This is a genomic window from Rhizobium sp. 10N427, assembly GCF_056394605.1.
Genome location: NZ_JBFTID010000007.1, coordinates 225,324 through 335,963, shown reverse-complemented (window position 1 = coordinate 335,963; position 110,640 = coordinate 225,324). Strand labels below are relative to the sequence as shown.

Annotated in this window: 110 protein-coding genes, 1 tRNA gene and 1 pseudogene (2 of these 112 running past the window's edge); 59 read left to right on the top strand and 53 right to left on the bottom strand. The window is 61.6% G+C overall.

Annotation, left to right across the window (positions count from 1 at the left end; translation table 11 throughout):
* Positions 1 to 238 carry the 5' portion of a hypothetical protein gene (locus AC1DIJ_RS17935; protein WP_112387433.1) on the bottom strand. The gene continues 200 nt to the left of window position 1, outside the view, so only the first 238 of its 438 coding nucleotides appear in the window; the start codon lies at positions 236 to 238; its stop codon lies off the left edge, out of view.
* 202 nt (positions 239 to 440) lie between these two features.
* Between AC1DIJ_RS17935 and AC1DIJ_RS17930 the strand changes: the two genes are divergently transcribed.
* The 6 genes from AC1DIJ_RS17930 (at position 441) to AC1DIJ_RS17905 (ending at position 5,132) form a co-directional block, all read left to right on the top strand.
* Entirely contained in the window at positions 441 to 653 is a 213-nt protein-coding gene (locus AC1DIJ_RS17930; protein ID WP_112387432.1) for a hypothetical protein, read from the top strand.
* 2 nt (positions 654 to 655) lie between these two features.
* Positions 656 to 1,027, top strand: coding sequence for a GFA family protein (locus AC1DIJ_RS17925; RefSeq protein ID WP_477831500.1), 372 nt, complete (start codon positions 656 to 658; stop codon positions 1,025 to 1,027).
* Between the two features lie 147 nt (positions 1,028 to 1,174).
* Positions 1,175 to 2,485 carry an efflux RND transporter periplasmic adaptor subunit gene (locus tag AC1DIJ_RS17920; protein ID WP_112387430.1) on the top strand — a complete coding sequence of 437 codons (1,311 nt, stop codon included), beginning with the start codon at positions 1,175 to 1,177 and terminating at the stop codon, positions 2,483 to 2,485.
* Positions 2,486 to 2,496: 11 nt separating this feature from the next.
* The gene (locus AC1DIJ_RS17915; protein ID WP_112387429.1) at positions 2,497 to 3,213 is read left to right on the top strand and encodes an ABC transporter ATP-binding protein; all 717 of its coding nucleotides are present in this window, start codon (positions 2,497 to 2,499) and stop codon (positions 3,211 to 3,213) included.
* The gene (locus AC1DIJ_RS17910) at positions 3,203 to 4,411 is read left to right on the top strand and encodes an ABC transporter permease (RefSeq protein ID WP_112387428.1); all 1,209 of its coding nucleotides are present in this window, start codon (positions 3,203 to 3,205) and stop codon (positions 4,409 to 4,411) included. Before AC1DIJ_RS17915 ends, AC1DIJ_RS17910 begins: the two co-directional genes overlap by 11 nt.
* 106 nt (positions 4,412 to 4,517) lie before the next feature.
* Positions 4,518 to 5,132, top strand: coding sequence for a GntR family transcriptional regulator (locus AC1DIJ_RS17905; protein ID WP_112387427.1), 615 nt, complete (start codon positions 4,518 to 4,520; stop codon positions 5,130 to 5,132).
* A 47-nt stretch (positions 5,133 to 5,179) separates the two neighbouring features.
* Here the strand turns inward: AC1DIJ_RS17905 and AC1DIJ_RS17900 are convergent, their stop codons facing one another.
* Positions 5,180 to 5,992: a ferredoxin--NADP reductase gene (locus AC1DIJ_RS17900; RefSeq protein WP_112387494.1), complete on the bottom strand. Its 813-nt coding sequence runs from the start codon at positions 5,990 to 5,992 to the stop codon at positions 5,180 to 5,182.
* A gap of 245 nt (positions 5,993 to 6,237) precedes the next feature.
* Here AC1DIJ_RS17900 and pcsA point away from each other — a divergent pair, with 245 nt between their 5' ends.
* The 14 genes from pcsA to AC1DIJ_RS17830 all read left to right on the top strand — a co-directional run bounded on the left by pcsA (position 6,238) and on the right by AC1DIJ_RS17830 (position 22,427).
* Positions 6,238 to 6,966, top strand: a complete 729-nt coding sequence (pcsA, locus tag AC1DIJ_RS17895; protein ID WP_112387426.1) for a phosphatidylcholine synthase — start codon at positions 6,238 to 6,240, stop codon at positions 6,964 to 6,966.
* A gap of 11 nt (positions 6,967 to 6,977) precedes the next feature.
* A complete protein-coding gene (locus AC1DIJ_RS17890; protein ID WP_112387493.1) occupies positions 6,978 to 7,958 on the top strand; it encodes a quinone oxidoreductase family protein in 981 nt (326 codons plus the stop codon).
* A gap of 47 nt (positions 7,959 to 8,005) precedes the next feature.
* On the top strand, positions 8,006 to 9,580 hold the full coding sequence (locus AC1DIJ_RS17885; RefSeq protein WP_112387425.1) for an ABC transporter ATP-binding protein: 1,575 nt from the start codon (positions 8,006 to 8,008) through the stop codon (positions 9,578 to 9,580).
* Complete coding sequence (locus AC1DIJ_RS17880) at positions 9,570 to 10,655, top strand: ABC transporter permease (RefSeq protein WP_112387424.1); 1,086 nt, start codon at positions 9,570 to 9,572, stop codon at positions 10,653 to 10,655. The genes AC1DIJ_RS17885 and AC1DIJ_RS17880 overlap by 11 nt, the downstream gene beginning before the upstream one ends.
* A complete protein-coding gene (locus AC1DIJ_RS17875; protein WP_112387423.1) occupies positions 10,652 to 11,572 on the top strand; it encodes an ABC transporter permease in 921 nt (306 codons plus the stop codon). Before AC1DIJ_RS17880 ends, AC1DIJ_RS17875 begins: the two co-directional genes overlap by 4 nt.
* A 56-nt stretch (positions 11,573 to 11,628) precedes the next feature.
* On the top strand, positions 11,629 to 12,699 hold the full coding sequence (locus AC1DIJ_RS17870; protein WP_112443912.1) for a BMP family ABC transporter substrate-binding protein: 1,071 nt from the start codon (positions 11,629 to 11,631) through the stop codon (positions 12,697 to 12,699).
* Between the two features lie 148 nt (positions 12,700 to 12,847).
* Complete coding sequence (ytfQ, locus tag AC1DIJ_RS17865) at positions 12,848 to 13,810, top strand: galactofuranose ABC transporter, galactofuranose-binding protein YtfQ (protein ID WP_112387421.1); 963 nt, start codon at positions 12,848 to 12,850, stop codon at positions 13,808 to 13,810.
* Positions 13,811 to 13,928: 118 nt separating this feature from the next.
* A complete protein-coding gene (gene ytfR / locus AC1DIJ_RS17860; protein WP_112387420.1) occupies positions 13,929 to 15,452 on the top strand; it encodes a galactofuranose ABC transporter, ATP-binding protein YtfR in 1,524 nt (507 codons plus the stop codon).
* A complete protein-coding gene (locus tag AC1DIJ_RS17855) occupies positions 15,449 to 16,459 on the top strand; it encodes an ABC transporter permease (RefSeq protein WP_112387419.1) in 1,011 nt (336 codons plus the stop codon). The genes ytfR and AC1DIJ_RS17855 overlap by 4 nt, the downstream gene beginning before the upstream one ends.
* Positions 16,456 to 17,424: a galactofuranose ABC transporter, permease protein YjfF gene (gene yjfF, locus AC1DIJ_RS17850; protein ID WP_112387418.1), complete on the top strand. Its 969-nt coding sequence runs from the start codon at positions 16,456 to 16,458 to the stop codon at positions 17,422 to 17,424. Before AC1DIJ_RS17855 ends, yjfF begins: the two co-directional genes overlap by 4 nt.
* Before the next feature lie 27 nt (positions 17,425 to 17,451).
* Complete coding sequence (locus AC1DIJ_RS17845; RefSeq protein WP_405049648.1) at positions 17,452 to 18,192, top strand: FadR/GntR family transcriptional regulator; 741 nt, start codon at positions 17,452 to 17,454, stop codon at positions 18,190 to 18,192.
* Between the two features lie 91 nt (positions 18,193 to 18,283).
* Positions 18,284 to 19,645, top strand: a complete 1,362-nt coding sequence (gene glmU / locus AC1DIJ_RS17840; RefSeq protein ID WP_112387416.1) for a bifunctional UDP-N-acetylglucosamine diphosphorylase/glucosamine-1-phosphate N-acetyltransferase GlmU — start codon at positions 18,284 to 18,286, stop codon at positions 19,643 to 19,645.
* 100 nt (positions 19,646 to 19,745) lie between these two features.
* Positions 19,746 to 21,572 (top strand): glutamine--fructose-6-phosphate transaminase (isomerizing), encoded by a 1,827-nt coding sequence (glmS, locus tag AC1DIJ_RS17835; RefSeq protein ID WP_112387415.1) that lies wholly within the window; start codon positions 19,746 to 19,748, stop codon positions 21,570 to 21,572.
* Between the two features lie 120 nt (positions 21,573 to 21,692).
* On the top strand, positions 21,693 to 22,427 hold the full coding sequence (locus AC1DIJ_RS17830) for a DUF502 domain-containing protein (RefSeq protein WP_112387414.1): 735 nt from the start codon (positions 21,693 to 21,695) through the stop codon (positions 22,425 to 22,427).
* Here the strand turns inward: AC1DIJ_RS17830 and recG are convergent.
* Positions 22,383 to 24,488, bottom strand: coding sequence for an ATP-dependent DNA helicase RecG (gene recG, locus AC1DIJ_RS17825; RefSeq protein WP_112387413.1), 2,106 nt, complete (start codon positions 24,486 to 24,488; stop codon positions 22,383 to 22,385). The genes AC1DIJ_RS17830 and recG overlap by 45 nt on opposite strands.
* A gap of 92 nt (positions 24,489 to 24,580) precedes the next feature.
* On the opposite strand from recG, the gene AC1DIJ_RS17820 reads away from it, so the two are divergent.
* Positions 24,581 to 24,898: an FAD assembly factor SdhE gene (locus tag AC1DIJ_RS17820; RefSeq protein ID WP_112387412.1), complete on the top strand. Its 318-nt coding sequence runs from the start codon at positions 24,581 to 24,583 to the stop codon at positions 24,896 to 24,898.
* A complete protein-coding gene (gene mfd / locus AC1DIJ_RS17815; protein WP_112387411.1) occupies positions 24,895 to 28,401 on the top strand; it encodes a transcription-repair coupling factor in 3,507 nt (1,168 codons plus the stop codon). The genes AC1DIJ_RS17820 and mfd overlap by 4 nt, the downstream gene beginning before the upstream one ends.
* A gap of 6 nt (positions 28,402 to 28,407) precedes the next feature.
* Here the strand turns inward: mfd and AC1DIJ_RS17810 are convergent, their stop codons facing one another.
* Together AC1DIJ_RS17810 and AC1DIJ_RS17805 are read right to left on the bottom strand one after the other, a co-directional pair.
* Positions 28,408 to 29,079, bottom strand: coding sequence for a DsbA family oxidoreductase (locus tag AC1DIJ_RS17810; protein WP_112387410.1), 672 nt, complete (start codon positions 29,077 to 29,079; stop codon positions 28,408 to 28,410).
* 85 nt (positions 29,080 to 29,164) lie between these two features.
* On the bottom strand, positions 29,165 to 30,967 hold the full coding sequence (locus AC1DIJ_RS17805; RefSeq protein WP_112387409.1) for an extracellular solute-binding protein: 1,803 nt from the start codon (positions 30,965 to 30,967) through the stop codon (positions 29,165 to 29,167).
* A gap of 268 nt (positions 30,968 to 31,235) precedes the next feature.
* Between AC1DIJ_RS17805 and AC1DIJ_RS17800 the strand changes: the two genes are divergently transcribed.
* Positions 31,236 to 31,889: an invasion associated locus B family protein gene (locus AC1DIJ_RS17800; RefSeq protein ID WP_112387408.1), complete on the top strand. Its 654-nt coding sequence runs from the start codon at positions 31,236 to 31,238 to the stop codon at positions 31,887 to 31,889.
* Positions 31,890 to 32,001: 112 nt separating this feature from the next.
* Here the strand turns inward: AC1DIJ_RS17800 and hspQ are convergent, their stop codons facing one another.
* The 3 genes from hspQ to AC1DIJ_RS17785 form a co-directional block, all read right to left on the bottom strand.
* Positions 32,002 to 32,331 (bottom strand): heat shock protein HspQ, encoded by a 330-nt coding sequence (gene hspQ, locus AC1DIJ_RS17795; RefSeq protein ID WP_112387407.1) that lies wholly within the window; start codon positions 32,329 to 32,331, stop codon positions 32,002 to 32,004.
* 150 nt (positions 32,332 to 32,481) lie between these two features.
* Entirely contained in the window at positions 32,482 to 33,891 is a 1,410-nt protein-coding gene (gene glnA / locus AC1DIJ_RS17790) for a type I glutamate--ammonia ligase (protein WP_112387406.1), read from the bottom strand.
* 60 nt (positions 33,892 to 33,951) lie between these two features.
* A complete protein-coding gene (locus AC1DIJ_RS17785) occupies positions 33,952 to 34,290 on the bottom strand; it encodes a P-II family nitrogen regulator (protein WP_003539626.1) in 339 nt (112 codons plus the stop codon).
* A gap of 342 nt (positions 34,291 to 34,632) precedes the next feature.
* On the opposite strand from AC1DIJ_RS17785, the gene AC1DIJ_RS17780 reads away from it, so the two are divergent.
* On the top strand, positions 34,633 to 36,108 hold the full coding sequence (locus AC1DIJ_RS17780; RefSeq protein WP_112387405.1) for an NAD(P)H-hydrate dehydratase: 1,476 nt from the start codon (positions 34,633 to 34,635) through the stop codon (positions 36,106 to 36,108).
* Here the strand turns inward: AC1DIJ_RS17780 and AC1DIJ_RS17775 are convergent, their stop codons facing one another.
* The 3 genes from AC1DIJ_RS17775 to uvrA are packed head-to-tail and all read right to left on the bottom strand — an operon-like array spanning position 36,109 to position 40,315.
* Entirely contained in the window at positions 36,109 to 36,915 is an 807-nt protein-coding gene (locus AC1DIJ_RS17775) for a DUF72 domain-containing protein (protein WP_112387404.1), read from the bottom strand.
* Positions 36,916 to 36,936: 21 nt separating this feature from the next.
* On the bottom strand, positions 36,937 to 37,389 hold the full coding sequence (locus AC1DIJ_RS17770; RefSeq protein WP_477831496.1) for a GNAT family N-acetyltransferase: 453 nt from the start codon (positions 37,387 to 37,389) through the stop codon (positions 36,937 to 36,939).
* 1 nt (position 37,390) lies between these two features.
* Positions 37,391 to 40,315, bottom strand: a complete 2,925-nt coding sequence (gene uvrA / locus AC1DIJ_RS17765) for an excinuclease ABC subunit UvrA (protein ID WP_112387402.1) — start codon at positions 40,313 to 40,315, stop codon at positions 37,391 to 37,393.
* 252 nt (positions 40,316 to 40,567) lie between these two features.
* On the opposite strand from uvrA, the gene AC1DIJ_RS17760 reads away from it, so the two are divergent.
* The gene (locus AC1DIJ_RS17760) at positions 40,568 to 41,125 is read left to right on the top strand and encodes a single-stranded DNA-binding protein (protein WP_112387401.1); all 558 of its coding nucleotides are present in this window, start codon (positions 40,568 to 40,570) and stop codon (positions 41,123 to 41,125) included.
* Between the two features lie 67 nt (positions 41,126 to 41,192).
* The gene (locus AC1DIJ_RS17755) at positions 41,193 to 41,459 is read left to right on the top strand and encodes an RDD family protein (protein WP_112387400.1); all 267 of its coding nucleotides are present in this window, start codon (positions 41,193 to 41,195) and stop codon (positions 41,457 to 41,459) included.
* 27 nt (positions 41,460 to 41,486) lie between these two features.
* On the opposite strand, the gene AC1DIJ_RS17750 is transcribed toward AC1DIJ_RS17755, so the two are convergent.
* The gene (locus AC1DIJ_RS17750) at positions 41,487 to 42,116 is read right to left on the bottom strand and encodes a MarC family protein (RefSeq protein ID WP_112387399.1); all 630 of its coding nucleotides are present in this window, start codon (positions 42,114 to 42,116) and stop codon (positions 41,487 to 41,489) included.
* A 216-nt stretch (positions 42,117 to 42,332) separates the two neighbouring features.
* Between AC1DIJ_RS17750 and gyrA the strand changes: the two genes are divergently transcribed.
* From gyrA to AC1DIJ_RS17725, 5 genes are all read left to right on the top strand, one after another.
* The gene (gene gyrA / locus AC1DIJ_RS17745) at positions 42,333 to 45,143 is read left to right on the top strand and encodes a DNA gyrase subunit A (RefSeq protein WP_112387398.1); all 2,811 of its coding nucleotides are present in this window, start codon (positions 42,333 to 42,335) and stop codon (positions 45,141 to 45,143) included.
* Positions 45,144 to 45,249: 106 nt separating this feature from the next.
* Entirely contained in the window at positions 45,250 to 46,743 is a 1,494-nt protein-coding gene (locus tag AC1DIJ_RS17740) for an FAD-binding oxidoreductase (protein WP_112387397.1), read from the top strand.
* A gap of 9 nt (positions 46,744 to 46,752) precedes the next feature.
* Positions 46,753 to 47,160, top strand: a complete 408-nt coding sequence (locus tag AC1DIJ_RS17735; RefSeq protein ID WP_112387492.1) for a hypothetical protein — start codon at positions 46,753 to 46,755, stop codon at positions 47,158 to 47,160.
* Positions 47,160 to 48,230 carry a hypothetical protein gene (locus tag AC1DIJ_RS17730; RefSeq protein ID WP_112387396.1) on the top strand — a complete coding sequence of 357 codons (1,071 nt, stop codon included), beginning with the start codon at positions 47,160 to 47,162 and terminating at the stop codon, positions 48,228 to 48,230. Before AC1DIJ_RS17735 ends, AC1DIJ_RS17730 begins: the two co-directional genes overlap by 1 nt.
* A gap of 12 nt (positions 48,231 to 48,242) precedes the next feature.
* Entirely contained in the window at positions 48,243 to 48,542 is a 300-nt protein-coding gene (locus tag AC1DIJ_RS17725; protein ID WP_477831495.1) for a hypothetical protein, read from the top strand.
* Positions 48,543 to 48,632: 90 nt separating this feature from the next.
* Here AC1DIJ_RS17725 and AC1DIJ_RS17720 read toward each other — a convergent pair whose 3' ends face one another.
* The 3 genes from AC1DIJ_RS17720 to AC1DIJ_RS17710 form a co-directional block, all read right to left on the bottom strand.
* Positions 48,633 to 48,767: a hypothetical protein gene (locus AC1DIJ_RS17720; protein ID WP_281438207.1), complete on the bottom strand. Its 135-nt coding sequence runs from the start codon at positions 48,765 to 48,767 to the stop codon at positions 48,633 to 48,635.
* Between the two features lie 33 nt (positions 48,768 to 48,800).
* The gene (locus AC1DIJ_RS17715; RefSeq protein WP_310299585.1) at positions 48,801 to 48,956 is read right to left on the bottom strand and encodes a hypothetical protein; all 156 of its coding nucleotides are present in this window, start codon (positions 48,954 to 48,956) and stop codon (positions 48,801 to 48,803) included.
* Positions 48,957 to 49,116: 160 nt separating this feature from the next.
* Positions 49,117 to 49,269 carry a hypothetical protein gene (locus AC1DIJ_RS17710; RefSeq protein ID WP_477831494.1) on the bottom strand — a complete coding sequence of 51 codons (153 nt, stop codon included), beginning with the start codon at positions 49,267 to 49,269 and terminating at the stop codon, positions 49,117 to 49,119.
* A gap of 196 nt (positions 49,270 to 49,465) precedes the next feature.
* Between AC1DIJ_RS17710 and coaD the strand changes: the two genes are divergently transcribed.
* The 5 genes from coaD to tgt all read left to right on the top strand — a co-directional run bounded on the left by coaD (position 49,466) and on the right by tgt (position 53,383).
* Positions 49,466 to 49,960 (top strand): pantetheine-phosphate adenylyltransferase, encoded by a 495-nt coding sequence (gene coaD, locus AC1DIJ_RS17705; protein WP_112387395.1) that lies wholly within the window; start codon positions 49,466 to 49,468, stop codon positions 49,958 to 49,960.
* 28 nt (positions 49,961 to 49,988) lie between these two features.
* Entirely contained in the window at positions 49,989 to 50,549 is a 561-nt protein-coding gene (locus AC1DIJ_RS17700; protein ID WP_112387394.1) for a peptidylprolyl isomerase, read from the top strand.
* A 39-nt stretch (positions 50,550 to 50,588) separates the two neighbouring features.
* Positions 50,589 to 51,098: a peptidylprolyl isomerase gene (locus tag AC1DIJ_RS17695; RefSeq protein WP_112387393.1), complete on the top strand. Its 510-nt coding sequence runs from the start codon at positions 50,589 to 50,591 to the stop codon at positions 51,096 to 51,098.
* 72 nt (positions 51,099 to 51,170) lie between these two features.
* Entirely contained in the window at positions 51,171 to 52,256 is a 1,086-nt protein-coding gene (queA, locus tag AC1DIJ_RS17690; protein ID WP_112387392.1) for a tRNA preQ1(34) S-adenosylmethionine ribosyltransferase-isomerase QueA, read from the top strand.
* Positions 52,253 to 53,383 (top strand): tRNA guanosine(34) transglycosylase Tgt, encoded by a 1,131-nt coding sequence (gene tgt, locus AC1DIJ_RS17685; protein WP_112387391.1) that lies wholly within the window; start codon positions 52,253 to 52,255, stop codon positions 53,381 to 53,383. The genes queA and tgt overlap by 4 nt, the downstream gene beginning before the upstream one ends.
* A 3-nt stretch (positions 53,384 to 53,386) precedes the next feature.
* Here tgt and AC1DIJ_RS17680 read toward each other — a convergent pair whose 3' ends face one another.
* The 4 genes from AC1DIJ_RS17680 to AC1DIJ_RS17665 form a co-directional block, all read right to left on the bottom strand.
* Entirely contained in the window at positions 53,387 to 53,815 is a 429-nt protein-coding gene (locus tag AC1DIJ_RS17680; protein ID WP_112387390.1) for a DUF4864 domain-containing protein, read from the bottom strand.
* Between the two features lie 90 nt (positions 53,816 to 53,905).
* Complete coding sequence (gene fabF, locus AC1DIJ_RS17675; RefSeq protein ID WP_112387389.1) at positions 53,906 to 55,171, bottom strand: beta-ketoacyl-ACP synthase II; 1,266 nt, start codon at positions 55,169 to 55,171, stop codon at positions 53,906 to 53,908.
* Between the two features lie 13 nt (positions 55,172 to 55,184).
* Positions 55,185 to 55,688 carry a winged helix-turn-helix transcriptional regulator gene (locus AC1DIJ_RS17670; RefSeq protein ID WP_112387388.1) on the bottom strand — a complete coding sequence of 168 codons (504 nt, stop codon included), beginning with the start codon at positions 55,686 to 55,688 and terminating at the stop codon, positions 55,185 to 55,187.
* Positions 55,689 to 55,733: 45 nt separating this feature from the next.
* On the bottom strand, positions 55,734 to 56,042 hold the full coding sequence (locus tag AC1DIJ_RS17665; protein WP_112387387.1) for a hypothetical protein: 309 nt from the start codon (positions 56,040 to 56,042) through the stop codon (positions 55,734 to 55,736).
* Between the two features lie 202 nt (positions 56,043 to 56,244).
* Here AC1DIJ_RS17665 and panC point away from each other — a divergent pair, with 202 nt between their 5' ends.
* Positions 56,245 to 57,120 (top strand): pantoate--beta-alanine ligase, encoded by an 876-nt coding sequence (panC, locus tag AC1DIJ_RS17660; protein ID WP_112387386.1) that lies wholly within the window; start codon positions 56,245 to 56,247, stop codon positions 57,118 to 57,120.
* Positions 57,117 to 57,938 (top strand): 3-methyl-2-oxobutanoate hydroxymethyltransferase, encoded by an 822-nt coding sequence (panB, locus tag AC1DIJ_RS17655; RefSeq protein WP_112387385.1) that lies wholly within the window; start codon positions 57,117 to 57,119, stop codon positions 57,936 to 57,938. Before panC ends, panB begins: the two co-directional genes overlap by 4 nt.
* Before the next feature lie 136 nt (positions 57,939 to 58,074).
* Here the strand turns inward: panB and AC1DIJ_RS17650 are convergent, their stop codons facing one another.
* From AC1DIJ_RS17650 to metG, 3 genes and pseudogenes are all read right to left on the bottom strand, one after another.
* Positions 58,075 to 58,905 (bottom strand): MBL fold metallo-hydrolase, encoded by an 831-nt coding sequence (locus AC1DIJ_RS17650; RefSeq protein WP_112387384.1) that lies wholly within the window; start codon positions 58,903 to 58,905, stop codon positions 58,075 to 58,077.
* A gap of 4 nt (positions 58,906 to 58,909) precedes the next feature.
* A complete protein-coding gene (locus AC1DIJ_RS17645) occupies positions 58,910 to 59,692 on the bottom strand; it encodes a TatD family hydrolase (protein ID WP_112387383.1) in 783 nt (260 codons plus the stop codon).
* Positions 59,693 to 59,701: 9 nt separating this feature from the next.
* Positions 59,702 to 61,300, bottom strand: a pseudogene (metG, locus tag AC1DIJ_RS17640) (methionine--tRNA ligase); the annotation flags it as partial.
* A 182-nt stretch (positions 61,301 to 61,482) separates the two neighbouring features.
* Here metG and AC1DIJ_RS17635 point away from each other — a divergent pair.
* Complete coding sequence (locus AC1DIJ_RS17635) at positions 61,483 to 62,277, top strand: sulfite exporter TauE/SafE family protein (RefSeq protein WP_477831499.1); 795 nt, start codon at positions 61,483 to 61,485, stop codon at positions 62,275 to 62,277.
* On the opposite strand, the gene AC1DIJ_RS17630 is transcribed toward AC1DIJ_RS17635, so the two are convergent.
* The 6 genes from AC1DIJ_RS17630 to AC1DIJ_RS17605 form a co-directional block, all read right to left on the bottom strand.
* Positions 62,278 to 63,303 carry a DNA polymerase III subunit delta' gene (locus tag AC1DIJ_RS17630; RefSeq protein ID WP_112387380.1) on the bottom strand — a complete coding sequence of 342 codons (1,026 nt, stop codon included), beginning with the start codon at positions 63,301 to 63,303 and terminating at the stop codon, positions 62,278 to 62,280.
* Positions 63,296 to 63,970, bottom strand: coding sequence for a dTMP kinase (gene tmk / locus AC1DIJ_RS17625; RefSeq protein ID WP_112387379.1), 675 nt, complete (start codon positions 63,968 to 63,970; stop codon positions 63,296 to 63,298). Before tmk ends, AC1DIJ_RS17630 begins: the two co-directional genes overlap by 8 nt.
* Positions 63,971 to 64,114: 144 nt before the next feature.
* Positions 64,115 to 65,308 carry a D-alanyl-D-alanine carboxypeptidase family protein gene (locus tag AC1DIJ_RS17620; RefSeq protein ID WP_112387378.1) on the bottom strand — a complete coding sequence of 398 codons (1,194 nt, stop codon included), beginning with the start codon at positions 65,306 to 65,308 and terminating at the stop codon, positions 64,115 to 64,117.
* A 67-nt stretch (positions 65,309 to 65,375) separates the two neighbouring features.
* Positions 65,376 to 66,464 (bottom strand): septal ring lytic transglycosylase RlpA family protein, encoded by a 1,089-nt coding sequence (locus AC1DIJ_RS17615; RefSeq protein WP_112387377.1) that lies wholly within the window; start codon positions 66,462 to 66,464, stop codon positions 65,376 to 65,378.
* A gap of 202 nt (positions 66,465 to 66,666) precedes the next feature.
* Positions 66,667 to 66,756: transfer RNA gene (locus tag AC1DIJ_RS17610), tRNA-Ser, on the bottom strand.
* Positions 66,757 to 67,488: 732 nt separating this feature from the next.
* Positions 67,489 to 67,626: a hypothetical protein gene (locus AC1DIJ_RS17605; protein WP_162698783.1), complete on the bottom strand. Its 138-nt coding sequence runs from the start codon at positions 67,624 to 67,626 to the stop codon at positions 67,489 to 67,491.
* A gap of 411 nt (positions 67,627 to 68,037) precedes the next feature.
* Here AC1DIJ_RS17605 and AC1DIJ_RS17600 point away from each other — a divergent pair, with 411 nt between their 5' ends.
* Positions 68,038 to 68,292: a GlsB/YeaQ/YmgE family stress response membrane protein gene (locus AC1DIJ_RS17600; RefSeq protein WP_112387376.1), complete on the top strand. Its 255-nt coding sequence runs from the start codon at positions 68,038 to 68,040 to the stop codon at positions 68,290 to 68,292.
* Between the two features lie 67 nt (positions 68,293 to 68,359).
* On the opposite strand, the gene AC1DIJ_RS17595 is transcribed toward AC1DIJ_RS17600, so the two are convergent.
* A complete protein-coding gene (locus AC1DIJ_RS17595; protein WP_112387375.1) occupies positions 68,360 to 68,641 on the bottom strand; it encodes a hypothetical protein in 282 nt (93 codons plus the stop codon).
* A 220-nt stretch (positions 68,642 to 68,861) separates the two neighbouring features.
* Here AC1DIJ_RS17595 and AC1DIJ_RS17590 point away from each other — a divergent pair, with 220 nt between their 5' ends.
* Genes AC1DIJ_RS17590 through AC1DIJ_RS17570 form a run of 5 tightly spaced genes read left to right on the top strand, consistent with a single transcriptional unit; the run spans position 68,862 to position 74,330 of the window.
* Positions 68,862 to 70,754 carry a peptidylprolyl isomerase gene (locus AC1DIJ_RS17590; RefSeq protein ID WP_112387374.1) on the top strand — a complete coding sequence of 631 codons (1,893 nt, stop codon included), beginning with the start codon at positions 68,862 to 68,864 and terminating at the stop codon, positions 70,752 to 70,754.
* Positions 70,755 to 70,769: 15 nt separating this feature from the next.
* A complete protein-coding gene (trpD, locus tag AC1DIJ_RS17585) occupies positions 70,770 to 71,786 on the top strand; it encodes an anthranilate phosphoribosyltransferase (RefSeq protein WP_112387373.1) in 1,017 nt (338 codons plus the stop codon).
* Between the two features lie 9 nt (positions 71,787 to 71,795).
* Positions 71,796 to 72,608, top strand: coding sequence for an indole-3-glycerol phosphate synthase TrpC (trpC, locus tag AC1DIJ_RS17580; RefSeq protein WP_112387372.1), 813 nt, complete (start codon positions 71,796 to 71,798; stop codon positions 72,606 to 72,608).
* 1 nt (position 72,609) lies between these two features.
* Entirely contained in the window at positions 72,610 to 73,110 is a 501-nt protein-coding gene (moaC, locus tag AC1DIJ_RS17575) for a cyclic pyranopterin monophosphate synthase MoaC (RefSeq protein ID WP_112387371.1), read from the top strand.
* A complete protein-coding gene (locus AC1DIJ_RS17570) occupies positions 73,107 to 74,330 on the top strand; it encodes a molybdopterin molybdotransferase MoeA (protein ID WP_112387370.1) in 1,224 nt (407 codons plus the stop codon). The genes moaC and AC1DIJ_RS17570 overlap by 4 nt, the downstream gene beginning before the upstream one ends.
* Here AC1DIJ_RS17570 and AC1DIJ_RS17565 read toward each other — a convergent pair.
* Together AC1DIJ_RS17565 and AC1DIJ_RS17560 are read right to left on the bottom strand one after the other, a co-directional pair.
* Positions 74,299 to 75,540, bottom strand: coding sequence for a multidrug effflux MFS transporter (locus tag AC1DIJ_RS17565; protein ID WP_477831493.1), 1,242 nt, complete (start codon positions 75,538 to 75,540; stop codon positions 74,299 to 74,301). The genes AC1DIJ_RS17570 and AC1DIJ_RS17565 overlap by 32 nt on opposite strands.
* Positions 75,537 to 75,995: a MarR family transcriptional regulator gene (locus tag AC1DIJ_RS17560; RefSeq protein ID WP_112387368.1), complete on the bottom strand. Its 459-nt coding sequence runs from the start codon at positions 75,993 to 75,995 to the stop codon at positions 75,537 to 75,539. Before AC1DIJ_RS17560 ends, AC1DIJ_RS17565 begins: the two co-directional genes overlap by 4 nt.
* Positions 75,996 to 76,514: 519 nt before the next feature.
* Here AC1DIJ_RS17560 and AC1DIJ_RS17555 point away from each other — a divergent pair.
* Positions 76,515 to 76,703, top strand: a complete 189-nt coding sequence (locus AC1DIJ_RS17555; RefSeq protein ID WP_112387367.1) for a hypothetical protein — start codon at positions 76,515 to 76,517, stop codon at positions 76,701 to 76,703.
* 101 nt (positions 76,704 to 76,804) lie between these two features.
* Positions 76,805 to 77,509, top strand: coding sequence for an SDR family oxidoreductase (locus tag AC1DIJ_RS17550; RefSeq protein ID WP_112387366.1), 705 nt, complete (start codon positions 76,805 to 76,807; stop codon positions 77,507 to 77,509).
* A 29-nt stretch (positions 77,510 to 77,538) separates the two neighbouring features.
* On the opposite strand, the gene AC1DIJ_RS17545 is transcribed toward AC1DIJ_RS17550, so the two are convergent.
* The 5 genes from AC1DIJ_RS17545 to AC1DIJ_RS17525 all read right to left on the bottom strand — a co-directional run bounded on the left by AC1DIJ_RS17545 (position 77,539) and on the right by AC1DIJ_RS17525 (position 83,968).
* Positions 77,539 to 78,183 (bottom strand): class I SAM-dependent methyltransferase, encoded by a 645-nt coding sequence (locus tag AC1DIJ_RS17545; RefSeq protein WP_477831492.1) that lies wholly within the window; start codon positions 78,181 to 78,183, stop codon positions 77,539 to 77,541.
* A gap of 45 nt (positions 78,184 to 78,228) precedes the next feature.
* Entirely contained in the window at positions 78,229 to 80,193 is a 1,965-nt protein-coding gene (locus AC1DIJ_RS17540) for a DEAD/DEAH box helicase (protein WP_112387365.1), read from the bottom strand.
* A 112-nt stretch (positions 80,194 to 80,305) separates the two neighbouring features.
* Complete coding sequence (locus AC1DIJ_RS17535) at positions 80,306 to 82,168, bottom strand: adenylate/guanylate cyclase domain-containing protein (protein ID WP_112387364.1); 1,863 nt, start codon at positions 82,166 to 82,168, stop codon at positions 80,306 to 80,308.
* Positions 82,169 to 82,174: 6 nt separating this feature from the next.
* Entirely contained in the window at positions 82,175 to 82,696 is a 522-nt protein-coding gene (locus AC1DIJ_RS17530) for a FecR domain-containing protein (RefSeq protein ID WP_112387363.1), read from the bottom strand.
* A 135-nt stretch (positions 82,697 to 82,831) separates the two neighbouring features.
* Positions 82,832 to 83,968, bottom strand: a complete 1,137-nt coding sequence (locus AC1DIJ_RS17525) for a citrate synthase (protein ID WP_112387362.1) — start codon at positions 83,966 to 83,968, stop codon at positions 82,832 to 82,834.
* Between the two features lie 84 nt (positions 83,969 to 84,052).
* On the opposite strand from AC1DIJ_RS17525, the gene AC1DIJ_RS17520 reads away from it, so the two are divergent.
* On the top strand, positions 84,053 to 85,141 hold the full coding sequence (locus AC1DIJ_RS17520; RefSeq protein WP_112387361.1) for a citrate synthase/methylcitrate synthase: 1,089 nt from the start codon (positions 84,053 to 84,055) through the stop codon (positions 85,139 to 85,141).
* 38 nt (positions 85,142 to 85,179) lie between these two features.
* On the opposite strand, the gene AC1DIJ_RS17515 is transcribed toward AC1DIJ_RS17520, so the two are convergent.
* From AC1DIJ_RS17515 to AC1DIJ_RS17485, 7 genes are all read right to left on the bottom strand, one after another.
* On the bottom strand, positions 85,180 to 87,018 hold the full coding sequence (locus AC1DIJ_RS17515) for an ABC transporter ATP-binding protein (RefSeq protein ID WP_112387360.1): 1,839 nt from the start codon (positions 87,016 to 87,018) through the stop codon (positions 85,180 to 85,182).
* Positions 87,019 to 87,332: 314 nt separating this feature from the next.
* The gene (locus AC1DIJ_RS17510) at positions 87,333 to 87,656 is read right to left on the bottom strand and encodes a type II toxin-antitoxin system PemK/MazF family toxin (RefSeq protein WP_112387359.1); all 324 of its coding nucleotides are present in this window, start codon (positions 87,654 to 87,656) and stop codon (positions 87,333 to 87,335) included.
* Positions 87,653 to 87,874, bottom strand: coding sequence for an antitoxin MazE family protein (locus AC1DIJ_RS17505; protein ID WP_112387358.1), 222 nt, complete (start codon positions 87,872 to 87,874; stop codon positions 87,653 to 87,655). Before AC1DIJ_RS17505 ends, AC1DIJ_RS17510 begins: the two co-directional genes overlap by 4 nt.
* Before the next feature lie 69 nt (positions 87,875 to 87,943).
* Complete coding sequence (locus AC1DIJ_RS17500; protein ID WP_112387357.1) at positions 87,944 to 89,572, bottom strand: CTP synthase; 1,629 nt, start codon at positions 89,570 to 89,572, stop codon at positions 87,944 to 87,946.
* Between the two features lie 141 nt (positions 89,573 to 89,713).
* Positions 89,714 to 90,238, bottom strand: a complete 525-nt coding sequence (gene secG / locus AC1DIJ_RS17495; protein ID WP_112387356.1) for a preprotein translocase subunit SecG — start codon at positions 90,236 to 90,238, stop codon at positions 89,714 to 89,716.
* 90 nt (positions 90,239 to 90,328) lie between these two features.
* Positions 90,329 to 91,099 carry a triose-phosphate isomerase gene (gene tpiA, locus AC1DIJ_RS17490; protein ID WP_112387355.1) on the bottom strand — a complete coding sequence of 257 codons (771 nt, stop codon included), beginning with the start codon at positions 91,097 to 91,099 and terminating at the stop codon, positions 90,329 to 90,331.
* A gap of 135 nt (positions 91,100 to 91,234) precedes the next feature.
* Complete coding sequence (locus AC1DIJ_RS17485) at positions 91,235 to 92,119, bottom strand: alpha/beta hydrolase family protein (RefSeq protein ID WP_112387354.1); 885 nt, start codon at positions 92,117 to 92,119, stop codon at positions 91,235 to 91,237.
* A 215-nt stretch (positions 92,120 to 92,334) separates the two neighbouring features.
* On the opposite strand from AC1DIJ_RS17485, the gene parE reads away from it, so the two are divergent.
* Together parE and AC1DIJ_RS17475 are read left to right on the top strand one after the other, a co-directional pair.
* Positions 92,335 to 94,407, top strand: a complete 2,073-nt coding sequence (parE, locus tag AC1DIJ_RS17480; RefSeq protein ID WP_112387353.1) for a DNA topoisomerase IV subunit B — start codon at positions 92,335 to 92,337, stop codon at positions 94,405 to 94,407.
* A gap of 296 nt (positions 94,408 to 94,703) precedes the next feature.
* Positions 94,704 to 95,900 carry an AI-2E family transporter gene (locus AC1DIJ_RS17475; protein ID WP_477831491.1) on the top strand — a complete coding sequence of 399 codons (1,197 nt, stop codon included), beginning with the start codon at positions 94,704 to 94,706 and terminating at the stop codon, positions 95,898 to 95,900.
* On the opposite strand, the gene AC1DIJ_RS17470 is transcribed toward AC1DIJ_RS17475, so the two are convergent.
* Positions 95,901 to 96,359, bottom strand: coding sequence for a GNAT family N-acetyltransferase (locus AC1DIJ_RS17470; protein WP_112387351.1), 459 nt, complete (start codon positions 96,357 to 96,359; stop codon positions 95,901 to 95,903).
* Positions 96,360 to 96,471: 112 nt separating this feature from the next.
* Here AC1DIJ_RS17470 and AC1DIJ_RS17465 point away from each other — a divergent pair, with 112 nt between their 5' ends.
* Positions 96,472 to 96,885: a hypothetical protein gene (locus tag AC1DIJ_RS17465; RefSeq protein WP_112387350.1), complete on the top strand. Its 414-nt coding sequence runs from the start codon at positions 96,472 to 96,474 to the stop codon at positions 96,883 to 96,885.
* Here the strand turns inward: AC1DIJ_RS17465 and AC1DIJ_RS17460 are convergent.
* From AC1DIJ_RS17460 to AC1DIJ_RS17450, 3 genes are all read right to left on the bottom strand, one after another.
* Complete coding sequence (locus AC1DIJ_RS17460; RefSeq protein WP_112387349.1) at positions 96,882 to 98,021, bottom strand: DUF2336 domain-containing protein; 1,140 nt, start codon at positions 98,019 to 98,021, stop codon at positions 96,882 to 96,884. The two genes, AC1DIJ_RS17465 and AC1DIJ_RS17460, sit on opposite strands and share 4 nt — an antisense overlap.
* A gap of 121 nt (positions 98,022 to 98,142) precedes the next feature.
* Positions 98,143 to 98,748 carry a flavin reductase family protein gene (locus AC1DIJ_RS17455; RefSeq protein ID WP_112387348.1) on the bottom strand — a complete coding sequence of 202 codons (606 nt, stop codon included), beginning with the start codon at positions 98,746 to 98,748 and terminating at the stop codon, positions 98,143 to 98,145.
* Positions 98,748 to 99,332 (bottom strand): nitroreductase family protein, encoded by a 585-nt coding sequence (locus AC1DIJ_RS17450; RefSeq protein WP_112387347.1) that lies wholly within the window; start codon positions 99,330 to 99,332, stop codon positions 98,748 to 98,750. The genes AC1DIJ_RS17455 and AC1DIJ_RS17450 overlap by 1 nt, the downstream gene beginning before the upstream one ends.
* A gap of 113 nt (positions 99,333 to 99,445) precedes the next feature.
* On the opposite strand from AC1DIJ_RS17450, the gene AC1DIJ_RS17445 reads away from it, so the two are divergent.
* On the top strand, positions 99,446 to 100,546 hold the full coding sequence (locus AC1DIJ_RS17445) for a hypothetical protein (RefSeq protein ID WP_112387346.1): 1,101 nt from the start codon (positions 99,446 to 99,448) through the stop codon (positions 100,544 to 100,546).
* A 181-nt stretch (positions 100,547 to 100,727) separates the two neighbouring features.
* Complete coding sequence (locus tag AC1DIJ_RS17440) at positions 100,728 to 100,940, top strand: hypothetical protein (RefSeq protein WP_112387345.1); 213 nt, start codon at positions 100,728 to 100,730, stop codon at positions 100,938 to 100,940.
* 66 nt (positions 100,941 to 101,006) lie between these two features.
* Here the strand turns inward: AC1DIJ_RS17440 and thrS are convergent, their stop codons facing one another.
* From thrS to AC1DIJ_RS17420, 4 genes are all read right to left on the bottom strand, one after another.
* The gene (gene thrS, locus AC1DIJ_RS17435; protein ID WP_112387344.1) at positions 101,007 to 103,013 is read right to left on the bottom strand and encodes a threonine--tRNA ligase; all 2,007 of its coding nucleotides are present in this window, start codon (positions 103,011 to 103,013) and stop codon (positions 101,007 to 101,009) included.
* Positions 103,014 to 103,139: 126 nt separating this feature from the next.
* The gene (locus AC1DIJ_RS17430) at positions 103,140 to 103,664 is read right to left on the bottom strand and encodes a DUF1697 domain-containing protein (protein WP_112387343.1); all 525 of its coding nucleotides are present in this window, start codon (positions 103,662 to 103,664) and stop codon (positions 103,140 to 103,142) included.
* Entirely contained in the window at positions 103,661 to 104,056 is a 396-nt protein-coding gene (gene yidD / locus AC1DIJ_RS17425; protein ID WP_112387342.1) for a membrane protein insertion efficiency factor YidD, read from the bottom strand. Before yidD ends, AC1DIJ_RS17430 begins: the two co-directional genes overlap by 4 nt.
* Positions 104,057 to 104,060: 4 nt before the next feature.
* A complete protein-coding gene (locus AC1DIJ_RS17420; protein ID WP_112387341.1) occupies positions 104,061 to 104,507 on the bottom strand; it encodes an iron-sulfur cluster assembly scaffold protein in 447 nt (148 codons plus the stop codon).
* 301 nt (positions 104,508 to 104,808) lie between these two features.
* Between AC1DIJ_RS17420 and folE the strand changes: the two genes are divergently transcribed.
* The 3 genes from folE (at position 104,809) to AC1DIJ_RS17405 (ending at position 106,995) form a co-directional block, all read left to right on the top strand.
* Entirely contained in the window at positions 104,809 to 105,423 is a 615-nt protein-coding gene (gene folE, locus AC1DIJ_RS17415) for a GTP cyclohydrolase I FolE (protein ID WP_112387340.1), read from the top strand.
* Positions 105,424 to 105,450: 27 nt separating this feature from the next.
* The gene (gene hisI / locus AC1DIJ_RS17410) at positions 105,451 to 105,903 is read left to right on the top strand and encodes a phosphoribosyl-AMP cyclohydrolase (protein WP_112387339.1); all 453 of its coding nucleotides are present in this window, start codon (positions 105,451 to 105,453) and stop codon (positions 105,901 to 105,903) included.
* Positions 105,904 to 106,020: 117 nt separating this feature from the next.
* A complete protein-coding gene (locus tag AC1DIJ_RS17405; RefSeq protein WP_112387338.1) occupies positions 106,021 to 106,995 on the top strand; it encodes a patatin-like phospholipase family protein in 975 nt (324 codons plus the stop codon).
* Positions 106,996 to 107,010: 15 nt separating this feature from the next.
* Here the strand turns inward: AC1DIJ_RS17405 and AC1DIJ_RS17400 are convergent, their stop codons facing one another.
* The gene (locus AC1DIJ_RS17400) at positions 107,011 to 107,445 is read right to left on the bottom strand and encodes a CBS domain-containing protein (protein ID WP_112387337.1); all 435 of its coding nucleotides are present in this window, start codon (positions 107,443 to 107,445) and stop codon (positions 107,011 to 107,013) included.
* Between the two features lie 104 nt (positions 107,446 to 107,549).
* Positions 107,550 to 108,320 (bottom strand): rhomboid family intramembrane serine protease, encoded by a 771-nt coding sequence (locus AC1DIJ_RS17395; protein ID WP_112387336.1) that lies wholly within the window; start codon positions 108,318 to 108,320, stop codon positions 107,550 to 107,552.
* 278 nt (positions 108,321 to 108,598) lie between these two features.
* Between AC1DIJ_RS17395 and AC1DIJ_RS17390 the strand changes: the two genes are divergently transcribed.
* From AC1DIJ_RS17390 to pip, 3 genes are all read left to right on the top strand, one after another.
* Positions 108,599 to 109,234, top strand: a complete 636-nt coding sequence (locus AC1DIJ_RS17390; RefSeq protein ID WP_477831490.1) for a PAS domain-containing protein — start codon at positions 108,599 to 108,601, stop codon at positions 109,232 to 109,234.
* A 124-nt stretch (positions 109,235 to 109,358) separates the two neighbouring features.
* Positions 109,359 to 109,967 (top strand): PilZ domain-containing protein, encoded by a 609-nt coding sequence (locus AC1DIJ_RS17385; RefSeq protein ID WP_112387334.1) that lies wholly within the window; start codon positions 109,359 to 109,361, stop codon positions 109,965 to 109,967.
* A gap of 63 nt (positions 109,968 to 110,030) precedes the next feature.
* On the top strand, positions 110,031 to 110,640 hold the 5' portion of the coding sequence (gene pip / locus AC1DIJ_RS17380) for a prolyl aminopeptidase (protein WP_112387333.1). 359 nt of this gene lie beyond the right edge of the window; the window shows 610 of its 969 coding nt (coding positions 1-610); it begins with the start codon at positions 110,031 to 110,033; the stop codon falls past the right edge of the window.

Sequence of the window (110,640 nt, the reverse complement as noted above, 5' to 3'; positions counted from 1 at the left end):
TGGGTTTTTCCGGCTCTTCGTTGGTGTTGAGCGAGACATCGGGCTCGGCGGTAGCATCCGCGCCGCACTGCGCCTTGCGGAAGTCGTTCCACTTGACGCCCTTGGCCGAACCATCCGTCTGCGCGGACTTATACTTGGCGCTACATTCCTTCATCGTCAGTGCCGAAGCGGGCGTTGCCATGAAGGCGGTAGCGCCGAGAAACGCAAGCGAGGTCAGCAGAACTGCACGATTAAGCATTGGTCCATCCTCCGATTGTACCTTGTACGGGTAAACTATCGGTCCGGACGAAATTCTTAGTCAACGTGGCATTTCATCTCACCAACCCTAAGTATAATTCCGGAAAATATTGAAGGTTGCACTTTCGCCTTCCTGGTTGGGCTGTCCTTTCCATCACGCGGCCGCGCCCTAGTTTCCTTTTGAACCGAAGGAGGGATGTTTCATGTCAGAGCAATCAGGCGAGGGGATCACTGCGCCCCGCAAAGTGCTGCGCGGGCGCCCTTACAGCATCAGCGAATTCGCCCGCAAATACCGGCTCGACGATGAAGAGGCGAAACGGCTGTTCGAGAAATTCGGACCATCGGCGACCGAACTCGACCTGCTGATGGCGGCCAAGCGCAAGCCGCCGCTCCCGGTTCCGGGTGTCCGCATGTGAGCCTGTCGCGCAAAGGCGCTTGCCTCTGCGGCGCCGTCCGCTACGTCATTTCCGGCGCGCCTTTGCTCTCCGGTCTGTGCCATTGCGCGGATTGCCGCAAGGAAAGCGGCTCCCTGTTTTCAGCCTTCGCCATCTGGCCGCGCGCTGCATTATCTTATTCGGGCACGGTCTCAGCCTTTGCGGGCCGCAGTTTCTGCCCGCTCTGCGGCGGCCGGCTTTTCTGTCTGACCGAAGACAAGGCCGAGATTCGATTGGGTTCCCTCGATGACGCGCCGGGGGAGATCCAGCCCGACCACGAGATATGGACGAAGCGTCGCGAAAGCTGGCTGCATCCGATCGCCGGTGCTGGTCAGTTTCCCGGCGATGCGGATTAAAACCGGATTTTCATTACCAAGATTTAATTGCACATCGCCCGCTTTCCGTGGCAATGCGCCTCTATCGCTAATCTCCGGTTCATCTTGCCTATGACTATCTAGGGCTGAACCGAGCAGATGCTCTTATATCTCTGTTTGAGGACTTTCATGAGCGATTCCGAATCTGGAACCGGCCCGAAACCGTCTGACCCGCAAGCGCCCGGCCATGCCGATCTGGCAGCTGTACTCGCCGCGTCGGGCAAGCAGCGCCGGTCCGGCCGGTGGCGCGGCAGGCTGCTGGCAGCAGTGGCAATCATCATCATCGGCGGCGGCGCGGCCTATTATTATGCCGGCCGCGGCGGCAACGAATACAGCTACGCGACCCAGCCGGTGAAGCGCGGTGATCTGACGGTTCTGGTAACTGCGACCGGCTCCGTCCAGCCGACCGAGCAGGTCGATATATCGAGCGAGCTGTCCGGCACCGTCCGGGACGTCAATGTCGATTACAACAGCACGATCAAGGCAGGCGACGTGCTTGCCGTTCTCGACACCACCAAGCTGGAGGCTGACGCCAAAAGCTCGCGCGCCAAGCTGGCATCGGCACAGGCCAATGTCACCAAGGCTAGCGCCGATCTCGAATCGGCCCGCACCTCGCTGGATCGTGTGAAGAACCTCGTGCAGAGCAACGTTACCACTCGCCAGAGCCTCGACGACGCGACCTACAAATATGACTCCGCCGTCGCCGCCAAACAGATTAACGAGGCCGATGTCCTGTCTGCCGAGGCTGATCTCCAGCTTGCCGAGGTCAATCTTCAAAAGTCGCGCATCGTATCGCCGATCGACGGGGTCATCCTGACCCGCTCCGTCGATCCCGGAGCGACGGTCGCCGCATCGCTGTCGGCGCCCGTTCTATTCGTCATCGGCGGCGATCTGAAGAAGATGGAGCTGCAGGTCGATGTCGATGAGGCCGATGTCGGCCAGATCGCTGTCGGTCAGAAGGCGACTTTCACCGTCGATGCCTATCCGGACCGGACGTTCCCGGCTGAAATCGAGCAGATCCGCTTTGCCTCCGAGACCACCAACAATGTCGTCACCTACAAGGCGGTACTGTCGGTCGACAATGCCGATCTGCTGCTGCGCCCCGGCATGACGGCGACCGCAGACGTGACGGTCGAGGCCGTGAAGAACACGCTGATGGTGCCGAACGCGTCGCTGCGCTATGCCCCGCCGGAAGTGGGCTCCGGCCGCAACCGCGGACTGCTCGGTCTCTTCCGGCCGCCGCGCATGGGTCCGCGTTCGGGTGCCGGCGGTGAAGCGCTGACGGGAAACAAGCGCCGCATCTGGGTTCTGCGGGGGGAGCGGCAGGTACCCGTGGTGATCCAGGTCGGCTCCTCCGATGGCCAGTTCACGCAGGTAGCGTCTGGTGACATCAAGGAAGGCGACGCGCTTGTGACCGACGCCACGGCGAAGACCCGGTAGGCGGCAGAGCGATGAGCAATCCGCCGCTTCTGGAATTCAAGAAGGTCTCGAAAGTCTACGGCGAGGGCGAGGCGGCAATCCGCGCGCTCGACCATGTCGACATGACGATCAATGCTCATGAGTTCGTCGCGATCATGGGCCCCTCGGGCTCCGGCAAATCGACGGCGATGAATATCCTCGGCTGTCTCGACGTGCCGACATCGGGTGACTATGTCTTTCAGGGCATCTCGACCGGTGGGTTCGATCGCAGCCAGCTGACCCTGTTACGGCGCCACATGCTGGGCTTCGTCTTCCAGGGTTTCAACCTGCTGTCGCGCACATCCGCTGTCGAGAATGTCGAGTTGCCGCTGATCTATCGCGGCATGCCGGCCGGCGAACGTCACGAGCGGGCAAGGGAAGCGTTGAAGCTGGTCGGCCTTTCTGGCCGCGAAAACCACAAGACTCAGGAGCTTTCTGGCGGCCAGCAGCAGCGCGTCGCCATCGCCCGTGCCATCGTCACCGAGCCGGCGCTGCTGCTGGCCGACGAACCAACCGGCAATCTCGATACCAGGACCAGCGTCGAAATCATGGACCTGATGACCCGGCTGAACCGGGAGCAGGGGATCACCATCGTCATGGTCACGCACGAGCCGGATATCGCCGCCTATGCGCAGCGGCTGCTGCGCTTCGTCGATGGTAAGCTCGAAACCGAAACGGTGCATCAGGCGAGGGCGGGCCATGTTTCTTGAGACGCTGAAACTTGCCCTGCGGGCCATCACCCGCAACATGCTGCGATCATTCCTGACGGTGCTCGGCGTGGTCATCGGCGTTGCCGCCGTCATCGCTCTCGTGACGATCGGCAACGGTACGACGGCCCAGGTCACCACTGAATTGCAGCGCCTCGGCACCAACATGCTGTTCGCAAGGCCCGGCCAGTTCGGTCCCGGACGTGCGAGTACCGAAGCGCGCCGCTTCACGGTCAAGGACGTCGAGGCGATCCGCGATCAGGTCGGCGGTCTGCGCGCTGTTGCCCCGCTCAACCAGACGACGGCGACGGTCATATATGGTGGCCAGAGCCATTCGACCAGCGTCATGGGGACGACCAACGACTATTTCGTGGCGCAGGATTGGGACATGGCCCTTGGCCGCACGTTCGATGCCGCGGAGGAACGCGGCAGGGCGCGCTGCATTCTCGGCGAGACCGTACGCTCGCAGCTCTTCGGAGCCGCCGATCCGACCGGCCAGCAGATCCGCGTCGGCAAGGTCTCCTGCAGCGTCATCGGCGTTCTCGCCAAGCGTGGCCAGTCGGGCATGGGCAACGACCAGGATGATGTCGTCATCATGCCGGTGAAGGTCTACCAGCGCCGCATCGGCGGCAAGGCCAACGCCAACGTGCAGATGATCGTCATCTCGGCCCGAGACGGCGTTGCGACATCGAAGATCCAGGACGAGACGGAGAACCTGCTGCGTGAGCGGCGCAAGATCATTCCTGGCCGCGAGGACGATTTCAACGTCAACGACATGACGCAGATCGCCGAGGCGATGACCGGCACGACCACGCTGCTGACCGGCCTGCTCGGCGCGGTCGCGGCCATCAGCCTGCTCGTCGGCGGCATCGGCATCATGAACATCATGCTTGTTTCGGTCACCGAGAGGACCCGCGAGATCGGCATTCGCCTGGCGATCGGCGCGCTGGAAACGCAGGTGCTGATGCAGTTCCTCGTCGAGGCGGTGGCGCTGTCGCTCTTCGGCGGCATCACTGGCATCGTGCTCGGCATGGGGATCGGCTTCGTTTCGGTGACCCTACTCAAGGTTCCCTTCGTCGTCAGCCCGCTGATGATCGGCGTCGCCTTTGCCTTCTCGGCGGCGATCGGCATGATCTTCGGATATTTCCCAGCCCGCCGCGCCGCGCAGCTGAACCCGATCGAGGCGCTTCGTCACGAGTGAGGTGACGTCACCGCAGTTTGATATGTCATCCCTCAAACGTAACCTTGCCATCGCGCGGGATGCGTGCAAGGGATGATATATCAGTAACTTGTGTCCCGGATCTGAGATGCAGAATTCGCAAAGTCACCAATCCTATCTGGCGCTGGAGCACGCGATCGTCACGCTCGCGGTCAAGCCTGGCGCCATGGTGACCGAACGGCAGCTGATCGACATGACCGGCCACGGCCGTACGCCGGTCCGCGAGGCAATCCAGAAGCTCGCTTGGCAGGGACTGATCATCGTGCGCCCGCGCGTCGGCCTGCAGATCGCCGAGATCGGCCCCGATGATCACGCGAGCGTCATGCAGGTGCGCCGCGAACTTGAGCCGATTGCCGCTGCACTGGTCGCCGAGCATGCGAACGAGGATCAGCGCGGGGCACTGGCCGGCTGCGAGAACACCATGCGTGCCTGCGCCGACAGCGGCGATCTCTCCGCCTTCTTTGCCGCCGACAAGGCGTTCGACGAAGTGCTGGAGGAAGCCTGCCCGAACCGCTTCATCACGGCAGCACTTGGTCCGGTCCAGACCCACGCGCGCCGCATCTGGTACTCAACGGCAAACCCGTCGCGCATGGAGCGGTCCATCGCGCTGCATGTCGCAACGATCGAGGCGATCCGCGAGGGCCGCACAGATGCCGCCCGCGATACGATGACCGTGCTGATCGACTATCTCAGCCAGAAATGAAAACGGCCCCGTTTCCGGAGCCGTTCGAAACACTCTGATGGAGCCTATCAGCCGACGAAAGCACGTTCGATGACGAATTCGGCCGGCTTGCTGTTGGCGCCTTCTTCGAGGCCTGCCTTTTCCAGCAATTCCTTTGTGTCCTTCAGCATCGCCGAGGAGCCGCAGATCATGCCGCGGTCGATGGCCGGATCGATCGGCGGAATGCCGAGATCGGTGAACAGCTTGCCGGATTCAATCAGGTCGGTGATGCGGCCGGTGCGCTCGAAATCTTCGCGGGTGACAGTCGCGTAATGACGCAGCTTGTCTCCGACGACTTCGCTGAGCAGCTCGTCATTGCGAATCTCGTCAACGAGGTCGAAGCCGTATTTCAGTTCGGCGACGTCGCGGGTCGTGTGGGTGAGGATGACTTCCTCGAACTTCTCATAGGTCTCGGGATCGCGGATCAGGCTGGCGAAGGGCGCGATGCCGGTGCCGGTCGAGAACATGTAGAGACGCTTGCCGGGGGTCAGCGCATCGAGAACCAGCGTACCGGTCGGCTTCTTGCGCATCAGCACCTGGTCACCAGGCTTGATGCCCTGCAGATGCGAGGTCAGCGGACCATCGGGAACCTTGATCGAGAAGAACTCGAGCTCTTCGGCCCAGGCGGGGCTTGCGATCGAATAGGCGCGGAACACCGGCTTGCCTTCGACCATCAGGCCGATCATCGCAAACTCGCCGGAGCGGAAACGGAAGCCCTGCGGCCGGGTCATCGTGAAGCGGAACAGCCGGTCGGTATAATGCGTGACGCTCAGCACCGTTTCGGCATAGACGTTTGCCGGAATGGAGGAGGCGAAGTCTTCTGTCTTTGCAGGGGCGTTCATTTCGGTATCGGATCCCGTATTCATCACACGATAATTCTATTGCGAGGCTGATATTACAAAACCACCGCAAATTAAAGGCAATCCATTCTCTGCCGCGTGCCAGCCGCGAAATATGCATGTCATTCTCATGATTCAATGCCCTGTGGGCTCTTTTCGCTTTTGATCTGGCGGAGCGGGGCAAAGGATGCATATTAGGGCCAAAACGCGCCCGGTAGTAATGGGGGCGGCAGGCGGTACGGGGAAACATGAAGATTTTCAATTACAAGCGTGTGCCCTATGCGGAGATGCGCGCCTTTTCCGTCCATATTCTGACGGCTTCCGGCTCATTTCTGGCTTTTCTCGGTGTCGTCGCCGCTGCAGAGCATCGCTTCATCGATATGTTCTGGTGGCTGGGTCTGGCACTGCTCGTCGATGGTATCGACGGCCCGATCGCACGCAAGGTCCGCGTCAAGGAAGTGCTGCCCAACTGGTCTGGCGATACGCTCGACAACATCATCGACTACGTCACTTACGTGCTGCTGCCGGCCTTTGCGCTCTATCAGAGCGGCATGATCGGTGAGCCTTGGTCCTTTGCCGCGGCCGGCATGATCGTCGTCTCAAGTGCCATCTATTATGCAGACATGGGGATGAAGACGGAGGAGTATTTCTTCTCCGGCTTCCCGGTCGTCTGGAACATGATCGTCTTCACATTGTTCGTCATGGATGCCAGCGCCTTGACCGCGATGATCGTCGTCACCGTATCTGTGGTCCTGACCTTCCTGCCGATCAACTTCCTGCACCCGGTCCGCGTCAAGCGGCTGCGGCCGCTCAATCTTGGCGTCTTCTTCCTCTGGTCGGCGATCGGCATCTATGCGCTGTTGATGCATTTCAGCATTCCGCACTGGGCGGTTGTTCTCTTCATCATCAGCGGTATCTATCTCTATTGCATCGGCGCCGTGCTGCAGTTTTTCCCGGCGCTCGGAAAATCGGCATAAGGACAGGCATGATGGCAAAGACGAAGGCAGTCGCATTCAGCCGCAACGGCGGACCAGAGGTTCTGGAATATGTCGATGTCGATCTGCCACCGCCATCTGCCGGTGAAGTGCAGTTGAAGCATGCCGCAATCGGCCTGAATTTCATCGACGTCTATTTCCGCGACGGCACCTATAAGGCGCCGCATCTGCCCTTCGTTACCGGCAAGGAAGCCGCAGGAACGATCACTGCGGTCGGGCCCGGTGTCACCGATTTTGACGTCGGCGACCGCGTTGCCTATGCCGGCGCGGACGGCGCTTATAGCGTCGAGCGCAATGTCGAGACGAAGCATCTCGTCAAGGTTCCCGACGGTGTCAGCCTGGAGACCGCGGCGGCGATGATGCTGAAGGGCATGACCGCCGAGTATCTCCTGAACCGTACCTTCAAAGTCGGCCCTGAGACCGTGCTGCTGTTTCACGCTGCCGCCGGCGGCGTCGGTCTGATTGCCGGGCAGTGGGCGAGGGCGCTTGGCGCAACGGTCATCGGCACGGCCGGTTCCGACGACAAGGTCAAGCTGGCGCTGGAATACGGCTACGATCATGTCATCAACTACAAGTCCGGAAACTTCCTCGACAGCGTGAAGGAAATCACGGCGGGCAAGGGCGTTGACGTCGTCTATGACTCCATCGGCCGCGATACCTTTCCGCAATCGCTCGATTGCCTGAAGCCGCGCGGCCTGTTCGTTTCCTTTGGCCAGTCCTCGGGCGCCATCGAGAACTTCACCATGTCGGCACTGGCGCAACGGGGCTCGCTCTACGCCACCCGGCCGACGCTCTTCAGCTATATTGCGACACCGCAGGAGCTTAAGGATTGTGCAAACGCGCTATTTGCTGTTGTGCTGAGCAACAAAGTGCGTATCAATATCAATCAAACTTATCCGTTGCGTGAGGTGGGACGGGCTCACGCGGATCTGGAAACAAGAAAAACGACTGGAACTACGCTGCTGATCCCATAGGGATTCCGTGCAAAAAGGACGGATCGGCAGAGAGAAATGAGGGGAACGTGTCGTCATCCAATGCGCCGTCGTCTGGTGCGTTACTGTCGGTCCAAAAGCTGACCAAGCATTTCGGTAGCTTTGCTGCCTGCAATGAAATCGACCTCGATATTGCGCCCGGCGAAATCCATGCCCTGCTTGGAGAAAACGGTGCCGGCAAATCGACCCTGGTGAAAATGCTGTTCGGCGTGCTGGAGCCGATGGCAGGTCACATCCTCTGGCAAGGCAAGTCGGTCTCGATCGGCTCTCCCGGCGAAGCCCGTAATCTCGGCATCGGCATGGTTTTTCAGCACTTCTCGCTGTTCGAGGCGCTGACTGTTGCCGAAAACATTGCGCTTTCCCTCGCTGACACCATTCCGATCGGCAAGATCGCCGAAGAGGCGCGCACGCTGTCGGCAGCTTACGGTCTGCCGCTCGATCCGCATGCCCATGTTGCCGATCTCTCGGTTGGCGAGCGCCAGCGTGTCGAGATTGTCCGCGCATTGCTGCAGAACCCCAAGCTGATCATTCTCGACGAACCGACATCAGTGCTGACGCCGCAGGAAGCCGACAAGCTGTTCGAAACGCTTTTCAAACTCAAGGCCGAGGGCCGGTCGGTTCTCTATATCAGCCATCGTCTCGAGGAAGTGCAGCGCATCTGCGATCGCGCCACCGTTCTGCGCCACGGCAAGGTCACCGGCGCCTGCGATCCGAAGCAGGAAACGCCGGCATCGCTCGCCCGCATGATGGTCGGCAGCGATGTCGCAGCCGTCACCCATCCCGATCGCGGCAATAAGGGCGAGGTGCAGCTTGCCGTCACCAGCCTGTCTGTCGCCGCGCGCACGCCTTTCGCGATGCCGCTAAGGGATGTCTCGCTTGCGGTGCGTTCCGGTGAAATCCTCGCGATCGCCGGTGTTGCCGGAAATGGCCAGGGCGAGCTCTTCGATGCGCTATCGGGCGAGTATCCGGTCTCCGAGCCATCGGCAGTCGTCATCCGCAGCAAGCCCGTCGGCAACGTGGGGATTACCGCGCGCCGCCTGCTGGGCGCAGGCTTCGTTCCGGAAGAACGCCACGGCCACGCGGCTGTCTCGGCGATGAAGCTTTCCGACAATCTCGTCCTGGCGCGCTGCCAGTCCGACCGCAAGTCGTTCCTTGGCGGCGGCTTTCTCGGCGTCATCCGCCATGGCGCGGTCAAGAATGCGGCTCGCCGCATCTCCGAAGCGATGGACGTGCGCAAGAGCGGCGAGGATCCCACAGCCGGATCGCTGTCGGGTGGCAATCTGCAGAAATTCATCGTCGGCCGCGAACTCGACCGCCAGCCTGCCGTGCTCGTCGTCAACCAGCCGACCTGGGGCGTCGATGCCGGTGCGGCAAGCCGCATCCGCCAGGCGCTGGTCGATCTGGCGCGTGCCGGTTCGGCCGTGATCGTCATCAGCCAGGATCTCGACGAGATCTTCGAAGTGGCAACCGAGATCGCCGTCATCTCCGAGGGACGTCTGTCGCCGCCGTTCCCGGCTGGCGAACTGACGCGCGAAAAGATCGGCCTGCTGATGGGCGGCCTGCACGACAGCAAGCCCGCTGCGGAGGCCGCACATGCGCATTGAACTCGAAAAGCGCCCGCAGGTCTCGAAGCTCTACGCCTTCGTCTCGCCGCTGCTGGCTTTGGCACTGACGCTGATTGCCGGTGCCATCATGTTCGCGATCCTTGGAAAGGATCCGATCCAGGCGCTCGATGCCTTCTTCATCGAGCCGCTGCTCGAGGTCTGGTCGCTGCATGAGCTGGCGATCAAGGCCGCACCGCTGATCCTGATCGCCGTCGGCCTGTCGGTCTGTTATCGCTCCAACAACTGGAATATCGGTGCCGAAGGTCAGTTCACGGTCGGCGCCATCACCGGCTCGATCCTGCCGATCGTCTTCACCGAATGGCATTCGCCGATGGTGCTGCCGCTGATGCTGATCATGGGCGCGATCGGCGGCGCTCTGTTTGCCGCGATCCCGGCGCTGCTGAAGGCACATTTCAATACCAACGAGATCCTGACATCGCTGATGCTGGTCTATATCGCCCAGCTGTTCCTCGACTGGCTGATCCGCGGCCGCTGGCGCAATCCACAGGGCTTCAATTTCCCTGAGAGCGTCAGCTTCCCGCCGGAGGCGACGCTTCCGGCCATCTGGGAAGAATCCGGGCGAGCCCACTGGGCCTCCATCTTCGCGATCGTGGCGGCAATTCTTGTCTGGTTCATGATGAAATACACGCTGAAGGGCTTCGAGGTTGTCGTCCTCGGCCAGTCGGAACGGGCAGGGCGCTTTGCAGGGTTCTCCTCGAAGCGGATGATCTGGTTCGGCTTCCTGTTCTCCGGCGCGCTTGCAGGCCTCGCAGGTATTTCGGAAGTGTCCGGTTCGATCGGGCATCTGCAGCCGGCGATCTCGCCGGGCTACGGCTTCACCGCGATCATCGTCGCCTTCCTCGGGCGCCTGAACCCGCTCGGCATCATTCTCTCGGGCCTGGTGCTGGCGCTGACCTATCTCGGCGGTGAGGCGGCGCAGCTCTCGATCGGCGTTTCCGACAAGGTGACGCGCGTGTTCCAGGGTCTGCTGCTGTTCTTCGTGCTCTCCTGCGACACGCTCATCTATTACAAGATCCGCATTATCTGGTCGCGGGTCCGGGGAGGTGCGGCATGAGCATCTTCGAAGCCATCCTGCTGACTGTGATCACCGCCTCGACACCACTCGTCATCGCCGCCCTCGGCGAACTGGTGGCGGAGCGCTCAGGTGTCCTGAACCTCGGCGTCGAGGGGATGATGATCATGGGTGCGGTCGCTGCCTTTGCCGGTGCGCAGTTGAGCGGTTCGCCCTATATCGGCCTGATCTGCGGCATCGCCGCCGGTGCGCTGTTCTCGTTGCTCTTCGGCTTCCTGACGCTGACGCTGGTCGCCAACCAGGTCGCGACAGGTCTGGCGCTGACCATCCTCGGCCTCGGGGTTTCAGGCATGCTCGGCGAATCCTTCGTCAGCGTCCCCGGTATCCGGCTGAGCCCGATCGTCTTCCCGTTCCTGTCGGATATTCCGGTGATCGGCTCGGTGCTCTTCCGCCAGGACCTGACCTTCTATCTGTCGATCGCGCTACTGATTGGCGTCAGCTGGTTCCTGTTCCGCAGCCGTGCCGGCCTAAAGCTGCGTGCCATCGGCGATAATCACGCCTCGGCCCATGCGCTCGGCATCAATGTCATCAGAACCCGTTATCTCGCCGTCATTTTCGGCGGCGCCTGTGCTGGTCTGGCGGGCGCTCAGCTGTCACTGGTCTATACGCCGCAATGGGTGGAGAACATGTCATCCGGGCGCGGCTGGATCACGCTGGCGCTGGTTGTCTTCGCCTCCTGGCGGCCGCTGCGCGTCTTTGCCGGCGGTTATCTCTTCGGCGCCGTGACGATCCTGCAGCTGCACGCCCAGGCATTCGGCATCGGCATTCCGGCGCAGTTCCTGTCGATGCTGCCCTATGCGGCCACTATTGTGGTTCTCATCATCATTTCTCATAATCGGCGCACGACGTTGATCAACACGCCCGCGTCGCTTGGTAAAGCCTTCGTCCCGGAGCGATAGAAGAACAAGAATCAGACGGGTTTCCGGAAATCTCTTCAAAACCAACAGGGGTCACCATGAAGAAAATAGCACTCGCACTCGCCGCTTCCGCTGCCGCGCTGATCAGCGTCGGCTCGGCTCAGGCTGCGGACAAGACCAAGATCTGCTTCGTCTATGTCGGTTCGCACACCGACGGCGGCTACTCGCAGGCACATGATCTCGGTCGCCAGCAGATCCAGAAGGAATTCGGCGACAAGATCGACACGCCTTACCTCGAAAACGTTCCGGAAGGTCCGGATGCAGAGCGCGCCATCGAGCGTCTCGCCCGTTCGGGCTGCAAGCTGATCTTCACCACCTCGTTCGGCTTCATGGATGCGACCGTCAAGGTTGCTGCCAAGTTCCCGGATGTGAAGTTCGAGCACGGTACTGGCTACAAGTCCGGCCCGAATCTCGCGACCTACAACTCGCGCTTCTATGAAGGCCGCTATATCCTCGGCCAGATCGCCGCCAAGACATCGAAGAAGCACGGCGCGGCCTATATCGCTTCCTTCCCGATCCCTGAAGTCGTGATGGGTATCAACGCTTTCGAGCAGGGCGCGAAGTCCGTCGATCCGAGCTTCAAGCTCAAGGTCATCTGGGTGAACACCTGGTTCGACCCGGGCAAGGAAGCCGACGCTGCCAAGGCGATGATCGACCAGGGCGTCGATGTTCTGACCCAGCACACCGACACGACCGCGCCGATGCAGGTTGCCGAAGAGCGCGGCATCCACGCTTTCGGTCAGGCATCCGACATGATCGCGGCCGGCCCTAAGGCGCAGCTGACGGCAATCGTCGATACCTGGGGCAACTACTACTCCAAGCGCGTGCACGCGCTGCTCGACGGCACCTGGAAGTCCGAGCAGAGCTGGGATGGTCTGAAGGATAACATCCTGAAGATGGCGCCCTACACGAACATGCCGGATGACGTGAAGAAGATGGCCGAGGAAACCGAAGCCAAGATCAAGTCCGGCGAGCTGCATCCCTTCACTGGCCCGATCAACAAGCAGGACGGTACGCCGTGGCTCAAGGCTGGCGAAAAGGCTGACGACGGCACGCTGCTCGGCATGAACTTCTATGTCGAAGGCGTCGACGATAAGCTGCCGCAGTAATATCTGGCCGCAACTTTTGCGATTGCGAAAGGCGCTCCGAAAGGAGCGCCTTTTTTGCTGCAGCGCATGCTAAAATGTCCATTTACAAAAGTAATACTATATGATTTTTTGAGCCTGCCGCGAGGAGCGGCAATTGGGAGAGACAATCATGAAATTGAAAACTGCACTTTTGAGTGCCACGGTTTTGGCTGCCTGCATGTTCGGTTCGGCCAACGCGGCCCAGCTCGTCGTCGGCTTTTCGCAGATCGGCTCGGAGTCGGGCTGGCGTGCGGCAGAGACGACCGTCACCAAGCAGGAAGCCGAGAAGCGCGGCATCGACCTGAAGTTCTCCGATGCTCAGCAGAAGCAGGAAAACCAAATCAAGGCGATCCGCTCCTTCATCGCGCAGGGCGTCAACGCCATCCTTCTGGCACCGGTTGTTGAAACCGGCTGGGACGACGTTCTGAAGGAAGCCAAGGAAGCCGAAATCCCGGTCATCCTTCTCGACCGCACCATCAAGGCGCCGGATGATCTCTATCTGACGGCCGTCACCTCCGATCAGATCCACGAAGGCAAGGTTGCCGGCGACTGGCTCGTCAAGAATGTCGGCGACAAGAAGTGCAACGTCGTCGAGCTTCAGGGCACCACCGGCTCCTCGCCGGCGATCGCCCGCAAGAAGGGCTTCGAGGAAGCCATTGCCGGCCACAAGAACTTCAAGATCGTCCGCAGCCAGACGGGCGACTTCACTCGTGCCAAGGGCAAGGAAGTCATGGAAAGCTTCCTGAAGGCGGAGAATGGCGGCAAGGATATCTGCGCCCTCTACGCCCATAACGACGATATGGCCGTCGGCGGCATCCAGGCGATCAAGGAAGCCGGCCTGAAGCCGGGCAAGGACATCCTCGTCGTCTCGATCGACTCGGTTCCGGATATCTTCACGGCGATGGCCGCAGGTGAAGCCAACGCGACCGTCGAGCTGACGCCGAATATGGCAGGCCCGGCCTTCGACGCGCTTGACGCCTACCTGAAGGACAAGAAAGCGCCGCCGAAGTGGATCCAGACGGAATCGAAGCTCTACACCCAGGCTGACGATCCGAAGAAGGTCTACGAGTCCAAGAAGGGTCTTGGTTACTGATCGGCACTGAACCCGCACCGGCCCATCATGGGCCGGTGCGGACCTGCCTCTGCACGCGGGACATCATGTCCCGCGCCTGCAACGGCAAGACGGCTGAATATCAGGAAAAGACCGGACCATGATTCACGATTTCGAGAACGTCCTCGTCGCGTCAGGCATATCGAAATTCTTCCCCGGCGCGGTGGCGCTGGACAAGGTTGATTTCACGCTGCGCAAGGGCGAAGTGCATGCGCTGCTCGGCGAAAACGGGGCAGGCAAGTCGACACTGATCAAATGCATGACGGGCGCCTATCGCCGCGACGAAGGCACGCTGGCGCTCGATGGCAACCACATCGACCCTGCCGATACGCTGGCAGCCCAGAAGCTCGGCATCGGCACCGTCTATCAGGAGGTCAACCTCCTCGCCAATCTCAGCGTCGCGGAGAACCTGTTTCTCGGCCGCCAGCCGCGCCGCTTCGGCATGCTGGATATCCGCGCCATGAACCGGCAGGCGCGCAACCTGCTGGCGCAATACGGTCTTACCATCGACGTCACCGCACAGCTCGATCGCTTCTCGGTCGCCGTGCAGCAGGTGATCGCCATTGCCCGTGCCGTCGACCTGTCCGGCAAGGTCCTGATCCTCGACGAGCCGACTGCCAGCCTGGACACCCAGGAAGTGGCGATGCTCTTCGGCATCATCAAGAACTTGAAGGAGCGGGGACTAGGCATTGTTTTCATTACTCACTTCCTTGAACAAGTCTATGAGATCAGTGATCGCATCACCGTGCTGCGCAACGGCAAGCTGGTCGGCACCCGCGACAAGGCGGAGCTGCCGCGGCAGGGGCTGATCTCGATGATGCTCGGCCGCGAACTGGCCCATGCCGAAGAGACCGCCAAGGAGCGCAGCATTGCCGCCGGCGCCGTCAAGTACCGCTTCGAAGGCTACGGCAAGCGCGGCAAGGTGAAGCCCTTCGACCTCGCTGTCCGCGTCGGCGAAGTCGTCGGTATCGCTGGCCTCCTCGGATCCGGCCGCACCGAGACCGCGGAATTGCTGTTCGGTATCGAGAATGCCGACAGCGGCAAGGCCGAAGTGGACGGCAAGCCGGTGGCGCTGGCCAATCCAAGGGCGGCGATCCGCCATGGCTTCGGCTTCTGCCCCGAGGATCGCAAGACCGATGGCATCATCGGTGACCTGTCGATCCGCGAGAATATCGCGCTGGCGCTCCAGGCGCGCCGCGGCTGGGCGAGGCCGCTGTCCCGCAGCGAGCAGAATGCTCTGGCCGACCAATATATCAAGGCCCTGGATATCCGCACCACGGACCGCGAGAAGCCGATCCGGCTACTCTCGGGTGGGAATCAGCAGAAAGCCATTCTGGCGCGCTGGCTGGCCACCAATCCGGATTTCCTGATACTCGACGAGCCGACGCGCGGTATCGATGTCGGCGCCCATGCCGAGATCATCCGGCTGATCGAAGAGCTCTGCGCCAAGGGCATGTCGCTGATCGTCATTTCCTCGGAGCTGGAGGAACTCGTCGCCTACAGCTCGCGCGTCATCGTGCTGCGCGACCGCGAGCATATTGCCGAGCTGACCGGCGACCGCATAACCGCATCTGGCATCGTTGATGCCATTGCTGCGGCTGACAAGAAAACGGAGGATGCATGAGTTCCTCGCTGAAGGCGCTTGCCATACGCCTGGCGCCGCAATTGATTGCGCTTGCTGTCATTCTTTTGTTGAATTTCATCATGTTCCCGCAATTTTTTAATGTCGTTATTCAAAATGACCGCCTCTATGGCAGTCTGATCGACGTGCTGAACCGCGGCGCGCCGGTGGCGCTGCTGGCGATCGGCATGACGCTCGTGATCGCCACCAAGGGGATCGACCTCTCGGTCGGTGCCGTCATCGCCATCTGCGGCGCGGTCGCGGCTTCCTCGATCGTTTCAGGGAACTCGCTTGGCTATACGCTGGTTGCGGCGCTTGTCGTCGGTCTGCTGTGCGGCGTGTGGAATGGCTTCCTCGTCGCCGTCCTCAACATTCAGCCGATCATCGCCACACTGGTGCTGATGGTCGCCGGACGCGGCATCGCGCAGCTGATCACCGAAGGCGTGATCATGACCTTCAACGATCCCGGCCTGATCTTCTTCGGCAGCGGCTCCTTTGCCTTCCTGCCGATGCCGGTTGTCATCTGGCTGGTGGCCGGGGCGATCGTTATCGCGTTGGTCCGCCGCACCGCTCTTGGCATGCTGGTTGAAGCAGTCGGCATAAACCGCAGAGCCAGCACGCTTTCCGGCGTTCGAACGCCCGTCCTGCTGATGGCCGTCTACATGCTGAGCGGCCTTTGCGCGGCCATCGCCGGCATCATCGTCGCCGCCGATATCAAGGGCGCGGATGCCAACAATGCGGGGCTCTGGCTGGAGCTCGACGCCATCCTGGCTGTCGTCGTCGGTGGCAACTCGCTGCTCGGCGGACGATTCAGTATTCTCGGTTCGCTGATCGGTGCGATGATCATCCAGTCGGTCAATACAGGCATCCTGCTGTCGGGCTTCCCGCCGGAGTTCAACCTCATCATCAAGGCGGTGATCATCCTGGTGATCCTGATCATCCAGTCGCCGGCGCTGCAGTCTGCCGCCGTCTTCTTCAGCCGCAAGTCCAGAGCGGAGCAGCCGAAATGAATTCCCGATACCTGCCGCTGCTCGCGACCATCGTCATCTTCATCCTGGCTTATGCGGCCTGCGCGCTGCAGTACCCCAACATGCTGTCGACGCGTGTTGCCGGAAACCTGCTCACCGACAATGCCTTTCTCGGCATCGCCGCCGTCGGCATGACCTTCGTCATCATTTCCGGCGGCATCGATCTGTCGATCGGTTCGGTCATCGCCTTCACTGGCGTCTTCCTCGCCGTCATCCTGCGCGACACCTCCATTCACCCGCTGCTCGCCTTCGTGCTGGTGCTTGTTATCACCACCGTCTTCGGCGGGCTGATGGGCGCGGTGATCCACTATCTGAAGATGCCGCCCTTCATCGTCACGCTCGCCGGCATGTTCCTGGCGCGCGGCATGTCCTATGTGCTGTCGATCGACAGCATCCCGATCGAGCATGACTACTATTCGACGCTGACCAGCATCTACTACCGCCTTCCGGGCGGTGGCCGCCTGACGCTGATCGGCGGCATCATGCTCATCGTCTTCATCGCCGGTATCGTCATCGCCCACCGCACCCGCTTCGGCGCCAACGTCTATGCGCTTGGCGGCGGAGTGCAGACGGCCGAGCTGATGGGGGTTCCGGTCGCCAAGACGACCATCCAGATCTACGCGCTTTCGGGCTTTCTGGCGGGCCTATCCGGAATCGTTTTTTCGCTCTATACGTCGGCCGGTTATTCCCTTGCAGCGGTGGGCGTCGAGCTCGATGCCATCGCAGCGGTCGTCATCGGAGGGACGCTGCTGACTGGGGGTGCAGGATTTGTAGCAGGGACCTTTATCGGTCTCCTGATACAGGGGCTCATTCAGACATACATCACCTTCGACGGGACCCTGTCGAGCTGGTGGACGAAGATCTTGATCGGGCTTCTGCTCTTCGCATTCATTCTGATGCAGAAGGCCATTCTGTTCCTTTCCAGCCTGAACAAGAGGTATGCCTGACGGAGGACGTGTTGCTTGCGCAACAGAATGATTGATACCCGCAGAACGGGGCGGAAGACACGGACAAGCCACGCACAGGTCGTGGACGAGCTTGGCAGGGCCATGGTCGCCGGAACCTATCCGGTCGGCTCGATCCTGCCCGGCGACGTGGAGCTCGCCCAGCGCTTCAAGGTTTCCCGCACGGTGCTTCGCGAAACCATGAAGACGCTTGCCGCCAAGGGTATGGTCGTTGCCAAGGCGCGCGTCGGAACGCGTGTGACGGAGAAGAACCTCTGGAACATGTTCGACAGCGAAATCATCGCCTGGCATTTCGATAACGGCGCCACCGAAGAATTCCTGCTGCAGCTCTACGATATCCGCCTGGCATTCGAGCCCTTCGCGGCTGGCCTCGTCGCCGAGCGCGCCACCGGCGATGATATCGCGCATCTGCGCGAACTGGCTCTCGTCATGGCCGAACCCGGCCACACCACCGAGAGCTTGGCGCTTGCCGACCTCCGGTTCCATCTGGCGGTTGCCGATGCCTCGCACAATCCCTTCATGCGCACGCTCGGCAGTCTGATCGAGGCAGCCCTTGTCGGCATGTTCCGCATCAGCACACCGCCATCGCAGAACGGCTTCTCGAATATCGCCGATACCCATATGCGGATCGTCGATGCGATCGCCGCCGGCGATGTCGCCGGTGCCCGCAAGGCGATGGAAGACGTCATCATCGATGGTCGCGATCACGTCCACGAAGCCTTCCTCACGATGAGCCGCGCCTCGGCCTAGCGGCGTAATCCATTTTTCATCTTTGTCGCCGCTTCGCCTTGCTGCTATGTCACAGCAAAAGCGTCGAACAACGGATTCCCGGAGCCTGCATATGGAACGCACCTGCCTTGCCGTCATCCTCGCCGCCGGTGACAGCACCCGCATGAAGTCTTCGAAGTCGAAGGTTCTGCATCCGGTGGCCAACCGGCCGATGATCGCCCATGTGGTCGATGCCGTGTCGAAGGCCGGCATTTCGTCGGTCGCGCTCGTCGTCGGCCGCGATGCCGACGAAGTGGCAAAAGCCGCATCGGTCAGCGGCGTTGCCGTCGAGGCGCATCTGCAAAAGGAGCGGCTTGGGACCGGTCATGCGGTGCTCGCTGCCCGCGAGGCGATCGCCCGCGGCTATGACGACATCCTAGTCACCTATGGCGATGTTCCGCTGCAGACCGATGGACCGCTGAAGGCGGCGCGTCAGGGGCTCGCCGATGGCAGCGACATCGTCGTCATCGGCTTCCATACCGATAAGCCGACCGGCTATGGTCGTCTGCTGGTCAAGGACGGCGAACTCATTGCCATCCGCGAAGAGAAGGACGCGACCGATGCCGAGCGCACCGTAAACTGGTGCAACAGCGGCCTGATGGCCATCAACGGCCGCAAGGCGCTGGATCTGCTTTCCCGGATCGGCAACAGCAATGCCAAGGGCGAATACTATCTGACCGACCTCGTAGAGATCGCCCGTTCGCTGGGCGGCCGGGTCACGGCCGTCGATGCGCCGGAAGTCGAGATGACCGGCTGCAACAATCGCGCCGAGCTCGCCAATATCGAGCGTCTCTGGCAGGAGCGCCGCCGCCACGAACTGATGCTGTCAGGCGTGTCGATGATCGCGCCTGAAACTGTCTTCCTGTCGCACGACACTGTGATCGGCCAGGATGCGTTGATCGAACCGAACGTCATCTTCGGACCCGGTGTGACGATCGACAGCGGCGCCGTCATTCACGCCTTCTCGCATATCGAGGGCGCCCATGTCAGCGCCGGCGCGACGGTCGGCCCGTTTGCACGCCTGCGCCCCGGCGCCGATCTCGGCGAGGGCTCGAAGGTCGGCAATTTCTGCGAAGTGAAGAATGGCAAGATCGCCGAGGGCGCCAAGGTCAACCATCTGACCTATATCGGCGACGCCGTCGTCGGCGCTCACACCAATATCGGGGCAGGGACCATCACCTGCAATTACGATGGGGTGAACAAGCACGAGACCAGGATCGGTGCCAACGCCTTCATTGGGTCGAACAGTTCGCTGGTCGCACCTGTCCGGATTGGGGATGGCGCCTACATTGCGTCTGGCAGCGTCATCACCGATGATGTTCCGGACGAAGCGCTTGCATTTGGACGTGCGCGCCAGGAAATAAAGCCGGAGCGTGCGAAGGTTTTGCGCGAGCGGGCGCTGGCGATCAAGGCTCAGAAGAAGGCCAAGGGCTGAGTTACGGGCCGAAATCCAAAGTGACCGCCTGACCGATTGAGAAATAAGAATAAATCGATAGGAGTGGCGTCACTATTTCGAAGCGGTTGGGGATAATTTCATGTGTGGTATTGTTGGGATCGTCGGTAGCAAGCCGGTTGCCGGGCGTCTGGTCGATGCGCTGAAGCGCCTGGAATACCGGGGCTATGACTCGGCCGGTGTCGCCACGGTCCATGACGGCGTGATGGATCGCCGCCGGGCCGAGGGCAAGCTGTTCAATCTTGAGAAGCGCCTTGATTCGGAGCCGCTCGATGGCACTGTTGGCATCGCTCACACCCGCTGGGCAACGCACGGGGTTCCGAATGAAACCAATGCCCATCCGCATTTCGTCGGCGGCGTCGCCGTCGTTCATAACGGCATCATCGAGAACTTCTCGGAAATTCGCGATCACCTGACCGCCGAAGGTTCGGTCTTCGAAAGCCAGACCGATACCGAGGTCATCGCCCACCTGATGGCGAAATATCTGCGCGAAGGCCTGCAGCCGCAGGCAGCACTGCTGAAGATGCTGAACCGCGTCACTGGTGCCTTCGCGCTGGCCGTCATGCTGAAGGATCATCCGAACACCATCATGGCTGCCCGCTCAGGCCCGCCGCTCGCCATCGGTCACGGCAAGGGCGAGATGTTCCTGGGGTCGGATGCCATCGCGCTATCTCCCTTCACCAGCGAGATCACCTACCTCGTCGACGGCGACTGCGCGATCATCAGCCGCGACGGCGCGACGATCCTCGATTTCAGCGGCAACGTCGTAAAGCGCCCGCGCCAGATTTCCCAGGCAACAGCCTATGTCGTCGATAAGGGCAATCACCGCCACTTCATGGAGAAGGAAATCTACGAGCAGCCGGAGGTCATCTCCCACGCGCTTAGCCACTACGTAAACTTCGCCGACAACACTGTCGGCGCCAACGCCGCAGGTATCGATTTCAAGTCGGTCAGCAGCCTGGCGATCTCCGCCTGCGGCACGGCCTATCTTGCCGGCCTCGTCGGCAAATACTGGTTCGAGCGCTATGCGCGCCTGCCTGTCGAGATCGACGTCGCCTCGGAGTTCCGCTACCGCGAAATGCCGCTTCAACCGACACAGGCCGCGCTCTTCATCTCCCAGTCAGGCGAGACCGCCGATACGCTGGCATCGCTGCGCTACTGCAAGGAAAACGGCCTGAAGATCGGCGCCGTTGTCAACGTCCGGGAATCGACGATCGCCCGTGAATCCGATGCCGTCTTCCCGATCATGGCCGGTCTGGAAATCGGCGTTGCCTCGACCAAGGCCTTCACCTGCCAGCTGGCCGTGCTTGCCTCGCTGGCACTCGGCGCCGCCAAGGCTCGTGGCACGCTGACCGCCAAGGACGAAAAGGAGCTCGTCAAGCATCTGGCCGAGATGCCGCGCATCATGAGCCGCGTGCTGAACCTCATCCAGCCGCAGATGGAGAGCCTATCCCGCGAACTCTCGAAGTGCCGCGACGTGCTTTATCTCGGCCGTGGCACCAGCTTCCCGTTGGCGATGGAGGGTGCGCTGAAGCTCAAGGAAATTTCCTATATCCACGCCGAAGGCTATGCGGCGGGCGAACTCAAGCATGGTCCGATCGCGCTGATCGACGAGAACATGCCCGTCATCGTTATCGCGCCATACGATCGCTTCTTCGAGAAGACGGTCTCCAACATGCAGGAAGTTGCTGCCCGCGGCGGCCGCATCATCTTCATCACCGATGAAGCAGGCGCGGGTGCCTCCAAGCTGCCGACCATGGCGACGATCACGCTTCCGAATGTCGATGAGATCATCGCCCCGATGATCTTCTCGCTGCCGATCCAGCTGCTCGCCTATCACACGGCCGTCTTCATGGGCACCGATGTCGATCAGCCGCGCAACCTTGCCAAGTCGGTCACGGTGGAGTGAACCCCGAAATCCCCGGACGAGGCTTGTCCGGGGAACCGAATTCTGGCAGCTTCGTTTCGAAGGTACGGGGGAGCGCCGGATCACGAAAGCCGATAGACTCAAGGGAGTTCATCGCCAGCGATGACGAACAAGATTCCCCGTTTGCCGATTGCAACGCGCATCAGAAACAACTTCCTCGCGGGCCTCATCATCTGCGCGCCGATCGCCATTACCCTGTGGCTGACATGGTCTGTCGTGCGCTGGGCAGACAGCTGGGTGAAACCCTATATTCCGGCCCGTTATGATCCGGACAGCTATCTGAATTTCGCGGTCCCTGGTTCCGGCCTGCTGATCGCGATGATCTTCATCACCATCATCGGTTTTCTCGGCAAGAACCTGATCGGCCAGACGATCGTGCAGTTCAGCGAATCGCTGGTGCGCCGCGTGCCGCTGGTGCGCAGCATCTATAAGAGCGTGAAGCAGATCTTCGAGACGGTGCTCAAGGAACGCAGCAACTCCTTCAAGAAGGTCGGGCTGATCGAATATCCGAGCGCCGGACTCTGGTCGCTGGTGTTCATCGCCACCGATGCCAAGGGCGAGATCGCCTCGAAGTTCAATGCCATGGGCAAGGATATGGTCAGCGTCTTCCTGCCGCCGACGCCGGTGCCGACCGCCGGCTTCCTGATCTTCGTGCCGCGTGAAAAGATCGTCGTGCTGGATATGAGTGCCGAGGACGGCGCCAAGCTGCTGATTTCGGGTGGCCTGGTCACGCCCGAACATCTGCCGGTCATACCGGGCGCCGAGCCGCAGCCGAACGTCAAGCCGAAGCTCTCAGCCCGCGTGAAGAAAGCGGATCGCCTCATCGCGCCGGAATAGATAGAGCAGAGTGCGGACCGCCTGTCCGCGCTCGCTGGTCAGTTCCGGATCCCGCTCGATCAGATAGGCTGCGTCCTTGCGGGCGATCTCCAGCAGGTCGGCATGCGCCTCTAGGCTGGCGATGCGAAAACCGGGTGTTCCGGATTGCCGGGTGCCCAGCAATTCGCCTTCACCGCGCAGCTTCAGATCCTCCTCGGCGATCCGGAAGCCATCTTCGGTTTCCCGCATGATCGTCAAGCGCGCGTGTCCGGTCTCCCCAAGCGGCCCCTTGTAGAGCAGGATGCAGGTGGACGCCTCGTCGCCGCGCCCGACACGGCCGCGCAGCTGGTGCAGCTGCGCAAGCCCGAAACGCTCGGCATGCTCGATGACCATGATCGTCGCGTCGGGCACGTCGACGCCCACTTCGACGACGGTTGTTGCCACCAGCAGCCGGATCTCGCCGTTCTTGAACGCCATCATCACGGCATCTTTTTCCGGCCCGCTCATGCGCCCGTGAATCAACCCGATACCGGGGCCGAGCGCCGAGGTCAGTGTCGAATGCCGCTCTTCGGCGGACATCAGATCCAGCTCTTCGGATTCTTCCACCAGCGGGCAGATCCAATAAGCTTTCTTGCCCTCGGCCAATGCGCTCTTCAGCCGCTGGACGATATCGCCGGTACGTTCGTTCGGAATGGTGATCGTCTGGATCGGTTTGCGCCCCGCCGGCTTCTCGGTGAGCTTCGAGACATCCATGTCGCCGAAGGCGGCGAGCACCAGCGTGCGCGGGATGGGGGTCGCGGTCATCACCAGCATGTGCGGCGAGATGCCCTTGGCGGTGAGCCGCAGGCGCTGGTGAACACCGAAGCGATGCTGCTCGTCGACAACGGCCAGCATCAGGTTCTTGTAGCTGACGCTATCCTGGAAGAGCGCATGCGTGCCGATGATGATCTGAGCCTCGCCGGAGGCAATGCGCTCAAGAATGTCCTCGCGCTCGCGCCCCTTGGTACGGCCCGTCAGCACCTCGATGCGAAGACCGGCAGCCGCGCCGAATTTCGAGATCGTCGCATGATGCTGCCGCGCCAGGATTTCCGTCGGGGCCATCAGCACCGCCTGGCCGCCGCTTTCGATCACCGCCGCCATCGCCAGTAGCGCCACGAGCGTCTTGCCGGAACCGACATCGCCCTGCAGAAGGCGGAGCATCCGGTCTTCGCTCGCCATGTCTTTCAGCACTTCGGCGATCGCCTGCGTCTGGCTCCCTGTCGGCGAAAAGGGTAGAGATTGCAATATCGTGCTGCTGATTTCTCCAGTAGCACTTACGGGTTGGCCGGAGACTTTCCGCAATCGTTGCCTGACAAGGCTCAGCGACAGCTGGCCAGCCAGAAATTCGTCATAGGCAAGGCGCCGGCGCGCCGGCGCCTGCGGATCGATATCGGCCGCATCCTGCGGTTCATGCAGCATATGGAAGCTGTCGCGAATGGTCGGGAGGGCCTGCTTTTGCGTCAGGGCCAGATCGATCCACTCTGGAAGCTCGGGCATGCGCGGCAAGCCGGCTTCGATGATCTTGCGCAGGGTCTTCGGCGATAGGCCGGCGGTCAGCGGATAGACAGGCTCGACCAGCGGCAGGTTCTCGGCCTCGCTCGCCTTCACGATGTAATCGGGATGCACCATCGTCGCCCGGCCATTGAACCAGTCGACCTTGCCGCTGACTGTCACCTCTTCATCGAGCGGCAGCTGTTTCTCCAGCCAGTTGGCCTGCCCGCGGAAGAACACAAGACCAAGCTCGCCGGTCTCGTCATGCAGGAACACCCGGTAGGGAATATTGCTCTTGCCGCGCGGTGGCGCCTGATGCCGGTCGACCCGCCCGGTGATCGTCACGATCGCGCCCTGCGGCGCCCGCGCGATGCCCGGCTGATTGCGCCGGTCGACGATTGAAGACGGCGCATGAAACAGCAGATCGACGATCCGCGTATCCTCGGGCGTCTCGCGGCCGAGCAGCTTGACCAGCAGTTCCGCGATCTTCGGACCAACGCCTGCAAGAGCCGAAACAGGAGAAAACAGCGGATCGAGAATGGTGGGACGCATGGCGGCAAAATGCGATGAACAATAGGGCCTTGGCAAGGCTGACAACGCGCTTTCGAGGGGCTATAGAGGCGCATCAACAGGAAGGTACTGCCATGACAGGTGTGACACTCTCGAGCGCCGGGCTTGATCCGCGCCGCCGCCGGATCTTGTTCCGTTGCTGGCACCGGGGGCTGCGCGAAATGGATCTGGTCTTCGGCCAGTTCGCCGAAGCCGAGATCGCCACGCTCTCGGACGCCGAACTCGATGAGCTCGAGACCATCATGGGCGAGGAAGACAACGATCTGGTGCGCTGGGTGATGGGAACATGGCCGGTACCGGAGCGTTTCCAGACGCCGATGTTCCAGCGCATCGCCGCCTTCAAGCCGGACTTCGAATATCCCGCCGATACCGCCTCCAGGAAACCGGAATGATTTCAGGATTTGACGCAAAGAAGCTCGCAGCCGCCGCCGAGCCGCTGACGATCGGCAACGTGCCCGCAGGCATGGAGCCGATGCTGCTCGCCGAACTGGCGCGCGCCGGCCGCCCGGTCGCCTATGTTCTTTCGGACGGCCATCGTATGGCCGATCTGGAACAGATGCTGAGCTTCGTTGCGCCCGATATCCCAGTGCTGACGCTGCCCGCCTGGGACTGTCTGCCGTATGACCGCGTCTCGCCAAGCGCCGATACCTCGGCCCGCCGTCTGGCGGCGCTGAGCGGCCTGATCGCGCATCAGAAGAAGCCGCATGCGGCAATCGTTCTCGTCACCGTCAATGCGATGCTGCAGAAGGTCGCGCCGCAGGATGTGATTGAAAGCCTGGCGTTTTCGGCCCGTCCCGGCAATCAGGTCCGCATGGACGATATTGCCGGCCGCCTGGAGCGCAACGGCTTCGATCGTGTCGCGACAGTGCGCGAAGTCGGCGAGTACGCCGTGCGCGGCGGCATTCTCGATGTCTTCGTGCCGGGCTCGGAAGAGCCGGTTCGCCTCGATTTCTTCGGCGATACGCTGGAGAGCATCCGCAGCTTCGATCCGGCCAGCCAGCGGACGACGGGGCAGGTGCGCTCGCTCGATCTCAATCCGATGAGCGAAGTGACGCTGACCCCGGATACGATCAGCCGCTTCCGCAAGAATTACCTTTCGTCCTTTGGTGCCGCGACCCGCGACGATGCGCTCTATCTGGCCGTCTCCGAAGGGCGCCGCTATCCGGGTATGGAACACTGGCTGCCGCTCTTCTACGAGAAGCTCGACACGGTCTTCGATTATCTGAAGGGCTTTCAGCTCGTCACCGACCATACGGTTCGAGAAGCCGCCGAAGAGCGCTCCAAGCTGGTCCTCGACTATTACGATGCCCGCCTCAGTTCCGGCCAGCCAGCCAAGGGCCAGATGTCGCAGGGGACACCCTACAAGCCTGTTACCCCCGGCCAGCTCTATCTCGACAGCAAGACCTTTGCGACAACGCTGGATGCCTTCAACGCCATCCGCATGTCGCCCTTTAACGAGCATGAGGGCGAAGCGCGCCGCGTCGTCAATATCGACGCCCGCCAGGGCGAGCGCTGGGCGCGCTCGAACGCTGAAGGCGCTGGTAATGCCGAACGCGTCAATGTCTTCGACGTCGTCGTCAAGTATATCGCCGACAAGCGCACAGGCGGCGCCAAGGTGTTGATCACTGCCTGGACGGAAGGCTCGCTGGAGCGGCTCCTGCAGGTGCTGAACGAGCACGGCCTTGAACGCGTCAAGCCGATCGAGGCGCTGAAGGACATCGGCAGCCTTGGGAAGGGCGAGGCGGCAGCGGCCGTCTTCAGCCTGGAGGCCGGTTTCGAAACCGGCGATCTGATCGTTATCGGCGAACAGGATATTCTCGGCGACCGCATGGTACGCCGCTCAAAGCGCCGCAAGCGCGCCGCCGATTTCATCTCCGAAGTCGCGGGTCTCGACGAAGGCTCGATCGTCGTCCACGCCGAGCACGGTATCGGCCGGTTCATCGGCCTCAGAACCATCGAGGCAGCCGGCGCGCCGCATGCCTGCCTCGAGCTGCAGTATGCCGACGAGGCCAAGCTTTTCCTGCCGGTCGAAAACATCGATCTTCTGTCGCGCTATGGCGGCGAAGGGACCGAAGCCAGCCTCGACAAGCTCGGCGGCGGCGCATGGCAGATGCGCAAGGCCAAGCTCAAGAAGCGCCTGCTCGATATGGCCGATGCGCTGATCCGCATCGCCGCCGAACGCCTGACGCGCCACGCGCCGGTGCTGACGACGCCCGAGGGCCTTTACGACGAGTTCGCCGCCCGCTTCCCCTATGACGAGACGGAAGATCAGGATACCGCCATCGAGGCCGTACGCGGTGATCTCGCCGCCGGCCGTCCGATGGATCGCCTCGTTTGCGGCGACGTCGGCTTCGGCAAGACCGAGGTGGCGCTGCGCGCGGCCTTCGTCGCGGCGATGAATGGCGTCCAGGTCGCGGTCGTCGTGCCGACGACGCTGCTGTCGCGCCAGCATTTCAAGACATTCTCCGAGCGCTTCCGCGGCCTGCCGATCCGCGTCCAGCAGGCATCGCGCCTCGTTGGCTCCAAGGATCTGGCGCTGACCAAGAAGGAAGTCGCCGACGGCAAGACCGATATCGTCGTCGGCACCCATGCGCTGCTCGGCGCCGGTATCAACTTCGCCAATCTCGGCCTGCTGATCATCGACGAGGAACAGCACTTCGGCGTCAAGCACAAGGAACGCCTGAAGGAGCTGAAGAGCGACGTCCACGTGCTGACGCTTTCGGCAACGCCGATCCCGCGCACGCTGCAGCTGGCGATGACCGGTGTGCGCGAGCTGTCGCTGATCACCACGCCGCCGGTCGACCGCATGGCGGTGCGCACCTTCATCTCGCCCTTCGACAGCCTAGTGATCCGCGAAACGCTGATGCGCGAGCATTATCGCGGCGGCCAGAGCTTCTATGTCTGCCCGCGTCTTGCCGATCTGGAAGACGTGCACGCCTTCCTGCAATCCGACGTGCCGGAGCTGAAGGTCGCCGTCGCCCACGGCCAGATGCCGGCCGGCGAGCTCGAAGACATCATGAATGCCTTCTATGAAGGCCGTTACGACGTGCTGCTATCGACGACGATCGTCGAGTCGGGCCTCGACGTGCCGACCGCCAATACGCTGATCGTCCACCGCGCCGACATGTTCGGTCTCGCGCAGCTCTACCAGCTGCGCGGCCGCGTCGGCCGTTCGAAGGTGCGCGCCTTCGCGCTCTTCACGCTGCCGGTCAACAAAGTGCTGACGGCGACCGCCGAACGCCGTCTGAAGGTGCTGCAGTCGCTGGATACGCTGGGCGCCGGTTTCCAGCTCGCCAGCCACGACCTCGATATCCGCGGCGCGGGCAACCTGCTCGGCGAGGAACAGTCTGGCCATATCAAGGAAGTCGGCTTCGAGCTCTATCAGCAGATGCTCGAGGAAGCGGTTGCCGAAGTGAAGGGCGTCGACGAGATCGCCGATACCGGCTGGTCACCCCAGATTTCCGTCGGCACGCCTGTGATGATCCCGGACAACTATGTTCCCGATCTGCATCTGCGCATGGCGCTGTACCGCCGTCTCGGTGAAATCACCGAACTCAAGGAAATCGACGGCTTCGGCGCCGAGATGATCGACCGCTTCGGCCCGATGCCGATCGAGGTCCAGCATCTTCTCAAGATCGTCTATGTGAAGTCGCTCTGCCGTATCGCCAATGTCGAAAAGCTGGATGCCGGCCCGAAGGGCATCGTCGTCCAGTTCCGCAACAAGGAATTCCCGAACCCGGCAAACCTGGTCGGCTATATCGCCAAGCAGGGCTCGATGGCGAAGATCCGCCCGGACCACAGCCTGTTCCTGACCCGCGATCTGCCGACGCCGGAAAAACGGCTGCAGGGCGCAGCCGTCATCATGACGCAACTCGCGGAATTGGCGAAGGCATAGCCGGGATCAATTCATCCCGGCGCGGGCTTCGGCCTTTGCCTTGGCGATATCGCGCAGCGCTCCGGCGATCACGTCGGGCGTCTGTGCGCCGCTGACGGCATATTGCTGGTCGAAGATGAAGAACGGCACGCCGTTGACGCCCATCTTTTGCGCCGCCTCGATCTCGCCGATGACGAGATCCTTGTCGGCGTCGGAAGCCAGCAGCGAGGCGGTGACGGCGCGGTCGAGACCGGCTTTCTCGGCGATATCGAGCAACACGGCATGGTCGCCGACATTGCGGCCTTCCTCGAAATTCGCCTTGAACAGAGCGTTGACGACGCGGTCAGCTTTGTCGCGGTCCTCGATCATCGCCCAATGGATCAGGCGATGCGCGTCGAGCGTGTTCGGCCCGATCTTGATTGCTTCGAAATCGAAATTGATCCCGACGTCCTTGCCGAGACCGGTGAGCATCTGATGGGCCTGCGCCACGCGCTCGGCGCCGCCGAGCTTTTCTTCCAGGCTCTTCTTCTGATCGACGCCTTCGGGCGGATAATCGGGGTTCAGCCGGTAGGGGCGCCAGTTGATGTCGACGCCGACTTCGTCCTGCACCTCGGCAATCGCCAGCTCCAGCCGCGCCTTGCCGAGATAGCACCAGGGGCAGACGACATCCGAGATGACGTCGATGGTGATGCGTTCCATGGTGCTTTCCTTTTCTGGCTCGGGTGCTTCACGCCATCTATGCGTTCAGGCCGCCGACTTCAACCAGGCAGGAAAAAGGAACCGCCTATTGGGCGCTTTGGTCCCACCAAGCCGGCAGCTGATAGCCATAGAGCGGCACCTTGTCGGGATGGCCGATGCGCTTGCTGCGGGCGATCCACTGCTGGTCGATGTGATAGAGCGGCAGCACGTAGTGGCCGGACAGCAGCAGACGATCGTGTGAGCGGACGGCGGCGGTGAAATCCTCGTCGGAACGCGCCGCCAGCAGGTGCTTGATCGCGGTATCGACATCGGGATCGGCGACACCGGCGAAGTTCGAGCTGCCTTCGCGGTCGCGGCTGGCCGAGGCCCAATAGGAAAGCTGCTCATTGCCCGGAGACAGCGACGAGACGTAGGATTTGACGATGACGTCGTAGTCGAAGCTGTTGGTCCGGCTCTGATATTGCGAATCGTCGACGGTGCGGATGGAGACCGTGATTCCCAGCGTCTGCAGCGAGCGCTGATAGGCGATCGCCAGTTTCTCCTGGTCGGCGTTCTGGGTCATGATCTCGAAGGAGAGCGGCTTGCCCTTGTTATCGGTCATCTTGCCGTTCTTGATCGAATATCCGGCTTCCTTCAGCACGTCGACGGCCTGCTTCAGCACCTTGCGGTCGCGGCCCGAGCCATCGGTGACAGGCAGCTTGTAGGTACCATTGAGGATTTCAGGATCGATCTTGTCCTTGAGCGGCCCGAGCATCGCCAGTTCGCGCTCGTCGGCCGGGACACCGACGCTCGAGAGCGCGGAATTCTGCCAGAAACTTTCCGTGCGCTTGTAGGCGCCGGAAAACAGGTTCTTGTTCGCCCATTCGAAATCGAAGATCAGCGAAAGGCCTTCGCGCAGCTTGAGATTTTGGAACATCGGCCGGCGGGTGTTGAAGACGAAGCCGAACATGCCGCTCGGCAGCTGTGGCTCGAACGTATCCTTGATGACGGCGCCGGAGCTGACAGCCGGGAAATTATAGGCGGTCGCCCAATGACCGGGACTTCCGTCCGGATAGACGTCGACATCGCCCTTCTTGAAGGCCTCGAACAGCGTCGTGTCCTGCAGGAAATACTGCACGGTGATCCGGTCGTAATTGTCCATCCCGACCTTGGAGGGGATGTCCTTGCCCCAATAGTTCGGATCGCGCTCGTAGGTGATGCTTTCGCCGGGCTTCACCGTCTTGATCTTGTAGGGCCCTGAACCAACCAGCGCCGTCAGCGACGTGCGGTCGAAGGTCTCAGGGTCGACCAGGTGCTTGGGCAGAACAGGCATCAGCCCGAACACCATCGGCGTCTCGCGGTCGGCCTTGTCGTTGAAGGTGAAGCGCACGCTGCGATCGCCGATCTTCTCCATTTTCGACACGAGATTGAGCCGTGTCGAGAACGGCACGCGTCCCTTGTCGCGCAGCAGCTCGAAGGTGAACATCACGTCGTCGGCGGTGACGGGCTGCCCATCGGCCCATTTGGCCTTGGGATTGAGGTTGAACTGGATGAAGGTCCGGTTGTCGTCCCATTCGACGGTTTCGGCCAAGAGGCCGTAGAGCGTGAAGGGCTCGTCGCGCGAGCGCTGCAGCAGCGATTCGTAGATAAGGTTGCCGTAATCGGGATCCCACATGCCGCGCGCCGTGGTCCGCATGCTCTTCAGGATGAAGGGATTGAGATTGTCGAAGGTACCGACCACGCCATAGGTGATATGGCCGCCCTTCTTGGCATCCGGATTGACGTAGGAGAAGCTCTTGTAGTCCGGCGGCAGGGCCGGCTGCCCATGCATGGCGATGCCGTGCAGCGGCTCGGCAATGGCGGCACTGCAAAAGAGCGCAAAGATGGCGGGCAGGGCGATCCGGAGCATCTTTCGTTCCTTTCCGGCAATGGCTCGATTCGCGCGAAGACTATCATGGAGCGCGCAAAATCGAACATTCTCACCCTCAAATCTTTCCGAGCATCCAGAAATTGCCAAAGAAATACTGGATATCTGGAGCGCCTCAATGTAACAGGTGTTCCCGAGTTTCGGGGTCATGCATTTGCCTTATTGTTTTAAGAGGTGGAATGCCGAATGACCCGGTTGGAGAGGGCTGCAAATCGCGGTCCCGAATGGGTATCAGGAGACGGAATCCGCTATGATGTTCAAGTCTGAAAAGAAAATGCGGGCAGCTCTGTCCGTTCTGGCCGTTGCTTTCGGCGCCGCTTCGGCACCGGTTGCTTCTTTCGCACAGGATGCAGCGAGCGCCCCTCAGCAGGCCGCCGGCGCACCGCGTCTCGGCTGGTACAAGACCTGCAGCAAGCAGGAAGACAACGACATCTGCGTCGTCCAGAACCTGATCCTCGCCAATGGCGGCCAGCTCGTCACCGCAGTCGGCCTCATCAGCGTTTCTGGCAAGGTCAACCGCAAGATTCTTCAGGTCTCGGTTCCGACCGCCCGCCTGATCCCGCCCGGCATCATGATGCAGATCGACAACAACAAGGGCCAGAAGCTCGACTACGCCGTCTGCCTGCCCGACAAGTGCACGGCTGAACTGCCGCTGACCGACGCGATGATCGCCAGCCTCAAGAAGGGCAGCGACGTGATCTTCACCTCGATCAACTTCCGCCGCGCTCCGAACCCGATCAAGATCTCGCTCGAAGGCTTCACCGGCGCTTACGATGGCGAAGCAGTTTCCGAATCGAAGCTTGCCGAAAGCCAGAAGAGCCTGCAGGACAGCATGCAGAAGAAGGCTGAAGAAGCCCGCAAGAAGCTGGAAGACGCACAGAACGCTGCCAAGACCGCTCAGTAAGCGTCTCGCATACCGTTTCAGAAAACCCGGCCATTGCGCCGGGTTTTTTTATTGCCGTCGGCAAAGAAAAACCCCGCCGGAGCGGGGTTTGTTAGGCTTGGATCCGATGCGCTTAGTTGGCCAGGCTCATCTTGGGCTTGAACTGGCCTGTCGGCGCCATGTCGAAGATCTGGTAGACCTGCTCGTTACGGAGTGGCAGGCCGCTCTCGTCATTTTCCAGGTTCTGCTCCGAGACGTAGGCGACATATTCGTTCTCGTCGTTTTCGGCGAGCAGGTGGTAGAACGGCTGGTCCTTGCTGGGCCGAACTTCGGCCGGAATGGAATTCCACCATTCCTCCGTATTCGCAAATTCCGGATCGACGTCGAAAATCACTCCGCGAAACGGAAATACCTTATGCCGGACCACTTCACCGATACCGAACTTTGCAACTCTTTCTTTCATGGTACGACTTCCTTTCATCACCAGATTTGGTGATTGGGCCTGCTCAAATCAAGATTTGTGCAGGATTTCGTCACATGAGTGTCATGTCGCCATCAGCCTCAGTGACATCTTGAAAAGCCCCGGCTTTCGCCAGGGCTTTCCGGTATTTGCTTATGCCGAATAGTACATGTCGAATTCGACAGGATGCGGCGTCATTTCGAAGCGCATCACTTCGGCCATCTTCAGCTCGATGAACGAGTCGATCTGGTCGTCGTCGAACACGCCGCCGGCGGTCAGGAACTTGCGGTCCTTGTCGAGGCTCTCGAGCGCTTCGCGCAGCGAACCGCAGACGGTCGGGATCTTCTTCAGCTCCTTCGGCGGCAGATCGTAGAGATCCTTGTCCATGGCCTTGCCCGGATGGATCTTGTTCTTGATACCGTCGAGGCCGGCCATCAGCATGGCAGCGAAGGCAAGGTACGGGTTCGCCATCGGATCCGGGAAGCGGACTTCAACGCGCTTGGCCTTCGGGTTGCTGCCGAACGGAATGCGGCACGAGGCGGAACGGTTGCGGGCCGAATAGGCAAGCAGAACCGGGGCTTCATAGCCCGGGACGAGACGCTTGTAGGAGTTCGTCGACGGGTTGGTGAAGGCGTTCAGTGCCTTGGCATGCTTGATGATGCCGCCGATGAAATAGAGGCAGGCTTCGGAAAGACCTGCATATTCGTCGCCTGCAAAGCTCGGCTTGCCGCCCTTCCAGATCGACAGATGCACGTGCATGCCCGAGCCGTTGTCGCCGAAGATCGGCTTCGGCATGAAGGTTGCTGTCTTGCCATAGGCGTTGGCGACCTGATGGACGACGTACTTGTAGATCTGCATCTTGTCGGCGTTGCGCACCAGCGTGTCGAACTTGATGCCGAGCTCATGCTGAGCGGCCGCCACTTCGTGGTGGTGCTTTTCGACGACGACGCCCATTTCGCTGAGAACCGTCAGCATCTCGGAACGCATGTCCTGGGCGCTGTCGATCGGCGGAACCGGGAAGTAACCGCCCTTGACGCGCGGACGGTGGCCGAGGTTGCCGGTCTCATATTCGGTGTCGTCGTTCGACGGCAGTTCGTTCGAGTCCAGCTTGAAGCCGGTATTGTAGGGGTCGGCCTTGTACTTGACGTCGTCGAAGACGAAGAATTCGGCTTCCGGACCGACGAATACGGTGTCGCCGATACCCGATGCTTTCAGATAGGCTTCGGCCTTCTTGGCGGTGCCGCGCGGGTCGCGGTTATAGGCTTCGCCCGAAACCGGGTCGAGAATGTCGCAGATGATCACCATCGTCGACTGCGCGAAGAACGGGTCCATGTGCACGGTGTCGGTATCCGGCATCAGCACCATGTCGGACTCGTTGATGGCCTTCCAGCCGCCGATCGAGGAACCGTCGAACATGACACCATCGGCGAACATGTCTTCGTCCACGCAGACGACGTCCATCGTGACGTGCTGCAGTTTGCCCTTGGGGTCGGTAAAGCGCAGATCGACGAACTTGACGTCGTTTTCCTTGATCTGCTTCAGAATTTCGGCTGCACTCGCCATGAAACACTCCCTTTGATTTGCTATGACGATCTGGCTTTGCCTCTTGGGGGCAAGGCTTGCTTAGATAGCGTCGATACCGGTTTCGCCAGTACGAATGCGGATGACTTCCTCGACATTCGAAACGAAAATCTTGCCGTCGCCGATGCGGCCGGTCTGTGCGGCCTTGCGGATGGCGTCGATTACCGCTTCTGCATTCTCGTCGGCGAGGACAACTTCGACCTTCACCTTCGGCAGGAAATCGACGACGTATTCGGCGCCACGGTAAAGCTCCGTGTGGCCCTTCTGGCGACCGAAGCCCTTGGCTTCCGTAACCGTAATGCCCTGCAGGCCGACTTCCTGAAGGGCTTCCTTCACTTCGTCGAGCTTGAAAGGCTTAATGATCGCTTCGATCTTTTTCATGAGAAAATGACTCTCCGCTTCTCCCGTTAAAGCGTGCGTATGCCGCTCGCCAAACATGATGCAGGTATCATGCCAGTTCGCAACCGGCCAGACCGAAAAAATCCCGCAAATGCACCCAAATCGATGCGATTGCCTGCATCTGTGGGCGATTTTTTAGAAAAATATGACGGTTTTTATCCAAAAAATCGAAAATGCGCTCAAAATTGAGAAATCTTGCAAGTCTGCGGTTTGCTTTGCGATGCAGGCTGGAGATTATAAAATAGGCAAAAGCACAAAATATATGCGAATATAGATTGAGCGAAAGCGGTTGTTTTTTAGGCGCTTTTTGACTTCAATGGCGCCATGACCGATCGATTGAACGAATTGCTTCTTACTCCTAAGGAAATGGCGGCAGTCGATGCCGCTGCAGCAGAGACCGGTATCGACAGCTTTGGTTTGATGACCAATGCAGGCGGCGCTGTCGCTGCCGCAGCGATGCGGCTTTATCCCGGCACACTTCGCTTTGCCGTGCTCTGCGGCCCCGGCAATAACGGCGGCGACGGCTACGTCGCAGCGCGGTTTCTGGCCGAAAGCGGCGCCGGCGTTTCGGTGTTTCATCTCGGCGATCCCGATAAGCTCCAGGGCGACGCCTTGCGCGCCCGGTCGGAATGCACAGTGGCCAGCGAACCGCTGGCATCCTATGAGCCGCGGCCCGGTGATACCGTCATCGATGCCTTGTTCGGCGCGGGGCTGAGCCGCGACGTGCCGCCCGAGGCGGCCTATGCCATGACGGCCATCCGCAAGGCAGGCCTGCCGGTCATCGCCGTCGATCTGCCATCCGGCATCCATGGCGCCACCGGTGAGGTTTTGGGCACAGCATTCGCCGCATCGCACACCATCACCTTCATGACCCGCAAGCCCGGCCATCTGCTGATGCCGGGCAGGGATTTCGGCGGCACGCTTGAGGTCGCCGATATCGGCATTCCCGGCCGCATCGTCCGGGCACAGGCGGTGTTGGGCATCGCCGAGAACACACCGGCGCGCTGGGCGCATCTGATGCCGTCGTCGAAGATGGAAACGCACAAATACAAACGCGGCCACCTCGTCGTCTTCTCCGGAACGTCAGGCAAGACTGGAGCGGCCCGGATGTCGGCTATATCGGGCCTCAAGGCAGGCGCAGGTCTGGTGACGATCGCAGCACCTCCGGATGCATTGCCCGAGAACAGCGCCCATCTGACTGCCGTCATGCTGCGTGAAGTCGACGGCATTGCTGCGCTCGAGGCATGGCTGGAGGACGATCGCCTGCAGACCTTCGTGCTGGGCCCGGGTTTCGGCATCGGCGAGCAGGCGAGGGACTATGCCGCCGCACTCAGCGACCGCCATCTGGTTCTCGACGCCGATGGCATCACCTCGTTTCGCCAGGAGCCGAAGCGGCTGTTCGACCTGTTCGCCGGTGGCGAGGCGCGTCTGGTGCTGACGCCGCATGATGGCGAATTCGCCCGGTTGTTTCCCGATATCGCCACCAATACCGAGATCGGCAAGGTCGGCAAGGCGCAGATGGCCGCGAAACGTGCCAATGCGGCCATCGTCTTCAAGGGAGCCGACACGGTGATTGCCGCGCCAGATGGCCGCGCGCTGATCAATACCAATGCGCCTGTCTGGCTGGCGACGGCAGGCTCCGGCGATGTGCTGGCCGGCATCATCGGCGCCTTGCTGACGCAGGGGCTGCCCGCCTTCGAGGCGGCAGCGGCCGGGGTCTATCTGCACGGCATGGCCGGACAGCGGGCAGGCAAGGGGCTGACGGCGGAAGATCTCGCCGCCCACGTCCTGCCGTACTGATTATTTGCCGACTTCTTCCTGCAGGGCGATGGCACCGAAGGGAGCGTTGACCTTGCCCTCGTGGATCATGAAGGCGAACACGTCGCGCGGCTCCACCTTGACCTGACGATCCGCGTCAATCAACGGAAGATCATTCGGAACCTTGCCCGCCGCCCAGGTCTCCAGCCTGACCGCCCAGGCCTTCAGGTTCTTTGGCGGATAGCAGGTCCTGATCTCGTCCGATCCCTTCTGCAGCCGCGCATAGACGAAGTCGGCTGTGACATCGGCGATCATGGGATAGTCGAAATGCTCGGCGACAACGGGCGCGACGCCGTATTTGGCCAGCAGCGCCACGAAGTCAGGCACCTTGAAACTGTCGTGGCGAACTTCGACCACGTGCCGGAGCGGCAGCCCGTCCTGTTTGTCCGGCAAAAGCTTGAGAAAGGCTTCGAAATCGTCCGGCTCGAATTTCTTGATCGGCGCGAACTGCCAGAGGATCGGCCCGAGCCGGTCGCCGAGCTCCGTCAGCCCCTGTGTCAGGAACCGCTGCATGGATTCGCCGGCCTCGCCCAAAACCTTGCGGTTGGTGACGAAACGGCTGGCCTTCAGCGAGAAGATGAAACCATCGGGAACATCGGCACCCCATTTGGCGAAGGTCTCGGGCTTCTGCGAGCTGTAATAGGTGCCGTTGACCTCGATGACCTTCAGCTGGCGGCTGGCATAATTGAGCTCGTCCTTCTGTTTCAGGTCGCCGGGAAAGAAGTGGTTGCGCCAGGGCTCGAATGTCCAGCCGCCGATGCCGACGCGGATAGTGCCGGATGTGCTCATTCTCTTCCTCCCTTTGCCCGTTCAGGCGATTTGCTTTGCCATATCGACGATCACCCATCCTGGCCGGTAGGGATTGGGCCGTCGACCCGTTTCCTGAAAGCCGGACGCTGCATAGATCGCAATGTTCCGCTCCATCCGCGCATTGGTGTAGAGCCGCAGCTCCGGCAATCTCCATTCGCGCGTCTTGTCTTCGACCCGACGGAGGATCGTCCTTCCGATACCGCGGCTATGGTGGTCAGGCGAAACGACGATACTGAAAAGCATCGCATGATCCGCATGCCGCTCCAGTACAGCAAGCCCAACCGGCTCATCCTTCATATCGAKAAGCCAGACTTCGCCATTGGCGATCCGCGGCCGATAGTCTTCGCGCATCGGCAGCGGCTCACCGCCAAACGCCTCGACATAGGGGCCGTAAGCCGCAGCCGTCAGGCGGCGAACAGTCTCCAGATCGTTCGCGCCTGCCTGCCTCAGCATCTCACTCCGCCGCCGCGACCGTTCTTTTCACCGGCCGCCGCTCCAGCAGCTCCTTCAGGAACTGCCCGGTATAGGACCGCTTTTCCTTGACGATTGTTTCCGGCGTGCCCGTCGCAACGATCTCACCCCCACCATCGCCGCCTTCGGGGCCGAAATCGAGTACCCAGTCGGCGGTCTTGATGACTTCGAGATTGTGCTCGATGACGACGACCGAGTTGCCCTGGTTGACCAGCTCGTGGAGCATTTCCAGCAGCTTGGCGACATCGTGGAAATGCAGGCCGGTGGTCGGTTCGTCGAGAATGTAGAGCGTGCGCCCCGTTGAGCGCTTCGACAGTTCCTTGGCGAGCTTGACGCGCTGCGCCTCGCCGCCCGACAGCGTATTCGCCTGCTGGCCGACCTTGATATAGCCGAGACCGACATCGAACAGCGACTGCAGCTTGTCGCGCACCGCCGGAACGGCAGCGAAGAATTCGACGCCTTCCTCGACCGTCATGTCGAGAACATCGGAGATCGACTTGGTCTTGAAGGTGACGTCGAGCGTTTCGCGGTTATAGCGCTTGCCGTGGCAGACGTCGCAGGTGACGTAGACGTCGGGCAGGAAGTGCATCTCGATCTTGATGACGCCGTCGCCCTGGCAGGCCTCGCAGCGGCCGCCCTTGACGTTGAACGAGAAGCGGCCTGGCTGATAGCCGCGCGCCTTTGCCTCCGGCAGACCGGCAAACCAGTCGCGGATCGGCGTGAAGGCGCCTGTATAGGTCGCCGGGTTCGAACGCGGCGTGCGGCCGATCGGCGACTGATCGATATCGATCACCTTGTCGATATGCTCGAAGCCGTCGATCCGGTCGTGATCGGCCGGAATCTCGCGCGCGCCCATGACGCGGCGCGCCGCCGACTTGTAGAGCGTCTCGATCAGAAAGGTCGATTTGCCGCCGCCGGAGACGCCGCTGACGGCGGTGAAGACACCCAGCGGAATAGAGGCGGTGACGTTCTTCAAATTATTGCCGCGGGCGCCGACGACCTTGATCTCCTTGCCCTTCTTCGGCTTGCGCCGTTCATCCGGTATCGGCACGCCGAGTTCGCCGGACAGATACTTGCCGGTAAGCGACTTCGGGTTGGCCATGATGTCCTGCGGGGTGCCATGGGCAATGACCTGGCCGCCGTGAATGCCGGCCGCCGGGCCGATATCGACGACGTCGTCAGCCGTCAGGATCGCATCCTCGTCATGCTCGACGACGATCACGGTATTGCCGATGTCGCGCAGGTGCTTCAGCGTATCAAGCAGGCGCGCGTTGTCGCGCTGGTGCAGGCCGATAGACGGTTCGTCGAGCACGTAAAGCACGCCCGTCAGCCCTGAGCCGATCTGCGACGCCAGACGGATGCGCTGGCTCTCGCCGCCGGATAGCGTGCCTGAATTGCGCGACAGGCTGAGATATTCGAGGCCGACATCGTTCAGGAAGCGCAGGCGGTCGCGGATTTCCTTGAGGATGCGGACGGCGATCTCGTTCTGCTTGGCCGAGAAATGTGATGGCAGCACTTCGAACCAGTCGCGGGCGACCCGGATCGACATCTGCGTCACTTCGCCGATATGCAGCTTGTCGATCTTCACCGCCAGCGCTTCCGGCTTCAGGCGGAAGCCGGCGCAGGAAGGGCAGGGTGCTGCCGACATGAAGCGCTCGATCTCCTCGCGCGCCCAGGCGGAATCCGTTTCCTTCCAGCGGCGTTCGAGATTGGTGATGATGCCTTCGAAGGTCTTGTGCGTCGTGTAGGAACGCGCACCGTCGGCATAGCGGAACTCGATCTTCTCCTCGGTGCCGTTCAGGATCACATCCTGCGCCTTGGCGGAAAGATCGTTCCAGCGGCTGGCGAGCTTGAAGCCGAAATGTTTGCCGAGCGCTTCCAGCGTCTGATTGTAATAGGGCGAGGACGACTTGGCCCAAGGCGCGATGGCGCCGTCGCGCAGCGTCCGCTCCGGTTCCGGGATGATCAGGTTGGCGTCGATCTTCTGCTGCGCGCCGAGGCCGTCGCAGGTCGGGCAGGCGCCGGCCGGGTTGTTGAAAGAGAACAGCCGCGGCTCGATCTCTGGAATGGTGAAGCCCGAGACAGGGCAGGCGAATTTTTCCGAAAACAGCACGCGCTCATGCGTCTCATTCAGCGACTTGTTGGCCGAACCGCCCGCCGAGGTCTCCTCCGGCGGCAGCGGCTTGTCGGCAAATTCGGCGACAGCCAGACCATCGGCGAGCTTCAGCGAGGTTTCCAGGCTGTCCGCCAGACGCGAGGACATGTCGGCGCGCACGACAATACGGTCGACGACGACATCGATGTCATGCTTGTATTTCTTGTCCAGCGCCGGAACATCGGCGATCTCGTAGAATTGGCCATCGACCTTGACGCGCTGGAAGCCCTTTTTCATGAGCTCGGCGAGTTCCTTCTTGTACTCGCCCTTACGGCCGCGCACGAGCGGCGCCAGAATATAAAGACGGGTACCCTCTTCGAAGGCGAGAACCCGGTCGACCATCTGGCTGACCGTCTGGCTCTCGATCGGCAGGCCGGTGGCCGGCGAATAGGGAACGCCGACGCGCGCAAACAGCAGGCGCATATAGTCGTAGATCTCGGTGACCGTGCCGACGGTCGAGCGCGGGTTGCGTGATGTTGTTTTCTGTTCGATCGAAATGGCCGGCGATAGCCCGTCGATCTGGTCGACATCGGGCTTCTGCATCATCTCGAGGAACTGGCGCGCATAGGCCGAAAGACTTTCGACATAGCGCCGCTGCCCTTCGGCATAGATCGTATCGAATGCCAGCGAGGACTTGCCGGATCCGGATAGCCCCGTCATCACGATAAGCTTGTTGCGCGGCAGATCCAGGTCGATGCCCTTCAGATTGTGCTCGCGCGCGCCACGGATGGAAATCGTCTTCAGTTCGCTCATCGTCTTCTGCTTTGGTCTCTCTGATGAAGCCCCTTATTTAGTGATGCTCGCGGGCGAGTCGAGGCTGAAATCCGGGCTAGGAGAAGGTTTTCGATTCTGTTGACAGGATCATAGTCATTTAATAGAACAAATAAAGAACAAAATTCCTTGTGGATGACGCCGCCATGGACGCCCCTCCCGAGGGCTCTATAGTTTAAGGTACATCCATTGTTTCTAGCGCCACCGGGCAGGGTGGCAGGTAAGGTGAAAAGTATGGCTGGTAGCGTGAACAAGGTAATTCTGATCGGGAACGTGGGTGCAGACCCTGAAATCCGCAGAACCCAGGACGGCCGTCCGATCGCCAACCTTCGCATCGCGACCTCGGAAACGTGGCGCGACCGCAATTCGGGCGAACGCAAGGAAAAGACCGAATGGCACACCGTCGTGGTCTTCAACGAAGGCCTGTGCAAGGTCATCGAACAGTACGTCAAGAAGGGCGCCAAGCTCTACATTGAAGGCGCGCTGCAGACCCGTAAGTGGCAGGACCAGCAGGGCCAGGATCGTTATTCGACGGAAGTGGTGCTCCAGGGCTTCGGCTCGACGCTGACGATGCTGGACGGCCGCGGCGATGGCGGCGGCGCGAGCTCCGGCTTCGGCGGTGGTGGTGGCGGCCGCAGCAACAACAACGATTACGGTGGCGGCGGTGGCGGCTATGGCGACGATTACGGCGCGCCTGCGCAGTCGTCGGGCGGCAGCGGCCGTGGCGGCAGCTCTGGTGGAGGCGCCGGCGGCAACTTCTCGCGGGATCTCGACGACGACATCCCGTTCTGATCCAAACGGCGCCGCAAGGCGCCGTTTTCATTTGGGCATCCGGTTATCTCGATAGCGAGAGGTTTTCATGAGTGACGTTTCATCGGCGCAAAAAGTGCCGGCGACCTGGCGGATCGTTCTGGCCGCCATCCTTGATTTTTTCACGATCTTCTGGGTCGCCGGATACGGTGTGGCTCTGATCTTCGGTGGAAAGACGGAGAATGGTTTTTCGTTGGACGGCGGTCCGGCCCTCCTGTCCTTTGCCCTGATGATCGCCTATTTCGTCATCTTCAATAAATATCTGGGTGGAACCATCTGGAAGCGCCTTCTCAAGGCCAAGCGGACGGATCGTTAGCCGCTTTGGAATGTCATCCTGCGGCGCCTAGAGGCTGAACGCCGCCTTGACGCCATCCACCACGAACTGCGCCGCCAGCGCCGCCAGGATGACGCCCAAGAGCCGCGTCAGGATCGCCCGGCCGGTGACACCCAGAAAGCGGTCGAGGCGATCGGCGATCAATAGCGCGGCCAGCATCAGCAGCAGATTGGCGGCAATGACGATCAGGAGCTGCGCCCGCTCGAATGTCGTTGGCAGCGAGCCGGCAATCAGGATGGTGGCAGAGATCGCACCAGGGCCGGCGATCAGCGGGATTGCCAGTGGAAAGACGGCGATATTCTGGATGTGGTCCTTGGTGATCGCCACCGTGCTGGTCTTCTCCTTGCGGTCCTGGCGCTTCTCGAACACCATTTCGAAGGCGATCCAGAAGAGCAGCAGACCGCCGGCGATACGGAAGGCGCCGATCGAGATGCCGAGCACGCCGAGCACGCTGGCGCCGAACAGTGCGAAGACCGCCAGGATGATGAAGGCGATGACCGAGCCGCGCACTGCCACCTGCTTGCGCTGGCTGCGGCTCATGCCCGTCGTCAGCCCTAAAAAGATAGGGGCGAGCCCGGGTGGATCGATGGTAACGAGCAGCGTCGTGAAGGCATTGATCAGTTGGTCGGCGCTTGCCATTGTCCCTCCGGAACACCATATGAAGTCTTGATTTTTCTGATTGTGAAGCTGCCCCTCGCATTTGGCAAATCGCCGTATGGCGCTGAAGCGCCGAAACGGCTGATTTGCCGCCTTTCCGCCGTAAAAGCCTGTTCAAAACGCCCGCTCAAATTGGCGCGGAACGGGGCTTTCCGCTATAAATCTTTCAGTGATTCTACAAAGAGATCGTGATCTGTTTTGACTGAACAAACACCCCCAGGCGGCGGGAAGCTCCCGCCAGGCATCGAGCCCATCTCCATCATGGAGGAAATGCAGCGGTCGTATCTCGATTACGCGATGAGCGTTATCGTCAGCCGCGCGCTTCCGGATGTCCGCGACGGCCTCAAGCCCGTGCACCGGCGCATCCTTTACGGCATGTCCGAGCTCGGCATCGACTGGAACAAGAAATACGTCAAATGCGCCCGCGTCACCGGTGACGTGATGGGTAAATACCATCCGCACGGCAACTCGGCGATCTACGATGCGCTGGCCCGTATGGCGCAGGATTGGTCTCTCCGGCTGCCGTTGATCGACGGCCAAGGCAACTTCGGCTCCGTCGATGGCGATCCGCCGGCGGCCGAACGTTACACCGAATGCCGCCTGGAAAAGGCCGCGCACTCGCTGCTCGACGACCTCGACAAGGAAACGGTCGATTTCCGCGACAACTACGACGGCACGCTCTCCGAGCCGGTCGTGGTGCCCGCGAAATTCCCGAACCTGCTGGTCAACGGGGCAGGCGGCATCGCCGTCGGCATGGCGACCAACATCCCGCCGCACAATCTCTCCGAAGTCATCGAAGGCTGTATCGCGCTGATCGACAATCCGGCGATCGAGCTGCCGGAGCTGATGCAGATCATCCCGGGTCCCGACTTCCCGACCGGCGCCAAGATCCTCGGCCGTTCCGGCATCCGTTCGGCCTATGAGACGGGCCGTGGTTCCGTCGTCATGCGCGGCGTTGCCACCATCGAGCCAATGCGCGGCGACCGCGAGCAGATCATCATCACCGAAATCCCTTATCAGGTGAACAAGGCGACGATGATCGAGAAGATGGCCGAGCTGGTGCGCGAAAAGCGCATCGAGGGCATCTCCGATCTGCGCGATGAATCCGACCGTCAGGGCTACCGCGTCGTCGTTGAGCTGAAGCGCGATGCCAATGCCGACGTCATCCTGAACCAGCTGTATCGCTACACGCCGCTGCAGACCTCCTTCGGCTGCAACATGGTGGCGCTGAACGGCGGCAAGCCGGAACAGCTGACACTGCTCGACATGCTCCGCGCCTTTGTCGCCTTCCGCGAAGAAGTTGTTAGCCGGAGAACGAAATTCCTGCTGCGCAAGGCACGTGAGCGCGCTCACGTCTTGGTCGGTCTGGCAATCTCGGTTGCCAATATCGACGAAGTCATCCGCGTCATCCGCCAGGCGCCGGATCCGGCAACGGCCCGCGAGCAGCTGATGACCCGCCGCTGGCCGGCATCGGATGTTGAAAGCCTGATCCGCCTGATCGACGATCCGCGTCACCGGATCAACGAGGACATGACGTATAACCTCTCGGAAGAGCAGGCGCGCGCCATCCTCGAACTGCGTCTCGCCCGCCTGACGGCGCTTGGCCGCGACGAAATCGGAGACGAACTCAACAAGATCGGCGAAGAAATCAAGGATTACCTCGATATCCTGTCGTCGCGCATCCGCATCATGACCATCGTCAAGGATGAGCTTGGCGCCGTTCGCGACGAGTTCGGCACACCGCGCCGCACCGAAATCATCGACGGCGGCCTGGAAATGGATGATGAGGATCTCATCGCCCGCGAGGACATGGTCGTCACCGTCTCGCATCTCGGCTACATCAAGCGCGTACCGCTGACCACCTACCGGGCGCAGCGCCGCGGCGGCAAGGGCCGCTCCGGCATGACCACCCGCGACGCAGATTTTGTTAGCCGGCTATTCGTGGTCAATACCCATACGCCCGTGCTGTTCTTCTCGTCGCGCGGCATCGTCTACAAGGAAAAGGTCTGGCGCCTGCCGATCGGCACGCCGACCTCGCGCGGCAAGGCTCTGATCAACATGCTGCCGCTCGCACCCGGCGAGCGCATCACCACCATCCTGCCATTGCCGGAGGACGAGGATAGCTGGGATAGCCTCGACGTCATGTTCTCGACGACCCGCGGCACCGTTCGCCGCAATAAGCTGTCGGACTTCGTTCAGGTCAACCGCAACGGCAAGATCGCCATGAAGCTCGAGGAGGAGGGTGATGAAATCCTCTCCGTCGAGACCTGCACCGAGCATGACGACGTGCTTCTGACCACGGCGCTCGGCCAGTGCATCCGCTTCCAGGTTGACGACGTCCGCGTCTTCGCCGGCCGCAACTCGATCGGCGTGCGCGGCATCAATCTCGGCGACGGCGACCGGATCATCTCGATGACCATCGTCGGTCACGTCGATGCCGAGCCGTGGGAACGTGCTGCCTATCTGAAGCGCTCCGCTGCAGAACGTCGCGCAACCGGCGTCGATGAAGACGATATCGCTCTCGTCGGCGAGGAGGTCACCGAGGAGGGACAGCTTTCCGACGAGCGCTATGAAGAGCTGAAGGCACGCGAGCAGTTCGTGCTGACGGTTTCCGAAAAGGGCTTCGGCAAGCGTTCCTCGTCCTACGACTTCCGTATCTCCGGCCGCGGTGGCAAGGGTATCCGCGCCACCGACACGTCGAAGACCGGTGAAATCGGCGAACTCGTCGCCGCCTTCCCTGTTGATGATGGCGACCAGATCATGCTGGTTTCGGATGGCGGTCAGCTGATCCGTGTACCGGTCGGCGGCATCCGCATCGCCAGCCGCGCGACGAAGGGCGTGACGATCTTCTCGACTGCCAAGGACGAGAAGGTTGTGTCCGTCGAGCGTATCAGCGAGCCGGAGGAGGACGGCGAGGAAGCAGGCGAGGGAACCGGCGAAGCGGTTGCTGAAACCGGCGAAGCAACGCCTGCAGTCGAGGGTGAGGCACCGCCTTCCTCTGAAGAATAATTTAACCAGGCTTTGGTTTGAGAACCGGGCGGCCCCTGCCGCCCGGTTTTTTTATGGAGTAAAGAGATTTCTGCTAGCTTGAGTTGATATTTGGGTGAGGGGAATCATGGGGAACTGGACGCGGCGCGGCGTTCTCGTTGCGGGCTCGGCGATCGCCGGGGCGGTGGCAGGACAATATCTTTTGTCGCCGTCGAGCGATCCCGGCCCGGCCTTTCCCGCAGATGCCGATGCGCCGGCGGGCGGGGCGATCCTCAATGATGCCGGTGAACTGTCGCCGACGCCGGTTGCCCGGCACCTGACCTTCAGCGAGCCGCCGCAACAGGCGCTTGTCGATCGCCTCAGGGCAACACTCGCGGACGCCCGCAGCAACGGTCAGCCGGTGGCCGCAAGTGCGGCCCGCCACTCGATGGGTGGCCATAGCCTGCCACTGAATGGGACGGCCCTGACCCTCGATCAGAACTGGCTGGAAGCCGATACCGCGGCAAAGACCTATCGTGTCGCCGCCGGTACCCGCTGGTCGACCGTCATCAGCAAGCTTGATGCGATCGGCTTTTCGCCTGCCGTCATGCAGTCGAACAACGATTTCGGCGTCGCCAGCACCTTCTCGGTCAACGCGCATGGCTGGCCGGTGCCCTTCAGCGCCTGCGGCAGCACGGTGAGGTCGATGAAGATGATGACCTCCGACGGCAATCTTCTGACCTGCTCGCGCACCGAAAATGCCGAGCTCTTCAACCATGCCATGGGCGGCTACGGCCTGTTCGGGGTGATCACCGAGCTTGAGCTCGACATGGTGCCGAACAGTTTGCTGGAGCCGTCCTTCGAACATCTTGCCGGCGAAGACGTCGGCCGCCGTTTCGCCGAAGTGCTGGCATCCGATCCATCGGTGCAGATGGCCTACGGACGCTTGGACATCTCGCTCGACCGCTTCTTCGAAGACGGCCTACTGATCACCTATCGCCCCGCGGCCGATCAGTCCGCCATTCCTGCCGCCACCGGATCCGGCTTCATCAGCCAAGTCTCGCGTGAAATCTTCCGCCGCCAGCTGGGTTCCGATGGCGTCAAGCACATGCGCTGGTGGACAGAGGCGGTGCTCAATCCACAGATTTTGGCTGCTTCGACCCGCAACAGCCTGATGAACGAGCCGGTCATCACCCTCGACGACCGCGATCCCTTGCGCACCGACATCCTGCACGAATATTTCGTCTCACCGTCGCGATTTGCCGATTTTGTCGCGGCCTGCCGCGATGTCATTCCGGCCTCTTACCAGCAACTGCTGAACATCACGCTACGTTATGTGAACACCGACAGCGACAGTGTTCTGGCTTACGCTACGGAACCCCGTATTGCCGCCGTCATGCTGTTCTCGCAGGAGAAGACGGTGCGCGGCGAGGCCGATATGGCGCGGATGACCGAGGCGCTGATCGAACGTGTGATTGCCATCGGCGGCAGCTACTATCTGCCTTACCGGCCGCATGCACGGCTGGATCAACTGCAGCGTGCCTATCCACGCGCCGCCGATTTTGCGGCGGCGAAACGCAAGGCCGATCCGGAATTGCTGTTCCGCAACCGGTTCTGGGATAACTATCTGGGCAAGATCTGAGGGGGAATGATGAGCAAGCTTCGACTGATCGCGGCACTTTACACCGTGGCGCTGCTGTTTGCGGCGGCGCTCAATTACATTCCGGGACTGACGGATGCGCAGGGCAGGGCCTTCGGCATCTTCGCGCTTGATATCTATGACGACAGCCTGCATCTGGCTTCAGCCTTGTGGGCCGCGATCGCTGCCTATCTTTCGGTGCAGGCGTCGCGCTCCTTCCTCTTCTATTTCGGCCTGCTCTATTTCGCCGATGGCCTGCTCGGCCTGATCACCGGCTCCGGCTATCTCGATCTCGGCATCATCAATTACGGCATCCAGGATCTGCCCTTCGGCTTCAAGATCCTCGCCAATCTTCCGCATCTGTTCCTCGGCGGTGTCGCGATCGTCTCGAGCTATCTCTTCCGTAGCGAGGCGCGCTGATGCGCCGCCTGCTGAAAGTCTTCGGATTTTTTCTCGGTGCGATCGTCATCATCGTGCTGCTGTTGTTGAGCCCGGCCGCCTATGTCGAAACCTTCTGCCATGCCGATCCCGAGCCGGATACCTACAGCCCGCTGATCCGCGATCCCCAGATGAAGCGTGAGGAGGCCAATACTTTCCTCACCTATCCCGAATGGCACATCGTCTATGCCTATGATGGTCTGGCCGAGGTGCTGAAATCAGGTGACGAATACCGTTTCGACTATCTGGCAAGCGTTCGCGATTTCTGGAAGGCCGATTGCGCACTGACGGCGATCGCCGATCGCCATGGCGGCGCCGATACGCAGACGCGCATGATGGTGGCAACGATCGGCGTCAGCTTTACGCTCGAAATGGGCCTGAAGGCAGCCTATGAGGAAACGCTCGGCCGCCTGACGGCCTATTGGCGTGGTGATCAGAAGACCCCGCAGGATATCGTCGCTCGCGACATGGCCGTCGATTACGCCGCGTTCCTGCGCCAGACACCCTGGTACAAATATCCGTTCCAACCCGAGATCGACAAGCTCTGGGCCGCACCGGTGGACGAGCCGGTCCGCGGCTGGGAGCGGCGGCTGGCGCTCGGCGGCGAATGGAAGGCGAAAATCGCTTATGCGGGCATGATCGCCAACGCCGTTGCGGCGACCGGCGAGGCGAAACTGACGATCTTCTCCATCGTCTCAGGAATTCAGGCGCCCGCGCTTTCGGCAATGCCTGATGTCAGGGTCGTCTCGGAAAGCGCCAGCGGTATTCTCATCGAAACGCCACGCTACGATCGCTTTACCTATATTCTTGCCGATATCGCCAAGGCTGGCGGCACGATCCGTGAAATTGCCGGAAACGACGAGATCATGGTGTCGCTGACTGCGACAGCGAGTGACCAGACGCCGCCGCCGGGCGAGTTGATCGCCCGTTTCCCGCGCGCAGGCTTCGACAGCGAGCGGCTACTGGTGGCGGTCAAGATTGCCGATCTCGCCCAACTGCTGCGCGAACGTCCGATTGCCGATCCCGGGATCGAGCATATATTCGACTTCTGACGGGAGATGGCGATGAGATTGCCCATGCGGATAGCGAGAACGGCGGGACTGGCAAGCGCCATTCTCATGGCCGTATTCCTGCTGTTTGCCGGCGTCTTCGCGGCAACAGGAAATGCCCCGGCCGCCATGGTCTTCCGCCCGCCCGGCAGTCCGTCAAGCCTGCCCGATGGGGTGAAGCTGCTCAGATGGGGGAGTGCCTTTGCTATCGTGCGCGGCGACAGCCCCGATTACGTCCGCAGGCTCTATGCCAATGGCGCACTTCTGGTGCTGCCGTTCCGCAAAAGTGGCTGTCTCGCCTACCGCCCGGCCTGACCGGACAAAGAAAAAGCCGGACGCTTTTGTGGCGTCCGGCTTCATCTGACCCGAGCGCGGGAGGGGAATGCGCTCAAGGGCGGGAGTGGCTTAGAAAGTGATGCGCTTTTCGTTGTAAGCCTTGACCTCTTCGCTTTCACGGCGAAGAGCGGAAATGGTTGATGCCACAGACACGATGAACATCACGCTGATAAGAGCGGTAAGTACAGTCAAGATCGTGAACATGGGCAATCCTTTCCGAAGTTGCGTTCACGTTCCTCAGTACTGGCTGACGATCGGCGCGCGGGCCGAAGCGTAAGGGCCAAATACCTTGGACGTATCAGTCTTCTGATCGTAGAGTGCGATTGTTGCGGTGAGCATTCCCGTGACCATTGCCATCCAGAAAACGTTAATGACGGTAATCTTATCGGGCATATTCTTTTCCTTAAAACCGCGTATCGCATCTACGCTTCGGTTGATTAAATGCATCCGCTTGGAAATGGTTCCGCAGGATGTTGACGTGTCGTTTACTAAGCTTGGTCTGAAGCGACCTTGAATGCCTCGTTCATCTGGCGTTCAGATTCGCGAGACCCGTTCAACGCAGCCGGCCAAGCTGGCGCATCAGCGCATGGTGCTCGCTGACTTCAGGCCGCACCCAGCGTACTTCATACTTTTCCTTGTAAAGGCCATAGGCGACCTCGCCGGCAAGAGAGATAAAGACGGCAAGCGCGATCAGCAGCATGAGCATTGAAGTGACTTCCAGGGGGGAACCGGATACCGGAATGGCATCGCCGTGTTGATGGTTTTCATTATCCAGATCGCATCTGAAACGGCCTTGAACGGAGCATTCATCCGCCGTTCAGCCGCCCGGCCGGAAGACGCCAAATGACTTGCGGGAACGGGGCATCCGTGACAAAAGGCAACGAACGAAACGGCCGGGTTCCATGACGACTGCTTTTTATCCGGGGTCCTTCGACCCGATCACCAACGGACATATGGATGTGCTCGTCCAGGCGCTGAATGTGTCCGCGAAGGTGATCGTCGCGATTGGCGTTCATCCGGGCAAGGCGCCGCTGTTTTCCTTCGAGGAGCGGGCCGAGCTGATCCGCACGTCGCTGGCCGAGATCTTGCCGCAGAAGGCTGCCGGCATCGATGTGGTTTCCTTCGACAATCTGGTGGTCGATGCAGCCCGCAAGCACGGCGCCTCTCTGCTGATCCGCGGTCTGCGCGATGGCACCGATCTCGATTACGAAATGCAGATGGCAGGCATGAACCGGCAGATGGCGCCTGATATCCAGACCGTTTTTCTGCCAGCTGGAACGGGCTCACGGCCCATTACCGCCACATTGGTCCGCCAGATCGCCGCTATGGGTGGAGATGTCAGCGCCTTCGTTCCGGCCGCAGTCCTGCAAGCCCTTCAATCCAAGCGCAAATCTTGAGGCGGTCGTCCGCCGCAACGGAGCTACAATGAAACTGTTTTATGCCGCCTTTGCCGCCGTGCTGTATATCGCGTCCTTCGCTGGTGACGCTCTTGCTGCCGATACGCTCACCATTCAGCTGAAGGATGGTCCTGTCGTGATCCAGCTGGCGCCTGATGTTGCGCCGAAGCACGTTGCCCAGATCGAAGCGCTCGCCAAGAAGGGCGCCTACGACAACGTTGCCTTCCACCGCGTCATCGACGGCTTCATGGCCCAGACCGGCGACGTCCAGTATGGCAACATGTCGAAGGGCTTCGACCCGAGCCTCGCCGGCACCGGCGGCTCCGACCTGCCGAACATTCCTGCCGAGTTCTCGAAGACGCCTTTCGTCCGCGGTACGGTCGGCATGGCCCGCTCGCAGGATCCGGATTCGGCCAACTCGCAGTTTTTCATCATGTTCGCTGACGGTTCCTTCCTGAACGGTCAGTACACCGTCGTCGGCAAGGTCGTCTCCGGTATGGAATTCGTCGACAAGATCAAGAAGGGCGAGGGCCAGAACGGTGAAGTCAGCAATCCTGACCGCATGGTCAAGGTCACCGTCGCCAAGTAATTTAAAGCAAGCACTTCAAGAAGAACGAGGAGAATAAGAATGGCCGAGATCAAGGATCCCGAAAACACCATCATCCTGGAAACCACCAAGGGCAAGGTCGTTATCGCGCTCCTGCCGCAGGTGGCGCCTGAGCATGTCGCCCGCATCAAGGAACTCGCCCGCGAGAAGGCCTATGACGGCGTCGTCTTCCACCGCGTCATCAACGACTTCATGGCCCAGACCGGCGACGTGAAGTTCGGCAAGAAGGGCAGCGAGAGCTTCAACCCTGGCCGTGCCGGCATGGGCGGCTCCGAGAAGCCCGACCTGAAGGCCGAGTTCTCCGCTACCCCGCATAATCGCGGCGTTTGCTCCATGGCCCGCTCGCAGAACCCGAACTCGGCCAACAGCCAGTTCTTCATCTGCCTTGCGGATTCTCCGTGGCTGAACAAGCAGTATTCCGTCTGGGGCCAGGTCATCGAAGGCATGGACAATGTCGACAAGATCAAGAAGGGCGAGCCGGTCGTAGACCCGGATTCGATCGTCTCGATGCGGGTTGCCGCCGACGTCTGATTGTGATTTCTGACGGAACCCGCCCTTGCGTGAGAACGCGGGGCGGGTTTCGCTTTGCCCGGAAGTACCCCGATGCGCGTAGACCTTTTCGATTTCGACCTGCCGGATGAGCGGATTGCGCTCAGGCCCGCCGAGCCGCGCGACAGCGCGCGCCTGCTGGTCGTCGATGCCGCTGCCAGCGAGACGCTGAGCGATCACACGGTCCGCGATCTGCCGAATTTTCTGAAGCCGGGCGATGCGCTGGTTTTCAACGACACCAAGGTCATTCCCGCACAGCTCGAAGGCATCCGCCACCGCGAAGGGGCGGGCGGCCAGCAGGTTTCGGCGACGCTGCACATGCGTGTCGGCGCCAATCGCTGGAAAGCCTTTGCCAAGCCCGGCAAGCGGATCAAGGAAGGCGACCGTATCGCTTTCGGCCATAGCGGCGAAAGCTGCTTCCTCGGACAGCTCGATTGCACCGTCGTCGAAAAGGGCGATGCCGGCGAGGTGACGCTGGCCTTCGACCTCTCCGGCCCGGCACTCGACGAAGCTATCGCCAGCGTCGGCCATATCCCGCTGCCCCCCTATATCGCCGCCAAGCGGCCGGAAGACGAACGCGACCGTGCCGATTACCAGACGATCTATGCCCGCGAGGAAGGCGCCGTCGCCGCACCCACTGCCGGCCTTCATTTCACGCCGGAGCTCTTTGCTGCTCTCGACGAGGCCGGCATCGAACGCCATTTCGTGACGCTGCATGTCGGCGCCGGAACCTTCCTGCCGATGAAGGTTGACGATACCGACGACCACAAGATGCATCTCGAAAGTGGCTACGTCACCGATGAGACGGCTGCCAAGCTCAACGCTGTCAGGGCGAGGGGCGGGCGCATCGTCTGCGTCGGTACAACGTCGCTGCGGCTAATCGAAAGCGCTGCTGCCGATAGCGGCGAGATAAAGCCCTGGGCGGGTGCCACCGGTATCTTCATCACGCCCGGCTACCGCTTCAAGGCGGTCGATATGCTGATGACCAACTTCCACCTGCCGCGTTCGACTCTGTTCATGCTGGTGTCTGCCTTCGCCGGTTTCGAGACCATGCACGCGGCTTACGAACACGCCATTTCGACAGGCTACCGCTTCTATTCTTACGGCGACTCAAGCCTGCTTTTCCGGAACGACAGATGACCGAGAATTTTCAGTTCACTCTCAAGAAGACCGATGGCGGCGCCCGCCTCGGCGAAGTCACCATGCCGCGCGGCACGATCCGCACCCCGGCCTTCATGCCTGTGGGCACTGTCGGCACGGTCAAGGCGATGTATCTCGATCAGGTGCGCGACACCGGCGCCGATATCATCCTCGGCAATACCTATCACCTGATGCTGCGCCCCGGCGCCGAACGCGTCGCCCGCCTCGGCGGTTTGCACAAGCTGATCCGCTGGGAACATCCGATCCTGACCGATTCAGGTGGCTTCCAGGTCATGTCGCTTTCGGGCCTTCGCAAGCTCGATGAGCAGGGCGTCACCTTCAAGTCGCATGTCGATGGCAGCCTGCACCACATGTCGCCGGAGCGCTCGATCGAGATCCAGGGCCTGCTCGGCTCCGATATCCAGATGCAGCTCGACGAATGCGTGGCACTGCCGGCCGAGCCGCGCGAGATCGAACGCGCCATGGAACTGTCGCTGCGCTGGGCCGAGCGATGCAAGGTGGCCTTCGGCAACCAGCCGGGCAAGGCGATGTTCGGCATCGTCCAGGGCGGCGATCAGCCGAACTTGCGCGTTCGCTCGGCAGAGGCGCTGAAGCAGCTCGATCTCAAGGGATACGCCGTCGGCGGCCTCGCTGTCGGCGAGCCGCAGGACGTCATGCTGCGCATGCTGGAGACCACGCTTCCGGTTCTGCCGACGGAGAAGCCGCGCTATCTGATGGGCGTCGGTACGCCTGACGACATGCTGAAATCCGTCGCCCGCGGCATCGACATGTTCGACTGCGTGATGCCGACCCGTTCCGGCCGCCACGGCCTGGCCTTCACCCGCCGCGGCAAGGTCAATATTCGCAATGCCCGTCACGCTGAGGACATGCGGCCGCTCGACGACCAGTCGAACTGCCCGGCGACGCGCGATTACTCGCGCGCCTATCTGCATCACCTCGTTCGCGCCAATGAGGCGCTTGGCGGCATGCTGCTCTCCTGGCATAACCTGAACTACTATCAGGAACTGATGCAGGGCATCCGCAAGGCGATCGCCGAGGGACGTTTTGCCGATTTCATGGCCGAGACGATCGAAGAATGGGCGAGGGGCGATCTCGAGCCCGTCTGAGGCTCATATCCCCTTGCTGTCGGTGTTCGGAACGATCTGAACGCCGTTGATCTTGTAGCTGCCGTCGGGCTGGCGCGCCATCTGGTAGATCGCCGTCCAGTCCTTGCCGTCGCGCCCTGAGATCAGCACTTCATTATAGATCATCGCGCCGTCGGCGATCGATTTGCTGCGGCCGAAGGCGTAATTGCCGGGATGATAAACCGGCTCGTAGCTTTTCTTCACCATCGCAAAGAACACGTTCTTGTCCGGAAACAGCGCCTTGATCCCAGGAGCCGCATAGGAATAGGCGGTATCGGGATCGTCCTTCAGAAAGGCATTGATCTGCCCTTCGATGATCTGCTGCGTCGTTGCGATGGGATCTTCGGCGCGCGCCTGTAACGGTGCGGTCAGCAAAGCGGCAGACAGAAGAAGCACGGCGGATAGAGCACGCATGAAATTGTCTCCGGCCAATAGACTGGAGTGTAGGGCATTTCAGCGAATTTGAAAGTGGCGGACCGATCGCCCGCCAATCGCAGGAGACGTTCAGTTCCAGCGGCGGAAGAGGGCGCTTGCGTTGACGCCGCCAAAGCCGAAGCCGTTGCTGATCGCATAGTCCAGCTCAAGCTTGCGCGCCGTCTTGCCGACGATATCGAGACCGTCGGCGACGGGATCCGCCTCATCGAGATTGCGCGTCGGCGGGACGATCTGGTCGCGCAGTGCCAGGATCGTGAAGATCGCTTCCAGCCCGCCGGCAGCGCCGAGAAGATGGCCGGTCGCGGATTTGGTGGCACTGATGGCGATCCCGCCATCGCGGCCGAAGACCGTGCCGATCGCCGCCATCTCGCCACGGTCGCCGACCGGCGTCGAGGTTGCGTGGGCGTTGAGATGCTTGATCTCGGATGGCGTGATCTTCGCCTGCCGGATGGCCGCTTCCATCGCCCGGCGTGCGCCGTCGCCGTCTTCAGGTCCTGCGGTCATGTGATAGGCATCGGCCGCCGTGCCGTAGCCGACCAGTTCCGCTAGCGGCGTGGCGCCGCGGGCAAGCGCATGTTCCAGCGTCTCGATGACGAGAATGCCAGCACCTTCGCCCATGACGAAGCCATCGCGGGCAGTATCGAATGGGCGCGAGGCGAGTTCGGGCGTGTCGTTGAAGCCGGTCGAAAGCGCGCGCGCGGCCGCAAATCCGCCAAGGCTCACGCGGTCAATACAGGCCTCCGCACCGCCACAGATCGCCACATCGGCTTCACCCGACCGGATCAGCCGGGCAGCATCGCCAATGGCTTGGACGCTGGCCGCGCAGGCGGTAACCGGCGCGCCGAGCGGCCCCTTGAAGCCGTACTTGATGCTGATCTGTCCGGCCGCCAGGTTGACGAGGAACGAGGGTACGATGAACGGCGAAAGCCGTCGCGGCCCGCGGGTCTCGACCGTGCGCACCGCATCGGTGATCGCGGGAAATCCGCCGACGCCGGAGGCGATAATCGTTGCCGTGCGCTCGCGGGAGGCGGTATCCTCGGGCATCCATCCGGCCTGGCGCACCGCTTCGTCGGCCGCCGCCATGGCGAAATGGATGAAGCGGTCCATCTTTTTCTGGTCTTTCGGAACGATATAGCGATCCGGATCGAACCCGCCTTCCGCATCCTCAGCGATGTCAGGCACCACGCCGCCGACCTTGGCCGCAAGATCGCCGACGATATCTTCGCCCAGCAAGCGAAGGCCGGAGCCGCCGGCAAGCAGCCGCTTCCAGGCGATCTCCACACCCGTTCCAAGCGGCGATACAAGTCCCATACCGGTGACGACAATGCGATCCATGATTTGTTCCTTTTTAAGCATCAAAGCCCAGATACCAGGCCTTCATCCGCGCAATGCGCTCATGCGCCGCCTCATCGGCCGCAGGGCCGGGCAGCAGGCAGGTATTCCGGGGGGTGAGTTCTTCGCCGGTTTTGGCATCGACCAGCTTGGTTTCAAGCTCTTCGCCGCATGCATTGCCGAGAAGATAGGCGAGATCTTCCTGCGGGGCGTGCCGTCCGCCCCATGTCGACAGCGCCATCAGCACCGGAAAGAAGTCCTGTCCCTTCGCGGTCAGCACATATTCATGGCGGGCAGGGCGCTCGCTGTAGAGCCGCTTCTCGAAAATGCCTTCCTCGACCAGATGGGCGAGGCGCCGTGTCAGGATGTTCGGCGCGATCCCAAGGCTCTTCTGGAAATCGTCGAACCGCGTCAGCCCGTGAAAGGCGTCCCGCAGGATCATGATGCTCCAGGAATCGCCGACGCTGTTCAGCGCGCGGGCGGCAGGGCATGGGAAGATGGCAAAGCTGGTTCGTTGCATGAAGCAAACCACTACCGTAGTGACTTGCTTTAAGCAAGTAACTCTTTAACGCGCGCTGGACGCAAAGATGCGGGCGAGGATGACGCCCATGACAAGCATGCCAGCGGTAACGAAGATCGTATCGCCGGGCGTGCCGATATAGAGCGGCCCGATATTGGCGAAGAGCAGAAAGGCGATCAGGAAATTCAGCCAGCCCCAGATGACGTTGATTTCAGGAGAACTGAGATCCGAGCTGCCGAGCCGCGCGAAGGGAGTGCGGAAGGAACGCCCGCTGACGCCGTTGACGAAGTGCGGAATGCCGTTTGTCAGGAACGCGGCGGCGATGAAATGAACGATATAGGCGATCCAGGGCAAGAGAACCTCCGACTGAGAAACATGTCCTCTCTAGATTGGCAGCATAAGCAGGAAGGCAAGGGGACGAACAGGGTGTCGCAGCCGCTAAATTTCCACCCATTATCAGCAGATTAGCATATAATCGTTTATATCCTGGACGACGGATTGACCTTCCGGCCCGATTGCAATTTCTATGCGCGCGAGGTGGAGTGACGGGGGAATAATGAGAGTTTTCTCTGACATTGGTGAGCTGCGCGCAGCACTCGAGGCTTTGCGCCGGCAATCGCGCACAATCGGCCTGGTACCGACGATGGGCTATCTGCATGCCGGCCATCTGGAGCTGGTGGCGCGGGCGAGGGTGGAGAACGACATTGTTGTCGCCTCGATCTTTGTCAATCCGCTGCAGTTCGGCGCCAACGAGGACCTCAGCAAATATCCCCACGATATCGAGCGCGACACGGCCATGCTCCGGCAAGCCGGTGTCAACATCCTCTTTGCGCCTGGCGTTACCGACATGTATCCGAAGCCGATGATGACGGTCGTAGACGTACCCGAGATCGGCCGCGAACTCGAAGGAGCGGTGAGGCCAGGCCATTTCGCCGGCGTCGCCACGGTCGTCTGCAAGCTTTTCAATATCGTCCAGCCGCAGCGCGCCTATTTCGGCGAGAAGGATTATCAGCAGGTCGTGGTCGTCAGGCGTATGGTCGAGGATCTGGCATTGCCGGTCCGGATCGTCCCGGTACCGACGGTGCGTGATCATGATGGCCTGGCGCTGTCGTCGCGCAATGTCTATCTGAGCGCCGACGAGCGCAAGGCGGCTGTGATCGTGCCGCAGACGCTCGCCGAAGCCGAGCGGCTGGTCGCTGCCGGCCTGACCGATCCGGCCGAGCTCGAACATTTGCTGAAGACCTTTCTCGGCCGCGAACCACTTGCCAATCCCGAAGTCGTCGCCGTCCGCGATGCCGCGACGCTAAAACCGGTCGAGGTAATCCGCGATCCCGTCGTTGTCGCGCTGTTCGTCAGGATCGGCATGACCCGGCTGCTCGACAACCGTGTAATCGGCGGGCAGGGCGTCATGAAACTGGGAGCGGTACGATGAGTGCATCCGGAACAACAAGGCGTCTGACCCCGTCGAAGATCACGGCGATGAAGGGCGCCACGCCGATCGTCTGCCTGACGGCCTATACGACGCCGATGGCCCGTCTCCTCGATGCCCATTGCGATCTGCTCCTCGTTGGAGATTCGCTCGGCATGGTGCTCTATGGCATGGAAACCACGACGGGCGTGACGCTCGAGATGATGATAGCCCATGGCAAGGCGGTCATGCGCGGCGTCGAGCAAGCCTGCGTCGTCGTCGACATGCCGTTTGGTACCTATCAGGAATCGAAAGAGATAGCCTTCCGCAACGCTGTCCGCATTCTCCAGGAAACCGGCTGTGATGCCGTGAAGCTCGAGGGCGGCGAGGAGATGGTCGAGACGATCGCTTTCCTAACGGCACGCGGCATTCCTGTGCTCGGCCATATCGGCCTGATGCCGCAGCTGGTCCATACCGCCGGCGGCTACCGCTCGGTCGGCCATACGGAACACGAGACGTCAAAGATCCGCCGCGACGCCCACGCAATCGGCGGCTCCGGCGCCTTCGCTGTCGTCATCGAGGGAACCGTCGAACCGCTAGCCCGCGAAGTCACATCGGCCATCCATGTCCCGACAATCGGCATCGGCGCATCGTCAGCCTGCGATGGCCAGATCCTGGTGTCCGACGATATGCTCGGGCTGTTCAACGATTTCACGCCACGCTTCGTCAAGCGCTACGATGAGCTCGGCAAGCGTGCTGCCGCCGCGGCAGAGGAGTATGCTGCCGATGTCCGCTCAAGAAAATTTCCGGCGGCCGAACATACGTTCAAGCGGCGAATGTAGCGGGCAAAAACAGGAGCGGGAGGCACTCATAGGCAGCTCGCCAATAGCTACACAAAGATCGCATAAGATAGATTATGGAACAAATGGCTGTGTCGACTACGACCAAGAACCCCGAAAACCACGTATTCTGCAGCCCTCAGCGCTCTTTCGGATCGCTTAGTTCGATGTCGAACTGCATCTGATCGTAAGCCGGTTCGACATGATCTGGCGTCTCGCCCATCACTGTGTCGTAGTCCAGCGGCGTATGCATATGCGTCAGGATCGCACGCTTCGGCTTCAGCCGTGAAATCCAGTCCAGAGACTGCTCCAGCGACAGGTGGCTCGGATGATAGCGGTATTGCAGCGCGTCGATGACGAGCACGTCGAGATTTTCAAGCTTCGCCGCAGTTTCCGGCGGAAAGTCGCTGATATCGCTGCAATAAGCGACATCGCCGATGCGGAAGCCGAGCGAGATGATATCGCCGTGCTGCTGCTCGTGCGGCCGAAACGAAATCGTGCCGCCGGCGCCTGAGATGCGCACCGGTTCCTCGAGCGTCTCGATCAGCCGCGGCTCGACGATCGGCGGGTAATTGCTGCCTGGAGGCGTTTCGATGCAATAGCCGAAACCCTGGCGGATACGCTCCATCGTGAACGCATTGGCGTAGATCGGCACGCGCTGCTGAGCGTTGTGATAGTAGCCACGCAGATCGTCGATGCCGTGGATGTGGTCGGCGTGCGGATGCGTGTAGAGCACGGCGTCGATATGCTCGACCCTGGCGGCGATCATCTGCTCGCGAAAATCCGAGCCGGTGTCGATAACGACGGTCGTCGCGCCGCCATTATTATCGAACTGCTGCACCATGAAGGATGCGCGTGTCCGCCGGTTCTTGGGATTATCGGGATTGCAGGCGCCCCAATCTCCGGTGATGCGCGGCACGCCTGGCGACGATGCGCAGCCGAGAATGGTGAAACGCCGCCGGTAACCCACGAGGCTAGATCCTCGGCATCTTTGTGAACAGTCGGAAGGCGTTCTCGGTGGTGATGCGCGCCATCTCGGCATAGCTGACACCAAGCGTCTCCGCCAGCACTTCGGCGGTGTTCACGACGTAGGCAGGCTCGTTGCGCTTTCCGCGCCAGCGCTTCGGCGCCAGATACGGCGCGTCGGTTTCGACCAGAAGCCGGTCATGCGGGATCGTCTCGGCGATCGCGCGCAGTTCTTCCGACTTGGGGAAGGTCAGGATGCCTGAAAACGAGATGTAGCCGCCGAGCTCGACGCCGGTCTTGGCAAGTTCAGGACCGGCCGAGAAGCAATGCAAGATGAAAGGGAAGGCCCCCTTCCCTGTTTCCTCGGTCAGGATCGCCGCCATGTCTTCGTCGGCGCTGCGGCTGTGAATGACCAGCGGCAGCTGCGTTTCGCGTGCAGCCGCGATATGGCGGCGGAAACCGGTCTGCTGATCGTCAGGCGTCTGTGTGTCGTAGAAATAGTCGAGACCGGCTTCACCGATGGCGACGATCTTTTCATGCGCATTGGCCAGCCGCACGAGATCCTCGGTCTGAATATCCAGCTCTTCATTGGCGCTGTTCGGATGGGTGCCGACAGAACAGAAGACCGACGGATAGCGTTCGGTGATGGCGAGCAGGCCGTCGAGCTTGCGCACTCGCGTCGAGATCGTCACCATCTGCTTGACGCCGGACTGATGCGCGCGCGCGACGATCTCGTCACGCTCGGCATCGAAGTCGGCAAAGTCCAGATGGCAATGCGTATCGATCAGCATCTGACGTCCTTACGCCTCAGGCGCCACGTAGCGCGGGAAGACGGGCGTCGGTGCTTCGAGCACGGTGCCTGGAACCAGACGGCCCGCTTCGCCGAGAGCTGCGAAATCCCGCTTGTCCGCAGGCGCGGCAACGAGATCCAGCAGCTTTTCGGCCGACTGCGGCACGATCGGCTGCAGCAGGATAGCGAGCTGACGCACGACTTCGGCCGTCACATAGAGGACGGTCGCCATCCGGTCCGGATCGGTCTTTTTCAAGGCCCACGGCGCCTGGCCGGCGAAATAGCGGTCGGTTTCCGAGACGACGGCGATGATCGAGGCAACGGCCTTGTGGATCAGCTGCTTGCCCATATCCTCGCGGGTGGAGGCCAGCAGYGCATCGGCAGCCGCCAGCATCGCCTTGTCTTCATCCGTCAGCGGGCCGGGTTCCGGTATCTTGCCGTCGCAGTTCTTGACAATCATCGACAACGAGCGGCTGGCAAGGTTGCCGATACCATTGGCGAGGTCAGCGTTGATGCGCTGGCCGATCGCTTCCTCGCTGTAGCTGCCGTCCTGGCCGAAGGAGACTTCGCGCAGGAAGAAGTAACGCACCTGGTCGAGACCGAAGTGATTGACGAGGTTGACAGGGTCGACGACGTTGCCGAGCGACTTCGACATCTTCTCGCCCTTGTTGAGCAGGAAGCCGTGAGCAAAGACGCGCTTCGGCAGCGGCAGACCAGCCGACATCAGGAACGCCGGCCAGTAGACGGCGTGGAAGCGGATGATGTCCTTGCCGATGATATGAACGTCGGCCGGCCAGTATTTCGCCCGCGGGCCGTTCCGGTCCTCGATATAGCCTGTGGCCGTGATGTAGTTGGTCAGCGCGTCGACCCAGACATACATGACGTGCTCGGGGTCGTTGGGAACCTTGATCCCCCAGTCGAAAGTCGTGCGCGAAACCGAGAGATCCTTGAGGCCTGATTTCACGAAGGAGATGACCTCGTTGCGGCGCTCCGATGGGCCGATGAAATCGGGGTTCTCTTCGTAATGCTTCAGCAGCTTGTCCTGGTATTCGGACAGCTTGAAGAAATAGCTGGCTTCCTCCACCCATTCGACAGGCGTGCCCTGCGGCCCGTAGCGGACGCCATCGGCGCGCACTTCGGTCTCGTCTTCCTGATAGTAGGCTTCGTCGCGCACCGAGTACCAGCCGGCGTAGGAATCCTTGTAGATGTCGCCGTTGTCGGCCATCAGGTTCCAGATGTTGCGCGAGGTCTCGTGGTGGCGTTCCTGCGTCGTACGGATGAAATCGTCGTTCGACGCATTCAGCAGTGTCGCCATCGCTTGGAATTCGTTGGAATTGCGGTCGGCAAGCTCCTGCGCCGTGATGCCTTCGGCACGCGCCGTCTGCTGCATCTTCTGGCCGTGCTCGTCGGTGCCCGTCAGGAAGAATACATCACGGCCGTCGAGGCGCTGGAAGCGCGCCATGGCGTCAGTTGCGATCAGTTCGTAGGCATGGCCGATATGCGGCTTGCCGTTCGGATAGGAAATCGCGGTGGTGATGTAGAAGGGCTTCTTGTCGGTCATGGCGGACATCCGGCTTACTCTATAAAAATTGTCAGCCGCTCTTAGCGCATGTGATGGCGAAGAGAAACACTAAGTTTCGAAAGCGGCAGCGTTTTGACCGCCTCGCGGGCCTGCTGCGCTTGACGGGATTTCGCCGGCATTCTACGCCTTGGTGACAATTCCGGGCGAGGCATAATGACCGTCAAATATGAGCCGATCAGCGCAGGCGCCTCAAGGTCTGCCCCGTGAGCCTGCCACAAACGTTCCAGCCCCTCTATTCGCTTTCCGGCTTTCTCGTCGGCATGCTGGTCGGTATCACCGGCGTCGGCGGCGGCTCGCTGATGACGCCGATCCTCGTGCTGTTGTTCGGCGTTCATCCGGCGACAGCCGTCGGCACTGATCTGCTCTATGCGGCGATTACCAAGTCGGCAGGCACCGCCGTTCACGGCATGCATGGGAGGGTGAACTGGCGCATCGTCGGCTCGCTCGCCGCCGGAAGCGTGCCGGCCGCCCTCCTCCTGCTCTGGCTGATGGCCGGCGTCGATCGCAAGAGCGTCGAAGTCGCGCATACGATCACCATCGCGCTCGGCTGGCTGCTTGTCATCACTGCCTTCATGCTGATCTTCCGCACCCAGGTTTTGTCCTTTGCGCGCGGCGCCATCGGCGAGCGGACGCCACCAAAGCCGGCAACGATCGCCATTTTCACCGTCATCCTCGGTCTGGCGCTCGGTGTCCTGGTCACGCTGACGTCGGTCGGCGCGGGCGCGCTCGGAGTCACCATCCTGCTGATCCTTTACCCGAATCTCGACGTTCGCGAGATCGTCGGATCCGACATTGTTCACGCCGTGCCGCTGACGCTGATCGGCGGCATGGGCTACTGGTTCATCGGCGAAATCGACTGGCTGATGCTTCTAACACTGCTTGTCGGATCGATACCCGGCATCGTCGCCGGAAGCCTGCTGGCACCGAAGCTGCACGAGCGGACGATCCGCATCGTCCTGGCGCTGACACTTGCCGTCGTCGCCTGGAAACTGCTGGCAGGCTGATTAAGGGCCGGGCTGCTTGATATCGGACAGGATACCGAGGATCGTCTGCTTGCGGTCGAGGTTGTAGGCGCCCGAGACGGTGAGCCGCTCGTTGACATCGGATTGCAGCCTCGCAAGCCGTTCGGCAGCACCGAGATCGCCTGCCCTCGCCGCCTGGCGCGCCCGGTTCATCAGGTCGTCGCCGATATGGCTCGCGAAGAATTCGAAGATCGTGTCGCTTTCCTTGCCTGACAGCGCATCGGCCAGCCGGTGCATGGCGCGCCGCGCCGCCGGTCCCTGAGCCGATAGCACATCCTGATAGGCGGAGATGATCTCGCCGCCACCGTAATTCATCAGCTTCAGCGCCTCTCCGACGCTGCCCTTCGCCGCCGTCAGCAATGCCCGGTCGTCAACCGCGGCGCCGAGATTGGCAAGTGCCAGAGCCAGCGCATCGTCGCCAAGCGGCGCGAGCCTCAGCGGCAGGCAGCGCGAACGGATGGTCGGCAACAGCTTGCCCGGCGCATGCGACAGAACGAGGAACAGCGCCCGCTTCGGCGGCTCCTCGAGGATCTTCAGGATGGCGTTTGCCGCATTGCGGTTCATGTCATCGGCCGGATCGATGATGACGATGCGCCAGTTGCCGGTGCCCGATGTCTGCGAGAAGAATCTCCCGGCGCGGCGCACTTCATCGACAGTGATCGCCGATTTCACCTTGCCGGTCTTTTCATCGACGGGCCGTGCAAGATGCAGAAGATTGTGCGAAGCGCCTGACGAAATCTGGCGGCTGACTGGCGAGGCAGGATCGGGATCGGGAACGATCTCCGGCGCCAGCGCCGGATCGGGATTGGAAAGCACATAATTGGCGAAGCGGAAGGCGAGTGTCGCCTTGCCGATGCCTTCAGGGCCTTCGATCAGGATGGCGTGATGGCCTTTGCCGGACCTATAGGACTGAGAGAGAAACGCTTCCGCGTCCTCATGTCCGAAAAGCTTGGGATTTTCCGCCGGCCAGATCGCTCCATCCAGCAGGCCGGGCCGCTCTTCACTCATGAACGGCTACCGGTGTCTTCTCGGCCGCAATGCCGCTCATCAGCTTGGTGATGATCGCAAGGATCTCGGCAGCGATCTCGGCCTCGTCCTGCATGGCATTGACGACGCGGCAACGTTCCGGTTCCCGGGCTGCGATATCGAGATAGGCCTCGCGGCGCTTCTCGTGCGTCTCCAGCTCCTCCTTCTCGAAACGGTCAGGCCCATCGGCATTGCGCGACTTGACGCGCGCAAGTCCAGCGGTTGCAGGAATGTCGAGAATGACTGTGCAGTCAGGCACTACGCCATTGACGGCGATGCGCTGCAGCGTCTCGATGAAATCGGGTTCGAGATTGCCGGTGACGCCCTGATAGACGCGCGACGAATCCATGAAGCGGTCGCAAAGGACGATCTTGCCGTCAAGCAGCGCCGGGCGGATCACCTCCTCGACATGATCGTTGCGCGCGGCGGCAAAAAGGATCGCCTCCATCCGCGTTCCGAAGGCTTCGGCAGCACCCGACAGCAGCACGTAGCGCACCGCCTCAGCACCCGGAGAACCGCCGGGCTCGCGCGTCAGCAGCACCTCATGGCCGCGGCTGCGCAACGCTTCCGCAAGGCGGCGGATCTGCGTCGACTTGCCGGCACCCTCACCGCCTTCGAATGTAACGAACAATCCCGTACCGGACGACAACAGCACTTTCCCGTATTCCCGACATGCCGCCGACAAAACGTCGGCAGCGCCTCGATCTATCTATCCGAAGATGCGCCCGGGCGAAACCTCGCTGTTTCCCGCCAGCTCCGCCTTCCCCGGTAATTTCACGGCAGAATGCGGCCTTCAGGTGGGCTCGGCTTTGTCCCAGAGCCAGGAGAAGAACATCGATTCGCCGAGTTCGACCAGGGCATCGACAGCCCGGCTGGTCAGCGATCCCACGGCGATATTCTGCACCGTATAGAGCGGCACTTCGCGCAACACCCGGCCGCCGGCGGAAATCACTAGCGTGCCCGCTTCCGCGTCGGCCGCGACGGGCGCCGTCAGCGGCCAGCGATAGATGATCCTAGCCGCCAGCCGGTCCGGATTGCTGACCGGAATATAGACGCTGACGGGGGTTCGCGCCACGAGATCGACATGACCCGATTGTCCGCCATAGACGCTCGCCGAACCGACGACTTCCTTTTCGGCGAAGATCTGCCGCGTTTCGAAGCTGGTCAGACCCCATTCGAGAATACGCTTGGCCTCGTCGGTCCGCTCCTTGTCGGAGGCGATGCCGCCGAGCGCCAGGAACAGCCGTTTGCCGTCACGCTCGACCGAGGCGACGATCGAGAAGCCCTCGCCTTCGGCGAACCCCGTCGCCAATCCGTCGGCACCGAGCCCCAGTCCGAGCAACGGGTTGCGATTGCGCTGGAAGATCTTGTTCCATTCGAAGTCGGCCTGGGCGAAATAGGGATAATAGGCCGGATAGGTCTGTTGCAGATCGGCGGCCAGCGTCACCATGTCCCGCGCCGTCGTCTTGCTCTTGCCATCCGGCAGACCGGTCGAGTTTCCGAAGATGCTCTTAGTCATCCCGAGCGTCTGCGCCCGGCGCGTCATCGCCGAGGCGAAATTCTCCTCGGTGCCGCTCATGCCCTCGGCCAGAATGATGCAGCCGTCATTGGCGCCCTGGATCGCGACGCCCTTGACTAGGTCCTCGACGCGCACGCGGCTCTTCAGGGCCGCAAACATCGTCGCCGAACGCGACGGCGCACCGCCGGTGCGCCAGGCATATTCGGAGACCGGATAGTCGGTATCGAGGGTGATCTCGCCGCCCTTCAGCGACGCAAAGACGATATCCATCGTCATCAGCTTGGCGAGCGATGCCGGCGAAAACGCCTGATCCTCGTTCTTGGCAAGCAGCACCGTGCCCGTCGAAGCCTCGATCATATAGGCTTGCGCCGCCTTGGTGACGAAGCCTGCGGGCGCAGGCTCGGCGGCAGCAGCAGATGAAGCGGCCGACAGCACGACCGCGCAAAAACCGATGAGACGCTTCAGCATTGCAAACCCCTGGCGCGAAATCGATTCTGGAGGTTAGTGATAGCGGCGGCCTGCCGCAATCGGCGTCTTAGCGTGCCGGCTGCTTTGCCTGCTGGCGTTTGAAAGACGCAAGGATCGATTCCTCGGTCAGGCCGTCGTTGCGAACCATCACCGCATCGAACGCGATCGGCACTGTCACGGTCCGAACGCCGTCTTCCTGATAGCCCATCGCCAGAGACCCCTGCCCCCAGCCATAAGGACGCTCGTAGGGAACGGGGCCGATTTCCGGCAGTACGATCATTTCGCCCATACCCTGCGGCGCGCTGAGCGTGCCGAAAGCCGATGGCGCCGGTGCGGGTGCCGCATTGTAGCGGGCGCTCGGCGTTGCGCCGCCATAAGCCGTGGCGGACATCGGCACAGGCACGCGTGACGCCTGCGGCGCCGTCAGCGTTCCCAGGCTCTGCAGCTGATCGCTGGTGATGCGGCGATCATTGGAGGCGACCATCACGCCACTGGCAATCTGCCCGCCCGGATCGACGGCCGGAATACGGCTGCCCTTTGGCACGTAGGACGCCATCAGATACGGCATGTCATGACCGTCCATGCGCGCCTTGCCAACATACTGAACGCGAACGCGACCGGTGCCGCTATGCTTCATGTCGAGGAGATCGGCCGTCTTGTTTGATAGGTCGATGATCCGGCCCTCGTGATACGGTCCGCGGTCGTTGACGCGCACGACGATCGACGAGCCGTTCTCGATATTGGTGACGCGTGCATAGCTCGGCAGCGGAAAGGTCGGATGCGCGGCAGAAATCGACAGCTGGTCGTAGACCTCCCCATTGGCGGTCAGGCGGCCGTGAAAGGCCGAGCCGTACCAGGAGGCCACACCCGTCTTGCTATAGGAAAAGTCTTCCTTGGGATAATACCACTTGCCTTTGACCTGGTAGGGATTGCCGACGAGATAGCGCCCGCCGCCCTTCGGGATCGGTCCGCCCTCGACGACGCGCGGGCTGGCTTTGACGCCATATTCCTTCTCGGAGAAATATTCCTTGCCGTGGGCGCGCTTCTTCGGCGCCTGAGACGTTGTTCCGCATGCCGTCACCGCAGCGCACATCGCTGCCAGCGCCAGCCACCGCGCACCCGTTGCGAAAGACGCCGCCCCGTATTCCAACTTCATATGTCCCACGCCGCCAAAGATCGTTATGGTTAAGCAAGTGCCCTAAATCGGACCAACCCTGCCTACGCCCCTGCACCTAACGAGACTTTAATTGTGTGGCCAATGTGCCGAATTTGCGAACAATATCGCGACGGTAGCGGTAATTTTAATGGTTATGGTTTATGAAGGGTTAAATTAGAGGTGTTTCGCGTGGCGATACATATGGCGGAAGAGGTGGGATTCGAACCCACGGTACGGTTTCCCGCACGCCGGTTTTCAAGACCGGTTCCTTAAACCACTCGGACACTCTTCCTTCGAGCGCCTTATGACGCAAAGCCGCGTTGCAATGCAAGGGCCGGACATAAAAATCTGTGCTTCGGGAAGCGCGCTCGCCTGTCCCATCAGGCGTGCGGAACATCTTGGGCCGTCAGCTGTTGGGAGAGCATCTGACAATGCATAGGGAAGAAGTCCATGCTGAAGAAAGTTGCAGCCACTGTCGTTCTCTCGCTGGGTCTCGCGACGGCTGCCCTCGCCCAGTCCGGTAACGTGTCTGCCGACGGCGCGAGCGCCTCCGGTTCGTCGATCGGGACGATCTCAGGTTCACGTGTGAGCGGCACTAGTCATGGTAGCCGCGTTGGAGACACTGACAATACGCAACACGGAACGATTGATCCAAGCGCAACGAACAGCACCATCAATAGCGGAGATTCGAACTCCAGCACCGACGTGAACGATTGCCGTAGCGAACGGAGATCTGCGCGAAGGGCTGCGCACGATCCCGGTGGAAACGTCGTCAGTCCTGGCAAATCTGCCGCCTGCGGTCAGTAATCGCTCTGCGCTGTTGGATAATGCGGTCCCGAACGGTTGGATAACGCTTGACTTTCGCCGCCCTGGAGAACCCGCAAAAGTTGCCGGATCGAAAGAGATTTTGGTCCTTTCGATCCGGTAGGCACTCGTCAAAGTGCTAGCGGCAGGCTTCTGCTGCCCGGCGATCTTGGTTCCGTCGTCATATTAGCGGACACTTTCGTCTATGGCCGCAACCGTCTCAAGCGGCAATCGCCTGCTTATCGCGCGGCATCTTGTCCTGCTTGCGCGCCGCCTCTTTCGCGATTTTTATCAAGTAGGCGACGAACATTTCATTGTCTGCTTCCGCAATCTTTCGAGCGGCTTCGAGATGTTCCATGAGATGTGAATGACGCATCTGAGTCTCCTCCAGGTTGCTATAGATCGATGATCACTAATATGCATTAACGGCACGTTAATTTTGCAACCTGGAATATTTTACGTGGCGAAGTAAAAAACGGTTTCATCGTCGCCGATTCATTCAAATTTTATGCTTAACTATCCGTTAATATTTAACTTGCCGCCCTTTGCCGATGATCTATTCTCGATCGGCAAAGGGAGTGAGTAAAAATGTCAAGTAAGAGTTTGATCATGCCGCTGGGCTTTGCGATCCTGGCGTTGTCTGGCCTTCTGTTCCAGCTGCTCACGCATGCGCTGCATATGCCGGTGACGCTGCTGCAACCCTGACCGGGACGGAACCTTTCTGCAGTTTCCGCGTTCATTTCGTTGTTTTCTTAGGAGGGAAATCATTATGGAAGATCAGAGTGTCGGCTGGATTGCAGCAATTATCATTGGCGGCCTTGCCGGTTGGCTCGCCGAGAAATTCATGAACAGCAACATGGGCGTGTTCATGAACATCATTCTGGGCATCATCGGCGCCATCGTTGCCAATTTCATCCTCGGCCTTTTGCATATCCAGCCGCTGGCTGGCTGGCTCGGCTATCTCATCACCGGTTTCGTTGGTGCTTGCCTGCTTATCGCGATCGGCCGGATGGTCCGGCGCTGAGCGCACGGAATTTGAACGCAAAAAAGCCGGGAGTTTTGCTCCCGGCTTTTTTGTTGTCTCGCAATCGTTAACGGCGGCTCATCAGCCCGAACACATAGGCAATGCCAGCCGTGACGGCGAGAGCGAAAATCGGTTCCTCGCGCACCTTGTCGCGCACCTTTTCCGTCATCACCGACGCTTCGTCGGTCACGGCGCTCTTGGCGCCCTGCCCCAAGGCGACGACACTTTCCGAAATACGGGCCAGATCCTCGCGCAAGGCTGCGACCTGCGCAGAAAGATCATCGGCGGCGATATCCGCCTTGACGCGCGCGGCTGTCGATTGGGCGGAGGCGGTTTTCAGTTCGGCCATTGTCTGCTCCTATTTTTCCGGATGCCGCAACAACGAACTGAGGGCCGGAAAGGTTCCGGTACCGGTGTGCTTTTGTTGCCTGCCGCAAGCACCGGAAATCCATTCCGGATGCTGTCATGTTTTCGTCGGATAGCGCTTCATTTCCGCCTTACTTTGCTCTAAGGAACGTCGAAAGCTTTGCCCGTGAATGGGCGGAATCTAATGCGAGGTTTGCGTTTCGATGTTCCATATCCTGAGAAGAGCTGCCCAGACCTGGGTCGCCAAGCTCCTCATGCTTCTCCTGGTCGCGTCTTTCGGCATCTGGGGTATTTCCCGTGAGCTCATCGGCGGCGGTTCGAGCACGACAGTCGTTACGGTCGGCGATCAGAAGGTGGACGTCAACGAGTTCCGCCTCGCCTATCAGCGACAGGTTGCCAGCCTCAGCCAGCAGTTCGGCATGCGCCTGACCCCGGAGCAGGCCAAGGCGTTCGGCGTCGAGCAGCAGACGATCGCGCAGCTGGTTGCCGGCGCTTCGCTTGATCAGCTGGCCGCAGACATGAATCTCGGCCTCTCGGAAGACCGCCTTGCCCAGCTGATCGGAGACGATCCGGCTTTCAAGGATGTCAGCGGCAAGTTCGACCGTAGCCTCTTCACATCGCGCCTGCGCAATGCGGGCATCCCTGAGGCCGACTATATCAACGAGCGCAGTAAGGTCGCCGTCCGCAGCCAGATCGTAGATGCCGTCTCCAACGGCTTCAAGGCGCCGGCCGCCCTGGTCGACGCGCTCAAGCTTTACCGCCAGGAAAGCCGCGACATCGACTACCTGCTTCTCACCAACGCCAATATCGAACCGATCAAGGCGCCTGCTGACGATGTGCTGTCCAAGTGGTTCGATGGCGTGAAGGCCCGCTACCGCGCGCCTGAATACCGCAAGGTCGCCTACCTGAAGCTCGAATCGTCTGATATCGCCGACGTCGCGACGGTGACCGACGATCAGATCCGCGAAGATTTCGACAAGCGCAAGGAAACCTTCCGCACGCCGGAGACGCGTACCGTCGAGCAGCTGACCTTCGCCAACAAGGACCTCGCCGCCGCCGCACAGACGGCGCTGAAGGGCGGCACAACCTTCGATCAGCTGGTCACCGACCAGGGCAAGACCGCGACCGACGTGCTTCTCGGCGATTTCACCAAGGACAAGGTTCCCGATCAGTCGGTTGCCGAGGCCGCCTTCGCCGTCACCAAGAATGGCGGCACGACGCCGGTCGTCGATGGCGCCTTCGGTCCGGTCATCCTGCGCATCACTAATATCAAGCCTGAAACCGTCAAGACGCTCGACGAGGTCAAGGAAGACATCCGCAAGCAGCTGGCGCTGGTCAACGCTTCGCAGGAAGTCATCAACGTTCACGATCACATCGAAGACATGCGCAGCGCCGGTCAGTCACTCGAAGATATCGCCAAGGAGCTGAAACTCAAGGCTGTCGTCGTCGATGCGATCGACGCCACCGGTGCAGACAAGGACGGCAACGAGGTCAAGGACATCCCGTCGAAGCAGCAGCTGCTCGGCGAAGCGTTCAAGACCGAGCCAGGCACCCAGCCGGTCGCACTTGCCCTCGGCAATGACGGTTACGTCTGGTTCGATGTCCGCGAAGTCACGCCAGAGCGCGATCGCCCGCTTGCCGAAATTCGCGACAAGGCGGTTGCCGACTGGACGGCAGAACAGCAGAAGCTGGAACTTGCCAAGAAGGCCGACGAGCTGAAGCAGGAAGCGCAGAAGGGCAAGTCGCTTGCCGATATCGCAGCCCCGCTCGGCATCGCCGTCGAAAGCAAGAGCGGTGTCAGCCGCACCACCGACGATGCCGTTCTCGGCCGCGGCGGCGTCAGCGCTGCCTTCAGCGGTCCGGCCGACACCGTTGCCAATGCCGTCGGCGCCGACGCGACCACGCAGATCCTGCTGAAGGTCACCAACGTCAACACCGATCCGACGACCGATGCGCTGAACAACCAGGATGCGCAGATCGCAGCAGTCGCCAATGCGGCCGGCGATGACATCCTCGACCAGATGGTCACCCTGCTGCAGACGCAGTACAGCGCCTCGATCAACCAGACGCTCGCCGATCAGGCAACCGTTCGCTAGGAGGAGCTTTAGCGCATGACCGATCTGAAGCCGCTTCTGGCCAAGGCCGCAAGCCGCGAGCCCCTGACACGCGACGAGGCTTGCCAGGCCTTCGACATCCTGATGTCGGGCCACGCGACGCCCTCGCAGATCGGCGGCTTCCTGATGGCGTTGCGCGTGCGCGGCGAGACGGTCGATGAGATCGTCGGCGCCGCCACGACGATGCGTTCGAAGATGCTGCGCGTCGAAGCGCCCGCCGATGCCATCGATATCGTCGGCACCGGTGGCGACGGCAGCGGCACCTACAACATCTCGACACTGGCGGCGTTGATCGTCGCCGGCGCCGGCGTCCCGGTTGCCAAGCATGGCAATCGTGCTCTGAGTTCCAAGTCTGGCGCGTCGGACAGTCTGGCCGCTCTCGGCGTCAAGCTGGAGATTTCGCCGGAAGTGATTTCGCGCTGCATCGCTGAAGCCGGCGTCGGCTTCATGTTCGCGCAGCAGCATCATTCGGCCATGCGTCACGTTGGACCCTCGCGCGTCGAACTCGGCACGCGCACGATCTTCAATCTGCTCGGCCCGCTGACCAACCCCGCGGGCGTCCGCCGCCAGTTGCTGGGCGTCTTTGCCGAGCAATGGGTGCTGCCGCTGGCCGAAGTCATGCGTGATCTCGGCTCCGAAAGCGTCTGGGTCGTCCATGGCGATGGTCTCGATGAAATTACCACGACCGGCAAGACCACTGTGGCCGCGCTTGAGAATGGCAAGATCCGCAGCTTCGAACTGTCACCTGCCGATTTCGGTGTCTCGCCCTGCACGCTCTCTGCCCTGAAGGGCGGGGATGGTGTCGTCAATGCTGCGGCACTCCGCGACGTCCTCGGCGGTGCCAGGAATGCCTACCGCGACATCGCGCTCGCCAATGCCGCCGCCTCGCTCGTCGTCGCCGGCAAGGCCGAGACGATCGCCAAGGGTATGACGCTGGCAAAGGAATCGCTCGATAGCGGCGCAACCGCGGCCGCGCTCGACAAACTCATCGCCGTTTCCAACGACATCGACTAGGATCGACCGATGACCGATATCCTGAAGAAGATCGAGACTTACAAGCGCGAGGAAATCGCCGCCGCCAAGGCCAAGGTCTCGCTCGCCGATCTCAAGGCAATGCAGGCAGGCCAATCGGCGCCGCGCGGCTTTCACAAGGCGCTGGTCGCCAAGCGCGATGCAGGGCTCTACGGACTGATCGCCGAGATCAAGAAGGCAAGCCCGTCCAAGGGCCTCATCCGCCCGGATTTCGATCCGCCGGCCCTGGCAAAGGCCTATGAGGACGGTGGGGCTGCCTGCCTGTCCGTGCTGACGGATACGCCAAGCTTTCAGGGCGCACCGGAATTCCTGACAGCGGCGCGTGCTGCCTGCGCGCTACCGGCGCTGCGCAAGGATTTCATGTTCGAGACCTATCAGGTCCACGAAGCCCGCGCCTGGGGCGCCGACTGCATCCTGCTGATCATGGCCTCGCTGACGGACAGCGATGCGGAGCGCCTACAGGACGAAGCCTTTGCGCTCGGTATGGATGTCCTGGTCGAGGTCCACGACGAAGAGGAAACCGAGCGGGCGCTGAAGCTCTCGTCGCCGCTCCTCGGGATCAACAACCGCAATCTGCGCACATTCGAAGTCAGCCTGACCGTCAGCGAGAAGCTTTCGGCGATGGTGCCTTCAGACAAGCTGCTGGTCGGCGAGAGCGGTATCTTCACCAATGCTGATTGCAGGCGCCTTCAGGCCTTCAACATCAATACCTTCCTCGTCGGCGAAAGCCTGATGCGCAAGGATGACGTTACGGCGGCCACCCGCGCGCTTCTCTTCGGCGAAGCGGCAATCGCGGCTGAATGACATGAGCGGCGCCAAGCCCGGCCTTACCCACATCGATGCCGCCGGTGAGGCGCATATGGTCGATGTCAGCGGCAAGGCCGAGACCGTGCGCATTGCCACTGCCGAAGGCTATATCCGGATGTCCCAGGAAACTCTGGCGCTGATCCGCGACGGCAATGCCAGGAAGGGCGACGTCATCGGTACGGCCCGGCTGGCAGGCATCATGGCGGCCAAGCAGACGGCAAACCTCATTCCGCTCTGCCATCCGCTGATGCTGACCAAGGTCAGTGTCGATATCACCGAAGATGCAGCGCTTCCGGGCCTCAGGGTCACGGCGACGGCGAAGCTGACCGGCAAGACCGGAGTCGAAATGGAGGCGCTGACCGCCGTGTCGGTCGCCTGCCTGACGATCTACGACATGGCGAAGGCCGCTGACAAGGCGATGGAAATCGGCGGCGTCAGGCTGCTGGAAAAGTCGGGCGGCAAGTCCGGCGATTTCCGTCACCCGGAGGCGCAATCATGAGCCTGCTGCCGGTCGAGGAGGCGCAGGCGCGTCTGCTGGGCAGCGCCTCGCCGATCGCCGATGCGCAGACCGTGCCGCTCGCCGCCGCAGATGGGCGCGTGCTGGCGGGCGATCTTGCTGCACGGCTGACGCAGCCCCCCTTCAACTCTTCCGCCATGGACGGCTATGCGCTTCGCCGAGCGGATGCGCCCGAGCCGGGTGCCGAACTTCGCGTCATCGGCACTTCGTCGGCCGGGCATGCATTCGACGGCGCGATTGGTGATGGCGAAGCCGTCCGCATCTTCACCGGTGCCCCTGTGCCTGATAGTGCCGACAGCGTTTTGCTTCAGGAGGACGCCGAAAAGATCGATGGCGGCATCCGCACCAAGTTTCCGGTTCGCGAAAACCAGCATATCCGCCCGCGGGGGCAGGATTTCCGTGTCGGCGAAACGGTGCTCACCTCGGGCACTGTCATGGATTTCACGCGGCTGACGGTCGCGGCCGGCATGAACCATGCGGAAATCCCGGTTCTGCGCAAGCCGCTGGTGGCGATCCTTGCAACGGGCGATGAACTGCTGGCACCCGGCGGCATGCCCGGCCCTTCGCAGATCGTTGCGTCAAGCGGCTTCGGCATTGCCGCGCTCGTCCGCAATGCCGGTGGCGAGGTGCTCGATCTCGGCATCGTGCCGGATGATAGCACAGCCATCACCGAAGCGGTACGCAGGGCCGAAGGCGCCGGCGCCGATGTCATCGTCACGCTTGGCGGCGCATCGGTCGGCGATCACGACCTCGTGCAGGCAACGCTGATAGCGGCAGGCATGCAGCTCGATTTCTGGCGTATCGCCATGCGTCCCGGTAAGCCGCTGATGGTCGGAAGTCTCGGCCGGATCCATGTTCTCGGTCTGCCCGGAAATCCGGTCTCAAGCCTGGTCTGCGCCCTGCTATTCCTCGAACCACTGCTGCGCAAGCTCGCCTCACTGCCGCCGGTGAAACGCGAGGCGATTGTCGAGGCCGCGGTCGATCTCGCGGCCAACGATCACCGGCAGGATTATGTTCGGGCCAGCTTTGAGGTGTTACCGGATGGTGTGCGCCGTGCGCGGCCGTTCGGCAAGCAGGATTCGTCGATGATGAAAATCTTCGCGCAGGCCGATTGCCTGATCATCCGGCCGCCGAATGCGCCCGCCCTTGAGGCCGGCGCGCCCTGCCCCGTCATGCTGCTGCGGCCGGCGCTTCTGCCCTGACCCGGCTGGCTTTCACGCCGATCCAGAAGCAGCTCTGCGCCAACAGGCTGGCGCCGAGAATGACGCTCGCTGCGGCAAAGCCCGGATCGCCGCCAATGCCTGCCAGCGCCGTACAGACGGCTCCAACGGCCATCTGCGTGGCTCCATAGAGTCCCGAGGCTGAGCCGGTGACCTTCGGATTGACGCTGACGGCAAGCGTCAGCGCATTCGGCGACGCCACCCCAGCCCCGATCGTATAAACCATGATCGCCGCCATCATCGGCAGCAGGCCGAGCTCGCCGGTTGCCGCCAGCCCGAAGAAGGCGATTGCAGCCACTATGCTGACGAGATTGGAAACGAGCATCAGCGGCCTCATGGCAATCCTGCCGATCAGCCGCGTGGCGATCATGCTGCCGATCCAATAGCCGAAGATCAGCAGCGCGAGGCAGATGCCGACCTCGGTCGCCGGCCGGTGCAATTCGTTGATGACGATGAATGGTGCGGCAGCGGTGAAGGCATACATCGATGTCGTAGCGCAGCCGCCGCCAATGGCGTAACCGACGAAGGCGGGCGAGCGAAGCAGAGCGAGATAATCGCGGCTCAGCGATTTCATCGATGCTTCCGCATTGCGCCTGCCGGTTTCCGGCACCATCTTCCAGGTCATCAGCATGTTGAGAACGCCGAGCGCGCATAAAGCGACGAAGATCGACCGCCAGCCGAGTGTCGCGGCCAGCGCCCCGCCGGCGATCGGCGCCAGGCCGGGACCGACGGTGACCATCAGGTTCATCACCGCCAGCCGTTTTGCCGTGTCGTCAGCCGTCGACGTGTCCCGGACGATGGCTCTGGCGATCACCAGTCCGGCACATCCGCCAAGCGCCTGAAACAGCCGCGCAACGATCAACGCGTGGACCCCGGGTGCAAACAGCGCGGCGAACCCCGCCAGCGTGTAAAGCACCAGCCCGCTCATCAGCACGGGCCGCCGTCCATAGCGATCGGAAAGCGGTCCGTAGATCAACTGGCCGACGGCAAGGCCGAAAATATAGAGACTGACTGTCATCTGCATCTCGCCGATGCTCGCCCCAAGATCTGTGGCGGCTGCAGGCAAGGCAGGCACGAAAATATGCATGGCAAGCGTGCCGCTGAAGGTAACCAGCGCCAGAAGCCAGACGGGAACGGTCTTGCGGGCAGTCAGCGGTTCGGCGCCGGCCATGCGGCCAGGATGGGAATTCACGGTGTCGGCTCCTCGCCGTTGCGGGAAAAGATGCTCGAAATATGCTCGAGCACGCGGAAGGCCGTCTCGATGTCGGCCTTGGAGAGATCGGCGAGCGCCTCTTCGCGGACGCCCTGGGCGATGCGCTCGACATCGATCACGGTATGCCGCCCGGCCTCGGTCAGAACGATCGCCTTGGCGCGCCGGTCCTCGCCCTCCTGACGTTCGACGAGGCCAGCCGTTTCCAGATTGTCGATGAGCCGGACGACCGAGGAATTATCGAGCGAAAGTGATGCCGCGAGCGCTCTTTGATGCATCGGTGCCTCCGAGCGGGAGATCCGCAGCAGCGGCAGCCATGTGGCTTCCGTCAGACCGAAGGGCTGCAGCCGCTGGTCGGCAGCCCGGCGCCACAACCGCGCCGTCTGCGCCACCAACGCACCGAAGGTGGCGGCAATCTTTTCGTGTTCTGGAGGCATGAAGCGATATCCGATGATATCACAATAAATGACATATCATCTATTTTTCCGCAAGGCTCATTGATGGCGATTTCCGCGCCGTCGATCGTCCCAAGGGGCGCAGCACACTGACCCGCAAGGCGGGTTTTCAGAAGGCGCCTGATGTCATGTAGAAGGCTGCGGCCCATGCAATGATTGCCAATAGTCCCAATCCGATAATCAATACCCGCATGAATATTTCTCTCGTTCTCGGCGGGGATTACGTAGAGTGACCCGTTTCAGATCAGTAGGATGCAGGTAAAAGCGATGCTTTCGCGCAAAGGTCGTGTCACGGCCGCGTCACGCGACACGCATGCCGTCTTATGGTTACTTGATGATGAGGCGTCCGATCCGCCTCCGAACCTTCAATTCTATACCCGCCGTCTTGGCGGGTGCCTGATGCAAGTCGGCGGACCTGCGAGGGCAAGGGCTCGCCTCCTGTTTCGCGTGGCGAGCCCGTTTCTTTCTGCAGCCGTGTTTCGAGGATTTCAGAGTAGAGCAATGCGTTCGATTAAAGATTCCGATCCCGATCTCGCCGTGTTCCTGCGGCTCCGCATGCAGGAGATCTTCCTGCGTCTGAAAAGCCAGGGCTGGACCGATGCCGATATCGGCGTTGCACTGGATGAGCTGGTTGTCCGCTTCGAGCGGAACGGCGAACCTGAGGATATGCGCTTCCGGCTCGCAATGTAGCCGTTGCAGCGCTCGCCTTTGCAAAACCGGAGTGATATCAAGGCTGCCATCATATAACGGCGCATCGGCTGGTCCGGTGCGCGTCTGCAATGGAGGCATGCATGTCGGTTGATAAGGTAGCACTGGTGACGGCGGGCGGTAGCGGCATGGGTGCTGCGGCTGCAAAACGCCTGGCTAAGGACGGCTACAAGGTAGCGATCCTGTCTTCGTCGGGAAAAGGCGAAGAACTCGCCCGGGAACTCGGCGGTTTCGGCGTCACCGGCTCGAACCAGTCGAACGACGATCTCCGCAAGCTGGTCGATCGTGCCGTCTCCGAATGGGGCCGCATCGACGTCCTCGTCAACAGCGCCGGCCACGGCCCGCGCGCGCCGATCCTCGAGATTACCGATGAAGATTGGCATCGCGGCATGGACGTCTACCTGATGAACGTCATCCGCCCGGCGCGCCTCGTCACGCCGCACATGCAGAAGCAGAAATCCGGCGCCATCATCAACATCTCCACCGCCTGGGCCTTCGAGCCGAGCGCGATGTTCCCGACCTCGGCAGTCTTCCGCGCCGGTCTCGCCTCCTTCACGAAGATCTTCGCCGAGACCTATGCCGGTGACAACGTCCGCATGAACAACGTGCTGCCCGGCTGGATCGACAGCCTGCCTGCGACGGAAGAGCGCCGCGACAGCGTGCCGATGAAGCGTTACGGCACGAGCGAGGAAATCGCCGCCACCATCGCCTTCCTGGCCTCCGACGGCGCTGCCTATATCACCGGCCAGAACCTGCGCGTCGACGGCGGCCTGACGCGAGCCGTGTGAGTTTGCCGAGCGGCGCCCACGGGCGCCGTTCACTTCGCGAGGGTGTAGATACCGCCGCTCGCCTCGCCTTCCCCGAAATCCGCAACCCTGTATTCAGCGACCGCAGTCAGCCTGCTGCGTGGCAGCGTCTTGCGTCCGGGATCGCCGATTAGCACCGAAATGCCCGCCGCCCTGCAGCGCTGCAGGAAGGGCAGCGTCCTGCGCGCAAGGTTGTGATTGTAGAACAGATCACCGGCAAGGATGAGATCGGCCGAAGGTGGCGGGTCCCCGAGAATATCAGCCTGGAGGACATCGATCGCGACGCCGTTTGCCTGCGCGTTGAGCGCTGTCGCGGCAACCGCATAGCGGTCGGTATCAATGGCGGTCACATGAGCCGCGCCGCTCTTCGCCGCCGCTATGGCAACGATGCCGGAGCCGCAGCCGAGATCGATCACCGTGCGGCCGCTGACGACGTCTGGATTGTCGAGAATATGGCGGGCCAGTGCGCTGCCGCCGGCCCAATGATAGGCCCAGTACGGCGGCTCGCCGCCGCCGCCCGGCAGGCGGCCGAGACGGCTTGCCGGATGGGCGGCATAGAGAGAAATTTCAGGGACCGATGGCGCCGGGCGAAGCTCAAGATGGCGGCGTATGAACGCTTCCGCATCGTGAACCACCGCACCGGCCATCATCGTCATCGCTGCTGCCCACTATCGAGCGGCCGGGATGGCGTTGCCGCCAACTCAGCCCTGCTTCTTCTTGCTGAACTTGCCCTTCGGAGCGAAGCCGCCCTTGCTCTCGAATTTCTGGCCTTCGAACTTCGGCTTGCCCTCAAACTTGGGCTTGCCTTCGAACTTCTGGCCTTCCGCCCTTGGCTTGCCTTCGAATTTCGGCTTGCCGGGCTTCTTGCTCCAGGGCTTGTCGCTGCGCTCGCCACCGGCAGGCGCCTGCTCCGGGGAGAAGTCCTTCTTGAACTTCGCCTTCGGGCGGTCGTCGCGCACGGCGTCGTCGCGGCGTGCCTCGTAGGCCTTCTTGCCCGCAGGCCGGTCGTTCGCCGGGCGGCTGAAATCGGGTGTGCCGTTCAGGCGATTGACGCGAATGCCGCGTTCCATCGTCTTGTTCGGGCCAAGCGCCGCGAGAAAGGCCTCGGCATTGCCGGCGGCGATTTCGACAAAGGTCTCTTCCGGCTGCATCTTGATGGCGCCAATTTCGCGCTTCGTCAGGTTGCCGTTGCGGCAGATCATCGGGATCAGCCAGCGCGGTTCTGCATTCTGCTTGCGGCCGACCGAAAGCGAGAACCAGACGCTGGCGCCGAAATCGTCGCGCGGGCCCTTCTGGCTCGGCTCACGCGGACCATCGGCGTTGTCGCGGCGCTTGCGTGCACCGCCGTCGAGCGACACTTCGGTGATATCTTCAGGCGCAGACTGATTGGACCGGTAGAGCCGTACGAAAGCGGCGGCCAGCTTCTCGGCGCCATAGTTGGCGATCAGCTGATTGACGAGCGTCTGGTCGTCATCGGACTGCGCCTCGCTGAGGATCGGATCGGCAAGCAGCCGCTCGTCGTCACGCTGCATCACCTCTTCGGCAGACGGTGGGCGGGCCCAGGTCGGCGAAACGCCGGCACCGTCCAGAATGCGCTCGGCCTTGCGGCGGGCATTCAGCGGCACGATGATGGCGCTGACGCCCTTGCGCCCGGCGCGGCCCGTCCGGCCGCTGCGGTGAAGCAGCGTTTCGGAGTTGGTCGGCAGATCGGCATGGATGACGAGATCGAGGCCTGGCAGGTCGATGCCGCGGGCGGCAACGTCGGTCGCGATACAGACGCGGGCGCGTCCGTCGCGCATCGCCTGCAACGCGTGCGTCCGTTCGTTCTGCGTCAGTTCGCCGGAGAGTGCGACGACCGAGAAATTGCGATTGTTGAACCGCGCCGTCAGATGATTGACGGCTGCACGCGTCGAGCAGAAGACGATGGCATTCTTGGCATCGTAATAGCGCAGCACATTGACGATGGCGTTCTCGCGATCGGAGGGTGCAACAGCCAATGCACGATATTCGATATCGACATGCTGCTTTTCTTCCGACTGCGTCGAGATGCGAACCGCATCACGCTGGAAGCTCTTTGCGAGCTTGGCAATGGCAGCGGGCACCGTTGCCGAAAACATCAGCGTGCGACGGTCGTCAGGCGACGATTCGAGGATAAATTCCAGATCTTCGCGGAAGCCGAGATCGAGCATCTCGTCCGCCTCGTCGAGCACGACGGCCTTCAGCGACGAAATGTCGAGTGCCCGGCGGCGGATATGGTCGCAGAGACGGCCGGGCGTGCCGACGACGATATGAGCTCCGCGCTCCAGCGCCCGGCGCTCGCTGCGGATATCCATGCCGCCGACGCAGCTGACGATCAGCGCACCGGTCATTTCATAGAGCCATTCGAGCTCGCGCTTGACCTGCAGGGCGAGTTCGCGAGTCGGCGCGATGACCAGGGCCAGCGGTTCCGCTGCCGGCTCGAAGCGGTCGTCGTCCTGAAGCAGCGTCGGTGCCAGCGCCAGGCCAAATGCCACGGTCTTGCCGGAGCCGGTCTGGGCCGATACGAGGGCGTCCTTCGACGCAAGCGCCGGGTCGAGCATTGCCTGCTGAACCGGGGTCAACGCCGTATAGCCGCGCTTCGACAACGCCTTGGCGATCGCCGGAACGACGCCGTTAATCTCTGTCATGTGATCTGTCTTTCGGAATTTTCAGGCGCAAGCGCGCCTTGGCCGGGATCTGCCCGGCCGAACGGTTGGCGCGTTCCTATCCCTTTGCAGGCAAAAAGTCAAAGCGCCAGTTTCAGGCAGCCTGCTGCCGCCGCAACCAGACTTCGATACCGCCGGCCCGCCCGCGAATGCGCGTCTCGAATGGTCCATCGAGAATTCCACCCGCAGGCGGTGTGCCGCCCTGGGAGGCCGCATGCACCAGCGCTGCGCTGAAAGCGATCTCCGACCCGCGCCCGGCCGCCACTTCCATCAGCCGGCTGGCGACGTTGACGGTGTCGCCCGTCGCGGTGATCTGCTGGCGGTTACCCGTGCCGAGACGCGATGCGACGACGGGACCGCAATGCGCGCCGATCTTGAAGCCGACTTTGTGGCCGGACGGCAGCGTCGGGTTGGCCGCCAGCCAGGCGCGGGTGCGCTCCGCCAGAGACAGTGCGCAGGCCGCAGCACGCGCCGCATCGTCCGGCTGGGGCTCCGGCAGGCCGAAGAGGATCATCGCGCCATCGCCCATGAAGCTGGTTATGGCACCCTGGTGGGCACGCGCCTCTTCATCGACAAGCTCGAAGAAGCCGCTGAGAATCTCGCGGACGGCGACAGCGCCGACCGCTTCGCTCATGCCGGTAAAGCCCGAGAGATCGATGAACACGACGGCTGCGTTCTGGCGCACAGGATGGGAGAGGAAGGAAGGATCTCGGGCGAGCCACTCTCCCAGGCCAGGCGCTTCGATCCGCTGCAGCAATTCGCTCTGCGCGGCGAAAAGACGGGCGCGGCGGCGGTCGGTAAACAGCTGCGCGGCGCCGAAGATCAGAGCCGGTGGCAACGCGGCGGCAATCGGTAATGCCGCACTCAGCCAGTATCCCTGCCGGAATGCCGCGACATTGACGCCGGCCCAGGCGACGAACAACAGCGCGATCATCACGAAACCGATGACGCTGCGCCGCCAGGCAAGCAGACCGACGACTGCAAGCGGCAGGAGCACCGCAAGGGTCGCATCGAATCGGCGGACATTGTGGTCGCGGATGACGCTGTCCCCGGCGACCAGATGCGTGATCGCTGTCGACATCACTTCGACGCCAGGCAGAACCGGATCGAAGGGCGTCGGAAAGACATCGCCGCCGCCGGTGACCGTGGAGCCGATGACGACGACCTTGTCGGCCACCTCCTGTGCGGTGAGCTTGCCATCGAGCGCATCGGCGATGCTGACAGTCGGAATGGTGCCGCGGGGGCCGTAGAAGGTCAGCGGCAGGCGCTGCCCTGTGTCGGTCGGGATACGCGCGTCGGTAAAGGCGATCGCGCCGGGCTGGAATGCCGGATCGTGGCCTATCGCCAGAGACGCTGCCTTCAGCGGAAAGGACGGGTCGATACGCCCCTCGCCGCGCGACAGCAGCGGGATGAAGCGCGGTACGCCGGTCTGGTCCGTCGAGACATTGACGATGCCCGTTGCCGCGACATCGGCAAGCCGTTCCTGAGGCAGCAGCAGGCTCTCTGCGACGGGAATGGCCGCCAGCGGATCGTTTGCTTCGTTGCCGACGAACTGGACGCTTTGCGGGAACACTGCAGCACCAGCGATCACCGACGGAGCAAGCCGAAGCGCCGAAGCCAGCGCGCTATCGGCCGCATCGTTGCCGGGATCGACGAAGAGCAGATCGAGCGCGATGACTTTGGGCTTCAAGGCGGCAATAGCCGTCACGGCCTTGGCCAGCGTCGCGCGGTCGAGCGGATAGCCATGAGCCGCAGCCGTCCGGTCGTCGATCGCCGCGATGGTAACGACGGGTGGCGGCGTTCTCCTGCCGATCAGCGTGCTCTTGAGATCGGTCAGCGAGGCTTCGGGACGATCGAGAACCGTTGCGCCGCCGCCAAGATGCGCCGAGCCGAGGAACGCGCCCCAGATCGCGGACAGAAGCAGCGCGGCGGTCACAAGAACATTCTGACGGGGCATGGGATCCTACTGGCCGAGGCGGGCAAGCAGTGCCGCGGCGCGCGCCTGCGGCCAGCGGCGAACTTCGAGCGCGCTGCTGCCAGCGCGAACATCGACGCCCTCGCCCGGACGAAGAACGACGGAATCGCCCTGCGGGCGCCGCACGGCAACCGCGCCGCGCACGACCAGCACCGAGGTCTGTCCGCCACCGACATCGACAGCCCATTGCGTGCCGCGGACAGCCGCAATCGCCTGTGGCGTTACCACTTGAAAGCCACCCGTATGCCGGCTGCTGTCGACATCGACGAGGATCGCCTTGCGCCGCAGCGATGCGCTGTCGGGACTGCCGTCGCCATTCCGGTCGTTAAGATTGAATCCGGCACCAGCTTCAGCGGTGACTGTCACGCCGCCTGGGCAGCGCAGGATCCGGCGTCCGCCATCGGCGTTCTGCAGCGCGCAGCCGCTCGTCTGCGCCACTGCGACGACCGGCAGCGCGAGCAATATGCATGCAGCAGCCGATCCGCGAAGGATTGTTGAAACCAAGCCCATGATACGTCCCCATATGACTTTCGGCCAATCCTGAGATGCGCAGTCGCTGCGCAGGCGATCGGCCCGTTTCCCGGCTCGCCATCATAAAACAAAAGCTTGATCCCGTATGCAGAAAAGCGCCGCCGCTGGCAAGCGTTAGCCGCCGGCCACCAAGGCCGGGCCACAATAGCGCGCCCGCGGGCGGATCAGATGGCCGTCTTCGACCTGCTCCATCGCATGGGCAAGCCAGCCGCACGTGCGCGCCAGAGCGAAGATCACCATCGGCGCCTCGCCGGGCAGTGCAAAGCTCTCCGCCATCGCTGTCAGGGCGAAATCGACATTCGCCCTCTCACCTGTCGCCGCTTCGCCTGCCTTCCTGATCTCCTCAAACAGGCGCGGCATTTCGAAATGTTGAAGAAGCGCCGATGCCCTTATGTCACCATCCGGATACAGGGGATGACCGAAAGCCGGAAGCGGATTGCCCTGAGAGAGAACGCGGCGCACAGCCTCTTCGGCGCCAGCGTGTCTCGCCATGTCCGCGAGCGCGGAAACACCCTGCCACGCGCCGCCGTGCAACGGGCCGGTCAGTGCCGAGAGGCCTGAAAGCACCGCGGCCGAAAGAGACGCCCCCGAAGAGGCCGTGACCCGCGAGGCAAATGTCGATGCATTGAGCTCATGGTCCGCAAGAAGCACAAGTGCCCGGCGCAGACAGTCGGCAGCCTCCGGCCTGCCCCAGGCATTGGCGAGACGGATATGGACAAAATCGCCGCGGCCGGGCGCGAGCGCGGCGCTGACACAGCTGAAAACCGAGATCGCTTCGCTGCGCAGCACCGAACGTGAACGCCCGAGGCTTGGAAGATCCCGCGTCACTCTGCCGGCAAGCGCCAGGAATGCGTTGCGGATGACAGGCGGGCCGCCTTCGATGACCTCACCCGCAAGCTCGACGGCAGGCGCATCCCAAAGAACGGCCGCGGCCGCTTCCAGCGTTGCCGAGGCCGACAGCGAAACTGCATCGCGGCCGCGGTAGTAAAGCCTGCCGTCGATGATTGTCGAAACGGCGGATGGCAGGACCGGATCGCCCCACTGGATCGCCTCGGCCGCAACAGTCTCGCTCTTGCGGCGCCCGGCATGGCGTTCGGCCAGCCGGGCGACGTCGGCGGTGTGATAGAGGCTGCGCCGCGGATCGGCGGGATCGGCCTTGGCGCGAATGCGGCCACGGCTGACATTGGCATAGAGCGTCTGCGGTTTGGTGCCGAGTTGCGTCAGCGCCTCCTCTGCCGTCAGCCAGGACATGTGAACCTCATATTGATCAATTGCATCAAGATTGACGTCAACTAATCTAAGCCCGATCCTTTATCGGGTAAAGGAGAAACACTGATGAAGAATGGTCTTGAAGATGTCGTCGCAGCAGAAACGCAGCTCTCGGATGTAGATGGCGAAGCCGGCCGGCTGATCATCCGCGGCGTCTCGCTGGATGATCTCGTCGCCGACAGCACCTACGAGCGCACCGCGACTTTGCTGCTCGATGGCCTGATGCCCGAAGCGCTCGATGAAGCCTCCCTGACGCGGCGTCTCGGCGAAGCACGCGCCGATATATTCCGCCATGTCGAAGCGGTCGACGCCACGATCATGGCGCTGCCGCCCGTCGACGCCATGCGCGCCCTGATCGCCCGTCTGCCCGATGGCGAAGGCAGCGCTGTCGCCATCCGCCTGATGGCTGCATCCGCCGTATTCCTCCCTGCAGTTCTGCGGCTGCAGCAAGGCCGGACCCCGATAGCGCCGGATCAAAAGCTTTCCCAGTCGGCCGACATCCTGCGGATGCTCAACGACACGCCTCCGAGTGGTGAACAGACATCGGCCCTCGACGCCTATCTGGTCACCATCTCCGACCATGGCCTGAATGCCTCGACCTTCGCCTCGCGCGTCATCGCCTCGACCCAGGCCGGTCTCACTTCCTCCGTGCTCGCCGCAATCAGCGCTCTCAAGGGTCCGCTGCACGGCGGCGCGCCGGGGCCGGTGCTGGATATGCTCGACGCCATCGGCCAGGCCGACAACGCCAAGGCATGGCTTGGCAATGCGCTCGACAAGGGCGAACGGTTGATGGGATTCGGCCATCGCATCTACCGCGTCCGCGACCCCCGTGCCGACGCCCTGAAAAACGCGCTGAAACCGCTGACGGCGACCGGACAGGTTGATGGCGCCCGCGTGACGCTGGCCGAGGCGGTCGAGCGCGCGGCGCTCTCGATCCTCAAGCAGCGCAAGCCGGATCGTCCGCTGGACGTCAATGTCGAGTTCTACACGGCGCTGCTCCTGGAAACATTGGGCTTCCCGCGCGAAGCCTTCACCGGCGTCTTCGCCATTGGCCGGACGGTCGGCTGGATTGCCCATGCGCGCGAGCAGGCGCTGCAGGGGCGGCTTATCAGGCCGCGCTCGGTCTATGTCGGTCCCTTGCCGAAAGCGGCGTAAGACAGGTGGCCCGGCGCTATGACGCCGGGCCACTTTTCTCAATTGCCTGAATCGAGCCCCAGGAAGCCGCCGGACTGACGCGACCAGAGGCGCGCATAGATGCCGTCCTGTCTCAGCAGCTCCTCGTGGCGGCCTTCCTCGACGATCCGGCCCTGATCCAGCACCACGATCCGGTCCATCCGGGCGATGGTCGAGAGCCGGTGGGCGATGGCGATCACTGTCTTGCCCTCCATGAAGCCGTAGAGCGTATCCTGGATGGCCGCTTCCACTTCCGAATCGAGCGCCGATGTCGCCTCGTCAAGGATCAGGATCGGCGCGTTCTTCAGGATCGCCCGCGCCAGTGCGATGCGCTGACGCTGCCCGCCGGAGAGCTTGACACCGCGTTCGCCGACATGCGCATCATAGCCAGCACGGCCTTGCTGATCGCGCAGGCCGGGGATGAAGCTGTCCGCATGCGCCTTGGCTGCCGCCGCCTCGATCATCGCCTGCGGCAGGTCCTCGCGGCCGTAGGCGATGTTGTCGCGCACCGAGCGGTGCAGCAGCGCGGCATTCTGCGCCACCATGCTGAAACGGCTGCGCAGGCTTTCCTGGGTAACGGTGCGGATATCCTGGCCGTCGACGCAAATCAGCCCGCGCTCGGCTTCGAAAAAGCGCAGCGCCAGATTGACCAGCGTCGATTTTCCCGCGCCTGACCGGCCGACCAGCCCGACTTTCTCTCCCGCCTCGACCTTGAGCGTGACACGCTCCAGGCCACCCTGCCCCTTGCCATAATGATGGCTGACGTTGACGAAGCTGAGTGTCCCGCCGTTCAGCCGCATCTCGCCCGCATCCGGCGCATCCGGGATATCGACCGCTTGTGCGATGAGCCGCAGCTGATCGCGTGCGGCACCCATATGGTTGAACAGCGAGGCAACGGCATCCAGGAGCCATTCGGCCATGGCGGTGATCCGGAAGCCGAGGGCCAGTGCGGCAGCGACCACGCCGAGCGGCGCATTGCCGTTTTGCCAAAGCAGGATCGAATAGCCGATCAGGCTGACCATCAGCAGGCTGCTCAGAAACACCATGCTGCTGTTGACCGTCACCTCGAGCTTTTGCGAGGCGATGAAGGCCCGGCGGGCGGCATCCAGATTTTGTCTGCTGTCGCGGTCCTCGTCCCGCTGGCGAGAGAAGAGCTTGATCGTGTCGATGTTGGAGAACGTATCGACCAGCAGGCCGGACAAGGCCGAGTCCGCCTCCTGGAAACGCTCCGAGGCCAGCCTGACACGCGGAATGACATAGGCCATCAGCGCGAAATACAGCCCCACCCAAACCAGCATCGGAATGACCAGCCTGATATCGACGGAAGCCATCAGCCAGACTGACCCGGCGATATAGATCGCCACGTAGAAGATGGTGTGGAGGAAGCAATAGGCGGCACCGGTGGCGCTGTTGCCGATTTCCTGGACGCGTGCAGCGACGCGCCCCGAGAAATCGTTCTGGAACCAGCCGACGGATTGGCGCTGGACATGACGAAGCGCCCGCCAGCGGATCATTGCCACGGCATTCGGCTTGAAGACGATGTCGTCAAGCCCTTCGCAAAACAGTGCGGCAACCGGGCGGATGACCAGCAAAAGGAAAGCGGCAAACAGCAACTCACCGCCGTGACGCGCCCAGAGCTCGTCGGGACGGATCGCCGCCAGTATATCGACCAGCCGGGCAGAATAGCCGATCAGCCAGACTTCGAGGATCGCGCCGACGGCGGTCAGCGCCAGGCTTGCGGCGGCGACGTGGCGGAGCGGTTTCAGTGTATTGAAGATGAATGGCCAAACCCTATCGGGCGGCGTCTCTTCGGCATAGGTTTGGAAAGGATCGGTCAGCTTTTCGAAGCGACGAAACATGAAGGCCCTCCATGGGGCAGGAAATGTCGTTTGATGGTGGACCGAACATGCCAGCCCGAACGGCACGGCTTGTTCAGCTGTGGTTTTCGGTGCCGTTGGTTTTCATCAAACAATCTCCCCATGAGACGCTTCGCGCCGGTCAAACCGGCGGATGGCGCCGCAGTCTCTACCATCTTTGGCTGCGTCTGTGAAGACCGGAACGCTCTCAGCGCGAATTCTGGAACACGCTTCGAACATAGCTAGCAAGTTGCTGCTGCGACTACCGGCAGACGGACGAAGCTTCCTTGGGAGAGATTTGGGCCAAACAGGAGAGCTCAAGCTATGCCGAGAAACAGTGCTAGTGAGCGCGTGATCGATATCATCCTCTCCTCGCTCAGCCGCCCGAAGCTTCGGCCGATACGGTTGCGCCGGACGGTCATGGTCTTGTCGATCATGACTTGCGATGATTTCCGCAGCCCGTTCGTCTCGTCCGGATGGACGGTCACGCGCAGCAAGGAAGCATCGACAAGGGTTCCGGAAATCAGCAGCAGCGTCACGCTGTCCGTAGTGTCGAAGTTGTCGGCCTGGATAATCAGCGCGGGGCGAGGCTTTCCGAAGTCTCCGGCGAGCGCGACGGTCACGAGATCGCCGCGGTTCATTCTTCGGTCAGGTCCATGTCGGCGAGCGCAGCATCCATGAAGCCGTGGAGATCGGGATCACCAACATCCGCTTGTGCGACGACTGCGGACTGACGGCGGCACTCCTCGGCAAAGCCCGGCAAGCGTGTGTCCGGAACCCATATCTGAACCGGGCGCAGACCCGCGGCCCTGAGGCTATCGCGGCGCTTTTTCACGCGTGTACTGACGTTCGAAGGCATTGCCGTCTCCCTGTTACATGTAACATGGAGACGGCAGCCGGTGCTGTCAAGTTTCGACGTTTTGTCTGCCTAGACCAGACGGCTCTGCTCGGTTGCCGCTTCGATGAAGCTGGCAAAGAGCGGGTGCGGGTCGAGCGGGCGCGACTTCAGTTCCGGGTGGTACTGAACACCAATGAACCACGGATGGTCAGGATATTCGACCGTTTCCGGCAGCACGCCGTCGGGCGACATGCCGGAGAAGACCAGGCCGCAATTTTCCAGGCGGTCCTTGTAGTCGACATTGACTTCGTAGCGGTGGCGGTGGCGCTCGGAAATATCGGTCGAGCCATAGATGTCGGCGATCTTGGTGCCCTTCTTCAGGGCTGCTTTATAGGCGCCGAGACGCATGGTGCCGCCGAGGTCGCCGGCCGCCGTGCGCTTCTGCAGCTCGTTGCCCTTTACCCATTCCGTCATCAGGCCGACGACCGGCTCTTCGGTCTTGCCGAATTCGGTCGATGAGGCCTTCTCGATGCCTGCCAGGTGACGGGCGGCTTCTACGACTGCCATCTGCATGCCGAAGCAGATACCGAAATAGGGAACGTTGCGTTCGCGGGCGAACTGCGCCGCCTTGATCTTGCCTTCCGAACCCCGCTCGCCGAAACCGCCCGGTACCAGAATGCCGTGAACCTTTTCGAGATAGGGTGCGGGATCTTCCTTTTCGAAGATCTCCGACTCGATCCATTCAAGGTTGACCTTGACGCGGTTGGCGATACCGCCGTGATGCAGCGCCTCGATCAGCGACTTGTAGGCATCTTTGAGGCCGGTGTACTTGCCGACGATCGCGATCGTCACTTCGCCTTCAGGCGTGCGGATACGGTTGCAGACCTCATCCCAGGCGTCGAGGCGCGGCTTCGGTGCCGGTTCGATGCCGAAAGCGGCCAGCACTTCGTTGTCGAGGCCTTCCTTATGGTAGGCGATCGGCACGTCGTAGATGTTAGCAACGTCGAGTGCCTGGATGACGGCGGACGGGCGAACGTTGCAGAACAGCGAGAGCTTGCGGCGCTCGGCTTCCGGAATTTCGCGGTCGGCGCGTACCAGCAGGATATCGGGATGAATGCCGAGCGCCTGCAGTTCCTTGACGGAATGCTGGGTCGGCTTGGTCTTCAGTTCGCCGGCTGCCGGAATATAGGGCATCAGCGTCAGGTGGACGTAGATTGCGGTGCCGCGCGGCAGGTCGTTTCCGAGCTGGCGGATCGCTTCCATGAACGGCATCGCCTCGATGTCGCCGACCGTGCCGCCGATTTCGCAGATGACGAAATCGTAGTCGTCATTGCCCTCGATGACGAAATCCTTGATCTCGTTCGTCACGTGCGGAATGACCTGGACGGTCGCGCCGAGGTAATCGCCGCGGCGTTCCTTGTCGATGATGTTCTTGTAGATGCGGCCAGTGGTGATGTTGTCGGTCTTGGTCGCCGAACGCCCGGTGAAGCGCTCGTAGTGGCCGAGATCGAGATCGGTTTCCGCGCCGTCGTCGGTGACGAAGACTTCGCCGTGCTGGGTCGGGCTCATGGTGCCCGGGTCCACGTTCAGATACGGGTCGAGCTTGCGAAGCCGCACCCGATATCCACGGGCCTGCAGCAACGCTCCGAGAGCCGCGGCCGCAATTCCTTTACCGAGAGAGGAAACCACGCCGCCAGTGATGAATACGTATCGCGCCATGGGAGTCACCGGATACCTTTTCAAAAACGATTCCACCAGCCCAAAAATTCTTTTCCAGAACTTTTGGTGCCAGCGTGGAATCTGAACAAAAGAAAACCGGCAGACCCTTGGGCCTGCCGGCGGTTTATTTCGCTGACCGGTTTATTGTCCGGTCGGTACGCCGCCCGGCTGGGCCGGGGTGGCGGGAGTAGCAGGTGCTGCGGCCGGTGCGCTGGCGGCGGGAGCCGTCGCGGCAGGTGCCGGAGCCGTTGCAGCAGGCGCGGATGCAGCCGGGGCCGGAGCCGCGGGTGCTGCAGGAGCCGGAGCGGCAGCGCCGCCATTCGGAACGCCGTTGCTGACAGGCTGATTGGCCGGAGGCTTGGCAGCGCCGCCACCCAGCGAATCGAGAATGCCGTTGCCGGCGCCACTCGTTGCCGGAATGCGGTTCAGGATATCCGTCGGATTGCCCTGGTAACGCGTCAGGATGCCGAGGCCGAGCGACGTGATGAAGAACAGCGTCGCCAGGATCGCGGTCGTGCGGGTCAGCGCATTGGCCGTGCCGCGCGCCGACATGAAGCCGGAACCGCCGCCGATGCCGAGGCCGCCGCCTTCCGAACGCTGGATAAGCACGACGCCGACAAGCGCCAGCACGATCATGAGGTGGATGACAATCAATACGGTCTGCATGGGTCCAGTCCTGCCCACAAGGCGGGCATCCAATAAAATCTGGCGCTCTTTACATGAGGCAATCGCCTATTCCAAGCCCTTAGCTCAGATTTAGGCAGTGAGTTCCGTGTATGCGCCGTAGATGGCGAGGAAATCCGCCGCTTTCAAGCTCGCGCCGCCAATCAGTGCACCATCGACATTGGCGACACCCATCAGCTCCCTGGCGTTGGAGGGCTTGACCGACCCGCCATAGAGGATGCGAACTTTCTTGCCCTCGGCGCCGAAACGGGCCGTCAGCTCGCTGCGCATGAAGGCATGCGCCTTCTCGACATCGTCTACGGTCGGCGTCAGACCGGTGCCGATCGCCCAGACGGGCTCATAGGCGATCACGGTGTTTTCGGCCGTCGCGGTGTCAGGCACCGAGGCGGAAAGCTGGCGCTTGATGATATCGAGCGTCTGGCCGGCCTTGCGCTCGTCGGCGGTTTCGCCGATGCAGATGATGGCGGTCAGGTCGGCAGCGAATGCAGCCTCGGCCTTGGCGCGCACCAGATGGTCGGTCTCGGCATGGTCCGTGCGACGCTCGGAGTGACCAACGATGACGTAAGTGCCGAAGCAATCGGCGATCATTTCGGCCGAGATGTCGCCGGTATGGGCGCCGGACGGTTTCTGATGGCAATCCTGCGCGCCGATCGCCAGCGGGCTGTCGGTGCAGAGCGCCGTCGCCACATAAAGCAGCGTGGCCGGCGGGCAGATCAACGCCTCGACCTTCGAGGAGAGCGGACCTTTGACACCTTCCGAGATCGCCTTGATCTGGTCGAGGGAGTCGCGGGTACCGTTCATTTTCCAGTTCCCCGCCACGAGCGGACGCACGTCAGGTGTCATGCCAAGCCTTCCACATTTTTCCGGTATTCTGCGGCCTTAGCAAAAGCAGCAGAGAATGAAAAGCTTTCCGCCCCTTACGTAAGGGAAAAAGACGGTTTAGCGCCCAAAATGCTTAAAATCCGCTCGCTAGACTGCCTAGGAAGCAAGAATCCAGTTCAGCGCCTTGCGCCAGTCGATCATTCGGATCGGCGTCCCGTGATTGCCGGTGTCGAAGAGCGTGAAGCGGGTCGGGTACTTGGACTTGTAGAGCGTTTCGAACAGCCCCTGCTGATCGGTCGCGGCATAGACAGGATCGCGGCTGCCATGGGCGAAGTACATCGGCAGCTTGGCCTTGTAGAAGGCGCTCTTGGTAAAATCCGGATCGGTGACGCCGCTCATGATCAGCATGCCCTTCAGCCGCTTGACGCTCGCCGCATCCCGCGTCACGCCCCAGCAGATCTGGCTGCCCATCGAGGCGCAGGTGAGAATGACAGGCTTGCCACCGGACTTCTCGCTGGCGTAGCGGATCAGCTCGACGATGTTGGCAACGCCATCGCTGTCGAAGGTCTTGACGGTCGGCGAGTAATAGACGCCGCCATTGCCGGCGACGAGGTTCTTCACCCGGTTGAAGTTGCCGCCGAAGGTGAAATCGTTGGCACCGAGCCGGCGCGTGCCGTCGCGCCCATGAATGAAGATCACCGTAAAGGCGGCATTTTCCGCCGGTCCCACCCTGGTGACATCGATCCGGTGCCCATCGAGCGAGAGCGTTTCTTCCTGTTGCAGCTTGCGGATGCCAAGCGACACGTATTTCTGCTGGACTCGCTGTTCCGGGATCTGATCACGGCCGTTGATGTCGCGCATCTCGTCATAGCTGATCATCTCGAAGGCGCCGTTATCGGAAGTCTGGAGCACTGTTTGTGCCGAAAACAGCTCGTCCTTGTACGGCGGCAGGACGTCGGCCGCGGAGGCCTTTAGCCCGCCGGACAGCAAAAAGGCCGCAATTGCGGTGACAATCATGCAATGACTTGTGGACATTTTCATGCGAGCGCTTTCCTCAGAGATAAGTCCGCTTGCCATTCCGCGCCCGGCAACGCAAACCAATTCTAGAGAATTCCGCCAAATCGGGCGGCGTCGCGTAACGAGGCGATTTCTGGCAAAATCTGCCTGATTCGCAAACGTGACATCAAATGCGGTGATTTTGGGTCCAGCCCATGCGGACGGGCTGCCCAAACAGGATTGAAGATCTGAACGATTCCATGGATGACAGCAACGACCTCTTCGCCGGAATGCCCCTCGCGCCCAAGCAGGAGGAGCCAGCAAAGCCGGCTGCGCCTGCGGAAAAGCCCGTCGTGGCAGCACCCGCCGCTTCCGCCCGCCCCGGCCCCGCTTCGTCCACATCGGATGATTACGGCGCCTCGTCGATCCGCGTCCTCGAAGGCCTCGAGCCGGTGCGCATGCGTCCAGGCATGTATATCGGCGGCACCGACGAGAAGGCATTGCACCACCTGTTTGCCGAAGTCATCGACAACTCGATGGACGAAGCCGTTGCCGGTCACGCCAACTTCATCGAGGTCCATCTCGATATCCAGGGCTACCTGACGGTCAGCGACAACGGCCGTGGTATCCCGGTCGAGAACCATCCGCAGGTTCCCGGCAAATCGACGCTCGAAGTCATCATGACCAAGCTGCATGCCGGCGGTAAGTTCGACGGCAAGGCCTATGAAACGTCGGGCGGTCTGCACGGCGTCGGCGTCTCTGTCGTCAACGCGCTGTCCGACGATCTGGAAGTCGAAGTCGCCCGCAATCGCAAGCTCTACCGCCAGCGCTTCTCGCGCGGCCTGCCGCAGGGTGGCCTCGAGGAGCTTGGCGACGTTCATAACCGTCGCGGCACGCGCGTCCGCTTCCATCCCGATCCGCAAATCTTCGGCGATCACGCCAAGTTCGATGCGGGCCGGGTGTTCCGCATGGCGCGGTCGAAAGCCTATCTCTTCGGCGGCGTCGAAATCCGTTGGAGCTGCGATGACGGCATTCTGCCTGAGGGGTCCGATGTCCCGAACAAGGCGGTCTTCCACTTCCCCGGCGGCCTGAAGGATTATCTTCAGGCAACGATGGGCAAGGACTTCACCGTCACCCGCGAGATCTTTGCCGGCAAGACCGAGAAGGCCAGCGGCCACGGCTCTATGGAATGGGCGATCACCTGGTATGGCGGCGATCCCCAGCTTCATTCCTATTGCAACACCATTCCGACGCCAGAAGGCGGTACGCACGAGGCCGGACTGCGCATTGCTCTGACCAAGGGTCTGAAGGCCTATGGCGAACTGACGCAGAACAAGCGTGCCGCGCAGATCACCACCGACGATGTGATGATCTCCGCAGTCGGCATGCTGTCGATCTTCATCCGCGAGCCTGAGTTCGTCGGCCAGACGAAGGACAAGCTCGCCACCGTCGAGGCCCAGCGCATCGTCGAAAACGCTCTTCGCGACCCCTTCGATCATTACCTCGCCGACAATCCCAACGAGACAGCCAAGCTGCTCGACTGGGTGATCGAACGCGCTGAAGAGCGCCTTCGCCGCCGCAAGGAAAAGGAAGTCAACCGCAAGACCGCGGTACGCAAGCTGCGCCTGCCCGGCAAGCTCGCCGACTGCTCGCAGAACACCGCTGCCGGCGCCGAACTCTTCATCGTCGAAGGTGACTCGGCAGGCGGCTCTGCCAAGCAGGCGCGGAACCGCTCAAACCAGGCGATCCTGCCGCTGCGCGGCAAGATCCTCAACGTCGCCAGCGCCGGGCGCGAAAAGCTCGGTGCCAACCAGCAGCTTTCGGACCTCGTCCAGGCGCTCGGCTGCGGCACGCGCTCGAAATACCGCGAGGAAGACCTCCGCTACGAACGCATCATCGTCATGACCGATGCCGACGTCGACGGTGCTCACATCGCCTCGCTGCTGATCACCTTCTTCTATCAGGAGATGCCGGAACTCGTGCGTGGCGGTCACCTCTTCCTTGCCGTTCCGCCACTCTACAAGCTGACGCAGGGTGCGAAATCGGCCTATGCGCGCGACGACAGACACCGCGCGGAGCTGATGGAGAAGGAATTCAAGGGCAAGTCGAAGGTGGAAATCAGCCGGTTCAAAGGTCTCGGCGAAATGCTGCCCGCCCAGCTCAAGGAAACCACCATGGATCCGAGCAAGCGTACATTGCTGCGCGTGCTGATCGATGAGATCGATTTCGAGGGTACGCGGACGGCGGTCGATGACCTCATGGGTACCAAGCCGGAAGCCCGCTTCCGCTTCATTCAGGATCGGGCCGCTTTCGCCGAGAACCTCGATATCTAAGAGGCGGCTCGCAAAAGACTTCGAAACAGCGCGCCGGATCTGCTCCGTCGCGCTGTTTTCGTTTGGCGTTCTGCCATCCTTTGCGATTTCTCGTTGAGCGGCGCGCATCATCTTTTCGCTGACGGTCAACACTCTGGCAGGAAATTGCCGTCACACTGGCTTCAGCACAAAGCGCTATGCCAACCGCGGCATGGTCCTTGGCGCTGCCCGAGCAACTGGCATTTCCTGGCCGAAATGCTTGCGTCCGGTGGCACGATGGCCCATATCCGTGGTTGAGAAGAAAAGCAGGGAACGACGTGAGCCTCTCGAATAAAAACAAACTGCCAGGCGAGCCGCGGTGGCTTGGTCCCTCCGCACATGCCCGCACGCCCCTTATTCCCTCGATATCAGCCGCACGCTGGCTCCTGATCCTGATCGTCGCCGCCGGCGTCTATTTCTTCTACGGATTCGTTGTCCCGGTCCTGGCAGCCCTCGTCATCGGCTTTGCCAGCTGGCCGCTCTATCGCAAGCTGCTCTCCCGCGTCGGCGGCAACACCACCATCGCCGCGACCATCGCCATCATCCTGATCATCACCTTCCTGGTCATTCCGATCGTTTTTGCGATCACCTATACGACGGGCGAAGTCCGTGAATGGGTCGCCTGGGCGATCCGCGCCAACCGGATGGGCGCTCCAACGCCGCAATGGATCCTCGCCCTGCCCTTTGCCGGTCCCTATATCGACGAGCTCTGGACGAAATATATCGGCACGCCGGGTTCGATGGGCGAAGTTATCCAGGCCGTCAGCGGCGCCAATATCGGCAATATCTATCGTGCGGTGCTGGCCGCTGGCGGCGCATCGTTCCATCTGCTGCTGACGCTGCTCTTCATGCTGATCGCGCTGTTCTTCGTCTATCGCGACGGTTCCTCCTTCTCCAAGCAGATCGACATGCTCGGCGAACGCATCCTGCCGAACCGCTGGGAGCGGATCTCCCGCGTGGTTCCGGCAACTATCAGCTCGACCGTGATGGGCATGACGCTGATTGCGATTGGCGAAGGCATCGTTCTCGGCATCGCCTATTGGATCGCCGGCGTGCCCTCGCCCGTGACGCTTGGCGTATTGACCGGCATCATGGCGCTGATCCCGGGTGGCGCGCCGCTCTCCTTCACGCTGGTATCGATCTATCTGGTCGCCAGCGGCTCGCATGTTGCCGGCGCCGGGCTCTTCATCTGGGGCAGCGTCGAACTCTTCATCGTCGACAAGACGTTGCGGCCGAAACTGGTCGGCGGCCCGATCAAGCTTCCCTTCCTGCCGACTTTCTTCGGTCTGGTCGGCGGCGTGAAAACCATGGGCTTCCTCGGCCTCTTCATCGGTCCGGTGCTGATGGCCCTGCTGGTCGCAATCTGGCGCGAGTGGATGCACGAGGTCCGCACCGCCGATCAGGGCGGCACCGGACCCGAAATCATCATCGATGAGCAGGCGCCGCCATCGCAGCGCGCGGCAGCCGAGGGCTGATCAGCCGAGCCGCTTTTCCATGAACAGACTGAGCGGATCCGGCTGGTATGAGCCGAAAGGCTCGATCTCGACATAGCCGTACTTGCGGTAAAGGCCGATCGCCTCGGGCTGGTAGATGCCGGTTTCAAGACGAATCGCTTTTAGTCCGCGCTTCGTTGCCTGCTCCTCGAGCTTGTCCATCAGCCGGCTGGCCGCTTTGAGGCCGCGTGCCTCGGGGTCGACGAACACCCGCTTGATCTCCGCCGTACCATCGCCCGCTTCGACAAGAGCTGCGCAGCCGACGGCCACACCGTCGTTACGCGCGACGAAGAAGCTCACCGAAGGCTGCTCCAGCGACGAGAGATCGACGAGATGGTTGCTCTCGGACGGATAGAGCGAAGCCGCATAGGCATCCGACATGTCGAGCAGGCGTATGATTTCAGGCTGGCGCGGCGTTTCGAGGGTGATGGTCACGAACATGGCTTCTGCTTTCCTGGTCGGCTTGCATGAAGAGATGGTAATGTAACCGCCTTTATTCCGTTGGAATTGCGACGTCTAAGATCATGAGTTTCAATAGCCAGGGATCCCGGATATGCAAGCCGTCCTCATCGCCATGACCATCTTCGGGTGCAACGATTCCGTCACCCAATGCAATTACGTGGCGACGGTCGACAAGCATTGGCAGACGGTGGCGATGTGCGATGCCGAATCGGAAAAGCAGCTGAAGGGTTTTACCAACGCCAAGTATCCGACAGTGATCGCCGTCTGCGAGGAACCGAAGCCCACAGCCGCTCCCGAGACAGCAAAGCTTGAAGCGCAGGCAACAGCAACGGCTCCAGCCGTCGAACAACCGCAGCCAACCGGCATTCGCGCCTATGCTGTGCGGGTTGCCGAGCGCGTCCGCGCCGGGCTGCCAACCGGTGACGACATCAAGCAGACGCTCGTCAAGCCGGTGCATTTCGTTTCAAACGGATATTCCTGGGTCGCCCAGCGCTTTAGCCACTAGGCTGCGACAAGCGCTGCCTGCGAGGCATAGGCGCGCGCCGACTGGCGCTGCTCGGCAATATGCAGCTTCTCGACCATGTCGAGCAGTTCCTTGACGGCGTCATGGGCGCCGTGATGGCGGAAGCGTTCAAGCAGCCGGCCGCAGATCGTCGAAAGCATCGTTGCCGAAGCCTTTCGCGAAGCCTCGCGCCACAACAACGTCGCCTCGACGAAGATCGTGCTGATTTCACGCGTCAAACCTGCTGTCTCGTAAAGCGCGCAAACAGCATGCATGCGGCCAGTCGCCAGGATCGAGCGGACCCGTTTTTCGCTGCAGCCCGTCAGGTTGACGACGGCGCCTGCGAAGAAATCGACCTTTCCCGAGCACAGCGCATGCATCAGGAAGGATGGCGTCAGATGGCCGTGGACGCGCAGATGCTCGACGAGGTCGTCGATCTCGCGCGGCTGAATTTCGCCGGCGATCGAGACGACGGCAGACTGCGTCGCCTCGCGGCTGATCCGTTGCAGACGGTTGAAGCCGATGGCGGCCTGGACGAGCGGCAGCGCCACCAGCGCATCGCTGACATGCTGCGTCAGAAGCTGGCGGGCATCGGCCGGCAGGCTCTCGCGATCGAGCAGCAGATTGCGAATATCGCAGCAGTCACCGAGCCTTTCGGCGATACGCTTCAGCGAATGCGGTGCGATCGAGGCGCCGTTGTTTTCAAGCAGGCAGAGCACGTCCTCCTCGCCGCCGATCTCGGCAAGCGCCGCAGAGACGGCGCGCGACAAGCTGCTGCGCGCTGCGATCAGCATCCGCGTCACCTCGCTGCCCCGTCCGGCGAGATCCACGAGATCGGCATCGGTCAGCAGCGGCGAGCAGGTCACAGCATGGCAGGCAATTTCCGGCTGATCTTCGGCCAAGGCCAGGATCAGCGAGCGCGGCGCTTCATCCGACCAGGCGATGGCTTCTGCGAGAGCGAGGCGGACTTTAGGCGACGGATCGTCGAGCAGGAAGGTCATCGCCATCTCGGCGGCCTTGCGCTCTTCCGGCTGCATCTCGGATTGCAGATAGGCCCGGCCAAGGGCGCTGGCCGCTCGTGCCCGGTCTCCGGACTTGGCAGTTTCGACCCAGCGAAGGAATGCCTCTACAATCACCATTACGCCCCAACCTGCGGAACGTGATTCCTTCACGCTCCTCTTGTTTTGAGAACGCTACCGGCAAATGGTTTATGATTGGTTCACCATATTCATTAACCCCTGTGCGCAGGGCACAAGCGCATCAGGGCGTCTTCGGCCGCATCATTTTGAAGACATCGCTGCCTTCCGCATAGTCCATGTATCCCATGCGAGCCACCGGCCGGGCGATCGACATGTCCAGGCGGCCTTCGCGGATGATCGTCTCGTCGATATGGATGCCGACCACTTCGCCGAGCACCATGACATTCTCGGACGGCTCGCCGGACAGCCCCTTCGGCTCGATGATTTCGGTGACCTTGCATTCCAGAACCGCAAAGGCTTCCGCGACATAGGGTGCGTCGACGATCTCGCCCTGCCGCGCCGTCAGCCTCGCAAGCTCGAACTCGTTGGTTCCGTAGGGCACGGCCGCCGATGACACATTCATGTGCTCGACCAGATGGCGGCTGACGAAATTGCAGGTGAAAACACCTGTCTCGGCCGCATTCTTCTGGCTGTGCTTGCGGCCGCTCGACGAGAACATCACCAGCTTTGGGCGATCCGAGATCGCATTGAAGAAGGAATAGGGGCCGAGGTTCAGCGAACCATCCGTGCCCTTCGTCCCGATCCAGCCGATCGGCCGCGGCGACACGATCGCCTTGAAAGGATCATGCGCCAGGCCATGCTTGTTGGCGTCCGTCCGGTAGAACATCAGTTCTCTCCACCGACCCAGGTTACGGTTTCCGTCAGTTCCGGGCGCGGGCGCTCGACCGGCGGAAATTCAGACGAACCCATATGGATGAAGCCGGCAACCTTCTCACCCGGCTGCACGCCGAGCAGCGGATAGGCGCGTTCGTCGAAGGCGAACCACTCTGTCAGCCAGTTCGCCACCCAGCCATGGGCATTGGCGGAGAAGATGACGTTAAGGCACAGCGCACCCGCCGACATCACCTGCTCCCATTCCGGGATCTTGAAATGCGGCCCGGCTTTGCTGACGACGGCGACGACGACAGGAGCCCGGGTGAAGCGCGTGCGTTCCACCTGGATCATCTCGTCCGACAGCTCAGGCTTGGCCTCGAGGGCGAGCTTCAGCAATTCCTCGCCGATCCGCACACGCTCCTCGCCGCGATAGACGATGAAGCGCCATGGCGCCAGCTTGCCGTGATCAGGAACGCGCGACGACAGGCGAAGAATTTCCTCGATTTCGGCTTTGTCGGGACCCGGCTCGCACATCTGGAATGCAGGAATGGAACGGCGCACGTTGAGGTAATCGATCAGCTTGATATCGGATTTCATGCGGGAGAAACTTTCAATTTCAGGACTGTAACGGGGATGGGTCTTGAATTTGCCATCGGGTTGGTCTTGAAGTGGCCCCTGTGATTTCTAAAGTCAATCGGTCCAGGAAACTCATGACCGGCATTTTGCCCCTTGCGCGGATAGCCCTTGCGCTTGCACTGGTGATCTCCTCGCCGTTTTCGGCAGGTGCGCAGGACGCATTCAAGGACTTCAAGCAGCTCGACACCACGGCCAAGATGCCGAAGCTGAACGCCTTCATCGCCCCCGGCACGACGCCGCCGGGCGCGCTTCTGCATGAAGTGCCGATGGAGGCAAAGCTGACGGCCGACGGGCAGCCTGTCGAAGACGGCCTTTCCTGGTATGTTTTCAGTCCGATCGCCGGTGCCGACGGCAAGCTGCCGCTGATCGCCAGCGCCAAGGGCGGTTCCGCCGCGTTCCAGCTGGCGCCCGGTGATTACTTCGTCAATGTCTCCTTCGGGCGCGCCGGCGTCACCAAGAAGGTCAACGTGCCCGAGAGCGGCACGGTCGATAAGCAGGTCATGGTGCTCGATGCCGGTGGTCTGCTGTTGAATGCGGTATCCGGTTCCGACGTCCGCATCCGCCCGGATCAGCTGAGCTTCTCGATCTATTCCTCCGAAGTCCGCGACGACGGCGAGCGTGGCCTGGTCATGGCCGATGTATCTCCGAATACCGTCGTTCGCCTGAATGCCGGGACCTATCACGTCGTCTCCGAATATGGCGATGTCAATGCCGTGATCCGCGCCGATATCCAGATCGAGGCCGGCAAGCTGACCGAAGCGACGATCCAGCACCGCGCGGCGCAGATCACCTTCAAGCTCGTCTCCGACGCCGGTGGCGAGGCGATCGCCGACACCGCTTGGTCGATCCTGACCGCCGCAGGCGACAGCGTCGGCGAAAGCGTCAGCGCCTTCCCGACCATGGTGCTTGCCGAAGGCGAATATTCCGCCGTCGCCCGCAACAAGGACAAGATCTACCAGCGCGACTTCAAGGTCGAAGCCGGCAAGAACACCGACGTCGAAGTGCTGATGAAGGACGTCCAGCCACAGGAGCCGGACAGCGCCGCAACAACCGTCCAGCCTGAGCCGCAGCCCTCTGCGGCAGGTGAGCCGCCGCAGAAATCGGCGCAGGCGCCGCTGCCGTCCTACGACCAGCTGGTTCCGAACAGCGGATCGGATGGCGCAGACGCCGACTGATTGGCCGGTTCCTCCTCTGAACGGAGCATTCCCCTCGCCCATCCCGATGAGCGGCGCATAGCCCACGCGCAGAGCACCTGCATCCGATTAGGCGAATGGAAGCCTGAAGGTGGACATGCAATTGTCTGGCGTGCGGAGGGGTTCCGTATCGAGAAGTCATGCCGAACGAAGGAGGTGTCCCATGCGGACCATCTGCGCGGCATTGACGATGTGTATCGCGCTCGCGCTCTGTGCGCCGAGTGTCAAGTACGTCAGTTTGCCCGGATATGCCTTCAAGACCGACCCGAAATGCATGCGGACGGTATCGAAGGCCAAGTTTGATCGTAAATGCGATTACCCGAAACTGGGGATCAAGGATTTCACGCCGCCAAGCGTAACCGTTCTCGGAATATGAATGTCAAAAGGGGCGGCCCTCTCGCGAGAGCCGCCCCTTGATCTGTTTTGTTTCAGCGGGAAACGATCAGGCAGCCTTGGCCTTTTTCGCTTCGATCTTGCGGCGAACGTCTGGCGGGGTCGCTTCCCAGGTCAGGCTTTCGATCGCCGCATCAAGCGTCATCGAAGTCTGGTCCTGGCTGCCGAGGCGGCGGATGTTGACCGTCCGCTCTTCGGATTCCTTCTTGCCGCAGACGATGATCACCGGCACCTTCGTAACGGAATGTTCGCGGACCTTGTAGTTGATCTTCTCGTTACGGAAGTCGGTCGAAACGTTCAGACCGGCTTCGCGCAGTGCTTCGGCAACTTCGGCGCCGTAGCCATCGGCTTCGGACGTGATCGTCGCGACAACGATCTGCTGCGGTGCGATCCACAGCGGCATGTGGCCGGCGAAGTTCTCGATCAGGATACCGAGGAAGCGTTCCATGGAGCCGCAGATGGCGCGATGGATCATCACCGGCTGCGTCTTTTCCGAATTGCTGTCGATATAGAAGGCGCCGAAACGCTCCGGCAGGTTGAAATCCACCTGCGTCGTGCCGCACTGCCATTCGCGACCGATGGCGTCCTTCAGCGTATATTCGAACTTCGGCCCGTAGAAAGCGCCCTCGCCCGGCAGAATGCCGGTCTTGATGCGGCCCTCTGACTGTGCCTCGATCGTCTTCAACACGTCCATCATCACGCTTTCGGCACGATCCCAGAGGGCGTCGGTGCCAACGCGCTTTTCGGGACGGGTCGAGAGTTTGACGACGATCTCCTTGAAGCCGAAATCCTCGTAAACCGAGAGGATCAGGTCGTTGATCCTGAGGCATTCCGAAGCCATCTGCTCGTCGGTGCAGAACACATGCGCATCGTCCTGCGTGAAGCCGCGGACGCGCATCAGCCCGTGCAGTGCGCCCGACGCCTCATAGCGATGCACATTGCCGAATTCGGCAAGGCGGATCGGCAGCTCGCGATAGGATTTCAGGCCATGCTTGAAGATCTGCACGTGACCCGGGCAGTTCATCGGCTTCAGCGCGAAGATGCGGTTGTCGGCTTCCTTGTCTTCGGGATGCGTAAAGGCGTAAGCCGACTTCACCGCAAACATGTTCTCCTGATACCAGCCCCAGTGACCAGAGGTCTCCCAGAGCGAAGCATCGAGGACCTGCGGTGCGTTGACCTCTTCATAGGTACCGGCGAGGCGGCGGCGCATGTAGGCGGTCAAGGTCTGGAACATGCGCCAGCCCTTGCCATGCCAGAACACGACGCCCGGGCCCTCTTCCTGGAAATGGAACAGGTCCATCTCGCGGCCAAGCTTGCGGTGATCGCGCTTCTCGGCTTCGGCAAGAATATGCAGATAGTTGTCGAGCTCGGACTGCTCGGCGAAGGCCGTGCCGTAGATGCGAGAGAGCATGGCATTGTTGCTGTCGCCGCGCCAATAGGCGCCGGCAACCTTCATCAGCTTGAAGGCGTTACCGATCTGGCCGGTGGAGGCCATATGCGGACCGCGGCAAAGGTCGAACCATTCGCCCTGATTGTAGATCTTCAGATCCTGTCCTTCAGGGATCGCATCGACGAGCTCGACCTTGTACTGCTCGCCTTTGGCGGCAAAGACTTCCTTCGCCTTTTCGCGCGACCACACCTGCTTGGTGAAGGGCGCATTGCGAGCGATGATCTCCTTCATCTTCTTTTCGATCTTCGGCAGATCGTCGGGCGTGAAGGGCTCGTTCTTCGCAAAGTCGTAATAGAAGCCGTTCTCGATCACCGGACCGATGGTGACCTGCGTGCCGGGCCAGAGCTCCTGCACGGCCTCGGCCATGACGTGTGCTGCATCGTGGCGGATGAGTTCCAGCGCGCGCTCGTCATTGCGGGTGATGATCTCGATCTTGCCCGTTGTCACGGGATCGGAAAGGTCGCGCACAACGCCGTCGATCGCAATGGCGACGGACTTCTTGGCAAGCGACTTGGAAATGGATTCGGCAACCTCGCGTCCGGTCGTACCGGCGGCGAAATCGCGCACATTGCCATCAGGGAAAGTCAGGGAAACGGATTGGGACATATCGATATTCTCCTTGTCCAGTCCCGCCAACGAATGCGGGTGGTTGCAATGAAGCGCGCGTCCGTACGCAAGCGCTGCCGCCTGATAATCGGATTTGGCCTGTTAGTAAAGAAAAAGCAGGTCTTGTCAGAGCATCTCGGCCAAGCCGCGGATGGTGTTCCAGTTGCGCAGCGTGCCCGCCCCCATGCGCTTGGTGGTCAGCGCCGAAAGCAGTTTCCATTCGCTGGGCTTGCCGGCGAAATCGATCCACAGATCGCCATCGGCAAGCGCCAGACGCTGGCTGGGGTCGGCATAGGCCTTCAGCTTGTCGAGTGCCGAGATATCGAGCGGCTTGCGCATGACGCGAACGATCACCTGGCTGCCCTCACCATCAGGAAACGGATTGGACCGTGCCAGCCGCTCCCAGCTCTTGCCGGTGCGGACGATGATGTCGACCGGCTTGCCGAACTTCTCGATGAACGCCGCCTCCAGCTTCTTCTCGATATCACCGGTAGGCGACTCCGGTGCCTCGAAGATGATATTGCCGGTCGAGACAAGTGTGCGTGGGTTGCGGTAGCCGAGCGCCGAGGCCATGTCGCGCAGGTCGGACATCACCACCCGGCGTCCCGGCGCCAGGACGATACTGTGCAGCAGGGCAACGTAGACGGTCACGCGGCTTTCCGGCCGAACGCGAGATAGCGCCAGGGTGTCCACCAATGGAATCGCCGTTCCAGCCGTTCCGGCACCGGATCGAGCCCGCTCGTGCCACCCGGACCGCAGCGTCCGACGCGAAACAGCGTCATCCATCCGCCTGCCCACAGCCCATGGCGGGCGACGGCCTCGTAGCCATATTCGGAGCAGGTCGGGATATGACGGCAGGAATTGCCGATGAAACCGGAGAGCGTCAGCTGGTAAAACCGGATCAAACCCATGCCGGCGAGCCTGCCCGGCGTTTTCGGGAAAGCGCCCGTGTAATTGCGGGAGAAGCGTTTGGACTTCTGCGGAGCCGCCGCGGCGCCGCCCTCATCCTCGTCGTCATGCTGCAGGGAGCAGAACTCGCACATCGCCTTAGGCTTCCGCCATCTCGGCGCGCTTCGCCTCGATCTGGCTGATGGCATCGACGACAGCGTCGAAGGTCAGCATCGTCGAGGCGTGCCGTGCCTTGTAATCCTTGACCGGGCGCAGGTAGCGCATCTCCTCGAAGCGTCCTTCGGGACCTTCGCCGTCGGCCTTCAGCATGTCGAGCATATCCTGGCGCGCCTTGCGCAACTCGCCTGCGGTGGCGCCAATGACATGGCGCGCCATGACAGACGAGGACGCCTGGCCGAGCGCGCAGGCTTTGACGTCATGGGCGAAATCGCTGACGGTATCGCCATCCATTTTCAGCCAGATCTTCACCTTCGAACCGCATAGCTTCGAATGCGCCTGGGTGCTGGCATCGGCATCTTCGAGGCTGCCGATCCGCGGGATATTACCGGCAAATTCCAGGATTTTGCTGTTGTAGATCTCGTCCATGGTCAATTCCGCCCCAGATCGCTGTGGACCGGCTCATTCGGTGGTCATTGTATCTTAAACAAAAAACGCACCGTCTCGTGTTAGCATACTTACATGAAGACGCTGTCTTCCTATATGTATGTCGTTCGAGGGCCATGAAAAAGCAATGGCCTCCGGTAAGATTGATTGGGAAACCGTGCCGGATGGGCGACGCCCTGAAAGCCCCGGAGCCTGCCAAAGGTGCAACATTCCTGACAGGGGATACCAGTTGGCGAGTCCGAAAGACGATCCGCATGCGAGCGGATCAGGAGACTTGAACAGTATGGACGCCATTGTAAAGAATTTTCCGCAGAACAGCCGCGATTCCAACCGCCCGAGCCAGAAGGAAGCTGAAGACGCCGTCCGCACGCTGCTGCGCTGGGCCGGTGAAGATCCGGCGCGTGAAGGCCTGCTCGACACCCCCTCGCGCGTGGCCAAGGCCTATCGCGAACTCTTTGCCGGCTACGATATGGACGCAGAGGACGTGCTCGGCCGCACCTTCGAAGAGGTTGCCGGTTATGACGACATGGTCCTCGTCAAGGACATTCCGTTCTTCTCGCACTGCGAACATCACATGGTCCCGATCATCGGCAAGGCGCATGTCGCCTATATGCCTGATGGCAAGGTGCTCGGCCTGTCGAAGATCGCCCGCGTCGTAGAGATCTTCGGCCGGCGCCTGCAGACGCAGGAAACCATGACGGCGCAGATCGCCAAGTCGATCGATGAAACGTTGCGTCCGCGCGGCGTCGCGGTCATGATCGAAGCCGAACATATGTGCATGGCCATGCGCGGTGTGCAGAAGCAGGGTTCGACCACATTGACGACAACCTTTACTGGGACCTTCAAGTCCGAACCTGCCGACCAGGCGCGATTCATGTCCATGGTACGGGGCCGCTGATACCGGCTTCACAAAGAGAGCCGATCGATGACGCCATTCGCCTTCAACGCGCCTTCAGACGACAAATCCGAGCTCGAGGACGCGGGGGATTTCACCCCGCGCTTCGATGATCGCGGATTGATTACTGCGATCGTGACCGACGTCCAGGACGGAGAGCTCCTGATGGTCGCACATATGAACGCGCAGGCTCTGGCGCTCACCATCCAGACAGGCAAGGCGCACTACTTCAGCCGTTCGCGCGGCAAGCTGTGGATGAAGGGTGAAACGTCGGGCAATATCCAAACGGTCAGGGAGATCCGTACCGATTGCGATCAGGATGCCATCTGGCTGAAAGTAGAGGTCGCCGGTCACGATGCGACATGCCATACTGGCCGCCGTTCATGCTTCTATCGGACCGTATCGTTGCAGGATGGAAAGCCGATGCTCGACATCGTCGATGACGAGCGCCATTTCGATCCCGCTGACGTCTATAAGAAATAGCGCAAAACGGCGGCATTTGCCTCTTATAGGGACAGATCAGCCCTCTATATACGATTTGGAAAGGGAAGAGGAACACACTTCGAAAACACAGAGTGTTCTGCCGGGAGGAGGCACGCCATGCTGAACTGGAGTTTGCACCGTCAGGGCTCTGAAGCTGGCCAATCCGATTCCGGTTCGTCTTCCACATTGCCCGATATGACAGTTCCTACGATCTCCCCACCACCACAGAAGAAAGCCAAGATCGCTCTCGCGCTCGGCGGCGGCGCCGCGCGTGGCTGGGCCCATATCGGCGTGTTGCGAGCGTTGGATGAAGCCGGCATCGAGATCGGCATGATCGCCGGCACCTCGATCGGTGCTCTCGTCGGCGGCTGCTATCTCGCCGGAAAGCTCGACGAACTCGAAGAATTCGCCCGTTCGCTCACCATGCGCCGCATCGCCAGCCTGCTCGATCTGACGATCGGCGGCAGCGGCCTGTTCGGCGGCATGCGGCTGACGAAGCGCATGGCCGAGCATCTGGAAGGTTTGAATATCGAGGATCTCGACCGTCCCTTCGTCGCCGTGGCCGCCGAGGTCAATACCGGCCACGAGGTCTGGATCTCCAATGGCTCACTGATTACGGCGCTGCGCGCTTCCTACGCCCTGCCCGGCATCTTCGAGCCGATCCGCAGCAACAACCGGACGCTCGTTGATGGCGCCCTCGTCAATCCGGTGCCGGTGTCCGTCTGCCGCAGCTACGAGCAGCCGCTCGTCTGCGCTGTTAACCTCAACTACGACCTCTTCGGCCGCTCCGCCGTCGTCAAGCACAATGCCGGACTGACGGTTCAGGAAATGCAGAAGCGCGAGGAAACACCCTATACGCGCCTCGGCATGACCGGCGTCATGGTGCAGGCCTTCAACATCATTCAGGACAGGATTTCACGCGCGCGCCTGGCGGGCGACCCGCCGGATATCTCGCTGCATCCGCGGCTGAGCGATATCGGGCTTTCGGAGTTCCATCGCGCCGGCGAGGCAATCGAGCGCGGTTACCAGGAAGCCTCGCTGAGGCTTCCCGAACTCAAGCGAATGCAGGAAGCTTTTGCCGGCCACGCGTGATGGCCGGCGGTGTGCCTACCCTGCGATATAGGCCTTGATCTCTTCGGCCTCGCGCTCGACCGCTGCAATGCGGGTCTTCACCACGTCACCGATCGAAATGATGCCGCTGAGCTTGCCGTTGCTCTCCACCGGCACATGCCGGAAGCGCTTGCTGGTCATCAGCTCCATCAGTTCGTTGACGGTCGAATCCTCGTGGCAGCGGAACACTTTGGAAGTCATCATCGATGCGACCGGTTGGTCAAGACAGTCCTTGCCTGATTTGGCGATCGCATGAACGACGTCGCGTTCGGTAAATATCCCGGAAATCTTGCCCTGCACGCCGACGATGACGATCGCGCCGATCTTCTTCTGGCTGAGCACCTTGGCGGCTTCGGCAACGGTGGTGTTCGGACCAGCCGTCACGACGTCGCGGCCCTTCAGGTCGAGTATGGCTTTTACTGTGTTGGACATCAGCAACCTCCTATGTCGTAAGTGGATACACTTTACTGGATCACAGGCATCCGCGACGGTCTCTCCTCCCAACGCGGATCAGTTGGAATGGTGCACTTCAACGATCAGGATTGCAATACGGACGGCTCGTACTGACCTTCGTCCGAAGGCGGTAGTGCACGGTCGAACAGCGGAAACAGGAAGAAGCCGAAGACGAAACCGCCGATATGGGCGTCCCAGGCGATCGCCTGGCTGCCGTCGCCGATCAGCGGCACGCCGACGGCGATCAGCGCGTTGCCGAACAGCCAGAACAATGTGAAGGCGATCACCGTGCGGCTGCGGAACGTCTGCACGATCGAAAGCCGCGGATTGAGATGCGCCGGCCGGCCCGGACGCGCATCGGCAGGAAAGGCAAACCGGCAGGCTGCACCCATCAGCCCTGAAATCACGCCGGATGCGCCGATCAGCAGCGTCGGATCGCCCCAGTTCAATGCGGCATGCAACGCTGCCGAAGCGATCGACGAGAGGAACCAGAAGGTCAGATAGCGGCCGATACCGATCCGCCGGATGACCGGCGCGCCGAAGGCCATCAGCCACAGGCCGTTGAACAGGATATGCTCGATGCTTCCGTGCAGCAGCGAATAGGTTACCGGGCTCCACAGCCACTGCAGCCCCTGTTCCGACAGCGGAATCACGTAGCGCGCGGGGATGAAGCCGAAGGTGAGGAGCAGCCACTCGACCGCCTGATCCGGCAGGACCAGCGTCTGCACGGCGTAAATAGCGGCAAGAAGGGCGAGTGTTGCAACGAGAATGCCTGGCAGATTGAAGACCGGTTCGCGCTTGGCCTGCACCCGTTCCTCACCGTTCGTCTGCCGCTCCGGCGATTGCTCGTCCATCTGTACCCTCATACTTCGAGGCCACAGCCTTACAGGAGCGTCGGGCAAAAAAAAAGCCGTCCGGCAGAACCGGACGGCGGCCGAGCGTCCCCCGGGATAACCCCGTGCCCGATAAGTCTTTCGTGCTGAACTTCGTTTCCGAAGCGATGACAAGACAACTCCCATGGAAGGGCGGGACGGGCAATCGAAACCCTTCTTTAACCTTAACGGGCCCGACTTGGCATGAAACCCGCAGGATAACACCCAAGCAGGCCATGACGGCCTGATTCTGGACTGTAATGAAACAGATTGGGTGCACCGTGCGTCATCACACCATCATCGATGTTTACGACTACTGGAACCGTTTGCGCGGCACCCAAGACGCGCCGCTGAAATCCGAACTGGAACCGTCCACTTTGGGTCACATGCTGCCCAGCCTCTTCATACTGGAGATCAGCGCCGAAGGCCCGGTCACCTTCAGGCTGGCCGGCGCCAAGATTTCCGATCTTTTCGGCCAGGATCTGCGCGACGAAAGCTTCTCGGCATTGTTCGGCGAAGGATATGGCAACACCATCGAAGCCACGCTGGCCGGCGCCATGCGCCATGCGATGCCGGCATTGCTCAACGTAACGGGTTACAGCACCGCCGGCCACCGCGCAGCCTTCGAGATCGCGCTGATGCCGCTGCGGTCGGATGACGGTCACTGCGAGCGCCTCTTCGGCGTCATTGCCGCCACGACTGTCGCCAGCTGGCTGGAGGTCGTGCCGCTCGATTTCCTGGTGCTCGACCGCTGCCGCGCGCTGCGGAATTTCCAGGGCGACGCTAGTGCCGAAGCAGGCTGGCAGGTGAGCACCAAACCCACAAGACCGCATGGTCTGGGCGCGATTCTGGGGCGAGTCGTTTCCTCGTTCCGCAGTGGTTCACCTGCCCGCTGAAGCGTCTCGAAACGATACAGATCGGATGCTTGCCAGAAGCTGCAATGTGAGGTCGTCAGACAACCTTCTGTTAAGGTGTTGCGGGTAAAGATCGCACTATATCATTTTATAAAGAAGCGCTTTCATGCACTCGTTCCAGCAAGCTCAGACGCAGAGAGCGCCGCGCCCTGAACAGGGTGTTTTTCAGCGCGTGCCGATCAATATGCAGGGCCGGCTGATGCTTGCGAACTACGAAGAGTTCGAATGCATGGTCATCGACATGTCGCCAGGCGACATGTACGTCACCTGCCCCGGCCGCCCGCGCGCCAACGAACGTGTCGTCGCCTATATCGACCATCTCGGCCGTGTCGAAGGCCATGTGCAGACCGTCGATGCCCGCGGCTTCACCATGTCGATCAACGCAACGGAACGGAAGCGCGAGAAGCTCGCGGCACAGCTGACCTGGCTCGCCAACAAGCATGAGCTAGGCCTGCCGGAAGACCGCCGCCACGACCGCCTGACGCCGCGCGAAACCAAGAGCGAACTGACGCTCGAAGACGGCACGCGCTATGTCTGCCGTATCATGGACCTTTCGCTGTCGGGCGCTGCCGTCGACGTCGAGGCCCGGCCACCGCTCGGCACAGCGATCCGCCTCGGCAACATGCGCGGCCGCGTGGTGCGCCATTTCTCCGAAGGCGTGGCGCTCGAGTTCCTCTCGCTGCAATCTCGCGATACGCTACGCGAATTCCTCTAGGCGTCATCCTTCTGTCATCGCCATCGACGATCAAGGCGGCCTCGCAAGAAGGCGGCTTTGTTGATGTCTGTATTATTTCCTGAGATCGAGCCATACGATCACGGCATGCTGGATACCGGCGACGGCAACCGGCTCTATTTTGAATGCTGCGGAAATCCGGACGGCCTGCCGGTTGTCGTTTTGCATGGCGGCCCGGGCTCGGGGTGCTCGGCTGCGTCCAGACGCTATTTCGATCCGTCGGCGTACCGGATCATCCTCTTCGATCAGCGCAATTGCGGCCGCAGCCTGCCGAATGCGGCCGACCCGGATTGCGATCTTGCTGCCAACACTACCTGGCATTTGGTCGCCGATATCGAACGCCTCCGCGAACATCTCGGCCTCGGGCGATGGCTCCTGTTTGGCAACTCGTGGGGTACGACGCTCGCGCTTGCTTACGGACAGCGTCACCCGCAACCCGTTGCAGGCATGATTCTCGCGGGCATCACCACGACACGCCGCTCCGAGATCGACTGGCTGTGTAGCGGCATGGCCCGGTTCTTCCCCGCTGACTATGCGCATTTCATCGAGGCCATTCCACACAGCCTCCGCGATCGCGGACCACTCGCAGCCTATTTCGCTATGCTGAACGGCCCTGACGCCGATCTGCGCCAGGCCGCCGCCTTGGCCTGGCACC

What these genes read in the sequence shown, in the direction of transcription:
- AC1DIJ_RS17930 (WP_112387432.1), top strand. Translation starts at nt 441, where the DNA reads ATGTCAGAGCAATCAGGCGAGGGGATCACTGCGCCCCGCAAAGTGCTG.
- AC1DIJ_RS17920 (WP_112387430.1), top strand. Translation starts at nt 1,175, where the DNA reads ATGAGCGATTCCGAATCTGGAACCGGCCCGAAACCGTCTGACCCGCAA.
- AC1DIJ_RS17915 (WP_112387429.1), top strand. Translation starts at nt 2,497, where the DNA reads ATGAGCAATCCGCCGCTTCTGGAATTCAAGAAGGTCTCGAAAGTCTAC.
- AC1DIJ_RS17910 (WP_112387428.1), top strand. Translation starts at nt 3,203, where the DNA reads ATGTTTCTTGAGACGCTGAAACTTGCCCTGCGGGCCATCACCCGCAAC.
- AC1DIJ_RS17905 (WP_112387427.1), top strand. Translation starts at nt 4,518, where the DNA reads ATGCAGAATTCGCAAAGTCACCAATCCTATCTGGCGCTGGAGCACGCG.
- AC1DIJ_RS17900 (WP_112387494.1), bottom strand. Translation starts at nt 5,992, where the DNA reads ATGAACGCCCCTGCAAAGACAGAAGACTTCGCCTCCTCCATTCCGGCA.
- pcsA (WP_112387426.1), top strand. Translation starts at nt 6,238, where the DNA reads ATGAAGATTTTCAATTACAAGCGTGTGCCCTATGCGGAGATGCGCGCC.
- AC1DIJ_RS17890 (WP_112387493.1), top strand. Translation starts at nt 6,978, where the DNA reads ATGGCAAAGACGAAGGCAGTCGCATTCAGCCGCAACGGCGGACCAGAG.
- AC1DIJ_RS17880 (WP_112387424.1), top strand. Translation starts at nt 9,570, where the DNA reads ATGCGCATTGAACTCGAAAAGCGCCCGCAGGTCTCGAAGCTCTACGCC.
- AC1DIJ_RS17875 (WP_112387423.1), top strand. Translation starts at nt 10,652, where the DNA reads ATGAGCATCTTCGAAGCCATCCTGCTGACTGTGATCACCGCCTCGACA.
- AC1DIJ_RS17870 (WP_112443912.1), top strand. Translation starts at nt 11,629, where the DNA reads ATGAAGAAAATAGCACTCGCACTCGCCGCTTCCGCTGCCGCGCTGATC.
- ytfQ (WP_112387421.1), top strand. Translation starts at nt 12,848, where the DNA reads ATGAAATTGAAAACTGCACTTTTGAGTGCCACGGTTTTGGCTGCCTGC.
- ytfR (WP_112387420.1), top strand. Translation starts at nt 13,929, where the DNA reads ATGATTCACGATTTCGAGAACGTCCTCGTCGCGTCAGGCATATCGAAA.
- AC1DIJ_RS17855 (WP_112387419.1), top strand. Translation starts at nt 15,449, where the DNA reads ATGAGTTCCTCGCTGAAGGCGCTTGCCATACGCCTGGCGCCGCAATTG.
- yjfF (WP_112387418.1), top strand. Translation starts at nt 16,456, where the DNA reads ATGAATTCCCGATACCTGCCGCTGCTCGCGACCATCGTCATCTTCATC.
- AC1DIJ_RS17845 (WP_405049648.1), top strand. Translation starts at nt 17,452, where the DNA reads ATGATTGATACCCGCAGAACGGGGCGGAAGACACGGACAAGCCACGCA.
- glmU (WP_112387416.1), top strand. Translation starts at nt 18,284, where the DNA reads ATGGAACGCACCTGCCTTGCCGTCATCCTCGCCGCCGGTGACAGCACC.
- glmS (WP_112387415.1), top strand. Translation starts at nt 19,746, where the DNA reads ATGTGTGGTATTGTTGGGATCGTCGGTAGCAAGCCGGTTGCCGGGCGT.
- AC1DIJ_RS17830 (WP_112387414.1), top strand. Translation starts at nt 21,693, where the DNA reads ATGACGAACAAGATTCCCCGTTTGCCGATTGCAACGCGCATCAGAAAC.
- recG (WP_112387413.1), bottom strand. Translation starts at nt 24,488, where the DNA reads ATGCGTCCCACCATTCTCGATCCGCTGTTTTCTCCTGTTTCGGCTCTT.
- AC1DIJ_RS17820 (WP_112387412.1), top strand. Translation starts at nt 24,581, where the DNA reads ATGACAGGTGTGACACTCTCGAGCGCCGGGCTTGATCCGCGCCGCCGC.
- mfd (WP_112387411.1), top strand. Translation starts at nt 24,895, where the DNA reads ATGATTTCAGGATTTGACGCAAAGAAGCTCGCAGCCGCCGCCGAGCCG.
- AC1DIJ_RS17810 (WP_112387410.1), bottom strand. Translation starts at nt 29,079, where the DNA reads ATGGAACGCATCACCATCGACGTCATCTCGGATGTCGTCTGCCCCTGG.
- AC1DIJ_RS17805 (WP_112387409.1), bottom strand. Translation starts at nt 30,967, where the DNA reads ATGCTCCGGATCGCCCTGCCCGCCATCTTTGCGCTCTTTTGCAGTGCC.
- AC1DIJ_RS17800 (WP_112387408.1), top strand. Translation starts at nt 31,236, where the DNA reads ATGATGTTCAAGTCTGAAAAGAAAATGCGGGCAGCTCTGTCCGTTCTG.
- hspQ (WP_112387407.1), bottom strand. Translation starts at nt 32,331, where the DNA reads ATGAAAGAAAGAGTTGCAAAGTTCGGTATCGGTGAAGTGGTCCGGCAT.
- glnA (WP_112387406.1), bottom strand. Translation starts at nt 33,891, where the DNA reads ATGGCGAGTGCAGCCGAAATTCTGAAGCAGATCAAGGAAAACGACGTC.
- AC1DIJ_RS17785 (WP_003539626.1), bottom strand. Translation starts at nt 34,290, where the DNA reads ATGAAAAAGATCGAAGCGATCATTAAGCCTTTCAAGCTCGACGAAGTG.
- AC1DIJ_RS17780 (WP_112387405.1), top strand. Translation starts at nt 34,633, where the DNA reads ATGACCGATCGATTGAACGAATTGCTTCTTACTCCTAAGGAAATGGCG.
- AC1DIJ_RS17775 (WP_112387404.1), bottom strand. Translation starts at nt 36,915, where the DNA reads ATGAGCACATCCGGCACTATCCGCGTCGGCATCGGCGGCTGGACATTC.
- uvrA (WP_112387402.1), bottom strand. Translation starts at nt 40,315, where the DNA reads ATGAGCGAACTGAAGACGATTTCCATCCGTGGCGCGCGCGAGCACAAT.
- AC1DIJ_RS17760 (WP_112387401.1), top strand. Translation starts at nt 40,568, where the DNA reads ATGGCTGGTAGCGTGAACAAGGTAATTCTGATCGGGAACGTGGGTGCA.
- AC1DIJ_RS17755 (WP_112387400.1), top strand. Translation starts at nt 41,193, where the DNA reads ATGAGTGACGTTTCATCGGCGCAAAAAGTGCCGGCGACCTGGCGGATC.
- AC1DIJ_RS17750 (WP_112387399.1), bottom strand. Translation starts at nt 42,116, where the DNA reads ATGGCAAGCGCCGACCAACTGATCAATGCCTTCACGACGCTGCTCGTT.
- AC1DIJ_RS17740 (WP_112387397.1), top strand. Translation starts at nt 45,250, where the DNA reads ATGGGGAACTGGACGCGGCGCGGCGTTCTCGTTGCGGGCTCGGCGATC.
- AC1DIJ_RS17735 (WP_112387492.1), top strand. Translation starts at nt 46,753, where the DNA reads ATGAGCAAGCTTCGACTGATCGCGGCACTTTACACCGTGGCGCTGCTG.
- AC1DIJ_RS17730 (WP_112387396.1), top strand. Translation starts at nt 47,160, where the DNA reads ATGCGCCGCCTGCTGAAAGTCTTCGGATTTTTTCTCGGTGCGATCGTC.
- AC1DIJ_RS17725 (WP_477831495.1), top strand. Translation starts at nt 48,243, where the DNA reads ATGAGATTGCCCATGCGGATAGCGAGAACGGCGGGACTGGCAAGCGCC.
- AC1DIJ_RS17720 (WP_281438207.1), bottom strand. Translation starts at nt 48,767, where the DNA reads ATGTTCACGATCTTGACTGTACTTACCGCTCTTATCAGCGTGATGTTC.
- AC1DIJ_RS17715 (WP_310299585.1), bottom strand. Translation starts at nt 48,956, where the DNA reads ATGCCCGATAAGATTACCGTCATTAACGTTTTCTGGATGGCAATGGTC.
- AC1DIJ_RS17710 (WP_477831494.1), bottom strand. Translation starts at nt 49,269, where the DNA reads ATGCTCATGCTGCTGATCGCGCTTGCCGTCTTTATCTCTCTTGCCGGC.
- coaD (WP_112387395.1), top strand. Translation starts at nt 49,466, where the DNA reads ATGACGACTGCTTTTTATCCGGGGTCCTTCGACCCGATCACCAACGGA.
- AC1DIJ_RS17700 (WP_112387394.1), top strand. Translation starts at nt 49,989, where the DNA reads ATGAAACTGTTTTATGCCGCCTTTGCCGCCGTGCTGTATATCGCGTCC.
- AC1DIJ_RS17695 (WP_112387393.1), top strand. Translation starts at nt 50,589, where the DNA reads ATGGCCGAGATCAAGGATCCCGAAAACACCATCATCCTGGAAACCACC.
- queA (WP_112387392.1), top strand. Translation starts at nt 51,171, where the DNA reads ATGCGCGTAGACCTTTTCGATTTCGACCTGCCGGATGAGCGGATTGCG.
- tgt (WP_112387391.1), top strand. Translation starts at nt 52,253, where the DNA reads ATGACCGAGAATTTTCAGTTCACTCTCAAGAAGACCGATGGCGGCGCC.
- AC1DIJ_RS17680 (WP_112387390.1), bottom strand. Translation starts at nt 53,815, where the DNA reads ATGCGTGCTCTATCCGCCGTGCTTCTTCTGTCTGCCGCTTTGCTGACC.
- fabF (WP_112387389.1), bottom strand. Translation starts at nt 55,171, where the DNA reads ATGGATCGCATTGTCGTCACCGGTATGGGACTTGTATCGCCGCTTGGA.
- AC1DIJ_RS17670 (WP_112387388.1), bottom strand. Translation starts at nt 55,688, where the DNA reads ATGCAACGAACCAGCTTTGCCATCTTCCCATGCCCTGCCGCCCGCGCG.
- panC (WP_112387386.1), top strand. Translation starts at nt 56,245, where the DNA reads ATGAGAGTTTTCTCTGACATTGGTGAGCTGCGCGCAGCACTCGAGGCT.
- panB (WP_112387385.1), top strand. Translation starts at nt 57,117, where the DNA reads ATGAGTGCATCCGGAACAACAAGGCGTCTGACCCCGTCGAAGATCACG.
- AC1DIJ_RS17645 (WP_112387383.1), bottom strand. Translation starts at nt 59,692, where the DNA reads ATGCTGATCGATACGCATTGCCATCTGGACTTTGCCGACTTCGATGCC.
- AC1DIJ_RS17630 (WP_112387380.1), bottom strand. Translation starts at nt 63,303, where the DNA reads ATGAGTGAAGAGCGGCCCGGCCTGCTGGATGGAGCGATCTGGCCGGCG.
- AC1DIJ_RS17620 (WP_112387378.1), bottom strand. Translation starts at nt 65,308, where the DNA reads ATGCTGAAGCGTCTCATCGGTTTTTGCGCGGTCGTGCTGTCGGCCGCT.
- AC1DIJ_RS17615 (WP_112387377.1), bottom strand. Translation starts at nt 66,464, where the DNA reads ATGAAGTTGGAATACGGGGCGGCGTCTTTCGCAACGGGTGCGCGGTGG.
- AC1DIJ_RS17605 (WP_162698783.1), bottom strand. Translation starts at nt 67,626, where the DNA reads ATGGAACATCTCGAAGCCGCTCGAAAGATTGCGGAAGCAGACAATGAA.
- AC1DIJ_RS17600 (WP_112387376.1), top strand. Translation starts at nt 68,038, where the DNA reads ATGGAAGATCAGAGTGTCGGCTGGATTGCAGCAATTATCATTGGCGGC.
- AC1DIJ_RS17595 (WP_112387375.1), bottom strand. Translation starts at nt 68,641, where the DNA reads ATGGCCGAACTGAAAACCGCCTCCGCCCAATCGACAGCCGCGCGCGTC.
- AC1DIJ_RS17590 (WP_112387374.1), top strand. Translation starts at nt 68,862, where the DNA reads ATGTTCCATATCCTGAGAAGAGCTGCCCAGACCTGGGTCGCCAAGCTC.
- trpD (WP_112387373.1), top strand. Translation starts at nt 70,770, where the DNA reads ATGACCGATCTGAAGCCGCTTCTGGCCAAGGCCGCAAGCCGCGAGCCC.
- trpC (WP_112387372.1), top strand. Translation starts at nt 71,796, where the DNA reads ATGACCGATATCCTGAAGAAGATCGAGACTTACAAGCGCGAGGAAATC.
- moaC (WP_112387371.1), top strand. Translation starts at nt 72,610, where the DNA reads ATGAGCGGCGCCAAGCCCGGCCTTACCCACATCGATGCCGCCGGTGAG.
- AC1DIJ_RS17570 (WP_112387370.1), top strand. Translation starts at nt 73,107, where the DNA reads ATGAGCCTGCTGCCGGTCGAGGAGGCGCAGGCGCGTCTGCTGGGCAGC.
- AC1DIJ_RS17560 (WP_112387368.1), bottom strand. Translation starts at nt 75,995, where the DNA reads ATGCCTCCAGAACACGAAAAGATTGCCGCCACCTTCGGTGCGTTGGTG.
- AC1DIJ_RS17555 (WP_112387367.1), top strand. Translation starts at nt 76,515, where the DNA reads ATGCGTTCGATTAAAGATTCCGATCCCGATCTCGCCGTGTTCCTGCGG.
- AC1DIJ_RS17550 (WP_112387366.1), top strand. Translation starts at nt 76,805, where the DNA reads ATGTCGGTTGATAAGGTAGCACTGGTGACGGCGGGCGGTAGCGGCATG.
- AC1DIJ_RS17545 (WP_477831492.1), bottom strand. Translation starts at nt 78,183, where the DNA reads ATGACGATGATGGCCGGTGCGGTGGTTCACGATGCGGAAGCGTTCATA.
- AC1DIJ_RS17540 (WP_112387365.1), bottom strand. Translation starts at nt 80,193, where the DNA reads ATGACAGAGATTAACGGCGTCGTTCCGGCGATCGCCAAGGCGTTGTCG.
- AC1DIJ_RS17535 (WP_112387364.1), bottom strand. Translation starts at nt 82,168, where the DNA reads ATGCCCCGTCAGAATGTTCTTGTGACCGCCGCGCTGCTTCTGTCCGCG.
- AC1DIJ_RS17530 (WP_112387363.1), bottom strand. Translation starts at nt 82,696, where the DNA reads ATGGGCTTGGTTTCAACAATCCTTCGCGGATCGGCTGCTGCATGCATA.
- AC1DIJ_RS17525 (WP_112387362.1), bottom strand. Translation starts at nt 83,968, where the DNA reads ATGTCCTGGCTGACGGCAGAGGAGGCGCTGACGCAACTCGGCACCAAA.
- AC1DIJ_RS17520 (WP_112387361.1), top strand. Translation starts at nt 84,053, where the DNA reads ATGAAGAATGGTCTTGAAGATGTCGTCGCAGCAGAAACGCAGCTCTCG.
- AC1DIJ_RS17515 (WP_112387360.1), bottom strand. Translation starts at nt 87,018, where the DNA reads ATGTTTCGTCGCTTCGAAAAGCTGACCGATCCTTTCCAAACCTATGCC.
- AC1DIJ_RS17510 (WP_112387359.1), bottom strand. Translation starts at nt 87,656, where the DNA reads ATGAACCGCGGCGATCTCGTGACCGTCGCGCTCGCCGGAGACTTCGGA.
- AC1DIJ_RS17505 (WP_112387358.1), bottom strand. Translation starts at nt 87,874, where the DNA reads ATGCCTTCGAACGTCAGTACACGCGTGAAAAAGCGCCGCGATAGCCTC.
- AC1DIJ_RS17500 (WP_112387357.1), bottom strand. Translation starts at nt 89,572, where the DNA reads ATGGCGCGATACGTATTCATCACTGGCGGCGTGGTTTCCTCTCTCGGT.
- secG (WP_112387356.1), bottom strand. Translation starts at nt 90,238, where the DNA reads ATGCAGACCGTATTGATTGTCATCCACCTCATGATCGTGCTGGCGCTT.
- tpiA (WP_112387355.1), bottom strand. Translation starts at nt 91,099, where the DNA reads ATGACACCTGACGTGCGTCCGCTCGTGGCGGGGAACTGGAAAATGAAC.
- AC1DIJ_RS17485 (WP_112387354.1), bottom strand. Translation starts at nt 92,119, where the DNA reads ATGAAAATGTCCACAAGTCATTGCATGATTGTCACCGCAATTGCGGCC.
- parE (WP_112387353.1), top strand. Translation starts at nt 92,335, where the DNA reads ATGGATGACAGCAACGACCTCTTCGCCGGAATGCCCCTCGCGCCCAAG.
- AC1DIJ_RS17470 (WP_112387351.1), bottom strand. Translation starts at nt 96,359, where the DNA reads ATGTTCGTGACCATCACCCTCGAAACGCCGCGCCAGCCTGAAATCATA.
- AC1DIJ_RS17465 (WP_112387350.1), top strand. Translation starts at nt 96,472, where the DNA reads ATGCAAGCCGTCCTCATCGCCATGACCATCTTCGGGTGCAACGATTCC.
- AC1DIJ_RS17460 (WP_112387349.1), bottom strand. Translation starts at nt 98,021, where the DNA reads ATGGTGATTGTAGAGGCATTCCTTCGCTGGGTCGAAACTGCCAAGTCC.
- AC1DIJ_RS17455 (WP_112387348.1), bottom strand. Translation starts at nt 98,748, where the DNA reads ATGTTCTACCGGACGGACGCCAACAAGCATGGCCTGGCGCATGATCCT.
- AC1DIJ_RS17450 (WP_112387347.1), bottom strand. Translation starts at nt 99,332, where the DNA reads ATGAAATCCGATATCAAGCTGATCGATTACCTCAACGTGCGCCGTTCC.
- AC1DIJ_RS17445 (WP_112387346.1), top strand. Translation starts at nt 99,446, where the DNA reads ATGACCGGCATTTTGCCCCTTGCGCGGATAGCCCTTGCGCTTGCACTG.
- AC1DIJ_RS17440 (WP_112387345.1), top strand. Translation starts at nt 100,728, where the DNA reads ATGCGGACCATCTGCGCGGCATTGACGATGTGTATCGCGCTCGCGCTC.
- thrS (WP_112387344.1), bottom strand. Translation starts at nt 103,013, where the DNA reads ATGTCCCAATCCGTTTCCCTGACTTTCCCTGATGGCAATGTGCGCGAT.
- yidD (WP_112387342.1), bottom strand. Translation starts at nt 104,056, where the DNA reads ATGTGCGAGTTCTGCTCCCTGCAGCATGACGACGAGGATGAGGGCGGC.
- AC1DIJ_RS17420 (WP_112387341.1), bottom strand. Translation starts at nt 104,507, where the DNA reads ATGGACGAGATCTACAACAGCAAAATCCTGGAATTTGCCGGTAATATC.
- folE (WP_112387340.1), top strand. Translation starts at nt 104,809, where the DNA reads ATGGACGCCATTGTAAAGAATTTTCCGCAGAACAGCCGCGATTCCAAC.
- hisI (WP_112387339.1), top strand. Translation starts at nt 105,451, where the DNA reads ATGACGCCATTCGCCTTCAACGCGCCTTCAGACGACAAATCCGAGCTC.
- AC1DIJ_RS17405 (WP_112387338.1), top strand. Translation starts at nt 106,021, where the DNA reads ATGCTGAACTGGAGTTTGCACCGTCAGGGCTCTGAAGCTGGCCAATCC.
- AC1DIJ_RS17400 (WP_112387337.1), bottom strand. Translation starts at nt 107,445, where the DNA reads ATGTCCAACACAGTAAAAGCCATACTCGACCTGAAGGGCCGCGACGTC.
- AC1DIJ_RS17395 (WP_112387336.1), bottom strand. Translation starts at nt 108,320, where the DNA reads ATGGACGAGCAATCGCCGGAGCGGCAGACGAACGGTGAGGAACGGGTG.
- AC1DIJ_RS17390 (WP_477831490.1), top strand. Translation starts at nt 108,599, where the DNA reads ATGAAACAGATTGGGTGCACCGTGCGTCATCACACCATCATCGATGTT.
- AC1DIJ_RS17385 (WP_112387334.1), top strand. Translation starts at nt 109,359, where the DNA reads ATGCACTCGTTCCAGCAAGCTCAGACGCAGAGAGCGCCGCGCCCTGAA.